The following is a 115,343-nucleotide window of genomic DNA, read 5'->3' as shown; positions in this document are numbered from 1 at the left end:
TTCATGCAGGCTATCCCTTGAATGCTCCTGATCAATCCACTTTTTATTCTACTGGGCCAAAAGGATATACCGACTATCCGGCGTATAACAAAGGCTAGCTTTGGTAAATAATACAGGGCGAGATGAATACCTATTATTCCTTTAGTTATTCTCTCAATTTCCACGATATTTCCTCTCCAGCCCGGAGAGGAATTAATGTGTCCACCCCACAGGGATAGCTTTCGGGAACCGTCCAACCCCGTTTTTCCAGAGTAATGTGCCCCTGATTACGAGGGAGCTGGTAGAAATCCGGTCCATGAAAACTGGCAAAGGCTTCCAGCCGGTCCAGAGCGCCTGCGGCTTCAAAAACTTCTGCATAAAGTTCAATGGCTGCATGGGCGGTGTAAATTCCGGCACAGCCGCAGGCCGACTCCTTATCCTGACGTGGGTGGGGGGCGCTGTCCGTACCGAGAAAATATTTGGGATTACCACTGGTAGCGGCTTGAATCAGTGCCTGGCGGTGGGTTTCCCGTTTGAGGATCGGCAGGCAGTAATGGTGGGGACGAACCCCACCGACAAACAGGGCATTGCGATTGAGGAGCAGGTGGTGAGCGGTGATGGTGGCCGCTATCTGCTTTCCGGCACCGGCAACAAATTGGGTGGCGGTGCGGGTGGTGATATGTTCGAGAACCATGCGCAGATCCGGAAAATTGCGGGTCAGGGGCAGCAGATGGCGTTCTATGAATACGGCTTCCCGATCAAAAATATCAATATCCGGATCGGTCACTTCTCCATGCAGGAGCAGCGGCAGATCCATTTTTTCCATGGCTTCCAGCACGTTGTATACGCGTTTGAGGTCGGTGACACCGTTTTCCGAGTGGGTGGTTGCGCCCGCCGGATAGTATTTCACTGCCTGTACAAAACCGCTGCATTTGGCTTTTTCGATTTCACTCACGGTGGTGTTATCGGTGAGATAAAGGATCATGAGGGGTTGAAATTCCGATGTCGGCTCTAGTGCAGCAACAATCCGGTCACGATAAGCGGTGGCAAGTTCCACCGTGGTGACGGGCGGTTTCAGGTTGGGCATGACGATGGCCCGACCAAAACGTCGGGCACTGTCAGGAAGCACCGAGGCCATATTGGCCCCGTCACGCAGATGCAGATGCCAGTCGTCGGGACGAGTCAGGGTGAGTTCTTGCACAGCATCATCCTCCGCTTGTTGAGATCATACTGGATGATATGTTGCTGGCGCGATGTTTTTCAATCGGGCACTGCGGACTGCTCAGATTTTTGGTGGGCGGCTTCCCTGGCTTTTTTGGCTGCTGCAGCGCTGTGAACCTGCAGGCTATGGTCAATGGTGGTAGCTTCCTGAGGATTCAGGCAGCCTATCAGCGACAAAAGACTATGGGCTTCTGCAAAGCGCTGCATCCGAATTGTCGTTCCATGTGGTTGCTCGCAAACCACTACCGGTCGCCAGTCTACCGGCAGATGGACAAAAACGGTCCGTCCATCAGCCGATGATTGGCTGGCGGGTAGCCCCCGGATAGGCCACCCATAAAAATGATGGGATAGACTGAGTCATCTAACAAGCGATGCTGTATTACGGAAAGCCTATAGCAGCTCTTTCATTTGATATAAAACGGCCAATGCTTCCCTGGGGCTGGTGTTGTCAGGGTCCATTTGCTCCAGGAGTTCCAGTGCGGGGTGGGGTGATGCTGCAAATAGGGGAATTTGCGCCGGTGGATTTTGTGCGGGTGCCGGATTGGGTAAGATGCTTGGTCGTGCAGAGCTCGAATTTTCAAGTAACTGCAGCCGTACCTTGGCAGTGCTGACCACCTTTTCTGGAATGCCGGCCAGGCTGGCCACGGCCAGGCCGTAACTCTGGGCGGCTGGCCCTGCTTCGACACGATGCAGAAAAATGACCTGATCGTTCTGGGCGACAGCATCCAGATGCAGGTTGCTGAGCTGCGGGTTTTCCAGTTCGGTCAGTTCAAAATAGTGGGTGGCAAAAAGTGTAAATGCTCCGCGTTCGAGCAGGGCTTCGGCGGTTGCCCAGGCAATGGCGAGGCCGTCATAGGTGGCGGTGCCGCGCCCGATTTCATCGAGAATGACCAGACTCCGGGCGGTGGCCAGATGCAGTATGCGGGCGGTTTCGCTCATTTCCACCATGAAGGTCGAGCGTCCGCCGGCCAGATCGTCGGCAGCACCAATGCGGGTGAATATCTGGTCGACAGGCCCGATAATGGCTTCGCGAGCGGGCACCCAACTGCCGATATGAGCGAGCAGTACGATCAGTGCGCTCTGGCGCATGTAGGTAGATTTACCGCCCATGTTGGGGCCGGTAATCAGGTGCATCCGCTGTTGCCCATCAAAATGAAGGTCGTTGGGCACAAACTGACTGCCCATTTGCGCTTCGACGACCGGGTGCCTGCCATCAAGAATGTGCAGGCTGTTTTCCGCCACCAGTTGCGGTGCGGACCAATTCAGTGAGATGGCGCGTTCAGCCAGGGTGCTCAGGACATCCAGTTCCGCCACTGCGGTCATGGTGTTCTGCAGGGCTGCAACTTCCGGAATCAGGGCGTCCAGAAGCGTTGTGAAGAGCAGACGTTCCCGGCTGAGAGCCAGACTTTCGGCAGAAAGCGCCTGATCTTCGATAAGCTTGAGGGCGTCATTGATGTAGCGTTCGGCATTTTTGGTGGTCTGGCGGCGGCGGTAGTCGTCGGGAATAGGTCCCTGATAACTGCGGCTGATTTCAATATAAAAGCCGTGAACCCGATTGTACTGAATTTTGAGCTGGCTGATGCCGGTGCGCTGACGTTCTTCCTGCTCCAGATTACGCAGGACATCCTGAAGGTTGTGACTCAGGGCCTGTAAACGATCCAGTTCAGTGTCATAGCCCGTTTGAATATAACCCCCGTCTCTTTGGGTCATGGGGGGCTGATCGACAATGGCGTTTTCCAGCAGCAGGCGGGTTTCTGCGAATAACCCGATGCGTTCCCGATAATCATGAAGTGGACTTTGCGCGAAGCGCTGCAGGCTTTCGTGCAGGGCGGGCAGCGCCTGGAGGGTACTGCGCAATTGCGCCAGATCACGAGGGTTGGCACTGCGCAAGGCAATACGGGTGAGAATGCGCTCGGCATCGGCGATTCCCTGCAGGGCCTTTTGTAGCGGCTCTGGACCCTGGCCGGCTACCAGTGCGCTGACATGCTGCTGGCGCTGCAGCAAATCGGGTCCCTGACGCAAAGGACGTAACAACCAGCGCCTCAGAAGCCGGGTACCCATGGGGGTGCGGGTCTTTTGCAGCAGAGACAGCAGGGTGGGGCCCTGTTCGTGCAAGCTTTCAACAACTTCCAGCGCACGAAAAGCGGTGGCATCCAGATACAGCTCATCTTCGGCGCGTTCAGGCTGCAGGTGCTGGATCTGAGCCAGGCTACCCCGTAGTTGGGATTCGGCATAATGGAGAAGTGCTCCTGCAGCACGCAGGGCCAATGGCCAGTCATTGCAGCCAAAACTGTCCAGGCGCTCGCCAAAATAGCGCTCCAGCACGGCCTGACTGCGCCGGGTCTGGAACAGGGTTTTATCCAGCCCCTGGACATGTTTGTTGTTCAGGCTGGTTTTGAGTGGCGCATCTTCGGGAAGAATGATTTCAGCTACAGGACGCCGGGCAAGCAGGTCGGCCAAGCCGGTCTGGGGAATTTCCCTGAGCATCAGCCGCCCTCCGGCAGCATCCAGCCAGGCAAGGCCGCAGCGTGGGCCTTCTGGACAAATGGCCAGCAGGAGGGGCTCCTGGTGACTATCCAGCAAGCCTCCATCGACAATGGTGCCGGGGGTCAATACCCGGACAATGGCTCTTTCGACAGGTCCTTTGCTGGTGGTTGGGTCACCAATTTGTTCACCGATGGCGATTCTTTCACCGAGTGCGACCAGTTTGCCTAAATAACCATCGATGCTATGCACCGGAACCCCGGCCATGGGGATGGGTTCTCCTGCGCTGTGCCCCCGGCTGGTGAGTGTAATACCCAGCAAAGTCGATGCTTTTTGTGCATCTTCGTAAAACAGTTCGTAAAAATCCCCCATGCGGTAAAACAGCAGCGCATCCGGACATTCTGCTTTCAGTCCAAGATATTGTTGCATCATGGGGGTGTGCTGAGCGCTTGGTTCAGCGGAGCGCATGGTGAGAGCGTTGCCTGTGCAAATCAATGTTCATATTGGGCAGAGGATAGCGCAGGACAAGTAGCTGCGGCTACATCCGTCACCCGTTACGGATGACGGACAGGAAGCGGTACGAATGAATTCAGCTTCGGTTGCCGCCGCCAAAAATTTCCAGCAGGGCCATGAACAGGTTGATGATGTCCAGGTACAGGCCGACTACCAGCAATACCGGTTCCTGAATACCGCCGCGAACCATACGCTGGGTGTCAAACAGAATCAGTCCACTGAACACCAGTACCAGAACCCCGGCAATAGCCAGTTGCAGGGCTGGCAGATGCAGCAGGAACATGTTCAATAAAGAAACCACAATGGCCAGAATCAGTCCGGTGATGAGGAATCCACCGATGTTGCTGAAATCCCGGCGGGTGGTCATGGCGTAGGCAGACAGACCGATAAACATGGCCGCCGTGGTGCCCAGCGCTTCGGCAATGACGGTGGCTCCGTTGGGCATCCGCAGATACATTTCAATCGCGGGTCCCATCATCATGCCCATGCCGGCGGCAAAGAGGAAAACCAGCGGTATGGCAAAAGGACTGCGGTGAGCGCCGGTATACTGCACGGCAAACAGCAGGGCAAAAGAGCCTATCATCAGGATGAAGGGGTGTTCATAGGCAAACGGTGAGCTCATTCCATAAACCGCAGCAATGGCCGAAACGACCAGAGTCGCAGCCAGCAGCGCGTAGGTCTTCCCCAGCAATGCGCCAATGGACGTGCCAGTACGGCTTCCCTGGGGGTTCATGCTGTCGGGAAACTGATAGGGGTTCTGATCCTGATTCATTAACGGACTCCTTCAAACAAGCAACGTGCTTGGGTATATCTCAAGAATGGGGGTTTCTGTTCGATAAATCAATGGTCCTGCTGAACTTTCAACAAAGCAGATCGGGGCTAAGAGTCTGGCAGCGGCGAAAAGTTCCGGCAGTTATCGGCGATTTGTTACTTGCCCATTGCTGAACACATCATTACCCTGCAATTCTTTTCTCGGATTGATGATGGAGCCAGCATGCGCGCACTGATTTTTGACACGGAAACCACGGGGCGGGTGGAGCCCGATCTGATCGAAGCGGCCTGGCTGGCAGTCAGTGATCTCAAGACCCTGGAGGTAGAAGAACAGTTTGTGCAGCGTTATCGCCCGGATAAGCCCATTGAGATGGGGGCCATGGCGGTGCACCATATTCTTGAAGAAGAACTGCTGGATTGTCCTTCGGCGCGGACTTTTACTTTGCCGGAAGATACGGGTTATCTGGTAGGGCATAGTATTGATTATGACTGGGGTGTGATCGGTAAACCCGATGTCAAACGCATTTGCACCTATGCCATGACCCGCAAACTGTGGCCGGAAGTGGACAGTCACTCCCAGTCGGCACTCATGTTTCATTTCAGCAAGGATCGCAAAAAAACGCGGGATAATCTCAAAAATGCCCATTCGGCCCTGGCTGATGTGAAATTTTGCCGGATTTTGCTCAACAAGGTGATTCTGGCGGTGCGTCCTTCTTCCTGGGAAGACTTGTGGGAGTTCAGTGAACGTGCCCGGATTCCCGAAACCATGCCTTTTGGTAAGCATAAAGGCGTCAAAATTATTGATCTGCCGGATGACTACCGTAAATGGGCGCTGAATAATCTGACCGATATGGACTTTTATTTGCGCAAGGCACTGGAAAGCTGAGCACGCAGTACCGCCTCCAGCAGTAGTGCTCCGCACTGGGCGGCACTATTGCCGGCGGCGATAATGCCGTCTTCATGCCCCGCCATTTGCAGTAACACCGGCAGATGAGCATTACGGATGATGCTGCTGATGGCCTCGGCCATGGCGGGGGTCCCATACTCCGCATCCAGAGGGGTGGCCACCATGCCCAGTCGGGCAGCAGCCTGCCAGAGTACCGGGCTGTGCACATGAAATACCCAATGAATGTCAGAGCGGGCGGCGTAACAGGCCGCATGGCTCAGGGCTTCGGAAGAGGGTGGCTGCGGTCCTCTGGCGCGGATTTCATTGCGCAGGATATCCCAGCCTGTCACGGTGCAGAAATTATGCGTGCTCAAGGTCGGGAGCCCTCCGGTTTGGGTGGCGCTGACCAGAAATCCCTGCGTACTGCGGCAGCTCACATTACCAAAACCGATGCCGCCATAGCGCTGTGGATCCGCACCGATCAGCTGGCGGGCAAAAAAAACATCACGCCAGTCCTGTAAGGTAGTAATTTCGGCTTGATCGGAAGCGGCGGCTGGCGTCCAGTGCAACAGGAATTTGGTGACGCCTTCTTCGGATGTGTTGGCTGTGTTCATGAGTTTTAGCGCCGGACAAATATTTTCTGGAGGATTCGGTACCAGCCGGGGAGGGTGACCGGGCCGGATTGGGCTGCATGGACTCTGGCCACTGTTTTGCCGGGACTGGTCGGGCGCTCGGGCAGGGCTACATCCGGCGGGTAAATATCTACCAGGGTGGCTCCCCAACTGCTGCGGTCATTGGCCAGACGAAAGTTTTTGACCATGGGTTCCCGGCGCAGCAAGGCATGTACGGTTTCACGGAGCACGCCTTTACCTTTGCCGTGGATGATGCGGATTTCAGTAATGCCGGCAGCGCGGCAACTGCGTAAATATTCCCGAACCAGATCAGGTGCTTCCTTGGGACGGAAGGCATGGAGATCAAGAACGCCATCTATTGCGCTTTTGAAAACCGGATCAGGCCCTTGCGTCAAAGCAGAACCCTCTCAATGCCTCCCTGTCGGGTGGCGTCAATAAAGCCCTGTTGCCACTGGCTGCCGAGAATTTTACGGGCCAGCTCCACGACAATGTAGTCTGTATCCAGACCGGTATCTTCCCGGTAGCGTTCCAGACCCTGCTGACAAGCCGGGCAACTGGTCAGAAGACGGACATTGTTGTCTACGGCTTTGTCACTGCCGGTGAGCTGGAAAACGCCTTCTTTGAGCACTTCTTCCTTGCGGAAGCGTAACTGGGTGGCAATGTCGGGACGACTGCTGGCCAGCGTTCCGGCTTCGCCACAGCAGCGGGCCGATTCCAGCACTTCCTGACCCAGCAGGCGACTGGCAACTGCCTGGGGTTTGTGGGTTTTCATGGGGCTATGGCAGGGGTCGTGATACAGGTATTGCACGCCCGCGACGCCTTCCAGAGCAATCCCTTTTTCCATCAGATATTCATGAATATCCAGCAGACGGCAACCGGGGAATATTTGCTGGAATTGATATTGCAGCAACTGATCCATGCAAGTGCCACAGGAGAGGATTACCGTTTTTATATCCAGATAGTTGAGGGTGTTGGCGACCCGGTGAAAAAGCACCTGATTACGCACGGAAATTTCCTGTCCTTTGTCTTCCTGCCCCCCGGCTGTCTGGGGATAACCGCAGCAGAGATAACCGGGAGGCAGGACGGTTTGGGCGCCAACATGATGGAGCATGGCGAGTGTTGCCAAGCCGATGTCACTGAACAGCCGCTCGCTGCCGCATCCCGGAAAATAAAAGACGGCGTCACTGTCGTCCGTGACTTTGCTGCTGTCCCGAATAATGGGCACGGTTTTGTCATCAACAATGGCCAGTAACTGGCGCATGGTCTGGGCACCCATTTTGGTGGGCAGGGGTTTGCGTAAAAAATGAATGACTTCCGTACGCATGCTGGCCTTGCCGGTTGTCGCCGGCGGCGGGCCCTTGGGCAGCAAGGGCTTGACGATGTCATGGGCCAGTGCCTGGGCCTTGAACATGGTCTGCAGAACCCCCTGACGCATGAAGTGCACCTTGCCGGGTTCAGTGGCATTCAGGTAGCTCATGGCCAGGCGGGTCCCCATATTGAAGGATTTTTCACCACGCGCCCGGAGAATGTTGCGCATATGAATGGAAACCTTGCCGAAATCAATATCCACCGGGCAGGGCGTCATGCATTTGTGGCAGGTAGTACAGTGATCGGCGACATCATTCATCGCTTCAAAATGCTGCCGCGAAACACCGCGCCGGGTTTGTTCCTCGTACAAAAAGGCCTCAATCAGCAAGCCGGTCGCCAGAATTTTGTTGCGCGGCGAATAGAGCAGATTGGCCCGGGGAATGTGGGTCATGCAGACCGGTTTGCACTTGCCGCAACGCAGGCAATCCTTGATTTCGCGGTTGAGTTCGCCCAGTTCGCTGGCTTCGAGGAGCAGGGCTTCCTGCTCTACCAGTTGCAGGGAGGGGGTGTAGGCGTTGTCCAGACCTGAGCCTGCCAGCAGCTTGCCCGGATTGAAGACATTACCGGGGTCCACTTCGGCCTTGTAGCGGGCAAAGGCGGCTATTTTTTCCGGTTCCAGCCAGCGCATTTTAGTAATGCCAATGCCGTGTTCGCCGGAAATGACACCGCCCAGTTCCAGGGCGATGGCCATGATCCGGTCCACTACGCCGTCGGCCTCATGGAGCATGCGATGATTACTGGATAAAACCGGAATGTTGGTGTGGATATTGCCATCACCCGCATGCATGTGCAGCGCGACGAACAAGCGGGCGCGTTTGTGCTCTGCGTGAATTTCCCGGATCCGTTCGCGCAGGGCATTAAAGGCATCTCCCGCAAATAGCGCCTCCAGTGGCCTTCCTACCCGCTCCCGATAGCTGACCCGCAAAGCCCCGCGCAGGAGCAGGTCAATGAGGGTTTCTTCCGGCTGCAGCGCCGCAGCCGCCGGAGCGTCCAGCAGTTCGGGATGCAAGGCTGCGTCGTCATCGAGCAGCCTGAGCAGGGATTCCCAACGTTGTCGGGTATCCTCAATCAGGGCGAGGGCCGCCGCTCTTTTGGCGGCAACAATGGCCTGATCTTCGCTGGAATCTTCGTAATCTTTGGCTTTGCGGATTTCGGCCATGTCGCCGTTGAAATAGGCTTCCAACGCCGCGAGGCTGCGCAATTTGCTGCTGATGGACTGTTCAATATTGATGCGTTCCACAGCGCGCGTATACGCACCCAGTTGTTCCAGAGGAATCACCACGTCTTCATTGATTTTGAAGGCGTTGGTGTGGGCGGATATGGCGGCAGTGCGGCTGCGGTCGGCCCAGAAGCGCCGTCGCGATTCGGGTGTGGTGGCTACGAAGCCTTCGCCGCCCCGGGCATTGGCAATGCGCACGACTGCGGCCGCCGTGGCTCCGGCCGCATCAGGATCATCGCTGGCAATATCGGCCAGCAGGAGCATTTTCGGGCGCTCGTGGCGGGGAGCCTTGTTACTGTATTTGATGGCTTTCAGATAGCGGTCGTCGAGATGCTCCAATCCGGTCAGCAGAACATCTTTCTGGCTTTCCACGAAGGATTTCACTTCGACGATGGCGGGCACCGCAGCATTCAGGTCGCTCCCGTAAAACTCCAGGCAAACCGTGCGGATATGGGCGGGCATGAGATGCAGCAGGAAACGTCCGGAGGTGATGATGCCATCGCAGCCTTCTTTCTGAATGCCCGGTAGTCCGCCGAGGAATTTGTCGGTAACATCTTTACCCAGGCCAGGCTTGCGGAAGCTGGCGCCCGGCAGGGTGAGTTTTTCTGGCTCACCCAATGGCGATTTGCCATCGGCAGCAAAGCGTTTGAGTAGGAAATCCACCTGCGGCTGATCATGAATTTTGCCGAGGTTATGGTTCAGGCGTTCCACTTCCAGCCAGTTACCGTCGGGGGTGACCATGCGCCAGGAGATTAAATTATCCAGGGCTGTACCCCAAAGTACCGCTTTTTTGCCTCCGGCATTCATGGCGATATTGCCGCCGATGGTGGAAGCATCCATGGATGTGGGATCTACCGCGAACACCAGACCAGCAGCATCGGCAGCATCGGCAACCACTTTGGTGACAACGCCGGCACCCGCGACCATGCTGGGTACTGCGGAGTTCAGTCCCGCCGGCGTAATCATTTCAATAGCCGAGGTCTGCTCCAGTTTTTCGGTGTTGATGACGGCCGTGTGACGCCGGAGCGGGATGGCGCCGCCGGTATAGCCGGTGCCGCCGCCGCGCGGAATGATGGCAAGACCCAGTTCGCGGCAGGCGGCTACCATGCGTTGCACTTCGGATTCATCGGCGGGATAGAGCACCACAAAAGGAATTTCCACCCGCCAGTCGGAAGCATCGGTAATATGGGCGATGCGCGCATAGGCGCTGAAATCGACATTATCCCGTGCCGTAATTTTCAGAAGACGCTTTTCCGATTTTTTGCGTAGTTGCAGATCTTCATCAAACTGCCGGGTGAAGGTTCGTACGGCTTCCCGGGTGTTAGCCAATAGCCGTAATACCAGCGCATTGCCCTCGGCACGCGCGCTGATGTCGTTGAGGCGATGGTCCAGTGCATTCCACAGGGCTTCTCGCCGGCTCTTGTCGCGGGCCAGGTCATCCTGAATATAGGGATTACGCTCTACCACCCAGAGATCGCCCAACACCTCAAAAAGCATGCGCGCTGAACGCCCGGTGACGCGTTGTTCGCGCAGGTCTTCGAGAATGCGCCAGGCTTCCTGGCCAATCAGGCGCGAGACGATTTCGCCATCGGAAAAAGAGGTGTAGTTGTAGGGGATTTCGCGGAGACGTGAGTTCATAAGGGAATCATAACATTGTCAATGAGCCGGGTCTGCCCGAGATGCGCGGCCGCAAACCAGCGCGCACCGGGCTGGGCGACATTCACGGCCTGTAGCGTGTCGCTGTCCCGTAATTCCAGATAATCCATGATAAATCCGGCTTGTTCAAGACGTTCTCGACCGGCTTGGGCCAATTCTGCAGCCGATGTCTGAGGGGTGCTGCGCTGGACCAGATCGAACAGTGTAGCAGCCAACAGAGGAGCCATTTGCCGCTCGCCAGGGCTGAGCCGTGCATTGCGTGAGCTGTAGGCCAATCCGTCCGCTTCTCTTTGAACAGGGCCAGGAAGAATCTGGGTGGTCATGTTCATGTCGGCCACCATTTGCTGAACAATCCGCAGTTGCTGATAGTCTTTTTCGCCAAGGATCAGAATTTCGGGCTGAACCATCTGCAAGAGTTTGTTGACTACGGTGCAGACCCCGGCAAAATGTCCCGGACGACTGGCCCCACAAAGGACTTTGGCCAGACTGTGGGGCGGTATGATGATGGAAAGATCCTTTCTGCCACGCGGATACATCAATGCATCGTCCGGGGTGAAAACTGTGGAGCATCCCGCTGCGTGGAGTTGCTGTAAGTCCTTGTCGAGACTGCGGGGATAATGGGCGAAATCCTCCTGCGGCCCGAACTGCAGCGGGTTGACGTAAATGCTGACCAGCACCTGTTCGGCCCGGGCGGCAGCCAGGCGGACCAAAGCCATATGACCGTCGTGCAGGTTTCCCATGGTGGGGACAAACGCGAGGGTGCCGCGCAGGCTTTGGCGCCACTGACGCAGGCTGGCAATATCCTTGAATACCGGCATGTCAGTGTGGGCGTCGGGGCGGAAAATTGCCGCTGACCACGTCCTGAACATATTGGGCGAAGGCTTTCTGCTGCAGGTTTCCAGCTTCCAGATAGCGGCGTGCGAAGGGTGGACTTTCTGCCTCCAAACCCAATACATCATGGGCTACCAGCACCTGAGCGTCGGTGTCAGGCCCCGCACCAATGCCAATGGTGACGGCATCAATGGCTCTGCTGATTTTGGCAGCGACCTGATCGGGGACGGCTTCCATAACCACAAACCGCGCCCCGGCTGTGCTGAGTGCTGCGGCTTCATGATGCAGACGCTGAGCCTCGGCATCGGTGTTTCCCTGGCGCTGGAAACTGCCCCACTGGCGAACGCGCTGGGGTGTCAGGCCAATATGCGCACAAATATTGATGCCGCGTTCTGCACAGAAAGCTACCGTCGCTGCCATTTCCGCACCGCCTTCCAGTTTGATGACATCGGCCCCGGCACGCAGTAATTCACCCGCCGACTCCCAGGCCTGTTCCGGGCTTTTCTCATAAGTACCAAAGGGGAGATCGGCAAATACCAGGCATCCGCCAGCGCCACGGCGCACCATGCGGGTGTGGTAGCACATCTGCTCCAGCGTGACGTTGAGCGTGTCATGATTCCCACAGACGACCATCCCCAGAGAGTCTCCGACCAGAACACCGTGCATGCCAGCTGCCCCTGCAAAACGCGCCGTGGGGTAATCGTAGGCGGTTACCAGCGCCCGTTTGATGCCCTGTTGTTTGTCTTTAACCCAGCGGGAAATTTTCTTGTGCATTGTGCTCCTCAAATGTCTTGCAGGTGATACTTGACCATTTTAATCAAGTTATCATTGTGCCGCTCTTCATGGACAAAATCCAGTTCTGCGGTATTGATTTCCAGGCACGGCGCGGTGTAGTTGCTGCGCCAGTGCAGATATGCCTGTTGGACTTTGGCCAAATAAGCTGTATCCAGATTTTGTTCATAGGCTCTGGCCCGGGACAGGATACGCTCTTTGAGTGTGGCGAGGGGGGCATCCAGAAAAATCAGCAAAGCGGCGGGCGTGGCTTGATAATGCAGTTGCATTTTGATTTGCTGAAATAACTGGAATTCAGCCGCATTGAGTGTCAGGGGCGTAAATATTTCGTCTTTGCGGGCGCTGTAGTCACTGATGATATAGGCATTGGTCAGCGCTGCAGTCTGCCACTGAGTCTGGCGCTGAAGTAAAAACTGCAGCTCAGTGGCCAGTGCGCCGCCGGGTTGCCGATAAAAGCCGGGCAGGAAGGGGTTTTCTTCAGGCTTTTCAAGAATCAATTCGCCTTGAAAATGATCTGCGAGAAGACGGGCCAAGCTCGTTTTACCGGCCCCTATGGGTCCCTCAATGCTGATGATGCGCGAATGATTCACGCGCTGGCTCGGTGCGGGCGTAAAGTTTCCTTGGGTATGGCTGCTTCGGGCAGGCGCGTGACAGACTGGTCAGCAACGGCGGGCAGATAGTCGGCAATACATCCACATCCTGGCAAGTTCAGCGCAGGATCAAACTCCGCGAGTGGAATCAGGACGAAGGCTCTCTCGCTCATGCGCGGATGCGGTACGCGCAGGCCAGGGTCATGGGAAATCAGATTGCCATGACTCAATAAATCCAGATCGAGAATGCGTGGACCCCAGAACACTTCGGCACTGCGTTGTCGGCCCGCCAGGGCTTCCAGATTTTGCAGGGCCTGCATCAGGGCCTGGGCCGGCAAATGGGTTTGCAAACGGGCAACCGCATTGATGAACGCCGGTTGTTCGACGCCGCCTACTGGCTCCGTGCGATAGAGATGCGAACACCATAGCAGCTTTGAATCCGGCAATTCTGCCAAAGCCTGGATGGCCTTCTGCACCTGTTGCACGGGCTGAGCAAGATTGCTGCCAATACTGATCCAGGCAATTACAGCGGGTTCGGAGGCAGAATGCCCTGTTTGATCAACCATTGTTGCGCATTTTCCTTGTTCGAGATTTCGCCATCCAGTTGGGCTTCCCGCAATGATTTCAATGTTTTTCCCAGAGACGGTCCGGCCTTTAGCCCCAGCGTTTGCAGTTCCTGTCCGTTGAATGGCGACGGGAGACGTCTCTGTACCTGCAAGTAAAGACGGGCGCTGTCCACCAGTGTTGTATTGTCAGCATATACCGCCATAGCCGCCAGTATGCCCGCGACCGAGACACCTTGCCAGATGTTTGCCTTTTGACTGGGACGATTTGCCTTAAGCAGGGTGTCCGGCAAGCCGGGCAAGACCTGGAGATCCGCCAGCAGTCGACCCCGGTCTGGAACCGGCCACCGGTCGAGATAGTGTTGAAGATCGGGTAGGGGTACATCATGCCAGATGAGGGTCAGCATGGGGATAAAAATGGCCAGCGGCTCATCAGGAAACTGTGCGCGCAGCCGCTGAATTTGTTCCTGACCGCGCTGCAGCAAAGTCTGCATGGTGTTGATTGCGGGTGGTGTTGGGCGCAGCAAAAACCAGAGTTTCCACGCAGTCAGCTGGGATAATGCACTGGGTAGTGCTTCCAGTTCCAACAGGTAGCGAAGTTCCCGCCACAATCGTGCGCCACTCAGTTGGGTAAAAATGTCTGCTTGCAGGGCTTGTTTGAGTTGCTGATGACATTCCGGGGCCAAATCCATCTGAAAACGTGTTGCAAAGCGTAATCCCCGCAATATGCGGGTAGGATCATCCAGAAACGAGCGGGAATGCAGGGTTCTGAGTAAACCGGCCTGTAAATCAGCCTGTCCATCATAAGGATCAAGCAGGATTCCGAACTGTTGGGGATCCAGCCGGATAGCCATGGCATTGACGGTGAAGTCCCGGCGCGCCAGGTCGGCATGAATATTTCCGGGGTGAACTTCCGGCAGGGCAGCCGGGGCGGGGTAATGCTCCAGTCGGCACTGGGCAAGATCCAGAGCAACTCCCTGGCTGTCTTCCAGAATAGCCGTGCCGAACTGGGCATGAAACTGATAGTGCGCGCCATGAATCTGCGCTTTGCAGGCTTCCGCCAGCATGCGCGTATCTCCTTCTACGGCCACATCCAGATCGGACGCATAGCGCTTTAAAAACAGGTCACGGACCGCACCACCAACCAGATAGGCAGGGGTGCCCAGTTGTTGGGCAATACGGCCAATTTGCCGCAGATGGTCCAGCCTTGCAGCTCCCCACTGCTTTTCCAGCAAGGGGAGGAGATTTGCGGAGTCTGCTTCCATGGGGCGGATAGACGTACGACCTCGTCAGTCGTTGTCTGTCACTTCTTCAGTGTCTGCTGTATTTTTTGCAGCCACAGAATCAGAACGGGGATGACGGCGACGCCGTCGTTTGGGACGGCGACTGCGGGTCGCGGGCAGCGGACCGAGAGCCGTTTCCTGTCCGTTTTCCTCTAAGCGGGCGGCTTCGATCAGGATGCGGCGACCTTCGTGATCGGCAGTCTGAAATTGTTCCCACCAGTTTCCTAATTCGGCAGCGATCTCTCCGGCTTGAATCCGTAGTAATAAGAAGTCAAAGGCCGCACGGAAGCGGGGATGGGCGAGTAGCGCATGGGGACGTCTTCCGCCTCTGCGCAAAAAACGCGCCTGGAGATCCCAGATTTCGCGCATGGGCAGGGAAAAGCGCCGTGGTACAGCTACCCGGCCCATGCAATCCTGGAGAATATCGCTGGCCGCCTGCTGCAAGGCAATGGCTGCAGGTTTTCCTTGCTGCTCCAGTACCTGACTTTGTTGTTGCAATACCGGCCAGAACAGGGCTGCAAACAAGAAGGCCGGCGTGACGGATTTGCCATCGTGAACCCGCTGATCGGTCCCTTCCAGGGCGCCCTGTAATAAAATCCGGGCAGGTTCGGCGTTGTCCGTATCGAGGAGGGCGTCGACTTGTGGAAATAAAGCAGCGAACAGACCATGTTGGCGGAGTAATTCAAAGCTGGAACGGGCGTTGCCATTCAAAAACAGCTTGAGGGTTTCCTCAAAAAGTCGCGCAGAGGGCACTTCCTGCAAGCAGTCCCGACAGGTGCTGATGGGCGCACGGGCGGCTTCGTCGAGTGTGAACCCCAGTTTTGCGGCAAAGCGCACTGCCCGCAACATGCGTACCGGATCTTCGCGATAGCGTTGTTCGGGATCCCCAATAATACGTAAAAGGCCAGCCTGCAAATCTTCCATGCCTGTGGAGAAATCCAGAATGCCGCGATCAGCAATGTTGTAATACAAGGCATTGGCCGTGAAATCCCGGCGCCGGGCATCTTCTTCCAGCGACCCGTAAACATTGTCGGCCAGAATCCGTCCACTTTCACTGCGCTCACTGGCATCCTTCTTTTTGCCATCAGCGCCGCCCCGGAATGTCGCCACTTCAATGATTTCACTACCAAACTGAACATGCACCAGAATAAAGCGCCGCCCAATCAGGCGGGCATTGCGCCGAAACAGTTTGCGCACCTGCTCCGGATGCGCGTCCGTGGCCACATCAAAATCCTTGGGTTCGCGACCCAGAAGGAGATCACGCACCCCCCCACCGACCATGTAGGCCTGAAAACCCGCCCGATGCAAGCCATTCAGTACCTGCAAGGCGCCGTCGCTAATATCCCTCCGGGAGATATTATGTTCTGCTCGCGGTGTTACCTGCGCGCCAGGAATCTGCACGGGGAGCGGGGTCGGCGCATCGGCAGAGCTATCCGTACTTGCCTCTGCAATGTTTAACTGGCTGGTTATAAAAAATTTTAAAGATACCAAGGCTGATCCCTAGCGAGGGTGGTCTGTCGTTCCCGGCGATAGTGTACCTGAAAAGTTGGGGAAAAGCAGCGTGGGGTGATGTTAAGACATAAACAATATCAATAGATGCAGAAAAACAGTATTAAAAATGAAAAAAATCAACAAGTATATGTTATTATAATTGCGTGAATTGTGTGATCATAATTTATTCCACTTTTTTCGTATCAGATAAATAGGGCGATGCTTGCTTTCCTCGTAAATCCTTCCCAGATATTCACCTATTACACCAAGCGCCATCAATTGCACTCCGCCTAAAAACAGCAGGGTGACCATCATGGAAGGATATCCCTTGACAGGGTTTCCATAAACGAGGGTGCTGATAATCAGCCACAAAGCATAAAGGAAAGCCAGACCGGAGACGATAAAACCCAGATAAGCCGCTAATTGTAGGGGTACCTGACTGAATGAGGTAATGCCTTCGACGGCAAAATTCCAGAGTTTCCAGTAATTCCAGGTGGTTTTGCCGCTATGTCGTGGTGCACGGTGGTAGTAAATGTTGGTACTGCGAAAACCTACCCAGGCGAATAGCCCTTTCATGAAACGACGGCGTTCTGGAAGGCTTTGCAAGGCATCCAGTACCGGACGCGACAAAAGCCGGAAGTCACCCGTGTCAGCGGGAATATCTACGGCGCTCATCCGGTTGATCACCCGGTAAAAAAAGTGGGCTGAAGCGCGTTTGAGCCAGGACTCCCCCTCTCGGGAGAGGCGTACGGCGTTGACCACATCATAACCATCGTGCCATTGGGCAATCAGTTCAGGGATGAGCTCTGGAGGGTCCTGCAGGTCTGCATCCAGGGGAATGGCGGCATCGCCCTGGGCAGCGTCCAGACCAGCAGTTAAAGCGGCTTCTTTCCCAAAGTTGCGGGACAAATCTATGACCTGAATCCGAGGGTCGTGCTGGTGCAGGGCGATCAGCTGGAGGAGGGTGTCATCGGTGCTGCCATCGTTGACACAGACCATTTCCCAAGGTTCCCCGCAGGCATCCATAATGCCACTCACCCGCTCATGAAGGATTTTCAGGTTGCCCGATTCATTATGGCAGGGAACGATGATGGAAACGGTCATTGCATGTTTTCGTTATGATATGGGCAGCCTGCGACGTTAGTTGCGAAAGTTAGCAGGCTCAGACCGCTTCGGTCAATTCCGAATCAATTCTACATACTGGAAAAATGGCTTCTCATTGGCTATAGTTCGGGATGCCTTTTATCACGGGGCTGGGATGCGCACACCCGGCCCCTTTCTTGTTATAGGTGATCCATTATGCAACTGATCGGCGAAGCTCTGACCTTTGATGATGTCCTGCTCGTACCTGCCCACTCTGCAGTACTCCCCCGCAACGTCCAGATTTCAACACAGTTGAGTCGACGCATCCGCCTCAATATTCCCTTGTTGTCGGCTGCCATGGATACGGTGACGGAGGCAGCCATGGCCATCGGGCTGGCGCAGGAAGGTGGTATTGGTATCGTCCATAAAAACATGTCACCGGATCAGCAGGCGGCTTTGGTGCGACGGGTCAAAAAATTTGAGGCCGGAGTCATCAAGGATCCCATCACTACGCGTGCCAACGTCAGCATCCGTGAGGTGCTGCAGATTATGGCTCTGCATGGCATTTCCGGTGTGCCGGTGGTGGATGGAGAGCGTCTGGAAGGTATTGTGACCCACCGTGATCTGCGTTTTGAAACGCGCATGGATGCGCCCGTAAGTAGTGTGATGACACCCAGGGACAGGTTGGTTACTGTACCGGAAGGTACCAGTCTGGATGCAACCAAGGCGCTATTGCATCAGCATCGGATTGAAAAAATTCTGGTCGTTAATGAGGACTTTGAGTTACGCGGTCTGATTACGGTCAAAGATATTCGTAAGGCCACTGAGCATCCCCTGGCTTGTCGTGATGCCCAAGGGCGTCTGCTGGTTGGCGCGGCCGTGGGTGTGGGGGAGGGCACCGATGCCCGGGTGCAGGCACTGGCTGAGGCCGGGGTTGATGTCATCATTGTGGATACGGCTCATGGTCACAGCCAGGGCGTACTGGATCGGGTGCGCTGGATCAAGGAACGTTACCCGGACGTGGATGTCATTGGCGGCAATATTGCCACCGGTGAAGCGGCGCTGGCGCTGGTGGAAGCGGGCGCAGACGGGGTGAAGGTCGGTATCGGGCCGGGCTCTATTTGCACCACCCGGATTGTGGCCGGTGTCGGTGTTCCGCAGGTGACGGCTATCAGTAACGTGGCAGATGCTCTGGCCAATACCGGTGTACCCCTGATTGCCGATGGTGGCATCCGTTTTTCGGGGGATTTTGCCAAGGCGCTGGCCGCCGGAGCCCACTCGGTGATGGTCGGTGGTTTGCTGGCGGGTACGGATGAAGCGCCCGGAGAAATCGAACTTTATCAGGGCCGCTCTTATAAAGCTTATCGCGGGATGGGTTCTTTAGGCGCTATGCAACAGGGGTCGGCTGACCGGTATTTTCAGGATGCCAGCCCGGAAGCGCCCAAGCTGGTTCCAGAGGGTGTGGAGGGTCGGGTTCCCTACAAGGGACCGGCTGGACAGGTGATTCATCAATTGCTGGGTGGATTACGTTCCAGCATGGGCTACCTGGGTGCCGAAGACTTGACCGCCCTACGCAATCGCGCCCGTTTCATCAAGATCACCCAGGCTGGCGTCCGTGAAAGTCATGTTCACGACGTCAATATTACCAAAGAAGCCCCTAACTACCGGGTGGAGTGACCCATGCAAGAACGCATTCTGATTCTCGATTTCGGTTCCCAGTTCACCCAGTTGATCGCCCGGCGGGTGCGTGAAACGCATGTTTATTGCGAAATACATCCGCATCATATGTCGCTGACGGATATACAGAATTGGGAACCCCAGGGCATTATTTTGTCTGGAGGGCCTGCCTCTGTTCACGATCAGGATGCCCCCATGGTGGATCCGGGTATATTTGCGCTGGGTCTGCCGATTCTTGGTATCTGTTATGGTCTGCAATTGATGGCTCATGTGCTGGGTGGCGCAGTCGCCAAAGCCGAACATCGGGAATATGGGCGCGCCCAGCTGCAGATTCAGGAAGCTTTGGGGCCTTTGTTGTCTTTTAAAAGCGCGGAAGCCACGGAAGAAGTCTGGATGAGTCATGGTGATCGCATTGAAAAAATGCCAGACGGATTTCGGATTCTGGCCAGTAGTGCCAATTCGCCTTTAGCGGCTATTGGCGATCCGGTTCGCCATTTTTATGGGGTGCAATTTCATCTTGAAGTAGTCCATACGCCGCGTGGGGCAGAAATGCTCACGGCCTTTGTGCGTGGTGTTTGCGGTTGTCACGGTCAATGGACCATGCATTCCTACGTGGACAGTGCCGTAGCCACCATTCGCGCTCAGGTCGGCAAGGGTAAGGTCATTGCGGCCCTGTCTGGAGGCGTGGATTCGGCGGTGGCGGCGGTTTTGATTCATCGCGCCATAGGCGATCAGTTGACCTGTATTTTTGTGGATAATGGCTTGTTGCGTTTCGGTGAATCCGAAAAGGTCCAGACGGTTTTTCGCAATTATTTTCAGATTCCATTACAGGTCATAGATGCCCGGCAACGTTTTCTGGATGTGTTGGATCAGGTTACGGACCCCGAAAAAAAACGCAAGGCTATTGGCAATTTGTTCATTGAGATTTTTGAGGAAGAGGCCAAAAAGGTCGAAGGTGCCGATTTTCTGGCGCAGGGCACCTTATATCCCGATGTCATTGAGTCGGTTTCATTCAAGGGGCCCAGTGCCACCATCAAATCCCATCATAATGTGGGCGGGTTGCCGGAACGCATGCATCTGCAGCTGGTGGAACCTCTCCGGGAATTATTCAAGGATGAAGTCCGGGAGCTGGGTCGGGAATTGGGTATGCCCGAAGAAGTCATTCGTCGGCAACCCTTTCCGGGTCCGGGTCTGGCGATTCGTTGTCTGGGAGCCATTGATGCGTCACGCCTGGAGATACTGCGGCGTGCGGATCGCATTGTCATGGAAGAAGTTCGCGAGGCTGGATTATATGATCAGCTTTGGCAGGCCTTTGCCGTCTTGCTGCCCGTGAGGAGTGTGGGGGTCATGGGCGATGCCCGCACTTATGATGAAACCATTGCCCTGCGTGCGGTAGAGTCGTCCGACGGGATGACGGCGGACTGGGCGCATTTGCCCTACGCAGTTCTGGGCCGCATTTCCACCCGAATCATCAATGAAGTATCGGGTATCAATCGGGTGGTTTACGATATTTCTTCCAAGCCACCGGCCACCATTGAGTGGGAGTGATCTGAAAATATTTCCCAGCCTGCATTCATGCAGGCTTTCTTGGGGTTATCTGGTATAGACGGATATATCGTGACAATTGCCTTATCGCTGGGCTTTATTATGGCATCGCGCGATACTGCGTCATTTCAAGCTGCTGGAGTGGGCATTTCAATTCCTGGTAAAAAAATAATTCATCCATATTGGACTGGATTATTAGTATAGTCGATTAAATAATGGATTAATTATGTGGATAGCTTGCAATTGCCATATTATGTTTATTTTTTTATAATAATATGTTATAATTAAAAGATATTTGATGAAATTTAGGCGGACATGAGAAATAAATCACCGGATAAGTCGCGGAATTTATTGCAAACGAAAGCACAACGTTGGGTTGTAAAAATAGGCAGCAGCCTTCTCACGGATGAGGGAAGAGGCCTCGATCGAAAGTCCATAGGCGGCTGGGTCCGACAAATTATTGCACTTCGCCGTTCCGGCATTGAAATCATTCTGGTTTCATCAGGGTCAGTCAGTGCCGGAGTGCAGCGTTTAGGTTGGTCGCACCGACCAGCGAATCTTAAGGAACGTCAGGCGGCCGCTAGTGTTGGTCAATCTGCTTTGATTCATACTTATGAAAAGCTTCTTCGAGAGTGCGATGACCCCAATGAAATGCCCATTCATTGTGGTCAGGTTTTATTGACACACGATGATCTGCGCAGTCGTCGCCGCTATCTGAATGCCCGTTCTGCCTTGTTGACCTTACTCGAAATGAATGTGTTGCCAATCATCAACGAAAATGACACGGTTTCTTACAATGCCATCAATCTTGGTGATAATGATACGCTTGCCGCTGTGGTCAGCAATTTGCTGGATGCGGATTTGCTGGTCATTCTGACGGATCAGGATGGAGTGTTTAATGCGGACCCGCGCAGCAATCCGAACGCGCAACTACTTGCAGAAGTTAATGCTGGTGCCGCCATGCTGGAACGGATTGCTGGTAGTGGCGGTTCGGGTGTCGGCACCGGCGGTATGCTCGCCAAGGTGCGTGCAGCAACTCGTGCTGCCCGTTCCGGCACATCCACCATTATTGCTAATGGTCGCTGCGACAATGTGTTACTGCGCATTCGCGATGGCGAAGCTCTGGGTACTTTCATTCATGCCCGACTTCCCAAACTGGATGCGCGTAAACGATGGCTGGCCGGGCATTTGCGGGCAAGAGGGACTCTGCACCTGGATGCTGGCGCGGTCCATGCGTTAAAGCAGGATGGCGGGAGTTTGTTACCGGTTGGGGTAACGGCGCTGGAAGGTAATTTCCATCGCGGTGATCTGGTACTTTGCAAGGATCCCGATGGTAATGTGTTTGCCCGAGGCCTGGTCAATTGGGACGCTAACGTGGTGCAACGCTGTCTGGGTAAAAAAAGTGCGGAAATTGCAGATGATCCCGATGTGGCAGAAGGGGTCATGATTCATCGTGATAATTTATTAATTCACTGATTCCCTGGGACCAGTGGATCATGAATGGTCCCGGTAGTCTTATCTACGGGAAGAATTTGACTGGGAATGAGGTGCACGTCCTGTTGCTGGTGGGCCAGACGAATATCATGACGTAACAAGCTCTCCACGACCGATGCCCGCAAATCAGTTTGGACGTTAAAACTCTTGTTGCAGTCATCAAGATAAACACGCAAGTAAAACTGCAGGGCATTTTCACTGACATCCAGCAACAAAGCTGTCGGAGGAATTCCACGCGGGTCATCCTGCAGAACATCCGGATGATTTTGTCCTTCCTTGACCAACAATTCTTTGACCAGTTCAATATCCGCGCTATGGGCAACATTAAATGGAATCATCAGGCGCAGCACGCTGTTGGTATACATCCAGTTGGTTACCTGGCCAGATATGAGTTCGGAATTTGGCACGAATACCTCGGTACGGTCAAAAGTGAGGATCAGCGTGTAACGAATACTCATTTTTTCTACGTAACCTTGGGTGCTGCCGACCTGAATCCAGTCACCCACCCGAATCGGACGTTCGAGTAACAGGATTAATCCTGAGACAAAGTTGTTGACGATATTTTGTAATCCAAAACCAATGCCCACTGACAGTGCGCCCGCAATAATGGCGAGATTATGGAGGGCTACACCGGCTGTTGAAAGGGCAATAAGTATGGCAATAATAAAACCTGTATAACGTACAATAGACAGAATGGAATGACGTGCACCGCTTTCCATATGACCAATAATACGGGAATTATCAGAAAGATACCGTTGTACAAATGTATTGATATTAATCAGCAGGATCAGCAGTCCAATGGCAATAATCCAGCGGAAAGGTTGAAGATGAAAGGTGCCAACGCTAAACCCGGTAATGAAGTACTTCCAGATTAACGAGAAGCCGGTATGAGTGAGCCCCCAGGCGTAAAGAATGAACGCGCCAATCCCCATCCAGACGGCAATATGACTCAGTGCACTGAACCAGCCAAGCCAAGGTAGTGCTTGATCATCCTTGAGTCCCAGACGTTGCTTCAGCACATGTTGCCAGCGACCATCTTTACGCGCAGTGTAATTCCAGAAATCACTGAGCCCCCAGGAAATAAACAGGCCAATACCCAGTGCTAACAAAGACATCAGCAGGCCAAAAAACAGATAGTTGGTTAGATTGCGATAACCCAGTAACGTAAACAGAGCTGTTGCCAGCAGCGCAATCAGTATAACAATCCGCAAAAAAGGATAAGCTTTAAAGGGCCTTTTACCCCCGGCTTCCATGACCAGCCGGAATACCGCGCTGATGACTAGAAGATGATAAACAGACCATAAAAAAGCCTGTTGTTGTGGGTTCAGAAAATCCTGTGGAGCGGTGATAATCCAGCTCACTGCAAAGGCGGCTAAAAAAGCAACAAAACGCAGGGTACGCAATGTGGAACGTAAGGTTTTCGGGCCCCAGGCGAAATGATGAAAAACGACTCCACTGGGACGTAATGCCCAGGTGACCAGAATCGCCAGCAAGGCATAGCCACCACAGGTTATCAGCACAATATCCACAAATGGAGAAAGGACCCCCATAAAGTGTGCTGCTAGTGCCGCTGCGGAAACACCGACGACAATGGGCAAGTAATGATAGAGACTTTTTTGCGCTGCCGATAGGTGCGTTCCTAGCTTTGTACTCTCAGGAAGTGATTTGCGTACAACCAGCAGTAGTAAAAAAACAAATAGACCAATGGCTATGGATACCTGAAGATTTTTCTGGGCAAAAATGAAGCGGTGATTGTGATGAAACCAGTAATTTTTCTCCTGTGTCCATGTGCTTGAACCTACAGCCGAAAAAGTATTGATCTGTGCCCATATATTTTGATCCTTACGTAATAGTATTTGCGCGTGCAGATTGTCACGCTTTTTCTCAATTTCCTGTTCCAGGTCAGTGCTGGCTACGGCAATAACTTTGCAAGTAGCAATTTCTCCCTGCAGATCTTTTTGTCGATGGAGTAGTTTTGTTCTTAATGCCGTAAGGTTTTCAGGTTCACCGGTGACCGCAGGCCCCAGAATTCCCAAGCCGTTATCAGTCTGTTTAAGCTGATTATTCTTGTTGCTAATGCACTTTTGTGCATTGTCTTTGATGATGCTGGTGCTTTTATGCCAATTAAGAAGCTGCTGCATATCAACAGGTTGTTCTAATTGTGCATGTATTTTCTGCAGAATTTTGCTGTCCTGATCAATTTTTGTACTGGTAGATGCATCAGCAGAAAAAGATAATACCAATGTTAGAAATATAAAAAACTGAATGATAATGATGTACAGATAATTGTTTTTAAAGTGTGAGCCGTGCCATATCGAAAAAGAAGATTTTAATTCAGTCACAATAACTCCTCTTTAGGGCAGCATGATGATAGTCACACAATATCAGGATGTATGAATATAGCATAAAATGGCATTAAAGACCTAATCCTCAGGCTGTAGCCAATTGACCGCAGCCTGGTTAGACCATAAAACCGGCCTGTGAACGAAGAGGCGCGTCTGCTTGTCGGGTTAAGGAGACAGACTGGGCAGGATTGAGGGGTATACCGAGCTAAGCTAATCATTTTGTCAGGATTTCGCTCCTATTCAGAAAGATGACGTAACCACCTGCAGAAAACTGATTTAACAACGTTTTTTGATGAAGGGATGAGGCTTTTTTCAAGAGTTGGCACATAGTTTGCTTGATATGTGTCATTCTACCTGATTCGAAAAAGGACCACTCATGAAAAAGTCACTCAGCAATATGATTTTTGTGCTGCTGCTTGCCACGCCTTTTATGGCCTTGGGGAGCTTTGTGCATGCCGTCACCCCTTTACATAACCAACTGGCGCAAGGATCTTTGCCTCACCCTATTGTTCACGGTGAATATCAGGCAGTACGCGTTATGGGTAAAACCGCAGCGCATCTTGAATCCGCTGGCTGGCTTCAGTTGCATCCGGACAAGTTAAAGGTTCGCACCTGGTCTCTCTAACTGACCAAGGCCTTACGGGCACTGCGTTTCAACAGGGGCAGTGCCATTTTTTGTATTGTGGGTGGTAGTGATACCGGTTTTAGCAGCATTTTAATGGCCATTTCAAAGGGGTAGTGGCGGCTGACCCAGTCTCCCATCCGTTCCCGGAATGCCGCAAAGTCCTTACCTGAAAAAGTTTGCCCCGGATTTTTTACTTCAAAAGCATTTTTGATGGCTAAATAGCTATCTTCCTGATCGACTTCCGATACTCTTTTCCAGAGTTCCCGGCCAATGCGCCAGCGTGAATTTTTTTCCTGCTGCTGATAGGTCTGAAAGAATTTATAAAAGTATTTGTAGTGGTGGACTTCGTCAGCACGAATGCGACCAGCCAGTAAACGGAGAACCGGTTCCGGGCTGGCGGACTGAATCATGGTGTAAAAACTGGCGGTACCTGTCTCTACGACGCAGCGAGACGCCATTTCCAGCGCCTGGCTAGGACCCAGCAAATCTGTCTGGCAGTAGGGCATGTAAGCTTGCGCAAAGCCTTTATAGGCGCGCTCCCAGTCGAAGTCTGGCCAGATCTGCAGGACATAGGCCTTCAGGGCCAATCCATGCTGAACTTCTTCCTGCTCCCATTCTTTGCTGAGCCATGCAGTAGCCGCAGCATTCTCCTGAAAGTATTCTACCAGATTGCGGGCATAGAGGTCAGAAAGCGTTTCCACAAAGGAGGCTCCTGCCAGCAGATAAAACCAGTCTGTCTGATCAACTATTCTGGTTTTTTCTATGGTTGCATAGGGTATATCTGCCAGAGTCCAGGTTGGATGCTTTCTCATAGTGGGGATGGCAACGGGCATGGATTGAGCCGTCTCCTTTGGGGTGGATGAAATCGGGTCAAGGATTATAGCCCAGATCCTGGTCCTTGGCGCCAGCCTGTGCAAAAGCTTCCCGTCTTTTCTTGCACTGGGGACAAAAACCACAGTGTTTTTCGCGCCCCAGAAGGCAACTATAGGTTTTTTTCCAGGGAACGTGCAAACGATTCCCCTCAAGTATGATGCTAGCCTTACTGAGTTGAATCAGAGGCGTTTCCAGTTGCAAATTCAAAGTGCCCAGGGTGTTTGTGATGGCATTCTGAAAAGCGGGACGTGAGCAGGTATCTACCTGCGCATCATCAGCGCTGAGACCTATCACAATGCGTTGAATATTCAAATTGCTGGCAATCGTCGCAATGGCAGCAATAGCGAAAAAATTACGATGGGGCAGCGGGACATGGTACCGCTCAGCGCGCAATGCTCCAACGGCATTTCCAAAAGCGGACAGATCATAGCGTTGTGCTTGGACTTGCTGATTTTCACTCAGCCTTTGCACGGCTTCCCACTCCTGTTGGGCAGCGCGTTGCGCATAGTCCAGAAAAACCGGTTGGGGGCACTCAGTTTGGGCAAGCTGAAATAACAGCGTGCTGCTTTCTACGCCGCCGCTCATCAGCAGCAGGCAATTTGCGGTTTTGGGCCGGGCCACGTCCAGAGACATCGGGTCTGGCGACATTGGGTCGGGCTGGCGTATGATCGCTGCGGTTTCGGTATGAGTGTTCATGGAGATTGAAGATAACATGAGTTCATGCGTCAGTGTGCATCCGGTCAATCCTCAATGGCGCCTGCTGGAGCCTGTACTGGATGTGTTACGGGCTGGCGGGTTAATTGTTTTCCCGACAGACACCTGTTATGCCTTGGGTTGCATGGTTGGCGCCCGCGCCGCCCAGGAACGATTGCGGCGTATCCGTCAACTGGATTTGCAGCATGATCTTTCCCTCCTGTTTCCGGGAATTGCCCAACTCGCAGAATATGCCAAGTTGGATGACCGCGCTTTTGCTTTGCTGCGTAAAGCCTTGCCTGGACCTTATACTTTTATTTTGCCAGCCACCAAAGACGTTCCACGGCGTCTGGCGGATCCCAAAAAGCGGAGTATTGGGGTGCGAATTCCAGCTCATCCCATTTGTGAAATGCTCCTGGCAGAGTTGGGTGAACCCTTGATGTGTTCGACTCTGCAATTGCCTGAAGCCGATATTCCGCTGACTGATCCGGAAGAAATTTGCACGCTGCTCGAAAATCAGGTGGATAAGGTGATCCTCGCCGAACAGGGGCGGGCTCAGTGCTCGACCATCATTGATTTGTTGAAATGGCCTCCGCAACTGCTGCGCAAGGGGGCGGGAGATCCGGCTGCTCTGGGGTTGGAATAATCCTGGCAACGGTTCCGCAAACGGGCTGCATTAGGTGGCCGGTAGTTCCTGCTGATATACTCGCGACCATGTTTGATATCACACATTTTGTTCGTACCCTGGCGATCTGGGCTATTCCGGTGCTGTTTGCCATTACCGTGCACGAGGTCGCCCACGGCTGGGTGGCCTGGAAGCGGGGTGACCCCACGGCGATGCTCATGGGACGCCTGACCCTGAATCCGGTGAAACATATTGATCCTTTTGGAACGATTATCCTGCCGGGTATTTTGTTGCTGTTTCACTCCCCCTTTCTGTTTGGTTATGCCAAACCGGTGCCGGTCAATTTTAGTGGCCTGAAAAAGCCGAAAACCGACATGGTCTGGGTAGCTATCGCCGGACCCGCAGCCAATCTGCTGATGGCCATTTTCTGGACGGCCGTGCTGTGGTTGGGGGGGCATCTTCCCGGCGCTCTGGCGTATGTGGCTACACCCATGCAGTTGATGGGCGAGGCGGGCATTATCATCAATGTCATCCTGATCATTTTCAACCTGATACCGATTCCGCCACTGGACGGCGGCCGGGTTGCCGTAGGCTTGTTGCCGGCTTCTGCCAGCATCGCCCTCAGCCGGGTTGAACCTTATGGGTTTATTATTCTCATTGTGCTGCTTTTTACCGGCATTTTGTGGAACGCACTTGGCCCATTGTTTTTATGGGTTTATCATTTTTTCCTGGCAGTAGGTGCTGGATAATGAAAGAAATTATTGTCTCTGGAATGCGCCCGACCGGGCGTTTGCATATTGGTCATTATCATGGCGTACTGAAAAACTGGGTACGCTTGCAGGATCAGGGCGAGTGCTATTTTTTTGTGGCAGACTGGCATGCCCTGACTACCCATTATGAAAGTGTTGAAGGTATCAGTAGCGCCGTGTGGGATATGCTGGTTGAATGGTTGGCGGTGGGAATTGATCCGGATAAAGCGGTTCTGTTTATTCAGTCGCATGTCCCCCAACATGCCGAATTGGCCCTGCTGCTGGGGATGCTGACGCCTTTGTCGTGGCTGGAGCGCGTGCCGACTTTCAAGGACCAGCAGGAAAAACTGCGGGAACGGGATCTGGCGACCTTCGGTTTCCTCGGGTATCCGCTGCTGATGACGGCGGACATTCTGTTGTACGAGGCCCAACAGGTGCCCGTAGGAGCCGATCAGGTGGCACATCTGGAAATCAGCCGGGAGCTGGCTCGACGTTTCAACAGCTTTTATGGCCGTGATGCGGAAACCCGGCAGCAGATTGAAAGAGGGTTGCAGGCCCTGGGCAAGCGTGCTGCCAAAACTTTTGCCCAGTTGCAACAGCGTTTTCAACAAAATGGGGATTTGTTGGCCATCACTGAAGCGGCTGAATTTCTCCGGCAACAGGCAGGACTGAGTCCACTGATGCAGGCGCAGCTATTAGCGCATCTGGAAGGGAAGGGGCGTGAAATTCTTCGGGAACCCCAGGCATTACTGACTGCTGCTTCTAAATTGCCGGGCCTGGATGGTCAAAAAATGAGTAAATCCTATGGGAACACCATTCCCTTACAGGAAGATCCGGAACTGATTCGCAAGAAAATCCGTACCATGCCTACTGATCCGGCGCGCGTCATGCGGACTGATCCGGGTACTCCGGAAAAATGTCCGGTATGGGGTTTTCATCAGGTGTATTCCAGTGAAGAGACTCAAAACTGGGTGCGTCAGGGCTGCACCAGTGCCGGTATTGGCTGTCTCGATTGCAAACAGCCCGTGATTGAAGCGGTGCTCGCGGAGCTGGCACCTATTCGCGAACGAGCCGAATATTGGGCAGCGCGTCCGGTGCAATTGCGGGAAATTGCCCATGCCGGTGCGCAACGTGCCCGCAACAGGGCCGGGCAGACTATGGAAAAAGTGCGCTCCGCCATGGGCCTGGCTCACGAACAGGGTAATGACTGAGTGATGTTCGTGTGACTGTGGTAAATGCTGGCATGGGGCAGACCCTACGGGTCAATGGCCAGCCCCTGGACATCTTGCCCGAGGGTTTATTCATACCTCCCGATGCCCTGGAGTTGCTCCTGGACAGCTTTTCCGGACCCCTTGAGTTGCTGCTCTGGCTGATCCGCCGTAACCGTATGGATATTCGCGATATTCCGGTGGCGGAAGTTACCCGTCAGTATTTGCAGTACCTGCAGGAAGCCCGGCGGCGGAATCTGGAGCTGGCCGCAGAATATCTGCTGATGGCAGCCTGGTTGGCGGAAATCAAGGCGAGAATGCTGCTTCCGGTGCCGCCCGTCTGTGAAGACGAGGAAATGGACCCGCGACTGGAGCTGGTGCGCCGTCTTGAAGCCTTGGCGCTGGTACAAAGCCAGTCAGAAATCCTCCAATCCCTGCCGCAGTCAGGGCGGGATTTCTGGTCGGTCAATCCGGTCCCCTATGCGGCATTGTCCCCGTCTCCGCCTCTGCTCGAACTGGGTGATATAGCTGCGGCCTGGTTGCGCATACAGCAGCGCCCTGAACGACGCGATCAACCTGTCCATCAGCTTTTCAACCCGGCCATGGGTTTGCGGCAGCGCATGGTGGAAGTGCTGCTCTGCTGCCGTCGGGACCATCGTCCCTGGCAACTGCTTGAGTTGTTGCCGGAGTTGAGCCGGCAGGCCTTGTCTATATCCTTGCTGGCCATTTTGGAGTTGTTGCGCCAGGAGGCCTTGCAACTGCTTGAAGATAGCGCAGGTGGCTGGCAGGTACGTATTGCGGGTATGGAGGCTCCGCAGCATGCGTGAGGCCTTGCTGGCTTTGTTTTTGTCCAGTGCAGAACCACTGTCGCGGGAACGACTGGCTGGCATTTTCGCCGACGATCCGGAATATGCGGGCTGGGAAGCGGCACTGGAAATTCTGCTGGCTACCGGCGAAGGTCCCATGCAGCTGGTTGCCGTAGCGGGCGGATACCGCCTGCAGGTTCATCATCGCCATCATGCCCTGTTAGCCCGTTTGCATGTAGAAGCTCCCCGCCCTTTAAGCAAAGCCGTCCTGGAAACTCTGGCGGTTATTGCTTACCAACAGCCTGTTACCCGTCCGGAAATTGAATACTGGCGGGGAGTATCGGTGAGTGCGGGTATCATGCAGCAGTTACAGGAACTTGGCTGGGTTGCTGTGGTGGGTCATCGCGAAAGCCCTGGTCGACCAGCACTTTGGGCGACTACTTCTGAATTTATGCAGCATTTTGCTTTGGCTTCCCTGGAAGATTTGCCTGTGGCAATCACCGGTAAATAGAAAGATTATTTTAATAGTAGAAAAAACTTATTTGACGACTTGATAATATGGTCGCATATTTTCCTGGAATTTGTTGATGACGGTTAATCAGGATGCCGACATCCGCATTGGGTTAGATGTGGTCAAAAATGTGACGAGGAGCAGACCAATGGCACATGTGGTGATTTTAGGGGCAGGTACAGGTGGCATGCCCGCAGCTTATGAAATGAAGGAGGCCTTGGGTTCCGGGCATGAAGTGACGCTCATCAGCGCCAATGATTATTTCCAGTTTGTACCATCCAATCCCTGGGTAGGCGTGGGCTGGACCAAACGTGATGATATTGCTTTTCCCATCAAACCTTATGTAGAACGCAAGGGCATTCATTTTATTCCCAAGGCAGCGGAAAAAATTGATGCTGAAGGTCAGGAAATTACCTTGGCTGATGGCAGTAAGGTGCATTATGACTATCTGCTGATTGCCACCGGACCGAAACTGGCTTTTGAAAATGTGCCGGGGTCTGATCCGCACGAAGGCCCCATTCAGTCCATTTGTACGGTGGACCATGCGGAAAAAGCCTATCAGGACTATCAGGCGCTTCTTGCCGAACCCGGTCCCATTGTGATCGGTGCCATGGCCGGTGCCAGTTGTTTCGGGCCAGCTTACGAATACGCCATGATTGTAGCTTCTGACCTCAAAAAACGCGGCGTGCGTGACAAAATCCCCTCCTTCACTTTTGTGACCAGCGAACCGTATTTGGGCCATCTGGGTATTCAGGGCGTCGGTGATTCTACCGGAATCCTGACCAAGGGACTCAAGGAAGAAGGTATTGAAGCCCACACCAATTGTAAGATCACCAAAGTGGAAGATGGGAAAATGTTTGTCACCCAGGTCAATGACAAGGGTGAAGTAGCCAAGGAATTTACCCTGCCAGTCAAGTTCGGGATGATGATTCCTGCTTTCAAGGGTGTTCCTGCCGTAGCTGGTGTTGAAGGTTTGTGTAATCCGGGCGGCTTTGTGCTGGTAGACGAACATCAGCGCAGCAAGAAGTACGCCAACATTTTCGCTGCTGGTATTGCCATTGCGATTCCTCCGGTGGAAGCCACACCGGTGCCTACTGGTGCCCCCAAGACCGGCTACATGATCGAATCCATGGTTTCTGCTGCGGTGCACAATATCAAAGCGGACCTGGAAGGTCGCAAAGGTGAGCAGACCATGGGTACCTGGAATGCCGTCTGTTTTGCCGACATGGGTGATCGTGGCGCAGCTTTCGTAGCCCTGCCGCAGTTGCGTCCCCGTAAGGTAGACGTATTTGCCTATGGTCGCTGGGTGCATCTGGCCAAGGTGGCCTTTGAAAAGTATTTCATTCGCAAGATGAAAATGGGTGTTTCCGAACCTTTCTATGAAAAAGTGCTGTTCAAGATGATGGGCATCACCCGCCTCAAGGAAGAAGTACCGCCACATCGTAAAGCTTCCTGAGCATCACCCGCAGCAAAACATCAGACCCCGCCTCGCGCGGGGTTTTTTATCCTGAAAACTACCATGAGGCATGCCCGGAGATTTTTGAAAAATGGATGAAAAATTACAAAAAGTTTTGGCACGCTTTGGTCTGGGATCCAGAAGGCTGATGGAACAATGGATTACTGCCGGTCGTATTCAGGTGAATGGGCAGGTCGCCAAACTGGGGGATCGGGTTACACCGCAGGACAAAATATCGGTAGATGGAGAAGCCTTGCGGATTCCTTCCTGGGTTCGCCCGCGACTGCGGGTGCTGCGTTACCACAAGCCGGCAGGGGAGCTGACTACCCGGAATGATCCCGATGGTCGTCCAACTGTTTTTGATCGCTTGCCCAAGTTGCGTGGCAGTCGTTGGGTGGCCGTTGGCCGTTTGGACTATAACACGGAAGGACTCCTCCTTCTCACCAATGATGGGGATTTGGCCAATGCCTTGATGCATCCCCGTGCGGGCATTGAAAGAGAATATGCCGTCCGCATTCTGGGTGTTTTGAGTAACGAACAGCAAAACCAGCTTTTGAAAGGTGTGGCTCTGGAAGATGGGGAAGCGCGATTTCTCAAAATTGAAGAAGCCGGCGGTGAGGGAGCTAATCACTGGTATCACGTCACTCTTGCTGAAGGTCGCAATCGGGAAGTGCGCCGTCTGTTTGAAGCCTTGGGCCTGACAGTCAGCCGTTTGATTAGAGTGCGCTATGGCGTGGTGGAAATGCCGCGTTTACTCAAGAATGGTTATTTCGATGAGTTGCCCGATGAAGAACGAGATAATCTGCTCGCTAGTGTCAATTGGGTGAATCCGGCAAGGCCGATGGCCGAACATGGAGTGGCAGATTCCAGGTCACACAACTCAAAAAAATCATCATCGGAGCGGCATCCAGGCACATCTCGTTCATCCAGATCCAAATTTTGAATGAGAGTATTGTAATGGATTCGATGGAACTCATGACCCAATCCATAACCCCCGTTGGCGAGGTGCGGACTTGTTTGTCAAGGCCGGAAAACAAGATTCAGGAATTTTCTCGGGCACAGCGCATTAATCCAGAAAATTATGATGCGGATATTTCATGGTTGGCCACAGGTTTTTTTTGCAAAACTATTTCGTTGAAGCTTGATAATACTCACCGATAATTTCCCAAGCAGCAAAAATTATCCGGGTGATGATGTGTGCTGCGAACCATATAACAAAAAAACGTAATACATCCATTATTACAGGTATCCAGAAAGGGAACCCCCCACCGAATCCCAAGGGTTGTGGTAGCAGTCCCCATTCAGCAGCTATAATGGCCAATAACCAAGTGATCGCCCAACCTTTTACGCTGACAGTAGAGCTACTGCGGCGCTTGGGATTAAATTTCTTATCAGCTATTGGTTCTTTCTTGTCCTTTGCCATGATATTTCGTGCTCATTTTTTTCAGTGACCCATGACATGGTCGCGCAGTTTATCCAGTTGTTGTTGCACCATGGTGCTGAGACTTTTCAGCTGATCGGCACCAGTATGAACAGCGGCATTATCTCCTTTTTTTAAGGCATTAATCATGGCGAGGCCCAACTTATGTACTTGCGGGTGCACCTGCTGTACGGCAATAAAGGCTTCAGATTGAGCGATGGGGGTTTCCAGCATGCTGTCCATCCATTGTCCTAAACGGCATTGGTGGTGGTCTTTAATGTTATTGACATCAATCTGGCTGGCTTTATCGCTAATCGCTTCCAGAATCCGGCCTACCCATAAAACATGGTCTGCCTTAACTACGGTTAGTCGAGTAGCCAGCGCCGGATCACCCTGCATGGCTGCTTCACTGGCATGCGTGAGTTCATCACGAACATGATCGAGGCATTGGCGGATAGCCTGGAATTGCCGGGCAAACTGTCCCATCGACTGCTGCAAGGAACTCATGTGTGTACCCATGCTTTCAGCGGCGACAACTTCCCGGGCACCACCACTGACAATGTTTTCAATGTTTTCACGGGTTTTTTGTGCAGACTGGTTGGCCATACCCAGGACCTCGGCAACTGTTTCGAGCGCATCTCCACCACGACGCAAATGTTCCACACTGGCGCTGACGCCAGTTTCAACTTGTATGGCGCCTTTGTTGATGGTGGTTGCAGAACTACGTATGTCAGCAGCAGCACGAGCAGAACTTTGCGCCAGTTTTTTGACTTCATCGGCAACTACCGCAAAACCGCGCCCATGTTCCCCGGCGCGTGCAGCCTCAATAGCGGCATTGAGAGCCAGCAAGTTGGTTTGCTTGGCAATTTCCTGCACTTTGCCGGCTAAGGTGGTAATGGTACGGGTTTGTTGCAGAAATGCCTCTACGGTTCCCCCCATGTCAGTGACAGTTTGCTCGACCAGATCCATTTCTCCAATCAATATGGAAAGACGTTCGTTTCCCATCTGGACATCGCGTAAGGTCGCTTCCGCTAGCGACTGGTTGGAGCCAATACTGTCAGCCGTGCTGCGCACCGCTTTTATGACCGCCTCGGCCTGATCATACAAGGATTGGCTATCCAGCTGTGCAGTATGTAAATCCTGCTCTAAATCCATACCCAGCAGGTGACTTTCTGCTGTTTGTTCCAGGGCCGCAACTTGATGATCCAGAACTTTACAGCTTTGCCTGAGGCGTGCTTTTTGCCAGTCGCATATCGGCGTAATGGTTTTTCCGAGTTCAGGATCATCTCGAATCAACCGTGCCGTTTCTGCATCGCCATCCAGACAGGCGGAAAACAGGGAAAGCAGGGTATGTTTTTCAGTGGACATGGCGTAGCCTCGTCATGGTAAGATTTTAGTGGAGGCGAATAGCATTCGTGATGGCGCGAGCCAATTCGTCGGGAACAAACTTCGCGACATAACCATCAGCGTTGACACTGCGCGCATGGGCTTCATTGGCAGTGCCTGATAGCGATGAATGAATGACGACTGGTACATTACGGAGGGCTTCATTTTCTTTAATCTGGCGGGTCAGTGTAAATCCATCCATTTCGGGCATTTCGAGATCAGTCAAAACCAGTGCTACCTTATCACGAAGTGGGATACCTGCCGTTTTGGCATCTTGCGCCAGTTGTTTTAAACGTTCTAATGCTTCCTTACCAGTTTTGGTCCCTATAAAAGCCAGGCCCAAACTTTTAAGCGTTTTTTCGATCTGGTTGCGAGCAACACCAGAATCATCGGCATAAAGAATGACGGCACCTTTGGGAATTTCTACGGCATGTTGCTGCACGAGCTCGTCTCCAGCCTTGAAACGCGATGGCAATACCAGACGAAGAATGTGCTCCACATCCAGCACCAGAGCCAGACGTGCAGTTTCTTCGTCTTCATCCAGCCGTGCCAGACTGGTGACCAAGCCACCCACTGCAGCACCCTCAGCAGAAAGTACGCGACTCCACTCCAGTCGGACAATTTCTTCGACATCTTCAACGGCAAATCCCTGCACCGAGCGTTCATATTCTGTAACCAGCAAGATGTTTAATCCTTCAGTTTTACAGCCGACCACCTCCGGTAAATTGATGACGGGAATGATTTGTCCGCGTATGTTGGCGACGCCCATCACATGTTCAGGGGCACCGGGCATGGGTGTGATTTTGGGCATGACCAGCGCTTCACGGACCTTGAACACGTTGATCCCAAAAAGTTCGCGGCTATTGATTTTGGGATCCATGCCGAGACGGAATACCAGCAGCTCAAACTTGTTGGTGCCCGCAAGCTGGGCGCGTTCATCAACTTCCCGCAGTAACTGATTCATGATCCAATCCTCAATAGGTTTTTTGAATGATCGCGCTCAGCGCGTCCATATGCTGGAAAATATTATCCCGAATATCCAGGACCTGCCGCAGTAATTTGTTAGTACTTTCCTGATCGCCAGCTTGATGAGCAGCCAGCAGTTCCCGCGCGCGCTGATGAAATTGTCGATGCGGCTCGGCCAGGGCGACAAATTCTGCTTCATTACCCAGCACCTGCTTTCCATAACCCTCGTACCACTTTCCCAAGCCACAGGTCAGGTAATCCTGAATGTCTTCCATCTGCATGAGATGCCTATTGTTTATTACTTCATCCTGCAGCTTTTGGGCAAGTAAATCATGGTGTTGGCGGGCAGCGTTCAGAGACATGAAAAGTGCCAGCGTGCGAAGGCTTTTTATTTCCTTGCGCAAATTTTGGGTAACATCCATGGATTGTTGGGCCTGATGCTGATTTTTCTGTGCAACGGTATCAATATTTTGGGCAGTTGCAGTGATCCTTGAAATGTTATTTTGAACCTCGTCAGTGGCTTCCTGTACGCGTTTGGAGAGATTGCGCACTTCGTCTGCAACTACCGCAAAGCCTCGGCCATGCTCTCCGGCACGAGCGGCTTCAATGGCCGCATTCAGTGCCAGAAGATTGGTTTGATAGGCTATTTCACGAATGGTCTGGGCAATTCGACTGATAGCGACCACCTGACCCGTGAGTGATGCAGTGGCCTGATGGTTTTCTTCGCTGGTTTTTTCCAGCAAAATCAGATTTTTATTGACGGTCTCCATGGCTTCGTCCACTTCGGCCGTAGTGCGGGAGAGGGTTTGCGCGTTGTCGTTGGCATTTCTGGAACTGCTTGTTGATAGTTCGTCAACACGACGCTGATCGCTCAGGTCCTGCCAGCTGGCATGATAGGCAATAGGCGACCCGGAAGTGTCGCGTAACAAAGTAAAATTTAACCCAAAAACAATTTTTCCCAGTTTTAGCTCTGCTTGATGTTGCTTGATGTTTCCCTTAGCTAACTCCCTAAAGATATTGCGAATCCGTTCCGGATCTTTATGAAATTGATGAATGGAGTAATGCAGGGCGTTGCGCACATCTGCGCCGCGTAATAGAGGATTTAATTTTTGATGATGAAAATTCATGATACTTAGCGCTGCGGGATTCATGTAAAAAATGACATTTTCCATGGCCTCATCCGCTTCACAGAGCATTTCCAGGCTAGGTAAGGGATCCAAAAGTGATTTCGCATATTCTTCGAGTGCTATTCTATCCATAATTTTTTCCTCCGCTGATTATTAGATGATGGCCGTGCCAACATTGATTTTGTCGAACCAGTCCAGAAAACGCTTAACGTTGTCACCACTATAAATAGCCCCATGCTGAGGGCAGAGATGTTGTATATCCAATTGACTCACCCGCTCTATCCAGTTTTTCTTGGCGGCATTGGAAGGCATCCAGCGTTCATGAAAATATTTGGCTTTTTTGATATGTTCTTCAAAAGCGCGACCGGTGTTATCGCGTCGATCTACCCAGGCGTCATGGCCGGGGGGTAATAATGCGGCACCCACATCACCGGAAAACAGGATTTTAGCTTCTGGGTCATAAACATGAAAATTGGCTGAAGAATGCAGGTAGTGAGCCGGTATAAATTCCAGCCGCCGCCCTCCAATCATCACCTCCCCGCCTTCATCTGAAATGTTTTGCAGCGGTGCATTGAGCGCACCATAATGACGAATAAAACCTTCCCATAGCTTGGGAACGTACCATTCCATTTTATCGTTACAGGCATGCCAAAGCGGCAAGCTGGAAGCAATATCGGGGTCCTGATGTGAAACAAAGGCTGCTTTCAGGCTGGAAGGCGGAATGACCTCCACCATGGCTGCAAATACCTGGGGGAAAATCTCAAATCCTCCCGGATCAAGGATGATGCTTTGTCCCTTCGACTCCATGACGTAAACATTGGAATCAATAACCCGATGTTCGTCCTGATCATAAATGATCCACCAGCGATGGCTGCCTGCTTCAAAGACGGGTGCTGCTTTCATGTTCCAGACTCTCCAGTTGATGGCGATAGCTACGAATCGCCTGCGCGACGGTGCGGACGGCTTCGCCCATATCCCGGGAAACCCGCATCAGCGGGGCTCCGGTACTTTCTGCAAGGGCCGCTTCGATTCGGCCGTTGGTGACGATGTATTCCTGTTCTTCAACGCCTTCCTGAAGCGTTTGTACGGCTTCCAGTAACTGGACCAGAATTTTTCTGGCGGTGGCTTCCTCTTCATGGATGGTTGTTTGCCATTTGGACTGGGTGCTGATCAGGTTGGGACAAGCCTTGCCATGCAGCGGGCTGTCACTGAGCATTTCCTGGAATGATTGAACAAAGCGCTGATGCTGCAAAATACGCATATAAGCTTCAATGAGTGGCGCGATACTTTCCTGAAGATGGGAGGCTGATGTCTTTAAAATGGCCGCTCTTTCCCGGAAGGCCTGGGCTACTACACCATAACCAGCCAGGGCATTACCATGACGTTTAACCAGAACCATGGCATTGAGTGCGCGCCGATCAATATCACGCAATGCCTTTTCGATACTTTGCCTTGCCGCAAAGGACGCATCGACGACCCCCATGATGTGCTGAATATCCATCAGGCGGCTCCTTTGCAGAAAATATCCATGATGGTCGAATCATCGCCATGATCAATCACATGGTTAGCCAGTGTGCCGGCATCAAGAATCAGCACCACATCTCCCTTTCCGGAAATGGTAGCGCCCTGATACCAGTTCTGTTCAGTCAGGAAATCAATGGGTTTGACCACAGAGTCCTCGTTCCCGAGCACTTCAGAAACCATAATCAAGCCACGCTCTGTCAATATTCCCTCTATAGGTTCTGATCCCAAATGGAGGGGGCGATCATGAAGAAGCCTGCCGAGATCTACCATGGGGATGACTTCAGTACCGTCTACCCGATAGACACTGCGACCACTCATGCGATGAATCCGGCTTTCCTGTATGTCCACCAGACTGTCAATACTGGATACCGGCAGAGCGTAGATTTCCCGCCGCAAACGGAGGTAAAGCACGGGTAATACCGCCATGGTCAAAGGAAACTCCATGGAAATACTCGTACCTAAACCTGGTTTAGTCTGAATGTCCAGGCGCCCGCGCAGCTTGCGAACGGTTTCCTTGACCACATCCATGCCGACACCACGTCCGGAGATATCGGTAACCTGATCATTGGTAGAAAATCCGGGGCGGAAAATCAGTTCAACCGCTTCCTGTTCCGAGAGGCGAGCCGCCTGCTCAGCAGTGATGACCCCCTTATCTACCGCTTTCCGGGTGACAAACTGACTATCAATGCCGCGCCCGTCATCGGAGACTTCAATGCGAACCTTATCGCCCAAATGGACAGCAGCAACACTGATTTTGGCACTGCGCGCCTTCCCTGCGGCCTGGCGATCTGCGGGTAACTCAACGCCATGGTCGAGACTGTTGCGGAGCAAATGGGTCATTGGACCAGACAGCGCATCGACCACTGCTTTGTCGATTTCCACGTCTTCGCCCACAATTTCGAGCGCAACTTCTTTGCCGAGTTGCCGGGAAGCATCCCGGACTACTCTGGGCAACTGCTGAAACAGACGCTTGCAGGGTTGCATGCGCAAACGCATGACGGTGCTTTGAATGTCGTTGACGGTGAGGTCGACCTCTCGGGCGATGCGCAGCATGTCTTCATTTTCTTCGCCCAGGCTGCCGATGGCAGAGCTCAGTCGGTTACGGAGCAAAACCAGTTCACCCACCTGATTCATTACGGCGTCCAGTCGGGCGGCATCAACGCGTAGGGTGGTTTCGGCTGCTTCCTGTGCGGTGGCGCTACTGCGCGCAGGTGGTGTTGCCTTGCCTGAAGCTTCCCGGGGTTGGACAGTTTCTGTACGGACCGATTTTGTTGGCAGAACAAGCTCAGCAGTGACTTGTTCTGATTCTAACGAACTTGCACAAACGGCTGAGCCAAGCGCTGGCTGGACATAACCTGGAGCTTGCTGGCCGTAGAGTTGATCCAGTACCTGCTCAAACTCTTCTGGCGAAATTTGGCCACTGTTCTGGTTGCCGGAATCCGGTCCATCGCACATCCCCGGAGCCTTGTTACCATACAGGGCGTCGAGAGTGGCCTCAAACTCTGCGCCGGTAATTTCGTCGGCTGCCATTTCGCTGTGTGGGCCGGATGGATTGCTCTGTGATTCCGGGTGAGGTGCTGATTCAGAGTGTTCCAGGAACAGTCCCGATTCACCGGTAGCTGTTGGTCGCTGGCTGACCAACAACATGGATTCTGCAGGTGGGCGGCTGCAAGGAGGCGCTGCGCTTTCCATGGGTCCTTTGCCTAACGCCAGATTCTGAATGGTCTGGCCTAGTTGTTCTGGTCCTGGACTGGGATTTTCTCCGCTGGCAAGTTGTTGCAGCATGTCATCAATCACATCAAGACCGCGCAGGATAGCATCGATCATGGGTCCGCTAACGATCAAGCTGTGTGAGCGAAGTTTGTCCAGCAGGTCTTCCAGATGATGGGTCCAACTGACGAGATGCTCGGCTTCGAGAAAACCGGCTCCCCCTTTGAGTGTATGAAAAGCCCGGAATACGGAGGCGAGCACTTCATCATTGTTCGGATCGGATTCCAGACGCAGGGTGTCGTCCTGAGCTTTTTCGAGGAGTTCCCGAGCTTCCGGCAAGTAATCCTGCAGAATTTCCATGTCCATGTTTTTAGATCCCCAGCTCTGCCAGCAAGCTATCCACTTCATCCTGATTAATGCTGGGATTGGCCTTGGCGGTTGCGGTGTTTTCCTCTGCGATATTGTTGGCTGATTCCATACCTACTTCAGCCAAGGTAAGGCGTATACGTTCTTCAACAGCCCGAAGCAGTGTGATGGCTTTTTTCAAGCGTTGACCGGCAAGATCCTGCCCCTGTTGGCTGGCCAGAATCACGAGCAAGGCGCTTTCAATATGCTTCAAGGGCTCATCAATATAGCTATTGTGCGCATTACGAATGGTGATTACCGCATCCTGCGCTCTTTCGACAGCGGCGAGAGTGGCCATGGTCTGCTCTTCGGTTAAGCGCAGGGCTTCTTCCAGAGGATTTTGTGCACCGGACAAATTTTCTTCGGCGCTATTGGCGATCCGCTTCAGGCCTTCACGCAGCAGTAACTCCGCTTCACTGAGCAGACGATTGGGATCCAGTAGATTTTGTGTGGTCATCACTGGCCTCCCTGAGCCGCCTGAAGACGCTTGAACACGCTATCCAGCTTTTCTTTCAGGGTGTCGGCAGTAAAAGGCTTGACGATGTAGCCGTTGACTCCAGCCTGGGCCGCTTCCAGGATGTTTTCGCGTTTGGCCTCAGCGGTGACCATGAGTACCGGAATATGTTTGAGTTGCGGGTCTGAGCGGATGGCGCGCAGCAGATCAATTCCCTGCATATTGGGCATGTTCCAGTCGGAAACGACGAAATCAAAGGGTCTGCCGTGCAATTTTTGTAATGCCTGAACGCCATCCTCGGCTTCATCAAAATTACTGAAACCGAGTTCGCGTAACAAATTGCGTACAATTCGCCGCATCGTAGAGAAGTCATCCACCACTAAAATGTGGATGCCCTTATCGACCTGATCAATACCCATAAATGCTGATCTCCTCCTTGAGTCGCACCCCACCCGTTGTAGTTGGAAAAGCAATTCCTGTTCCACCTGTCTGGATGGAGTAGTGCAGATGTTCTGCTCTTCAATACGGCACATCTCCGGGAAAACTGAAGCCGCTTGATTAAATCTAAAAATGGCAGTTGCCGTGGGTGCTTTTTGCTCCATTGTTCCTTGCCTGTTGTTCTGAGGTTCATCTTGCTGTCAGGAGAGAACTCGCCCTGCGGGCTCAGACAGCTCTCCTGACGGGCGCTGGATTTCGCCAAGAACAACAACGGCGCGGAACAAAAGTCGCTGCAAAGCTCCCACGGCAACTGCCGTTTTCAGTTTAAAGAATGCTTACATAGGCAATCAGCCGCGCTGACTGATGTTGCCAGCCATGATCGGGTCTGTTCCTGCCTCGCTGGGGTTTTGCGGGGCAACTACCACGATGCTTACACGACGATTCATGACCAGACCCTTTGCGGTATTATTGGATGCAACAGGATGGTATTTGCCATATCCGGCAGCGACCAGATGATGCGGGTTGACCCCATGCTCAATAAACAGTTCGACGACGGATACGGCCCGCGCTGCAGATAGTGCCCAGTTGGAGGCAAATTGCGGAGTACGGATGGGCAGGTCGTTGGTGAAGCCGTTCACCTGGATTTGATAAGGTACCAGCGCCAGAACTTTGGCGATATTGCCTAAGGTGTCGCGCGCATTACCGCTGATCTGTGTCTGCGCCGATGGAAAGAGAATCTTGGCATTCAAGTCAATGACAACCCCCAAATTGCTGCGGTGGATGGCAACGCTACCCTGATCAATCAATGGCTTAAGTAAGGCTTTCATTTGTGATTCAATTTTTTGCATTTCCGGGTTTGCCGGGGGTTTGGGTTCATGTGCTCGGGGTGATACCTGACCTTGCTGGATATGGGGAACCGGGTCCAGGGTGGCCACTTTCGGTAATGCCGGCAGGACTACCGGGGTTTGGGTAAGGCTGTTGGTATCCGATCTTATCGGGACGGGTGACCAGGGTTGACCACTGAAGGCGGATACCATGGTTTCTGATAATACCTTGTATTTTCCTTCGTTTACTGAAGAAATGGCATACATGACCACAAAAAATGCGAAAAGCAGGGTAATGAAGTCGGCGTAAGAGACCAGCCATCGTTCGTGATTTTCCCATTCTTCTTCTGCTTTTTTTTTGCGTGCCATCCCCTAATCTCCTGTGTTCTCCATACGCTGAACCATTAACTAGTCGATTTTTCACGTTTGCAGTGCCCACTCGAAAAATAAGCGAGATTTATGCCTGATCGGGCTGGCTGTGAAACGGCATGAATTCTGCTGAAAGGTCGTCAATACAGGGTCAACCTTATTGGTTTTGTCAAATTTTTGACATATAGATGGATGTGAGAAGGAAGCGGTCATGATCAATGGTGAAACCCGGTTGGGTAAATTGTTTGTAGATGCCAATCGTTTGACGTTAAAAACAGCGTGCGAACGCGCACTCCAGTCCCTGGTGAAAAACCAGCAAAATATGCAGGTCCTGGTAGGGCAACCCGGCACTTTCATGGGGCACGCCGCTTTGCTGTACGATGATGTGCTTAATGAGAGCCTGATTCTGGATGCTCTGACGCCGGAAGCGGCTAATGCCTATGCGCTCGCCGGTGAAGATCTGCTGCTGTGGACTGACGATGCATTGCCCCTTGGTTTTCAGACGGTGGTTGTAGAGCAACTTATCTGGCAGCGTTTTGCGGCCATTCGTATCCAGCGACCCGAAATGGTTTTTCAATGGCAAAGACGGAGTACATTGCGTGCAGCGGTCGATTCGTCCAATAAAACTTCTGTACTATTAAAACGTTATGGGGCAATGGCCGTAGAGAGCGAATGTGTGGATATTGGTGCCGGTGGTATGCGTGTCGCCATCACAGCGCCACAGGACTATCCGGTGACTCAGGGTGAACTCCTGGCTCGGGTTCAGTTTAAGTTTCAGGGGCAAGCCTGTTCAGTAGAGGCTAAGGTCTGTCATCTGGGGCCAGGAATTCACACCCAAGGCGCGGTTCAGCACTTAGGTCTGGCGTTTATCCATTTGCCTGCTGCGCTGGAGGATAAAATCATTCAGTATACGCTACGTTACGATCGTGAATGCCTACGCCGCGCCAGTCGCTAGGGATTGATCTCCTTCAGTTTTTTGGATATTCATTTTCTGAATGGGAACAATAATCTGAGCTTGAAGTTCAGCCGGTGGTAGATGTGAAGCACTTAATGATTCAGGGGGCATTTCGTGACGTTCCACAATCCATTGTCCGAACTGTCTGGTTTCGGGGAGAAAATAGAGCGGGGCCAGTGAGTTGCTTTGGAGCATGCCGTTTTCCGTTTGGGGAAGTATTACCATTAGCATGGGTACTCCTGACGTTTTGGCAAAATACGGAGCTTGGGAATAATGTAAATTAAAGTGCTTGGGAGCAACCAGTAAAAAAGTGATCAGCGCTTCATCCAGTGACTGTAACCAGACAAATGGTCCTTGACTGGGAAGATGCAGTAAAGCAAAGCGTTGCAAGTTGGTAAAGCCTGGCATGGGCGCAATACAGTGCCATATTTCCTCGTCGGCAATAGAAAATGGGCCGAACCGGGTATCATAGGTTTTCATCCGGCTTTATCCTTTGTGTTGCCAGCTTCATCAACTGCTTTGAGCTGTTGATTCAGCCAGTGATCCAATGCTTCCGGGGCTGAGCTCAGAGCGGACTGGTTGGCCTGTTTGACGGTTTCCAGTAATTCTTCACGTAAAATAGTGACATTGTCACTGCTTTCTATGCCCAAGCGTACCTGCCCGTCCTCAATACGGGTGACGACAATACGAATATTGTCACCAATACATATGGCCTGACCGCGTCGTCTGGTAAGAACCAGCACGATTCAGGCACTCCCGATCAAATGGCGCTCAGCAGTTGATTTTGCAGTACCCAGGTCTGAGTAGGTTGAGGGCTGTGCACCAAAAAAAATTTCCCAGGCTCCCTGGTTAAAGCGTTCCAATGCGCTGATAATTTGACCATTTAGCTGGTTTTTACGCATGATTTCGTTTAATAAATTGCGTAAATGCGCATCAGCGGATGAATTTTTTGAACACTGTCTTGCTGGTGTCATGCGGCTCTGAATGTCAGCAAAACAGCGCATTTTTTCAGTGGCAATCTGTTGGAGTTCTTCCATCTGACCTGATTTCAGGCACTCAGTCTCGTCATCCAGTAAGGCCTGTAATTGTGCGAGCAGCACGCTTTCCTGAGAATCAGCCGAATCGTTGATATCCATGATCGGCTCAGGCTGACTTGTTAGTGCTTGCAGGCATGAACTGCTGATTATCCTGAGTCAGGCCCTGGCCAATTTTGAGTGGAGAAATCTGATAGGTTCCATTGGATATGGCGGCTTTGATCTGCGCGAGCTGATCAGTATGACCAGTATTCGTATCCTGAGCAGCCATCAATTGCCGCGCCTGCGGTGAAAGCGTGAGATGATCCTGTGCAACAGAGCTCGCGGCAAGAGTTTGTCCGGAAGATTTGCCGGAGTCTGCTGTGGACCCACTAACCGCTTTATCGGTGTTACTCCGGATGTCTGCTGTCGGTTTTCCTGCAAGCGATCCAGAATATGGATTGATGGGATTCATGCGCTTATCTCCTAACGTATCTGCTGCCATAGTCACTATTACGTCACACCAGCGTAAAAACTAAAGCGAAACAGTCAATGAACTGCACCTCTTAGCCTAAAAGGCTACCACAACATGCCCCTGTGCGGTTACTGTTCCCCGGATTACGCGACCGGACTGCAGGTTTCTGACCATGATGCTTTGTCCGGGGCGACCGTTTTCAATGGCGTCGGCAATGGTGGCAATGCGAATTCCATTGCCTTCAGCATAAAGGGTTACCTGCTCACCTGCGTGGACTACATCAGGGGCATTCAGCATGGTCGTAGTTATGGGTTGTCCGGCGAGTGTTCCAAATCGCAGGACTTTTCCAATGGCTCCATGGGGCGAACTTAAGGTGTTGCCCCCTAAGCCGCTGGTATCCCTGCGAACTACAGCCAGATCTCCTTTCTGCAGAATGGTTCCGGCAGATAGCGGGCGAGAAGCAATGACGACACTCTGATCCACTTGGATTTGTACGGATAAATATAACTGCCAGGGGGAGGGCGACTGACAGTGGACTTGTACGGTTTGGTTGCCGTAGGGGTTGCTATAACCAAAATAAGCCACTGTCAATTTGCTGCAGGCAGGAAAATGAATGCCCGGGGCCGGTCCGTCCAATTGAATATGTACATCCGCTGATTGATCAGGCAAATGCGCCCGCACAAAATTTCGAACCACCTCACGAATGGTTGCGGGGTTTTCCACGGCAGCCTGAGCGCAGGGGCTGTCAATGGCGGATATCGTCGCGAGCAGCAAGCTGGCAACAATAGATTTTATGGTGTTTGAGAAACCGAACTTCATAACCCCGGGGCACCTCATGGAATTAGGGTGTTAGTAAACCAACCAAGCAAATAATGCGCCAGATTTTTAAGGCGCTTATTTCGCCCAGTGATTTCCGAATGCGCGCAGCAGGGTTGGCTGAGCGGCATTTTTTTGCCGGTCGTGTCCTGAGAGTTGAAGCAGGGCGGCTTTTTTCTGCCGTGTGGCACGCGTAATGAAGGGGGTAATCACGTGATAATTTTTGGCATGCATGTTGCTATAAGGTGATCGTGAATAATTTTAAGGAGCTCACGAGAATGTCGGGATTGTTAGATCAGGCTCTGGATCCTTTGGCTGCAGCGCTTAAGGTTACGGGTTACCGGCAGCAACTGCTGTCAGCCAATATCGCCAATGCCGACACGCCCAATTATCGGGCCGTAGATATTCCGTTTGCTCAGGTGATGCAAGCCGTTCAGGCGGGTGATAAAGGCAGTTTACCATTGACGACTGACAGTAACCGGCAATTTTCTGAAACCGGCAATAACGCGAACATGGCTGCTTTTGTGCAATATCAACGTGGCAGCCAGGTAGGGCTGGATAATAATTCGGTAGACATGAATCGAGAGCAGGCAGATTTTTTGCAAAACAGCGTGCGTTACCAGGCCGATCTGACCTTTTTGACCGGTAAAATTAAAATCTTGACCTCGGCCATTACGGGAACAACCGCTTAAATATGCAGGAGTAAGACTTATGTCATTGTTTTCAGTTTTGGATGTAGCGAGCTCGGCGCTGACCGCCCAAAGTTATCGACTCAACGTGGTCGCGAGTAATATGGCCAATGCCAATTCGGCAACCAGTTCAGATGGTCAACCCTACCGGGCCCGGGAGGTGGTTTTTGCCGCGCAACCTTTTGCCAATGCTGGCGCTCCCGCCGGAGTCAATGGTGTACGGGTGGCCGGGGTCATCAGTAAACCCGGGCCATTCAAAATGGTGTATCAACCGGGGAATCCGCTGGCGGATAAAGAAGGCTACGTCAAAATGCCCAATGTGAATCCCGTCGATGAAATGGTCAACATGATTTCGGCTTCGCGGGCTTATCAGGCCAATGTGAATGTGATGAACACCACGAAATCCCTGCTGCAGAAAACCCTTAGCCTTGGAGCCTGAACATGAGCGTCAATTCTCTGACATCCAGCGTCAATCCTTTTTATCAGTCGTTGCAGACCAGTTCGGCAAGTAGTTCAGGTACCGCCAGCAGCGGAGCCAGTGGTCTTGCCAGCGAAAGTACATTTTACAATCTTCTGGTTACGCAGCTCACCAATCAGGACCCCTTGAACCCACTCAGTAATCAGGATTTATCTTCACAGTTGGCACAATTCAGCATGGCGAATGGCGTCCAGGCCATTCAGGGTTCGCTGAGTTCTCTCATGGATCAAATCAATCAGAATCAAGGCTTGCAGGCAGCTTCCCTGATTGGCAAGTCGGTCACCACTTCAGGGAATCAGTTGACCTTGAGCAGCGGCAGTGCCAATGGGGCTTATGACCTGGGCAGCGCCGCCAGTGCGGTAGACGTGCTGGTACAGAATGGCGCCGGTCAGACGCTGGCGGTTTTACCCCAGGGTGCACAGTCTTCGGGAATGCAGACTTTTAACTGGAATGGAGAAGGCGCCAACGGGAGCGCTTTGCCGTCGGGTAATTACCAGTTTTCGGTAAAGGCCGCCGATGCCAATGGTAATGCGGTGACGACTACCCCCTACATGTTTGGCGTGGTGAATGGCGTTACTTTGGGAAGTTCCGGTCCTACCCTGCAGTTACAGGGGCAACAAGGCTCGGTGCCGTTCAGCTCTGTGCAGAATATTATTTAAGGAGTTTGCAAAATGGGTGCATTCAATACAGCGTTAAGTGGATTACAGGCAGCTAATACGGATTTGCAGACTCTGGGTAATAATATATCCAATGCCAATACGGTAGGGTTCAAAAGTTCCAATGCCGAGTTTGCTGATGCCTATGCTTCCGCCATGGCGAATACGGCGCCAACCGATGGGCAGGTAGGTATTGGTACTACCGTGCAAACCATCGCTCAACAGTTTACTCAGGGAAATATTGAAACAACCAGTAATCCTCTGGATGTTGCCATTAACGGCAATGGTTTTTTTCAGTTCAATTATAATGGTTCGACAGTTTATGGCCGTAATGGACAGTTTCAGCTTAATAAAAACGGCGTTATTGTAGACGCTAATGGTGGCGAATTGATTGGGATCCAAGCGCAAAGTGGTCAACTGACTGGTGCCAGCGGCCCCTTAACCATCAATCAGAATGCCATTGCTCCGCAAGCTACTTCAGGATTGAGTTTGGGTTTGAACCTGGATTCAACCAATACGCCCATCAGCGGCACTATTAATATGAATGATCCGAGTACCTATAATTATTCGACCACGACGACGGTATACGATAGTCTCGGTACCCCGCAATTGTTGACCACTTATTATCAATTACAAAGCGGTTCAGGTGCGACAAGCTCCGGACAAACCTGGGATGTGGATTACTCGGTAACGGGTACCAATGGCGCCAGTGGCGTCACCTCTGGTAGCCTCGGAACCTTGCAATTTAATAACCTTGGTCAGGAAACCGGCTCAACTTCTACGTCTATATCCGGTATTTCCTGGGCTGATGGGGCGGCTTCCAATACCATTAATGTGAGTTTTAGTGGCAGCACCAATTATAATTCCCCCAATTCCGTGATTACCAACAACAGTAACGGTTATAGTGCCGGGCAATTATCCGGTCTTTCCATTGACTCCGGCGGCAATATTTTCGGGCGTTACAGCAATGGTGAATCCCAGCTCATGGGACAAATCAGCCTGACCCGATTCCCCAATAATAATGGTTTGCAAAATCTCGGAAATAATTATTGGGCAGAAACCTATGTTTCGGGACAACCCCTTTCTGGTGGTCCTGGCAGTTCCAATCTGGGCGTTTTACAGGCCGGGGCGGTGGAACAGTCCAATGTGGATATTTCCAAGGATCTGGTGAATCTGATTGTGGCGCAGCAGGCTTATCAGGCCAATGCCCAGACCATTAAAACCCAGAATACGGTAGTACAGACGCTCTTGAGTTTGTAAGAGGATAAGTCATGGATACCCTTTACATTGCCATGAGTGGCGCCAATGCCATTCTGCAAAAGCAGACGGTTACGGCGAACAATCTGGCTAGTGCCAATACCACCGGATATCGTGCGGATGAGGCCCAGTTCAGCGCCTTGCCGGTATATGGGCAAGGTTTACCGACCCGCGCCTACACCGCTACGGAAACCCCCAGTGTGGATTTTCAATCTGGCCCCGTAGTGCATACCGGACGGCCTCTGGACGTGGCAGTGAATGGCCAGGGCTGGCTGACTGTTCAGGGGCCTGATGGTAAGGAGGCTTACACCCGGGATGGGAATCTGCAACTCAACGGCCAGGGTATCCTTATGACCGCGACCGGGCATCCGGTGCTGGGTGTGAATGGCTCACCTATTTCTCTGCCGCCGATGCAGTCTCTGGTCATTGGTAGTGATGGGGTGATTTCCGGGGTGCCGGTAGGCAGTCAACCTAATGCCATTGTCACAATCAACCAGATCAAGCTGGTGAATCCTTCTGAAAAAGGCTTGCAGAAAAATCCCGATGGACTATTTCAGAATAGCGACGGCAAACCGGCAGCTGAAGATGGCAATGTGGTGCTTGAGCCTGGAGCGCTGGAAGGCAGTAATGTGAATCCGGTCAATGCGATGATCCAGATGCTCGAAGATACCCGCCAGTTCGACATGCAGACCAAGTTGATGCAGACCATTTCCCAGGATCGGCAAAGTGCCAATCAATTGCTGGTTCTGTCATGAACAATGAGGAGCAATAAATCATGATGCGTTCTCTTTATGTAGCAGCAACTGGCCTGGAGGGTGAGCAGACCAAAATGGACGTTATCGCCAACAACCTGGCGAACGTCAACACCACCGGATTCAAGCAGTCTCGTGCGGTTTTTCAGGATTTGCTCTACCAGAATCTGCGGCAACCGGGTGCGCAGTCTTCGCAGACTACCCAATATCCCTCAGGACTTCAGCTTGGCACCGGGGTGCGCGTGGTTTCTACGGAGCGCCTGATGACCCAGGGCAATTTGACTCAGACCGGTAACGCGCTGGATGTGGGGATCAATGGCCAGGGCTTTTTCCAGATCATGCAGCCCAACGGGACCATTGCTTACAGCCGGGATGGTACATTTCAGATGAATAATCAGGGACAACTGGTCACCTCCAACGGTTATCTGTTGCAGCCACCAGTAACCATTCCACCCAATGCCCAAAGCATTACGATTGGTAGCGATGGGACCGTGTCGGTAGTGCTGCCGGGGCAAGCTCAACCTCAGCAAGTGGGTACCATCCAGCTCGCCAATTTTATTAATCCAACCGGCTTGCAAAGTATTGGCGACAACCTTTATTTGCAGACGGGTTCTTCCGGCGCGCCGCAAACGGGACAGCCCACCCTCAATGGTTTGGGTTCTGTGCAGCAGGGCTACCTGGAATCCTCCAATGTCAATGTGGTATCGGAATTGGTGGATATGATCGCCACGCAGCGCGCCTACGAAATCAACAGCAAGGCGGTATCCACTTCGGATTCCATGCTCGGGTATCTCACCCAGAATTTGTGAGGCTGATAACATGACTGCGCAAGCCATCCGCAAAGTTCTCATGCATTTTCCATTCTCCTACGGAAAAATCTGGATGGTTTTGCTGCGTCTGGGTTTCTTGATGATGCTGGTGTTGGGCTTGACGGCTTGCGCCACCTTGCAGGGACATCATGATCTCAAGCCGCTCAAACCCTTACCCATTCCCGCAGAACCGGAATCACTGGCGGCCCATGCCCCCAACGGGTCCATCTGGCAGGCGGGTACCAATGTTTCTTTGTTCAGTGATAACCGGGCCAATCGGGTGGGCGACCTGATTACCGTGTTGATTCAGGAAAACTCCAGTGCCAGCAACAACACCAATACCGCCATTAACTCTTCAGATTCCTTGAGTGCAGCGCTGACCAACTTTTTTGGGATCACCCCTGCTTTTGGTAGCGTGGCTGGTAAAGCCTTCAGCCCCAGTATGGGGGCAAACAGTGTCCAGAAATTTGGGGGCTCCGGTGCAACTACCCAAAGCAATACTTTTACCGCCACTCTGGAAGTAACGGTAGTGAGGGTGCAGGGCAATGGGAATCTGGTCATTGAGGGTTCCAAAGAAGTGCTGCTCAATGGTGGGCATGAGTATATCCGGGTCGCGGGAGTGGTGCGGCCGGCTGATGTGACGCCACAAAATACCATTTTATCCACGCAAATTGCCGATGCGCGTGTGGAATATAGCGGCAATGGCAGCATTTACTCGGCCGCACGAATGCCCTGGCTGGCGCGCTTTTTCCTGTCGCTATGGCCTTTCTGAGGAAAAAACAGATGCCCAAGCTCTTGCGATCATCTTCTGCAATCATCTTGATGCTGGTCATGATGACATTTACCGGATTGTTTTCCGCCCAGGCCGAAACAATCCGCAATCTGGTGTCGGTAGGCGGGGTGCGCAGCAACCAGCTGGTCGGTTATGGTTTGGTAGTCGGGCTGAATGGTACGGGCGATCAAGCTACGCAGGTACCTTATACCACCCAGTCTCTGCTCAATATGTTTCAGCGTTTGGGGATCAATTTACCCGCCTCTGTTGCCACCAACCTGCAACCCAAAGATGTGGCTGCAGTGATTGTGACCGCACACCTGCCGCCTTTTGCGCAACCGGGACAAACCATCAACGTGACCGTTTCTGCTGTGGGTAATGCCAGTAGTCTGGCGGGAGGGACCTTGCTCATGACGCCCTTGAAGGGCGCCGATGGACAGACTTATGCAGTAGCTCAGGGAAACCTGATTGTCAGCGGTTTCGGTGCCAGCAGTAACGGCTCCTCGGCACAGGTAAATATCACTACGGCTGGAACCATTCCCAACGGGGCCAATGTGGAGCGGTCTGTTTCGTCGGGTTTTGATCAGGCGGGGCCGATGATGCTCGAATTGCATAATCCGAGTTTTACGACGGCGGCACGTATTGCCAATGTCATCAATCAGCAGCTGGGATATGGGGTAGCAGAAGCACTGAACGCCGGAGAAATACGGGTCAATGCACCCGGTTCGCCCGGGGCGCGGGTCAATTTTCTGTCGCAAATAGAAAACCTGGATGTCAGTCCCGAAACACCACTGGCCAAGGTGGTTATTGATGCCCGCAGCGGTACGGTCGTGTTAGGACAAAATGTCACGCTGGGTGCCTGTGCAGTGGCTCATGGCAATTTATCCGTGACCATTTCCCAGAAGTATCTGGTCAGTCAGCCCAATCCCCTGGGCGCGGGGCAGACAGTGGTGGCGCCGCAGGCCAATGTGAAAGTTCAGCAACCCCAGGCGAAGTTGTTGATGTTTGAACCGGGAGTCAGTCTGGAAGCGGTGGTTCGTGCTCTCAATGCGGTGGGAGCAACGCCTACAGACTTGATTGCCATTTTGCAGGCCATGAAAGCGGCCGGTGCCTTGCACGCGCAACTGGAAGTCATATGAGTGCTGCCATCAATCTCACAGCTACAACGCGCTCTGCGGAGGTTGGTCCACAGGCTGCGGCAGCTACTGCCAGTGACGCCCTCAACTTTTCCGGACTGAACCAGTTGCGTAGTGAGGCCCAAGCCCACAATCCAAAAACCATTCTGGCCGTCGCCAAACAGTTTGAAGCCGTTTTGCTGCAAGAGATGCTCTCGTCCATGTCGGCCACTTCTTTCGGTTCTGATTTAACTGGAAAAAATTCCGGGCCTATGCTGAAGTCTCTGTTTAACCAGCAGATTGCGCAAACCGTCAGTCAGGGGCAGGGCATAGGTATTGCCCAGACCCTGGCCAAGGAAATTGCTACGCGTTACAACCTTCATTGGGGTAAGCAGAACGCATCACCGGCCGGGGACAAGGCGATGACCATGCCCGCCCGTAATGCGGCCTTATCAGCTCCGGTCATGACTTCGGCAAGCTGGGCCAAGCCTTCGCAGAGTCTTCTGGAACAAGCCAAGTCCTTTGTGCAATCCATACTGCCTGCCGTGCAGGCAGCGGCACAGAAGTTGGGTGTGGCACCCACGGCCATTATTGCCCAGGCCGCCCTGGAAACCGGTTGGGGGAGTCATGTGGCCGGTAACAATCTTTTCGGCATCAAGGGGGGCGGTTCCTGGCTGGGCAGTTCGGTGGATAGTCTGACGCACGAATTCGAAAACGGCGTGAATGAAGTGGAAAATGCTGCTTTTCGCGCTTACCAGTCGGTCGGGGACAGTGTGCGTAATTACGCCAGTTTGTTGATGAATAACCCCCGTTATCGCGGGGCATTAGGGCAGGGTAACAATATTGCCGGATTTGCTGAAGCCTTGCAGCAAGGAGGTTATGCGACTGATCCGCAATATGCGAACAAGCTGGTGGCAGTGGCTGATAGCCCGCTCATGCAAGAAGTGATGGGAGGCGTGTCGGTTGCTAAGGCAGACGGCTAAACCTTATGCCTTTTTGTGCCGTTATCTGAAAGTGGAATAGTGCGGAGACATAATCGAAATATGGATGGTCAATCGTTGGCGCAGGAACTGGAAACCGTTATGCAATTAACGACTACCTTTGAAGAGCAAAGGCAGTGGCTTGCTCGTGGTGACTGGACCCAACCCATGCCCAAGGCTGATGCCCCCGAACGTTTGGGAAAGCGTCTATTGGCGCTTCGCGCAAGTAATCAAAAGGTTGCGAATTCAGTAGAACTTAGTGAGGCGGTATTGGCACTTCAGGAAAGTTACAGCGCCCTGGATCATGCCTTGCGGGTTGCCGGTTCAGGTTTAGGGGAGGCTCTGGTTATGCTGCGTCAACAAGCCGGAATTGTTTATGGTAGTGGGGAATATACGGGCCGTTCATTGGGGAGTGCGTAATCATGTCTGGAATCAGTGGGCTGGTGAATAATGCATTGACCGGTTTGCAAGCTGCCCAATCTGCCTTGCAGGTGGTTGGGGACAATATTGCCAATGTAAATACGCCCGGATACAGTCAACAAAGTGCTTTGCAGTCAACGGCTATCCCTACCGCTATTGGCGGCCTTTATTACGGAAACGGTACTCAGGTCGATTCCGTGCAACGCAGTTACAGCAGCTTTTTACAGGGTCAGGTCTGGACGGCCAGTGCCAGCGCAAGCGGACAGGCCAGTTTATCCAGCTCCCTCCAGAATATCCTGGGTATGCTCAATAATGGCGGCGTCAGCTCCCAGGTCAGCCAGTTTTTTTCCGGGGTCGCGCAAGTGGCGGCCAGCCCGGATGATATTCCCGCCCGCCAGAGTATGCTCAGCAATGCACAGACCCTCAGCCAGACATTTCAGTCATTGGGACAGCAGTTGGCCAGCGTAGGCAGCGGGGTGAATCAGCAGATTACCCAGTCCGTTGACCAGATCAACAGCATCAGCAAGCAGATTGCACAATTGAATGTCCAGATTTCTGCCGCGCAGGGTAATCCCAACGGGTCACCCAATGATTTACTGGATCAGCGCGATCATCTGATTACCGAATTAAATGGTCAGGTGGGTGTGCAGGTTCTTAAACAGCAGAATTCCCAGCTCAGTGTTTTTCTGAGTAATGGACAGGTGTTGGTGGCGGGTGGTCAATCGTTTGCCCTGCAGACCCAGAGTAGCCCATATAACCAGCAAACTCTGGATGTAGGTTATGCCAACAACGGCGCGGATATCTCCAAAAGCCTCACTGGTGGAACCCTGGGCGGATTATTGCAATTCCGCAGTCAATCGTTGAACCCTGCTGAAAATGGCTTGGGACTTTTGGCAGATGGTATTGCCTCGGCCTTGAATGCCCAGCAGGCGCAGGGTTTGAATCTCAACGGTAGCAGCGGTTCAGCCTTGTTCAGCACAGGTGCGGTGCAGGTATTCGCAAATACACATAACAGTAGTGGCGCTGCTTCGGTGCTGGGCACCATTACCAACGTCGGAAATCTGAGCGGCAATGATTATATTTTGACCAAAAGCTCAGGTTTCTTATGGACTTTGCAAGACCGCAGTACGGGAGCAACGGTGGCAAGCACTTCTGGTTCTGTATCTTCGGGTGCGAGTACGACGAGCCTGAATTTTTCCGGGGTAGGATTCCAGTTGCAGGTGTCCGGAACTGCGGCAGCAGGGGACAGCTTTCTGGTAGAGCCGACGCGTCAGGGTGCCGTAGGTATGCAGACGGTGCTGACTGATCCTGCGGGCATCGCAGCCGCCAGTCCGTTTGTAAGTAGCCCCGGCATGTTAGTCAGCGGCAGTCTGCAGAATAATAATCTGGGTAATATGACCCTTTCTGCCGGACAATATGTCAGCGATGCCGCCGGCGTGCGAGTCCCCCCTAGCGACATATCGTCATTTCCGACTAATTTGCAGATCACCATGACCAGTGGTGCCAGTCAGGGAGGTTCGGCGACCTTCCAGATTTCTTCCGGGTTGGGCACTGGTTTGGTGATAGGTTCTGGAACTGTCAGCCTGGGTGGTTCCGGTACGCTCATCGACATCCCGTACCCCAACCCTACAGGCGGTTATTGGCAAGTGAATCTCAGTGGCACCCTGGCGGCTTCCGGCGATGCGTTTACCTTGAATCCCGGTGGGGCGGGGAGTAACGGCAATGCCCAGGCGATGGCAGCGCTGGCCACCAGCAAAGTTTTGAACAATGGAACGGCCACCTTCAATGATAATGCCGCGCAATTACTCACTCAGGTGACCAATCAGGCAGCACAGGCTCAGAATAATGCCCAGGCCCAGCTCACGGTTTTGCAGTCGGCCCAAGCCTCGCAGCAAGCGGTTTCCGGCGTGAATCTGGATCAAGAGGCAGCCAGTCTGATTCAGTATCAGCAGGCCTATCAGGCGGCGGCGAAAGCCATTTCTGTGGGCAGTACCTTGTTTCAGTCATTGATACAGGCTCTATAAGGAGAACAGCATGCGCGTCAGCACCCAGGAATTTTACCAAAGCAGCCTGTATTCCTTGTTGAACCAACAAAGTACGCTGAATAATCTTTCGCAGCAACTGTCCACCGGCAATGCGCTGATCAACCCTACCAACGATCCTGTGGGTAATGCTCAGGTTTTGAATCTCAATACCAAAATTGCCAATCTGGGTAGCTATCAACAAAGTAATACTTACGCTCAGCAGGGACTCAGTATGAGTTCCAGTACCTTGCAAAGTGTCGGCACCCTGATGAATCAGGTGCAGCAACTGGCGGTGCAGATGAATAATGCCACGGTCAATTCCAATGACCTGCAAAATGCTGTAACGACCATGCAGGGAAATTTGCAGCAACTGGTGCAATTGGCCAATACGCAGGATGCCAATGGTACTTATATCTATGGCGGGTCCAATGCCCAGACGCCGCCATTTCAGCTACAGAGTGATGGCACTGTTCAATACATGGGCGATTCCAGCCAGAAAACCATGCAAATCGGCCCGGGACTGACAACGCCTGTTTCTCAGGCGGGTAATGCGATTTTCATGAATATCCCGGCAGGAAATGGCACTTTTTCGGTAACGGCGTCCGGCAGTAATTATCTGATTCCGGCAACTTCCGGAGCAACAGCCACGGATGTAGGCAATACCACTTTAGGGCCGGGCAGTGTGCTGAATCAGGCGACGGCAGACAGCCAGTTTGTGGCCAATAATGCTCAATACGAAGTCAGTATCAGTAATACTTCCAGCGGCCTGACATATACGGTTAGCAGTGGCACAGGTGCGGTTGACAGTTCAGGATGGACTGCCAGCGCCGGCACCGTTGTCAGCGGCACTTATACTCCCGGACAAAGCATTAACATACCCGGCACCTTGGGCGGCAGCCCCTTTATGACGGTCTCGACCAATGGGCAGCCGGTATCGGGACAGACCGCCCAATTTACTTTGGCTGCGGCAAAGCCCCAAAGCATTTTTCAGACGTTCAGTGATCTGATTGCCGCCTTTACTGGTAGTGCCGGTTCTCCAGGTGCTAACACGAGTCGCTCACAAAACATTAGTAATGCCCTGGCAAATTTGAACCAGTTCCAGACCACGCTGCTGAGTACCCAGGCGCAAATTGGTTCGAACATCCAGCAGGCCCAGAGTGTGCAATCGCTGAATGCTAATCTGACCCAGCAATTCCAGACCGACCGGGGTAATATTGCCGATGTGAGTTACCCCCAGGTGATTACCCAGTTTCAGGAAAGCTCGACAGCGTTGCAGGCTGCACAGAAGGCCTTTGTGCAGGTGCAGGGGTTGAGTCTGTTTCAATATCTGTGACCCAGTCGGTGATATAAGAGGGCGACACTTGAAATCCCAGCGTATCTTCAGCTTTGACTCGCAGCTTGATCAGCGGCAACTGTTTTCCCGCGCCACGCTGCGGGACCTCAATCAAGAGCGAATTGACCTCTGCACCGTCCGCTTCGACGTGCTGCTGGCCGACGGCGTGGCCCAACCGCACGTTGATCTGTACTTCCACCTACCGAAATCCGGCCGTCTGGTTCCGGCGTTGGCATTGCCGATCAATGATGCGGCCAGTTGGTTGACCTGGCCCGATTGCTTCGCCGACTGGCCAGACATCCTTCTTGCGCGTATCACGACCGAGGTGCTGAAACACTGGAAGGGCAATCCGCAGCAGGGACAGGTCATCGTAACCGGCGAGTTCCAGGAGGCATTCGGCGGTACGGTTCAGCAAATGCTTGATGGTCGCTCGATCCCTGGGATGGAAAACTACTGGACGACTGCACAGGTACTCAACCGCTACCGATGGGTCGATAGCCTCGTCACTGAAGGTCGGGTCCTCGAAGTTGCCACGGGCCCCGGCTACGGCGCGGCATGGTTACTCGAACGCCGTCCCGGTGTAACTGACTACCTTGGCGCCGACCTTGATTCGCTGGCCGTCGGTCTGGCCCGTCGTATCAACCCGCCGGGTCGGGCTCGCTTCCATCTTGGCCCCCTTGAGGAGTTGGAGGAGTCGAGCTTCGACTGGGTGTTCTCGCTTGAGACCGTCGAGCATACCGGCGATCCTGAAGCTTTTTTGATCGCACTCATGAGTAAGCTTGCACCGGGCGGGCGCATGCTGTTGTCGCTGCCTTGCGAACGCTGGCACGGCTTTCATCTCAACCCCCATCATTGGAGCGCGTGGAACTACCGCCGCATTCGCGACTTCCTGCAGCCACATTTCGGTCGGATCAGCTACTGGCGCCAAGGGCGGCCGTTGTTTCAGGAAAATGCCTTGGACGATACGGGACGGATCACCCCGCTGGAGCAGATCAACCCGGATCAAGATGAGGATTATCTGATGCTCTTGGAGGAACCGCGCGAAGCTCCGTGCCGTCCTCGTGTTGTTGTGCAGAGGCGCTATGCTCGTGGTGATGTACTTCAAGTCACCCCTATTGTGCGCGGGGTACGCGAGAAGCTGCCGGATCACACTTTGGTAGTTTCTACCGATATCAACGAGGTATTCGCGGGTAATCCACACGTTGACTTGCTTATGGCGACATCATCCGGCTTCCGACCAAGAGAGAGCGATTTGGTCATTAATCTTGATGAAGTTTACGAGCGCCAGCCAAAGCAGCACATATTGATCGCCTATGCTAATGAGGCCGGTGTTGTCTTGCCAAATCCATCACTTGAATTACATCTTGATCGCCGCGATTATCAAATTATCGGGAGGAGGGTGGCTGCCGCAGGTGATTCCTGGGGAATGGTAAACCGCATTGTAGCCGTGCATATGGGCGCGACCCCCGACCGGTCGTGGCCAATGGCGCATTGGCAGTCACTGCTCGCTGTGTTACTGGCCGATCCGTGCTTAGGCCTGATTGCGGTCGGTGCTGGCGCCGATTTCCAACCGCCCGCTGCAGCGCGCGTCCTCAATCTGGTTAACCAGCTAGATCTGCGTGGAACCGCCGCTGCGATAGCAGTCTCCGACTTGTTGGTTGGCCCAGACTCAGCGCTGCTTCACGTTGCTTCCGCAGTCGGTACTCCGGCGGTAGGCCTCTATGGAATGGCTGATCCAAAGTATCGTGTCCCATTCGGCTCGGAACAGACTGCGCTACGCTCGCCAGTCGAGTGCGCCGGCTGTCTGCACGATCTACCCGCGCCAAACACCGACCCTCGGTGTAAGTTCGGTCAGGCGTTCTGCATGGAGGCGATCTCTCCGACTCAGGTTATCACAGCGGTGCTTAATCAACTTGATCGCCGGCCTGCAGATGCGTGGCGCACCCGCCTGCGACTGGGTGGATGTGGGCAATTTTCGGAGCATTCGCAGTCTCCGCAATGGTCAGAACCGGTAAGGAGTGCGCTCTTGTCGGGAGAAATCGCTGGTGCCGCTGCGTCTTATAACGGCCCTGCGGCCGGGTCGTCGCCCACGCCCGTCCCTTGGCTCCCCGAAGCCCGTTGGCTGCCATCAGAAAAGGCCTGGATCGATGAAACCATCGCTAAGTGGGGTCATGCCGAAGACGCGGTCCCTGATTTTGCTCTAGGCTTGCTGCCGCACGTGCAGTCAGGGGTGCAGCACACTGCTGACTCCTTGAAGGCGCAACGGCTCGGCTGCAAGATACTGTTGGTTCCGGTGCGATCCGACACCGCCGGGTTGATCGCGCGCGCTAACCACGAGCTGCTCGTCGGGGACACCGACTGGCTCGGCCTGATCGACGCTGGCGACCAACTGGCCCCGGATGCTTTGTTCAGGGTAGCCAATGTCATACGGGATCATCCCGAATGGCAACTCATCTACACCGACGAAGATTCCCTCACGGCCGATGGTCAGCACGTCAATCCCCACTGCAAGCCCGATTTCAACCTCGACTATCTGCGAAGCCTCCCCTACATAGGTGGTTTGCTGGTCATCAAAAAAGAACTTTTTGAAGCGCTTGGCGGTTTTGATCCGCAAGCCGATGGCGCGGAAGATTACGATTTCGTCCTGCGTGCCTGGGAAAAAATCGGCGACGCCGGTATCGGTCATATTCCAGAAGTGCTTTACCATCGCTTGCAGGGTGGCGGGCACTGCAACAAGTCCGTTGAGGAAATCCTCCAGGTCAGTCAGGCTGCTTTGCAGCGGCATTTACAGCGCCTCAATATTGCGGCGGAAGTATTGCCCGGACCTTTCCCGCCCGCCACTCGGGTGCGTTATCCCCTGACTGGCACGCCTCTGGTTTCCATCATTATTCCCACCCGCAATCAACTCGGCTATTTGCAGCGCTGCGTGGAATCGCTGATCGAGAAAACCAGGTATGCGCAATATGAAATTCTCATTGTCGATAATGACAGCGATGATGCCGAGGCGCGCACTTATCTGGAAATGCTTGCGGCGCAGGAAGAGCAATTGGGTGGCCGTTTGCGCGTACTAAGGCATCCCGGTCCATTCAATTTTTCAGCCATGAATAACCGGGCAGTGGAACAGGCGCGGGGCGGTTATATCCTTTTGCTCAATAACGACACGGCTGCGCTGCATGACGACTGGCTGGATGAAATGGTCAGTCAGATTTTGCGTCCGGAGGTGGGTGTTGTGGGCGCAAAACTGCTTTTTCCCGATGGCAAAATTCAGCATGCCGGCGTGATTCTGGGAATGCGCGGGCCGGCAGAACATCCCTTCATTGGTCAGCCACCCGAATATCGGGGCTATTTTGGCCGGGCCATGCTGACCCAGAATTTATCGGCGGTGACGGGAGCCTGTCTGCTGATTGAAAAATCCTTATATCAAGAGCTGGGTGGGCTGGATGAAAAACAGTTTCAGGTTTCCTACAACGACATTGATCTCTGCCTGAAAGCACGCGAGGCCGGTCATAAAATTGTGTTCACCCCTTGGGCGATGCTCCTCCATGAAGGTTCCGCCAGTCAGCGTGGTGAAGTCGAGAAAAAACCCAGTCCCGAAAAAGAAAAACGCTTTGCCGGCGAAAAAATGGCTTTTTATCAAAAATGGCTGCCACAATTAGCTTTTGATCCCGCCTATAATCGCCATTTGAGTCTGGCGAGTACGGATTTCTTGCTTGAAGATCAGGCCGCCCTGACCTGGGATCCGGAATGGTGTCCGCGTCCGCGCATTCTGGTGCATCCGGCGGACCGGGAGGGTTGTGGAGAGTACCGGATCATCTCCCCTATGCGCGCCCTGCAAAAGGCGGGGAGAGCACAGGGCTGGGAAACCATGCGAATTTTTGAACCGGCAGAAATGGAACGTTTTTCTCCGGAAAGTATTGTGTTGCAGCGGCAGATGGAATGGCCGCAAATCGAAGCCCTGGAAAGGCACAAAAAGCTGCTGAAAACCTTCCGGGTGTTCGAAATTGATGATCTTATCACTAATCTACCGGTAAAAAGCCTGCACAAGGTCCAAATACACAAAGACATCGCCAAGCGTTTCCGCAAGGCAGCGGGTTTGTGTAACCGTCTGGTGGTCGCGACTGAGCCCCTCGCCAAAGCCTATAAAGGATTCGCCGATGAGGTGCGCGTTCAACCCAATTGTATTGAAGACGCCATTTGGGGATCCTTGCAGCCCCGCCGACGCGCTGAGGCCAAGCCCAGGGTCGGTTGGGCCGGCGGTGTAGGGCACACGGGTGATCTGGAGATGATCGCTGATGTGGTGCGCGATCTGGCCGACGAGGTGGACTGGGTGTTTTTCGGCCTCTGCCCCGATGCCCTGCGACCGTACGTCCGCGAGTTCCATACCGGCGTGCCCTTACCCCAGTATCCCAGCAAATTGGCCAGTCTGGACCTGGATCTGGCTCTGGCGCCCCTGGAAAACAATCCGTTCAATGAAGCCAAAAGCCACCTGCGGATTCTGGAATACGGAATCCTCGGCTATCCGGTGATTTGTTCAGACATTTTCCCCTATCAGGGAGATTTTCCCGTCACCCGGGTCGCCAATCGCTATCGCGACTGGGTACGGGCCATCCGTGAGCAGATTGCCGATCGGCAGGCGCTGGTAGCGGCGGGCGACCGCTTGCGGGAACATGTGCGCGCCCACTGGCTACTGGAGGAGCATCTGGACGACTGGCTGGCGGCCTGGCTGCCCTGAGGCTCAAAGCCCGCTGTCTTCATAAAGATCATCCAGAGATAGGCTGATGGATAACCCTCCACAGTCCAACTGGAGGATATCGCCGGGGTCGAGAATCTGCTCGCCCCAAGTGCTCCCTTCGCGACTGAACAGGCGGGCGTAAACCCGCTCCGAATCTACCAGAAGATAGTACCGTAAAGCGTGGATATCCCGGTAGGCGAGCCATTTTTCCCGCTGGTCGATGGCGGCGGTAGCCGGAGATAAGACCTCGGCCAGAAAGCAGGGCGCGCTTTTGTACAAGGGATGATTGTCTTCTGGATCACAGACCAGCATGGCATCAGGATAATAATAGGCCTGATGGGTGGAGATGCGCAGCTTAATGTCCGCCATGAAGGCACGGCATGGGCGACCACGGCTGACTGCGCGCAGATGAAAAAAAATATTACCCGCAATACGGTTGTGTCGCTCGCTGGCACCGGCCATGGCAAACACTTCGCCAGCCAGATACTCGCTTTTAACATCAGCCAGTGCTTCGGCATCAAGGTACTCTGTTTCGCTCAGGCTTCGATGCTCGGTACAGGCGCTCATGGGTTACCTCGGTGATGAAGGGGGCCATTGGCGATGAATGTAGCTTGTAGGGGCTGGATCCTCAAGCTCTGGAAATGGCCGGTTTGCCCGGAAAGAAGAGCGGCAACATATTGCCACTTTTGAGTCGGCTTTATGTCATATCTTGGCGCAACTACCATCAAATATGCCTTGATCAGCTTTATCCTGCTGATATTCCGGTATTAAATAAATATGGTACTGATTTTGCTTCCGGTCTTGAGTGTTGGTGCTGCAAACAGACGGACAGGCAATGGCTATATCAGGTGTGATCAATACAAATACTTCGACTTTGAACACGCTGGACGCACTCAATGGCACCCAGGGTGGCCTTGATACTTATTTGCAACAGCTATCTACGGGTAAGCGTATCAATAGCCCGGCTGACAATCCGGCAGACTACGCCATCGCCCAGAGTTTTCAGTCCAAAATCAATGGGTTGAACCAGGCGGTTGCCAACGGCAACCAAGGCGTTTCCCTGATACAGACCGCCACTGGAGCCGTCCAGAATCAGATCAATTTATTGCAGCAGATTCGGACCACGGCAGTGCAGGCTGCCAATGCTTCCAATACCACTTCAGATCGCCAGGCTCTGCAGGGCGTGGTCAGTCAGTTGCTGGCCCAGGTGCAGACCATTGCGACCCAGACCCAGTTCAACGGTCAGAACTTGCTGGATGGCACTTTTGCGGGTGCTGCCTTTCAGGTGGGTGCCAACTCCAACCAGATAATCAATGCGGCGGTGGGAAATGCGCAGACTTCAGCCATGGGCGATCATATACCCGCAGTTTCCCCATACAGCGATAGCTACGGATGTGATGGCTCCTTTGTGAGCGGCGGTTTTGCACCTGGAGGCGCCTTTACCATCACTCCTGCCCAGACCAGTGCTTACTTTACTTTTAGCGGTGGTTCTTATGATTTCTATATATCCCGTGGGGTGGGTCGTATTAACGGAGGTGGCGAACAGCTTAACTCCAGTCCTCAGCAAATTCAGGTCAATTTGAGGAATCCGCCGGATATGGCTGAACTGCAAACCTTGGCCACGCAAATCAGTAGTGCGGGCATTCAGATTTCTGGAACAACGCAAATGGTCAATGGTATTCCTGTGCTGAGATTGACCTATCCTGCTAATGATCAGGGGATTTATTTTAGTGCAACCAGTGGAACCAGCGGTATCATCCCGGGCAGTGGTCAGGCTGTTGCGTCGGGTTCTACAGGAATTTTTCGGGAAGTTTATATCAGAAACGGTACTATCAGTTCTCAAGGAATTCCATTGAGTAGTGGGACGACAACTGATGAAGCGATTATCCCCCCGAATACCTATTACGGCTCCTTCAGTTCCGGAACGGGGAGTAGCGGGCTCAGCATCCAAGGCCCATTCGGTAACGCGCAAGTGGATGTCAACACCGAAACTGAATCGGCAGCAAGCATTGCTGCGGCCGTCAATGCCGTATCCCAGCAGACAGGAGTCACGGCCAATGCCTATACCAGCGCCTCCTTCCTGGTGACCACGGGAAGCTACAACTTTACCCTCAGTAATGGGAGTAGTGGTTTACCAAGGAATGCCGTGAACATCTCCGCCAGCGTGAACAATGCCACCAACGGCCAGCCTAATTTGAATGCCTTGTTGACGGCCATCAACCAGCAGACGGCGGTAACCGGAATCGCTGCCAGTAGCCGGGTAATCAATGGTAAACCCGAGCTGATTCTCACCAATGCCAATGGCGACAATATCAATATTTCAGCTGGGTTAGCCAATGGTCAGTTGGCATCCACGGCCCTTGCCGCAGGTTCCACCGGCAGTTTGCAAGCCGTCAGTGGCAGCACTCAGGCCCTTATCGGTTACCCCATCAACAGTGGATCTCATGCCGCGTTGATCCAGGGGGCGGTGCAATTTGCTTCGGCCAGCGCCTATCGGATCAATAATGGCGATATGATCGGATTCAGCAGCCAGGTCAGCAGACTGCAGAGTGGTTCGGCTCTGGCCGATATTGATGTGAGCACCCAAGAGGGGGCGCAACGGACCATTACCATTGTGGATCAGGCCTTGAACTATTTGAACCAGCAAGCCAGTGAGCTGGGTGCCACCCAAACCCGGATTCAGGTTTCAGTAGTCAATGACCAGAGCTCGGCCACCAATATGCAGTCGGCCCAATCGACTGTCCAGGATGCCAGTATTGCCCAGGCAACCTCACAGTTGACCAAATACCAGATTTTACAACAGGCAGGCATCTCGACCCTGGCTCAGGAAAACGCGCTTCAGCAGGCCTATCTCAAGCTTCTGCCATCAGGCTGAGATGTTCAAAGCGATAAACATCATCGCTTCCCCACTAACTGAGTCGATTCAAGTTTTTTCGCTGGAGTGTCGTTATAGGGAATGTACGAAGTAAGTACAGCTTGGCAAGGATGCCATTTCAACCCTAAGAAAGGAGCACGATCATGGCAATTTCAGGAATTATCAATACCAATACCTCAGCATTGAGTACGCTGAATGCATTAAATGGTACGCAAGGAAGTCTCAATACATACCTTCAGCAGTTGTCCACGGGCAAGAGTATCAATGGCCCGGCGGATAACCCTGCGGGTTACGCGATTGCCCAGCGTTTTCAGACCCAGATAAACGGGTTGAATCAGGCGGTTTCCAACGGTAACCAGGGCGTTTCTCTGGTTCAGACCGCTACAGGTGCCATTCAGAACCAGACCAGCCTGTTGCAGCAGATTCGCACCACGGCTGTCCAGGCAGCTAACGCTTCCAACACCACTTCAGACCGGCAGGCTCTGCAGGGCGTGGTCAGCCAATTGTTGGCGCAGGTGCAGACCATTGCCACCCAGACCCAGTTCAATGGCCAAAACCTGCTGGATGGTACTTTTGCGGGTGCTGCCTTCCAGGTAGGTGCCAACTCCAACCAGATTATTAATGTGGCGGTTGGAGATACAACTACCTCTTCAATGGGTAACTATTCTACGACTGTATCAGGGGGTGCATACACAAGCAGCGGATCTTTTCAGATGGGTGGTTATGCTGCTGGTGGATCATTCACAATCAGTACCAGTAGCGGTGCGGGAAACTTCCTTTCCGGTTCGGCATTGAACATTCAGGGTAGTGTCGGTAACGCCTCAGTGAGTGTAAATTCCTCGACTGAGTCTGCCGCCAATCTTGCCGCTGCGGTGAACGGTGTTTCTGCACAGACTGGTGTTTCTGCTCAGGCTTATACCAGTGTTGCATTTACGGCTACAGCAGGTACATACACCTTTACTCTCAGTAATGGTAGTAGTGGTGCCCCAACCAATGCAGTTAATATTTCTGCAGATGTCACTCAGGGTTCCAATGGTCAGGCTAATATTAGTTCGCTGGTCACGGCCATCAATAATCAGGCGGCTGTTACTGGTGTATCGGCAGGTACGCAGACTGTCAATGGCACAACGGAATTAGTGCTGACCAATGCGAACGGTAACAACATCAACATTTCGGCAGGAGTAACCAGTGGAGGGGCGCTGAGTGGTGCTGGACTGGCTTCAGGATCAACGGGTTCGTTACAGGCGGTCAGTGGAACGGGTGCTTCATTAGTTGGGACAGCCATCACCAGCGGTTCTGCAAATGCCTTGATTCAGGGTGCGGTGCAATTTAATTCCGCCAGCTCTTACGCTATTGGCAACGGTGGTAGCATAGGCTTTAGTACACAGGCAACCAGCTTGAGTGGATCTGCGGTATCAAACATCAACGTCACCACCGCCGCCGGTGCCCAGCAGGCTATTGGTATTGTCGATCAGGCCATCAACTATCTGAACCAGCAAAACGGTAGTCTGGGTGCCATCCAGAACCGGATTCAGGCTTCGGTCTCCAATGATCAGACTACGGCTACCAACCTGCAGTCTGCGCAGTCGGTGGTTCAGGATGCGAATATCGCGCAGGCGACTTCGCAGTTGACCAAGTATCAGATTCTGCAGCAGGCAGGTATTTCTACCCTGGCGCAGGAAAACTCTTTGCAGCAGAGCTACCTAAAGCTTCTGCCCTAAGGTCATGATGCTTTAATCAGTTTCTCTCCCACTTCTGCAGGGTGGGAGAGTTTTATCAGTGGAGAATGGACATGGATAAGCTCTCTATTGCAAACAGTTCGCTAACTGGTCAGGGAGCCGCAGTGGCAGATACCCGGCAGGGGTTAGAGGCGAATGTTCCGCCGGCACGACCGCCAACAGCACAGCAAAATACTTTGGACATAACTTCAACAACACCCAAAAACATAACCTTGCAACCTGAAAAGGTGCAACAGGCTATTCAGAAATTACAAAATAATTTACCGGCAAGTGCTTCTGTTACCTTACAGGCTGGTCTGGACCCGGACGGAACCCATCCCGGACAGGTTCTGGTGAAACTGAGTGATAAAGTTACCAAACAAACATTTTTTGAATATTACGTCCCGGCTGAACAGGTTGTGAAAAGTGCTGAAACCGTTGACGCATTGCAACCCGGTAGCCTGATGAATACTAAGGCCTGAATTTTTTGAAATTTATTGTGCAGGAGTAAAGATTATGACCGCTTCACTATCTGGTTTGGTCAGTGGCATTGATGTCCAGTCACTTATTACGAATTTAAGTGCGGCTTATCAGGCACCTATTACTATCCTGCAAAATCAGCAACAATCTTACCAAACTACTTTAAGTGCCTGGGGTACCCTGCAAAGCAGTCTTTCTGGTTTGCAGTCGGCCATGAGCAGTTTGCAGAATCTGGGAAATACCAATAATCGCAGCGTGACTCTTTCCAATGACAATGCAGCTTCGGCTTCGGCTTCAGCCAATGCGCCGCAGGGAAGTTACAGTCTGAGTAATATGGTCCTTGCACAGTCCCAGAGTATTTATTCCAGCAATTTTACCAGCGCCACCAATAATTCAGTGGGTACCGGTACCCTGCAACTTCAGGTGGGTAGTGGGGCTGTCCAGAATGTGGCTATCAACGCCTCCAATGACAGTCTGGATGGTATTGCCAGTGCCATTAATCAGGCCGACACCGGGGTGAATGCCGCCGTCGTCTATGATGGTACGGGCTATCGCCTGACATTGACCGGAAAGGGTACGGGGGTAAATAGTGCTTTCTCAGTGGGTACCAGTGGTGCAACCGGCAGCTTATCTTCGCTCAGCTACAGCAGTGGTGCATCAGGTTCCATGACCTTGAGCCAACAGGCTCAAAATGCTGGCGTCAGCATTAACGGTTTGCCGGTTACCAGTGCGACCAATACGATTTCCGGTGCCATTCCCGGGGTGACGCTCAATTTGCTGCAGGCCAGCGGTAGTGCAACCCTGCAGGTTTCCAGCAGTAATAGTGGTTTTGTGTCGGGCGTGCAGAGCTTTGTGAGCGCTTTCAATAAGACCATGGGTACCATCAACCAGTTGACCGCCTATAATGCTCAGGCTGGTTCTGGCGGCCCCTTGTTGGGTGATGCTTCGGTGCAGGGTTTGCGTACCCAGTTGCTGGATATGATTTCCGGACAGGGTATCGGGATCTCTTCGGGTAGTTCGTATAACTCCCTTGGCAGTGTGGGTTTGGGACTCACCAGCAGTGGCACGATCAGCCTGAATACCGGCACTTTGAGTACGGCTCTCTCTGCTGATTTCAATACGGTAGCGGGCCTGTTTGGTCAGGCGGGTAGTACCAGCAATGCCAATGTCCAGTATCTGACGGCGACCAGCGCAACGCAGGCAGGGACTTATGCCATTAATGTGAGCCAGGCTGCGACCCAGGCCAGCACATCGGGGAGTGCCGCCATTCCTTCCGGTGGCATTCTTCAGAGCGAAAGTCTGACTTTTGGATCGGGGGCCAGTTCGGTGGTGGTTTCATTGAGTTCGGGCAGCACCCTCAATGATATCGTCAATACCATCAATGATACCTTGCAGCAGTCGGGAATGACGGGCATTACCGCCAGCGCCAATAATGGTTATCTGGAATTGCAGTCCAATGCTTACGGAAGCGCCCAGTCTTTTACCGTGCAATCTAATGTGGCGGCAGGTTCCGGCGGCACAGGCATCGGTACCAGCCTGCTGACGGCTACCGGAACCGATGTGGCGGGGACGATTAATGGTCAAAGTACCAGCGGTTCCGGTCAGACCCTGACGGTGACCGGACCGGGGAATGCTTCGGGTTTACAGGTCAGCATTACCGGAAACAGCACCGGCAATCTTGGTTCGGTAACCCTCAGTCAGGGGTTGTATCAACAGATGACTGCGCTTTTGAGTTCGGCGCTGAATGCCCAAAGTGGTTTTGTGAGCGCCGCACAGAATGGCATTACCTCTTCCATTAATGGCTTGGGTGCGCAAATTACGACGCTGCAGCAGTCAGCCTCCAATCAGACCGCTTTGCTCACCCAGCAGTTTGCTGCCATGCAGTCACAACTGTCTTCTCTGCAGTCTACCGGTCAGTATCTGAATGCATTTTATTCTTCCAACAGTTCCAGCTCGTCCAGTTCCAGTTCGAGCTCCAGTAGTTAAGGGAGGTTTTAGGCCATGAGTGTAGCAACAGCAGCGGCCATGCAGGCTTATAAGCAGGTTGGCAATCAGGGGGTTTCCAGTGATCGGCTGGTTTTGTTAGGTCTGGAAGGTGTACTGGAATATATACGGCGCGCTCGTTTGGCGATTCAAGCTATGGACATTAGTGCCAAGGCCGTTTCCATGGACAAGGCCTACCAGTTGACCGCGCATCTTTTAGCCAGCGTGAATTTTCAGGAGGGCGGTGAAATTGCCAAAAATCTCGACAGTCTTTATCGTTTCCTGTTAAATCAGTTGGCACAAGCCAATATTTTTGATGATTTGCAGGCGCTGGATGCCTGCCAGCCGGTGCTGATAGATTTGCGCGATGCATGGAGGGGGCTGCTGAGTCATTCCTGAGGCATAACTTTCCGCATGTTAGGGAGTGACTGATGCTGGAGCAGCATGCCGTCGTACTGGAAGATGTGCTTCCCCTGCGTCTGGAGAAGGGTGAAGTAGACACTGCGCGACGCGGTCGTCTGATGCTGGATAACATGGCGCTTCTTAAAGCGTTGCTGGTGATGGATGATCACTTGCTCGTGGAAGATGATAGCCGGGAAGCCATCAGCAGCCTGGAAACCAAAATCGATTTGCTGCTGCTCCTGGTGGGTAAGGGCATACAAGGGCTGGAACCTTTGCCACCATGTTATTCCTGCGCGCTGGGCGCAGAGGATTTGTATTGGGAGACAGCATCTCCGGCAGGGTTTCCCCATGAGAATGGCCCGGTTTGTGTGGCCCTTTTTTTGCGCCCCAGGATTGCCATGCCGCTGTTTCTTCCGGGCACCCTCCAGATGTCAGTGACTCAGCCAGAGGCAAGCGCAGAAACGCTATTCCGTTATCATTTGCACTTTCAGCTAGACGCACGCGTGCAAGAATCATTAGATCGACTAATATTCCGTCATCATCGGCGTTCCATAGCGCGGCAAAAGGATCATCATCATTTTTCCGCAGAATGACAGGCGTTTGTTATGTACACTGAAGTAAGCACGGAAAGCGGATCGACTCTGGAGAGGCGCAGCCTGTCGCGCGAAAGCTGCGGACTGGTTGGGAACAGTGTGTCTATTCAGCGCATGACAGCGATGCTGGCCAAGGTGGCAAAAACAGACAGTACCGTCTTGATTCTGGGTGAATCGGGTACTGGCAAGGAAGTCATCGCCCGCTGTCTGCATCAACAATCCCTGCGTAGTCAGGGGCCTTTTGTGGCAGTAAACTGCGGGGCCATTCCCGAAGAACTCATGGAAAGTGAGCTCTTTGGTCATGAAAAAGGAGCTTTTACGGGTGCTTTGGCCGCGCGTAAAGGCCGTTTTGAGCTGGCCGAGGGTGGAACTCTTTTTCTGGATGAAATTGCCGAAATGAGTCCGCAAATGCAGGTGAAACTGCTGCGTGTGCTTCAGGAAAAACAATTTGAACGGGTGGGCGGTGCGCGGGTGTTGGTGAGCAATGTGCGGATACTGGCCGCTACGCATCGTAATCTGGAGGCGCGGATTCAGGAAGGCAGCTTCAGAGAAGACCTGTATTATCGTCTGAATGTTTTTCCGGTACACGTGCCGCCCCTGCGCGATCGCCCGGGTGATATTCATTTGCTCTTCGCCTATTTCATGGACAAATTGACCGCTGAAGGTCATCTGTCTGTCATCCTTGATGATGATTCCCTGCGGGCCTTGAATGCCTACCACTGGCCCGGGAATGTCCGGGAGCTGCGCAATCTGGCAGAGCGACTGGCGATTTTGCATGGCGGCGAAAAGCTTTCCTGTGCAGACCTGCCCGCCCGCATGCGCAGTGTGGAAAATTTGGAGTTGCAGGATGAACGGCAAAGTCTTGCTGCCGTGTGGGCAGAGCCTTCGGTGAGCTTGCCGGAACCGCCCTTTGATCTCAAATTGCATCTGGAAGAAATCGAAAAGGAATTCCTGCTGCAAGCGTTGGCCATGTGCGATCAGGTGGTTGCCCGTGCTGCGGAACGTTTGGGTTTGCGGAGGACGACTATGGTCGAAAAACTGAAAAAATACGGACTGAGCACGATCAGGGATATGGATCATTAATGTCTGATGCTGGCTCTCCGCCCTTGTCTGATGCTTCGAGCCTTATCGAAGCTTTCAAACTCTTCAACAAAACCTCACAAGAACTGACGGAAGCCTACGGTACCCTGCAGCAGGAAGTGCAACGTCTTTCTGCCGAGCTGGCCGAGGCGAACGTGCGTCTTCGTGCCGAACTGCAAGCCAAGGAACAAATGCGTGAACGCCTTGCTTTGCTTCTGGAAATGCTCCCGGGTGCGGTATTGGTGGTGGATCATGCGGCGCTGATTGTGGAAATGAATCCGGAAGCGATTCGTTTGCTGGGAGCGGATTTGCGTGGTTCGGACTGGCAGGCCTTGCAACCCAGACCCATGTCAGGTTCCGGGAATGAGTGGTTGCTGCTGCGTGGTCCTGGCAGGGATCAGCCTGTACAGGTGACACTTGCTGTCAATGCGTTGCCGGGCGGGGGGGGGCAGGTGGTTTTATTGCAGGATGTGACAGCGGCGCGCGCCCGTGAGGAGGCTGCCCAACGACGGGAACGTCTGGCTGCGATGGGAGAAACGATGGCAGGACTGGCGCATCAATTGCGCACACCTTTGGCCACGGCGCTGCTCTCTGTTTCACACCTGCAATTTGAACGTGGTTCCGAACATTTTGCGCGGCAACAGCAGCGCGCGCTGGAGAGATTGCAACATCTGGATGCGACCATTGATGCCATGCTGCGTTTTTTGCGCGGTGCGGAGCAGGAAAGTGGCTCTGTGGCATTGATCGAAATTCTCCATACCTTGCAGCGGGAATGGGATCCACATTTTCGTCAAAAAAATGTCACTCTGGAGATTGGGGTTGCACGGGATGACTGGTTTTTGACGGGAACCCTGGCTGCCTGGGTCAGCGTATTGGCCAATGTCCTGCATAATGCGCTGCTTTTCAGCAACGCTGGACAGTCAGTCAGCATCAGGCTTGAAGAAGTCAATCGGGGTACCTTACGCCTGAGCATTCGGGATTTTGGCCCGGGTATTGCTGAAACGGATCAGGAAAGGATTTTCATCCCATTTTATACCACACGCCGGGATGGTACCGGATTGGGTTTGGCCATTACCCGTAATTTTGTGGTGGCCATGGGGGGAAGTATAGAGCTGGAAAAGGTATCCCCCGGTACCTGCTTGGTGCTGCTTCTGCCGTTATGGCAGGTTGCTCAGCCATTGCCCAGCGGTTCAATGAGTCAGGAGTAGGAAGCATGGAGCAGTACCATGCCCGTATTTTACTGGTTGAAGATGATGAATATCTGGCTGAAGCCTTGCAGGAGGCGCTGGATGATCAAGGCTATCGGGTGCAATGGGCCGAAGATGGCACGGCTGCATTGCGCCTGCTGGCGGCGACGTCTTTTGATCTGGTGGTCAGTGATGTGCAGATGCGTCCTATGGATGGTTATACCCTTTTGAAAACCTTGAGCGTACAACATGATGCACCGCCAGTATTGATGATGACCGCCTGGGGTACGATTTCCGAGGCGGTGCAGGCTTTGCAAAATGGTGCGGTAGATTATGTGGTGAAACCCTTTACGGTAGATGTTCTGCTGGAAAAGCTGCGTAAATTTGCGCTTCCACATTTGCCAGCCGATAGCCAAGGACCTGTGGCGCAGTCTCCGGCCATGTTGGCAACGCTGGAAATGGCGAAAAAGGTGGCTTCCACGGACGCCACTGTGCTGCTGATGGGCGAAAGCGGTGTTGGAAAAGAAGTGTTGGCACGTTATATCCACCAGCAAAGCCGTCGTCAGGCGGGGCCATTTGTTGCTGTCAATTGTGCAGCCATTCCGGAAAGCCTTCTCGAAGCCACTTTGTTTGGGCATGAAAAGGGGGCATTTACGGGTGCGGCGCAGAGTAGCGCAGGGAAGTTCGAGCAGGCCCAAGGCGGTACGTTACTGCTTGATGAAGTGACAGAAATGCCTGTTCAATTGCAGGCCAAGTTACTGCGGGTGCTGCAGGAGCGTGAGCTGGAGCGGGTCGGCGGCAAGCAGACCATTCCCCTCAATATTCGTCTGATTGCCACCAGTAATCGGGATTTGCGCCAGGCCGTAGCGGAAGGCGTTCTGCGGGAAGACCTGTATTATCGTCTACAGGTTTTTCCTATACAGATTCCACCATTGCGCGAACGCCAGGCGGATATTCTCCCGCTTTCCGAGCATTTGTTAAAACGGCACTGTCAGCAGATGGGGCTTCCCGTAAAAGGGCTCAGTATGGCAGCAAAACAGCAGCTCTACTTTTATGAATGGCCCGGCAACGTGCGCGAACTGGAAAATGCCCTGCAACGTGCGCTCATTCTCTCGGTAGAAAGTGACATTCAGGTAAATGATCTGGGTTTACAGGGATCGTCTGCAAGCATACCTTTGCCTGAGGCGGGTAATGCATTTGTGGAGGAAACAGCAGGCCCCGTTGTGGCCCTGGATGATCTGCGTGCGCATCATGAACGTGAAGCCATTGCCTTGGCCTTGGGCCAAAGTCGCGGTTCAAGGGCTCTGGCTGCAGAGCGTTTAGGCATTAGTCCCAGGACCTTGCGTCACAAAATCCAGCGCTTTCGGGAAGCTGGTTATGAGTTGGGATAAAACTGGCTCGGATATTGCTTGTAGTTTTCAGGAAGAGTGAACGAAAGGTGCGACCATGAGTAGTGTAGATTCCCTGGATTCCTTGATGACGCAGTTGCGCGCTCTGGCCGATCAGGCACAGGGTGTCAAAGTGCCGGATAAATCCACTGCCGGTCCGGATGACTTTGCCAACACCCTGAAAAGCATGGTTGGGTCGGTCAATCATCAACAAAGTCAGGCGAATGCACTGCAGTCGGATTTTTCCAGTGGCGACAAATCGGTCGGTCTCAGTCAGGTGATGGTTGCTTCGCAAAAAGCGGATCTTTCCTTTCAGACCATGCTTCAGGTGCGCAACAAGCTGGTTTCTGCGTATCAGGACATCATGAATATACAGGCATGATTCCATGCGTTTCTAGCACTTGCGTAGATTCTGCTGATGGCGACTGAAACCGCTAGGAATCTCAACCTGGCGGGCGGAGCAGCACAAGTGCAGCGACGCTGGCAGGATCTGCCGCCGAATCGCCGTCTGGGCGTGTTGGTAGCTTTGGCTGCTGTGCTTGCCGTTCTGATTGCCGTAATTTTCATGAATGGAAGCACTTCGTACAAGGTGCTGTACACCAATCTTTCGGATCGTGATGGTGGGCAGGTGATTGCCGAGTTACAGAAGCTGAATGTGCCCTACCAAATTGGCGATGGTGGTGCAGTGATTTCTGTGCCTGCCAATCAGGTTTATGCGACCCGCATGAAATTGGCCGCAGACGGGTTACCCAAAGGTGCCGGTGTGGGTTTCGCCATTCTGGACCATGAACCCATGGGTACCAGTGATTTTGTGGAGCACGTGAATTACCAGCGTGCTTTGGAAGGTTCTCTGGAAAGAACCATTGCATCCCTCAGTTCTGTGGAAGGTGCCAAAGTACATCTGGCCATGCCCAAGCCCTCGGTATTCCTGAGCGAGCAGGAAAAACCCACGGCTTCGGTGATGCTGAACCTGTATCCCGGTCGCGAACTCAGCGGGGCTCAGGTGGCCGGCATTGTTCATCTGGTTGCTGCCAGCGTGCCGGGGCTGTTGGATAAAAATGTTACGGTAGTGGATCAGCACGGCAATATGCTGAGCACCCGTGGCAATGCGGATAACGGATTACAGCCTTCCCAGCTGGCTTACCAGCGTAGCGTGGACCAGCAATACGAAAAACGTATTCAGGCTATTCTGACCCCTATTGTCGGTGCCAAAGGCGTGCGCGTAGCCGTATCGGCGGATATTGATTTCGCCAAAAGTGAAAGCAGTTCGGTGAGTTATGGTAAAGGTCAGATTCTCAGCCAGCAGACCCACAATACTTCTGGAACCGGTGGTTCCGGGCCTTACGGAGTTCCTGGAGCGCTCTCCAACACGCCTCCCGGAGTGGCGGTAGCTCCCTTGGTTGCGCCGGTGGCTTCCAATTTGTCACCCGGGGCGCTTATTGCTCTGGCCCCTACGCTGAAAATGCTGGCGCCTACCGAAAGCAGTACGGATTCGACCACCAACTACGATGTGGACAAGACTGTTGTGCACACGGTTCTGCCGGTGGGAACCGTTAAACGCCTGTCTGTGGCAGTGCTCGTCGATGATCAGGCTTCCGAAAGTTCTCTGGGTGTCGTCAAGGCAAAACCTTTATCGGCGGCGCAATTGGCGCAAATCCAGCAGCTGGTGGAAGATGCCATTGGTTATAATGCCAGGCGGGGCGATACGGTCAAGGTCGTCAATATGCCTTTCACTACCCAGTCAGCGGCAAGCGCATTGCCCTGGTGGCAGCAGTCCTGGTTCCTGAATCTCCTGAACAGCGGGCTGCGTTATCTGGTCATTCTTTTTGTGGCATTACTCCTCTATTTTGGTGTTGTCCGCCCGCTTTTAAAACGCCGTGCGCGCCAGGAACCAAGCATGGAGAGTGCGGATATGGAAACTGGAGACAAATCCGTGAATGAGGCGCGGGCTGCCTCTCCAGAATCAGCAGCAGCAATGGCTAATGCTGAAGTCATTCGCGAGCAGGTCAACATTCCCGGTAATCCCCTGGAAACCGATTTGTATGTCTCCCGGCAGCTGGTCATGCAAGACCCTGCCAGAGCAGCGCAGGTTGTCAAAGAATGGTTGTCTAATGAGCACGAGTGAAGATCTCAGTGGCATGGATCGTAGTGCCATTCTTTTGTTGAGTCTCGGTGAGGATGAAGCTGCTGAAGTCATGCGCCATCTGGGACCGCGAGAAGTGCAGAAGCTCGGTGCGGCAATGGCCCGGATGTCGCACATTTCCACGGACCAGGTACAGCTAGTTCTTTCGGATTTTCGCTCCCGACTGGAGCGCCAGACTTCATTGGGCGTGGGTAGTGACCAGTATATACGGGCCATGTTGACCAAGGCTCTGGGTGCGGATAAAGCGGGTAGTCTGATTGATCGGATTCTTCATGGTGGTGATGCCAGTGGTCTGGAAAATCTGAAATGGATGGATGCCCGTTCCATAGCCGACTTGATCAAACTGGAGCATCCCCAGGTGGTTGCCATGATTTTTGCCTATATGGAGCCGGAGCAGACGGGAGAGGTCATTCATCATCTTCCTGATCGCCTGGTCAGTGAAGCCATGATGCGTCTGGCCAGCCTGGAAACCGTGCAGCCTGCTGCCATTCGCGAGTTGAATGAAATTCTGGAGGAACAAATTTCCGGTGAAGCGCAAAGTCTGCAGGTAGCCAGCCTGGGTGGACCAAAAGCGGCAGCTGACGTTCTGAACCGGCTGGAAACCAGTCTTTCATCCAGTATTCTCGACAACATGCGTGAGACCGACGATGAGTTGGCTGACAAGGTCCAGGAGAAAATGTTTGTCTTTGACGACCTGATCAAGCTGGATGACCGCAGCATGCAGGTGTTACTGCGTGAAATACCCTCGGACGGTTTTGTGACAGCACTGAAGGGTGCCAATGCCGCCTTGCGCGAAAAATTCTTTGCCAACATGTCCAAACGTGCGGCAGAAATGATGCGCGATGATCTGGAGGCAAAAGGTCCGGTGCGGGTCAGTGAGGTGGAAAGCAGTCAGAAGGCGATTTTGCAGATAGCTACACGACTGGATGCCGCTGGTCAGCTCAGTCTGGGTGGTGGCAGTAGCGAGGCCATGTTGTGATTGGGCAGTCCTTGTGAACAAGCGTGCGGAGATCATCTCCGGAGACAGCAGTGCTCAGGTACAGCGCTGGCAATTGCCGGAGGTCAAAAATTTTTCACCAGGTTCCCAAGGTGATACAGGGTCGTCCCTAGAAGAGGGCGAAACCCTTTCTGCTGCCGCCATCGCTTTACCAACTGCCGAACAACTGCAGGCCATTTATGCGGAAAGTGAGCAGAAAGGGCATGAACAGGGTTACCAGCAGGGTTATAAAGAAGGGCGGGCCGAAGGCTATCAAGAGGGGCTGGCCCGCGCAGAAGCTGAAAGACGTTCTTTGCAGGATATTCTTTCCGGTCTTTTTTCGCCCTTACAAGCCCTGGATACGAGTGTTGAGCAATCTTTGCTGGCGCTGTCTCTGGAAATCGCCCGCCAGGTTATTCGTCAAGAATTGCGGCTGCGCCCGCAAGTTTTGTTACCCTTGTTGAAGGAAGCGTTGCGTGCGGTACCACTGCGGAGTGTCAACCCCGTTATCCGTTTGCATCCTGATGATATGGATATGCTGCAGCGTCTCATGCCCGAACTTGCCGACCAGGGAGTGGATCTGCTTGCTGATGCCCAAATCGAACGGGGTGGCGTCCTGGTTTCTGCGGGTCTGGATGATAATGCGGCCAGACCCGACCGCCGTTGGCAGGATCGGGATCTGGATCATGCCGCCACTCAGCTTGATTTGCGTCTGGAAAATCGCTGGCGTGCCGTCCTTGAACGCTTATTTGGTGAGCTTTCGGTATGATGTTGCGCTTTGCTGATCGTCAAAAATTGTGGGGAGATACCCTGAATCATTATACGCAAAGATTACCTGAAACATTCCCCGCCTTGCTGCCCAGCGGCCGCTTGGTGCGTATGGTGGGGCTGGTTCTGGAAGCAGAAGGGTTTGATGTGAGTGTCGGTACCCGCTGCCGGGTGGAAGCCAGTAATCAACGCGGTATTGATGCCGAAGTGGTCGGTTTTCACAATGAAAAGCTGCAGTTGATGGCTGCTGGTGATTTGCACGGAGTCAGGCCGGGTGCCCGGGTACAACCCTTGTCCGGGGAAGCACAGGCGAGTGTCAGCGAACGTCTCCTGGGTCGTGTAGTGGATGGGCAGGGTCAGTTTCTGGATGGCCTTGGTCCGGTGTCAGGACTCATCCGTGTGCCTCTGTTGGGTGTCAATATCAACCCTATGCAGCGTGCCCCGGTTAAACGCCCCCTGGATGTTGGGGTGCGCGCCATTAATGCCTTGTTTACCATTGGTCGCGGCGCGCGTATGGGGCTTTTTGCCGGGAGTGGTGTCGGCAAAAGTGTTTTGTTGGGTATGATGGCGCGAAACACCGATGCTGACGTGATTGTGGTGGGGCTGATTGGTGAACGTGGTCGTGAAGTCAAGGAATTTATAGAAGATATTCTTGGCGCGCAGGGATTGCGTCGCGCTGTAGTGGTCGCAGCGCCTGCTGATGTTCCGGCGTTGACCCGGATTCGTGGGGCGCATCTGGCCACAGCCATAGCCGAATATTTTCGTAGTCAGGGAAAGCATGTGTTATTGCTGATGGACTCATTGACCCGCTATGCCATGGCCCAAAGAGAAATTGCGCTGGCAGTAGGCGAACCACCCGCTGTTCGCGGTTATCCACCTTCCGTTTTTGCACGGCTGCCAGCACTGGTGGAACGGGCGGGTAACGGTCCAGTGGGCGGCGGGAGTATTACGGCTTTCTATACCGTTTTGATGGAAGGGGATGATCAACAAGACCCTATTGCCGACAACGCCCGGGCAGTTCTTGACGGGCATCTGGTTTTGTCGCGCAGTCTGGCGGAACAGGGCCATTATCCGGCCATTGATCTGGAAGCATCCATCAGCCGGGTCATGCCCAACATTGTGTCTTCTAATCAGATCAATCAGTTGCATCGTCTAAAACGTCTCTATGGTCGTTATCGGGAACATCAGGATCTGATTGCGGTAGGCGCGTATACACCGGGCATGGATCCATTGCTGGACCAGGCAGTACGTGCTTATCCGGCGATTCTGGGATTTCTCCGCCAGAATCAGCAGCAGTCCGTGCCTTTGCAGAGCAGTCAGGAGCAATTGGCGCAGATCATGGCAACGTATATGGAAGAGGGGTAGTTATTGATGATGAGCCGCCAGAACGTCTTGTTATTTTTGCGGGAGGACGCTGATAAAAGACAGAAAGAAATTGCTGTTCGTCTGGGGAAGCAGCGAAGTTTACTGAGTGAAGTGCAGCAGAAGTTGCAACTCCTGGAAAATTATCTGCAGCAGTATCGAAATCAGGCGATTGCAGCCGAGACCTCGGGCATCCTCGGTGTGCAGGCTCTGGATACCCGCAATTTTATTCATCAACTGGATCAGGTCCTGCAGATTCAGAAGGAAAATGCCCTACGTCAACAGCAAAGCGTGGCACAAATCCAATCTGAATGGGCTTCTGCCCGTGTGCAGGAAAAAGGCTTTGCCGCTTTGGCACGGCGTATCGAGATAGAACAACATGAGCTGGAATTGCGCAAAATTCAGAAAGAACTGGATGAATGGGCGAATCGTCGCCCCGGTTGTCAATAAGCTGGTGTGGAATTTGCTTAGGTACTGTCTGATATTTTTAAGCTGAGGATTTATCCGGATGGCAGCGGCAAGCATCGTCAACCCTGTGTCTTCATCAAGCCTTGCCCCAAACCCAGTGGGCAAGGTCGGTGCGCCAGCAGGTAATGAAAAGCCCGACAGTATAAAATTTGCTGCAGTCATGGCAAAGCAACAAACACGGGAAACGCCGCCGCAAAAGTCACCAGAGCACCAGCAGCACGATACCGGTGCGAACCCGAGTAGACATTCACAATCCTCTGCTGAAACCACGCAGGCGGACGCGGCAAATTCACTGCAACCTTTAAGCGGCAAAAGTTTGCCGCAGCCACAGTCAAATATTAGAGATCAAAATGGAACGGTTAGCAAAGACAGTGACCCTAAAAAATCGAAAGATCAACCAGCCAATTCATCTATTGTAATGACAGAAAATTTGCCAAGCGGGTTGCTGTCATTACCTGTCGTCATGTCGCCGGATTCCAGTCAGACGCTTTCGTCTGTTGACTTTTCTGAAGAGGATAACGCTGCCACCCATATGGGTGGCAGCAGGAATCAGTCAGCACAAGTATCAGTAAAGTCTGTTTTGCCCCGGTCTTCGCAACCGGGCCTTTTACAGTTAGCAGATGCTGATCACCCGGGTACGGACGGAAAATTAACTGCTGCAGTAGCGTCATCGGCCATTCAAGATGGGTCGTCTTCGCAAATTGTCGGACATTTTCTGCAGAATCTCGCCCAGGCATTCGCTGCGAGTTCCACTACCGGCCCGCAATCTGTCGCATCAAGTGCTTTCAGTAATTCCTGGGCTGATCCCTCCACGCAATTATTAAAGACCGTTTCTGATCCGGGAGTCAGCCTTGCAGGTAACAGTGCAGCGCCGTTACTTGCCAGCACGATTATGTTACCACCCGCTGCATCTACGCCTACTGCGCAGGTTGTGGCCACTCCGGTCGGTGCCAATCCCCAGTGGGGTGAAGCTCTGGGGCAGCAGGTTCAGTTCCTGTTAGGGCAGGGGATTCAGCAGGCAACATTACAACTCAATCCGCCGCATTTAGGTCCTCTGGAAGTGCATTTGGATATTCAGGCTAATGGACAGGCAAATGCGACTTTTATATCGCCGCATCCGGAGGTTCTGCAGGCCATCAGTGCGGCCATCCCACAGTTGCAACAAAGCTTTGCCGCTGCAGGTATGAGTCTTGGTCAAGCCAATGTGGGTGCAGATGGCGGTGGACGGTTTTTTTCCAAAAACAGATCAGCCTCGACAGGCACTGTCAAATCCATGACAGAGCCGCTGGAGAGTACTGCGCCTTCCACTATTCTCAGAGTGCATTTGGGACTGATCAATGCTTTTGCATGAATCTTGCACTGTCCTGACACTCCATATACGGTGACGCCATGGTACAGGATATTCTTTCTCAGGATGAAGTGGATGCCCTATTTAAGGGTATGTCAGATGGTGAGGTGGAAACCCAAGTAGAACCTGAGCCTGATCCGGGCGGCGTACGTCCCTATGATCTGGCGAATCAGGATCGGATTGTGCGTGGCCGAATGCCCACCTTGGAGGTGGTCAACGAACGTTTTGCACGACTCTGGCGGGTCAGTCTGTTTAATTTTCTCCGCCGTACGGCTGAAATTTCTGTGGGTCCGGTGCGCCTGATTAAATATAGTGAATTTATACGCAGACTGGTCGTTCCCAGTAATATCAATATTGTGCAAATCAAACCCTTGCGAGGATCCGCGTTGTTCGTTTTTGATCCACGACTGATTTTTGCAGTGGTAGATAATTATTTCGGAGGAGATGGGCGTTTTCATGCGCGTATTGAGGGCCGTGAGTTCACGCCTCTGGAACAAAGAATTATTAAACGACTGCTGGACCTGGCATTTAAAGACTTTAAAAATGCCTGGACACCCGTGACCGAATTAAATCCGGAACTAACCCGTTCCGAGGTGAACCCGCAATTTGTCAGCATTGCTACACCTACGGAAGTGGTTATTGTCAGTACATTTAATGTTGAACTGGAATCGGGTAGTGGCACGTTTGAGATCTGTCTGCCTTATGGCATGGTGGAACCGGTTCGCGATCAACTGACCGCAGGAACAACGGCAGACCGTTCGGAAATAGATCGACGCTGGGTACAATCCATGCAAGATGAAATGCAGGAGGCCTCCCTGGAAATGGAAATAAACTTTCTGCAAACGCAACTGACGCTTCGGCAATTATTGGCGCTCCGTGATGGAGACATTATTCCCGTAGAAATGCCCGAGGAGGTTTTTGCTCAGGTGGATGGAATCCCGATTTTTTCCGGACGCTATGGGGTTTCTAACGGAAAAATTGCTGTGCAGTTGGAAAAACATTTATGTCCGGAAATGATTGCCGGGCATGCAGCTATAGCCGCTATGGAGAACTAGAAGATGGCTGAAGAAAAGAAAACCCCGGCGGCGTCTGCAACAGAGTCTGCGGACAATGCTCAGGCAGACGATATTATGGCCGATTGGGCAGCAGCAATGAGCGAACAGGAGGCTGCAGAAACAACGGCCAAGAATCCTTCTGAAGCTGTTTCCAGAGAGGCAGGTGGCACTGCAGAGCAGGACGATGCTGCATCAGCCGCATCCGCTAAAACAGCAACACCCGTGTCCATGCCGGAATTGCAAGCTTCCCGAACGACGGGAACCCAGGCACAAAATCTCGACATGATACTGGATATTCCAGTAACCCTTTCGGTGGAATTGGGGAAAACCAAAATTCAGATTCGTAATTTGTTGCAGCTTGCCCAAGGTTCGGTGGTCGAGTTGGAAAGGCTCGCTGGTGAACCCATGGATGTTCTGGTCAACGGTTATCTGATTGCCCAGGGCGAAGTCGTGCTGGTGAATGACAAATTCGGGATCCGTTTGACCGACATTGTCAGCCCTGCAGAGCGCGCAAAAAAATTGCGATGAAACACCTTTTTGAAACGCCAAAATTTTGGCTGATCTTCTGGGTATTGTCCGGGTTCAGTCCCTTGGCCCAAGCAGGTACTCCCGCCGTGATGGACACGGGCAGCCCCTTTTCATGGATGTCCATATTGCAGTTGTTTGCAGCTTTGTTGTTTGTATTGGCTATATTTTTTGTGGTGATCTGGATGCTCAAACATTTCCAGCCGGGGGCAATGAATAACCCGGTTGCCGGGCTCAAAGTAGTGACATCACTGCCTTTGGGGACGCGGGAACGTCTTTTGCTAGTACAGGTCGGAGAGCAGCAATTGCTACTCGGGGTAACACCAACAGGCATTCATCTGTTGCATACCCTGGAGACAGCGCTGCCGGATACGACCAGTAATTCAGCAACGGCTTTTGCCAGCTGGTTACGTACTGCGATGGAGAGGCGCAAGCAAGGAACATGGAGCCCAAACACCCCAGCCCCCAAGGGAAATGTAAAAACCGGCGATCAACATCCACCTTCAGGAGATTCTTCACCGGACTGATGGTTTTTTTCCTGCCGGGGATTGCGCTGGCAGGAGGGCTCCCGGCCCTGACCGCAACGCCACAGGCTGGGGGCGCTACCGAGTACAGCCTCAGCATCCAAACCCTGATTTTCATGACCGTGCTGGTTTTCCTGCCAGCCATGTTACTGATGATGACCGCATTTACCCGCATCATCATTGTGTTATCCCTGCTCAAACAAGCTCTTGGTTCTACCCAGATGCCTCCGAGTCAAATTATTGTCGGGCTTTCCCTTTTTTTGACGTTTTTTGTGATGGCGCCGGTTTTTCAGCAGCTTAATACCCAGGCCCTGCAGCCATTAAGCAAAAACCAGATTAATCTCACTGAGGCCATGTCTCGTGCCGAAGGACCCCTGCGGACTTTTATGCTTTCCCAGACCCGACCCGACGACCTGGCACTTTTTGTCAAATTATCCGGACACAAGCAGTTGCAGGCCCCTGCCGATACGCCCATCACTTTGCTTGTTCCAGCTTTTGTGACTTCCGAACTGAAAACCGGGTTTCAGATCGGTTTTCTGATTTTTATTCCTTTTGTCATCATTGATCTGGTCGTGGCAGCAGTGCTGATGTCCATGGGCATGATGATGTTGTCACCCGTCACCATCTCTTTTCCTTTTAAACTGATGCTTTTTGTGCTGGTCAATGGCTGGGATCTGGTGATCGGCTCGCTGGTACAAAGTTTTGTACATTGAGGAGAATCTATTATGACTCCTGAAAGTATTATTGATGTGGGGCAACGTGCCATCTGGACGACGCTCCTGCTTTCTGCTCCGCTCTTGGGTATTGCTCTGGTGGTCGGGGTGCTGGTCAGCATTTTCCAGGCGGCTACGCAAATCAACGAAATGACCCTGAGTTTTGTGCCCAAGGTGATTGCCATGGGCTTGGTCATGGTTATTCTCGGACCCTGGATGTTGCATTTGATGATGGATTATACCATCCAGCTTTTTCATAATATTCCTCATCTCATTGATCAATGATTCACTTTACCAGTCTGCAGTTAGAGCACTGGATCGGTCTGGTCTTCTGGCCTTTCGTACGGGTGCTGGCCCTGCTGTCCACAGCGCCGGTATTCAGTGCGACCCAAGTACCGGTTCAGGTTCGGGTAGGCTTGGCGCTGCTGATCAGCGTGGCTATTGCCCCGGCCTTGCCCGCCATGCCTGCGGTGCATTTCCTGAGCGGCGAAGGGGTGGTTCTCCTGATTCAGCAATTGTTGATCGGTTTTGGACTGGGTTTTGCCATTACCCTGATTTTCAGTGTGATCCAGTTCTCGGGTTCGGTGATCAGTTTGCAGATGGGCCTGGGGTTCAGCAGCTTTTTCGACCCTGTTACCGGTGTGCAGGTCCCGACCTTGTCAAATTTTCTGAATTTGCTGGTACTGCTGCTTTTCATGGGGATGAATGGACAATTGCTGGTACTCGCGACCTTGATGCGCAGCTTTACCTTGTTGCCGGTCAGCGCCAGCCTCAGCCTGAACCCCTCAACCTGGCATTTGCTGGTCAGCGAAGGGGCCGTGATATTTTCTTTGGGCCTGGCCATTTCCACGCCGGTATTGGGTACATTAATACTGGTCAATATTGCCTTGGGGATATTGGGAAAGCTGGCCCCCCAACTGAACATCTTCGTGATTGGCTTTCCGCTATTGCTGGGACTTGGACTGCTGGCCATTTATATATTCATGCCCGCCATGCAAATGCTGGTCGAACATTTGTTGAGCATGTCCATGACTTTTGCCGGAAAAGCCATGTTGACGGCGGCACAGCCATGACGTTTCGGTCACAGAGCAGGGGGGAGGACGTCTGATGGCGGAAGAAAACGCGCAGGAACGCACTGAAGCGGCGACGCCGAAACGTCAGGAGGACGCCCGCAAAAAAGGGCAGGTAGCGCGCTCCCGGGAGCTTTCTACCAGCGCGCTGTTACTGGTTTCAGCGAGTTTGTTTTATGTGTTTGGGGACCATATTTATCAAAATCTTTCTGCTTTTTTGTATGCCGGTCTGCATTTGTCTACTCCCGAAATGACGGATAACGGTGAGTTACTCAGACATTTTGCACGTATGTTAATGATGGCTACCTGGATGACCTTGCCTTATTTCCTGATTTTGCTGGTAGCGGTTATGGCGGCGGGACTGATGGTCGGAGGTTGGGTTTTCAGTACCCAATCCTTAATACCGGATTTTACCAGGCTGGACCCAATCAGTGGTGCCCAGAAAATCATCTCCAAACATGGTGCTCTGGAACTGGTTAAAGCGGTTTTGAAAACCCTGGTGATTGGCGGCTTCGGGGTGACCCTGCTTTGGGCGCAGCGTCATGCCCTGTTCGGGCTGGTAGCGGAAACCCCCGATCATGCGCTTTTACATCTGATGCGAATGAGCGGACTGGTTTTTTTGACCCTCTCCGCCACCACACTGTTGATCGTGCTTTTTGACGTCCCTTTCCAGATCTGGACCCTGAATCAGAAGTTGAAAATGTCCCGTCAGGAAATCAAGGATGAAATGAAAGAGTCGGATGGTAATCCTGAAATCAAATCCAAAGTGCGCGCCATGCAGCGGGAAATGGCGCGCCGGCGAATGATGGCAGCCATTCCTAAAGCCGATGTCATTGTGACCAACCCAACTCACTATGCCGTTGCCCTGCGTTATAAAGAAGGGGAACAACGTGCACCCATGTTACTCGCCAAAGGTGCCGATCTGGTTGCCATAAAAATTCGTGAAATTGCAGCTGAACACCACATTCCTATTGTCGAAGCGCCACCTTTGGCTCGCGCCCTGTTTCATCATGTCGAACTGGAGCAGGAAATTCCTGTGAGCTTGTATCGGGCAGTGGCAGAACTTCTCGCCTATTTATATCAATTACGGGTTGCTGCTCCGCAGCAGTATCCGCCATTGCCGGATACCTGGTCAGTTCCTGCAGAACTGGATAAACGGGATTAATCGATGAACTTTATCAGCCGTCTCATACAAAAACTCAACTGGCATACTCTGGCCGCGCCCATACTGGTGATTATGGTACTGGCCATGCTGATTATCCCGCTACCCACTTTTCTGCTGGATATTCTGTTTACGTTCAATATTACCCTGGGGTTGATTATTTTGCTGGTCAGCCTGTACATGAAGCGGCCCCTCGAATTTGCAGCCTTTCCTACAGCCTTGCTGCTGACGACCCTGCTGCGCTTGTCCCTGAACGTGGCTGCTGCTCGTATTATTCTCCTGCATGGACAGAATGGTCCGGGCGCAGCGGGGCAGGTGATTGAATCTTTCGGTCAGTTTGTGGTGGGTGGAGATTACGTCGTTGGCATTATTGTTTTCGCCATTCTGGTGATCATCAATTTTGTGGTGATCACCAAAGGGGCTGGTCGTATTGCCGAAGTCAGTGCCCGTTTTACCCTGGATGCCATGCCCGGCAAACAAATGGCCATTGATGCCGATTTAAATGCGGGAATTATCGATCAGGAAGAAGCCCATCGACGGCGCAGTGAAATTGCTCAGGAAGCCGACTTTTTCGGATCGATGGATGGTGCCAGCAAATTTGTGCGGGGTGATGCAGTAGCGGCAATTTTGATTTTGTTTATCAATTTGATTGGTGGTCTGATTATTGGCATCTGGCAGCATGGCCTGAGTTTAAGTACAGCCGCGCACGATTATACCTTGTTGAGTATTGGTGATGCACTGGTCGCACAGATTCCGGCTTTGGTCATCTCCATAGCGGCCGGTATTGTGGTCAGCACCGTCAATACCGGTCAGGATTTGGGCAAACAACTGATCGGCCAGGTATTTCAAAATAGAGAGGTGATGACTATCGTGGCTGTTATTTTGGCCATACTGGGTCTGATTCCAGGAATGCCCCATTTGCCTTTCCTCGGTGCGGCGGCATTGTTGGGCGCAGTCGTCTGGTATGGCAAACAGGGTAAGGCACCGGAAAAAGTTGTCGAACCCCCTGTTGGTGGTGTAGAGCCGGAGGAGGTGACCTGGGCGAGTGTGGAGCCATTGGATCCTTTGGGACTTGAAGTAGGGTATCGTTTGATTCCACTGGTGGACAAAGGCCAGGGGGGAGAATTACTGGCTCGAATTCGTGGCGTTCGCAAAAAATTTGCCCAGGATTTTGGATTTCTGGTACCGGCAGTCCATGTTCGGGATAATCTGGAATTAAGACCAACGGCTTATCGTATTAACGTGAAAGGCGTGGAGGTGGGGGGCGGGGAGGTATTTCCGGATTTGCTGCTGGCGATTGATCCCGGAAATGTTCTCGGAAAAATCGCGGGCACCCCGACCACCGATCCCTCTTTTGGATTACCCGCCGTTTGGATTGATAAGGAAGAGCGCGATAAAAGCGTGGCTTTGGGTTATACCGTGGTGGACCCGGCTACCGTGATTGCCACCCAGTTGCACCAGATTCTCCAAAGCCATGGTGCGGACTTGTTGGGTCGGGAAGAAGTGGAAGGCTTGCTTTCTCATTTGGCCAGTCGTTCTCCCAAACTGGTGGAAGATGTCATTCCAAAAATGCTTTCCCCGGACAAGCTGAAAAAAGTCTTGCAGAACCTCCTGAATGAGGGCGTCCCGATTCGCGATATGCGCACCATTGTCGAAATTTTGGCGGAGCATGCACCCCAAAGCCAGGATGTTGACGAATTGACGGCAGCCGTGCGCACAGCTCTGGGTCCCTACATTGTTCAGGGGCTGTTTCCCGGGCAGTCCGAACTACCTGTTGCCGTGCTGGACGGGCAGTTGGAACACTTATTGCAAGAGAGTCTGCGCAATAGTAACGGCGAAGCTTTGGAGCCGGGTTTGGCTCAACGCGTACTGGAAAAGGCAGGGGACTTGATGCAGCAAATGGAGGCAGGGGGTATGCAGCCGGTATTGTTGGCCATGGCCCCCATGCGCACGTTTTTGGCACGTTTTCTGGCGCGGAGTGCCCCCCGGATGCGGGTTCTTTCTTATGCGGAAATACCCGAAAGTAAAAAAATCAGGGTGGTGGCTACCCTGGGTGCCTGATTTTTCAGAATGGTGCCTGAACGTCTAACAGGAGACAGTTTTTATGAAAATCAAACGATTTAGTGGTGCCAACACCCGGGAAGTTCTCCAGCAGATTCGGGGCACTCTGGGTCCTGATGCAGTGATTCTCTCCAATCGGGAGTCTGACGGTGAAGTGGAAATAGTAGCTGCCATTGATTTTGATGAAAAACAATGGAATGAAACCCAATCTATCCCGGCCTGGCCAGAGCCTTTGCGTACCCATCCGGAAAAAACAGAAGCATTCCAGTCAGCACAGCTACCGGCGCAAGGGGCCGCAATAGCAGCGCTACAATCTTCGACAACTGCCTCGCCACGTAACATGTCTCATCCACTGGTCTCCGCACCATTGCGTGATGAACTGCAAGCCCTCAAACAGCTGGTGGAAAGACGTTGGGGGCCGCAACTCGTGCAGCAATCCGCTCAGGAGGCATTGACGGAGATGGGCTTTTGCGAAGCGTGGATTACTGAGTTTCTGGAGCAGGAACAATCCCGGGAGTGGGAGCAGTTATTGCTCAATACTCTCCAGGAAAAGGTCGGGATTAGCCAGGTATCTTTGGAAAAACCAGGATTGTTTGTTTTGATGGGGCCAACGGGTTCGGGTAAAACTACCAGCGTCGCCAAGTTGGCTGCTGCTCAGGTTCTCCGGCATGGTCCTCACTCGGTAGCACTTCTGACTACTGATACTTATCGGATCGCCGGTGTTGAACAGCTCGATATTTATGCGCGTATTCTCGGTGTTCCTCTGGATGTGATCAAAGGCCCTGAGGATTTGTTGAAATCCCTGGAAAAACATCGTGACCGTTCATGGATATTTATAGATACCATCGGCATGGGACCCAGGGATCCCCGCTTGAATGAACAACTCCAGTGGTTTGCGGCACTGGGCGCTGATGCGCAAAGATTTCTGCTGATTCCTGCCAGTCTTAGTGGTCGAAATCTGGCTACTGTCCTGCAACCTTATACGGATATTCCTCTCAGTGGAGCCATTATTTCCAAGGTGGATGAAACTCCAGCCTTTGCGGCAGTGCTGGAATGGCTTGCCGCACAGCATCTGCCCGTTGCCTGGTATAGTGATGGCCAGAAAGTCCCGGAAGATATGCATGAGGCGCCGTGGGAGCAAATAATGAACTTGCTCAAGATGAATAGCGTGCTCCATAAGGATAAACTGGCAGATGATCCGGGGAGCCGTTACCATGGCGGCCAGTTATGAATAAATCCGGGTTGAATATATTGGTTCAGGACGAAAACAGGTTGGATCAAGCAGAAGGGCTACGCCGAATGCGGGCAAGAAAACCAATTAAAGTAATCGCCATTGCCAGTGGCAAGGGTGGGGTGGGCAAAACCAATGTAGCCGTTAATCTGGCGGTAGCTTTGGCGCAGCAGGGGGCCAAGCCCCTGCTTTTTGATGCGGACCTTGGTCTTGGCAATGTCGATGTGCTGCTGGGGCTGAGTCCGCGCTATAACCTGTCGCATGTGATTTCCGGCGAAAAAAGCATGCAAGAGGTGCTCATTACCGGCCCGTGGAATATCCGCATCCTGCCCGCTGCCAGTGGAGTGGCACAGATGGCCAATCTGGATACACAGTCTCAGGCCAATTTGATTCAGGGTATTGGTGATCTGAGTCTGGATATGGATTATCTGTTGATAGATCTGCCTGCAGGTATTGCCGGCGACGTGCTGACATTCAGTCAGGCAGCACAGGAAGTTCTGGTAGTACTTTCCAACGAACCCGCTTCCATTACGGATGCCTACGCGTTAATCAAGGTGCTCAGTCGTAATCATGGAGTGCGTCGTTTCAAGGTGTTACCCAACATGGTCAGGGATCAAAGAGAAGGGGATGCCTTGTTCCAGCGTATTGCTAAAGTGGCCGACGGATATCTGGATGTGACGTTGGAACAGATTGGCAGTATTCCGCTGGATCCTGCCCTGCGTGCGGCGGTTCGTTCCCAGAAAGCGGTTGTGGAAATGTATCCGGATGCCCCGGTTTCGCGCGCGCTGCAAGATTTGGCTGTGACGGTTGAACGTTGGCCGCACGCCTTTAATACTTCAGGGCATATGGCTTTTTTCATGGAGCGTCTGCTGATGAAAAATCCCGAGATATCTATCTGATGAGTGCTCGACGGGCCGCTGATCCATCAGTTGCAATGAGTGCAGATGTCGCCCGTTTCGCACCATTGGTACAGCGTATTGCCCAGCGGGTGTGGGCGCGGTTGCCGGCCAATATTGAATTGGCAGATTTGGTTCAGGCGGGATTGATTGGTTTGATGGATGCTCTTTCCGGGCAGGAAAACAGTGCGGGTGAGGCTTTTGTAGCTTATGCCAGTTTGCGTATCCGTGGCAGTATTATGGATGAGCTACGTAACCAGGACTGGCTTCCCCGGCGTGCGCGGGCCAAGGAGCAATCTATACGCAAAGCCATTACTCGCCTTGAACAGCAATTGGGTCGCGCTCCTGAAGAAGAGGAAGTTGCCGCTGCGCTGGGATGGAATCTCAAAACCTATCAATCTGCTTTGCAGGATACGGGTGGGCAAATTGTTTATCTGGAAGATTTAAGTGCGGATCAGGATGTTTTTGCGGGTCGTTATTTGCGCGATAAAACCCCTGACATGACAGCCATATTGGGTTCGGCGGAATTCGCTCGAGATCTTCAAGGTGGTATAAAAAGTCTTCCCGAGCGGGAGCAGCAGGTATTAGCCCTGTATTATCAGGAAGAGTTGACCCTGAAAGAAATCGGCATCGTGCTTGAAGTCACAGAATCCCGGGTTAGCCAGATTATGCGTCAGGCCATTTTGCGTTTGCGCAGTAATCTGGGTGATTGGAATGATGCTCCGTAAAATGGGTGCTACATGGATTTTTTGACAATAATAGGTCTGGTAGTGGCCTTTGGCGGGATATTTTTAGGGCAATTTATGGAGGGCGGTAAGCTGGGCTCCATTTTGCAGCTTACGGCTTTTATTATAGTCATCGGAGGCACCATGGGGGCGGTGATGGTGCAGTATCGGCTTCCGGTTTTTGTACGTTCTTTGAAAATGGTGCCGTGGATTATTTTGCCCCCCAAAACAGATCCGCAGCCGATCATTCAAGAGCTTCTGGAATGGAGTAATACAGCGCGCAAAAATGGTTTGCTGGCTTTGGAAGGATTATTGGAAAGCGTCACTGATCCATTTATGCGCAAAGGTCTGCAGATGTTAGTGGATGGTTCAGAGCCTGCCAAAATCCGTGCTACCCTTGAAGTCGACATGGATTCCCGCTCGGAGATTGAACGTCAGGCGGCGCGGGTGTTTGAGTCAGCGGGTGGCTACTCACCGACCATAGGTATCCTTGGTGCAGTTTTGGGTTTGATACACGTGATGGAAAACCTTGCCGATCCTGCAAAGTTGGGAGCAGGTATTGCCACTGCCTTTGTTGCCACGATATATGGGGTAGGCTCTGCCAATTTGCTGTTTTTGCCTGTTTCCAGCAAGCTTAAGGGTATTGTTCACCAGCAGAATTATTTGCGGGAAATGATTATTGAAGGCCTGGTCAGCATTGCGGAAGGAGAAAATCCGAAACTCATTGAAGGACGACTCCAAAGTTTTTATGCGGAATAAGGAGCACCCAGATGGCTGATATTCCTTTTCGTCCAGTAGAAACCGGCACTCAACCAGTCCAACCTTTGCGTCCTGTCAGTCAGGATCAAAAGCAAAATTCAAAGTCGCCCAAAACCCTGAAGCGCAAGAAGGGGGAGCCGGGTCATCAAGTGGACGAGTTTGCCTGATCGGCCAGATAAATGCGCTGGCGCCCATCTGTTTTAGCACGATACATGGTCTTGTCGGCGGCAGCTATGCTTTGTTCCTGACTACAGGAATTTTGCCAGAGGCTGATTCCTCCGCTAAAACTGATTTTCAGTGGCTGGTCTTGAGTCTGAAATAACTGCCGTCCCAGTCGGGTTTGCACACGCTCCAGAATATCCAATGCGTTTTCTGGGGTTGTATCGGGCATCAAAATGACAAATTCTTCACCTCCGTAACGGGTGATGACGTCATTGGCTCGCAATGTGTCCTGTAAAATTTTAGCCATTCCCTGTAACACCTGGTCACCCAGATCGTGTCCATGCCGGTCATTGACCTGTTTGAAATGGTCAAGGTCGACAATGGCGACGGTCAGCGGCTGTTTGAGTCGCTGGGCTCTGGCGGATTCGCGAGCAAAGGCGGCGCTCAGCCCCCGCCGATTTAATGTTCCTGTGAGAGGATCTACATGAACCAGCTGACTGATAGATTCCATTTCTTCTTCCAGCTTACGAATTTTTTCTTGAGCAGCGCTCAGACGGTTTTTTGCCTGGATCAAGGTATTTCTTGCTTCAATGGATTGTTTAGTAATGTTTTTGCTGGTATTCAAGACTTCACTGACAATTTTTCGTATTTGCTCCCAATCTGTTGCGCTATCCAGTTCATTGGCCAGGCTCTCCAATTGCTGGTGATTACGTCCGTTTTCACCGGCCATACTTTCGACAGATATCAGCACCAGATTCACGAGATCACGAATGGCTTCGCGGGCTTCTCTGACCTCAGATTTCAGCTTTCCTTGCTGAAAAATCACTTCTTTCACCCTGCTGATCGCCAAATCCAGCTCTTCGTGATTATCGGCAATTTGCACGGCCTGCCGCACAATATCCATTTGTCCAGACAAAAACGCATCATTTTCAGTCAGGTCGGCAACATTTCGCAGCAGTAGTTGCAAAAGTTCCTGTAACCCCTTGCGTATTTTTATTTCTTTTTCGTCCAGCTCCTGCTGGTGATGTAAAAGGTCTCTGGCTAAAGGAAACAGTGCATCCGGTTGAATTTCGTTTTTCTTAAGAAGTCCATCCAGTTGCTCCAGAAGAAAGGTGCTAGACTGGTCATGGTCTCGTATGGAATGCCGGATAACCGTCCTGAATAACTTCTGCCAGATCTCACAATTTACATCTTCAGAAGCATTTTCATTAATTTCTTTGGGGCTGATCTTTACCTGTCGTGTGGAGAGTTTTTCCCATTTTTGGAGAAGTTGATCCAGTTTTATGGCCAGAGTGCTGTTATTTTTTTCTTCCAGAAGCTGGTTTTTAGCCAGTATTTTTTGAAGATGCGATAAACCCGATTGAGATCTTTCCCATTCCGTAGAGAAGCGTCGCATAAGATCTTGCCAATTCATTTCGGGGGTGCTATGGGCTCCTGAAATTTCATGATAGCACTGCGTATAATTTTCGGGGGTCGGTGATAAACCAAGCTCCATAAGGCGGGTAAAGGCTTCCCGCGCAATTTCTGAGGGAGTTTTGTGGGTCATGCTGATAATGCCTTTGGATTCTTGCTACGCTCAAAAGCTATCGTAATGACTTGGTGGAAAAAAGGAAAGGTCAAGGCAGCAGGCGAGCCTGGTTTCGACCTTCATGTTTGGCCTGATACAGTGCTGCATCGGCAATAACAACCCGTTCATGGGATGGCACATTAGGCAGCAAGGGTGTTATTCCAATGGAAATGGTCACCTGAACAGGGGCGTGTTTTTCCAGCGGAAAGGAGGCAGAGGCGATTTTTTGACAAAGTCGTTGGGCAGTAAGCAGAGCGCAACTTTTATGCATTTGCGGAAATATAGCCAAAAACTCTTCGCCACCGTAGCGATATAATCCATCGTACGGGCGCAATGCAGAGTGCAAACGTCGGGAAAGCTCCTTCAGGACAAGGTCGCCGTTCACATGTCCAAAGCGATCATTTAATACCTTGAAATGATCAACATCGAGCATGGCAATAAATGCATGAGCACCACGGTCAACCAAGGCCTGTTCGCGACAGATGTCATCCTCCATACGGCGACGATTAAGCAGGCCAGTGAGTGGATCCACCTCCCCCAAATTTCTACTGAATGCCACAATTTCGTCAAAACATTGGCGCTCAAGGTCCTCGGCGGCATTCATCACCGCAAATAAATCACTGGCAGGTTCCTGATTGAAATTGTGATCTTGCAGTTTTTGCAGGATGTTGTGATAGCTTTTCTGCAGACCCTGCCAAAACACACGACGTCCTTCCGGGACCCGCGATTCCGGTGTATGTAGGGATTGCAGTACGCCCTGCTCAGCTTTTCGAGGTAATGGGCGTCCTTGCATGTGCTCGCGTAGCCAAAGTTGCCAGAATGATTTCCATGCCTCATAAAAATTGACGAGATCAGCCAGATAGGGGCTGCTGTCAACTTGAGAAGCACTATTTTGATGCGCGTATGTTTCAGTTTGTGATCGTGAAGTCATGGCTCACCTCCGTTTGAGATTTTAAGAGCAAAAGCCATGCCATTTTTCGATTTTTCCGGCTCAAGTCTTTGTTGGAAATGCATCCTTAAGTTTTTCCTGAGATGTGCCGTTATCCTGTTTATTACGGGGTGGGAGATTCATTATGCACCATACATCAAAGCGATCTGCGCGTGACCAGACTCTGGATTCAATTCAGGAAACAGATTTTTCACTGATGCAGCTTGGTCTGGAGGGCGTTGTAGCCTATTTGCTGCGCATCAAGAACGCCCTCGATCACCGTGATTATGTGGCCAAACGTGTGGCAGTAGAACGCGCCGAACAACTCGTACAACATCTGCTTCTGCATTTAGGAGAAGAAATACAAAAAGCAGTGATTGTGCGCCTGGACCGATTGTATCGTTACCTGCTTCTCAAATTGGCCCACTGTAATATGTTCAATGATCTGGAGTCGCTTTACGCTTGCGAGCCGATCATTGAGGATTTGCGACTGGAGTGGTCTATTGTACACGGAGAACAGAGAGATGAAGATGTCCGTTTTTCCAGGTTAATAGACTTTGATGATATGCTTGCTGGGTAAATTCTACATTATTGAGAAATAGATATAGGCAAGGATGCCATGGCAGAAAAAGCAGGAAAAAGTAAACTGATTATAATGTTGATTGCAGTCATTGTGTTGCTGGTGATTGTTGGTGGTGCTGCTGTCTGGTGGTTCATGATGCGATCCACTTCCGCTCCCACCCCTGCACAAATCGCCCAACAACAGGCTCAACAAAAACTCCAGAACACCAAGTTCATTGACCTTGGCTCCCTGGTAACCAATTTACAAAGTGCAGATGGCAATACGCACTACATACAGGTTCAGATTCAGCTGAAAACTTATGAGCCTTCGGTAGAAGCCTCGGTCAAATCGTATATGCCTGAAATCCGTAATGGCATTTTACTGTTATTAAGTGCCCAGAATGCCGATACGGTCAGCCAGCCAGCGATGCGTGATCAACTCCTGCAAAAAATTAGAGAGCAGGTTAATAAAGTGCTGGAAACAGATGGCGGCGCTCTGGCTAAACCGGTACCAGAAAAGAATCCTCCCATAGCGGCCGTTTATTTTGCCAGTTTTGTTGTTCAATAGTGGGATTTAACGCATGTTTCTGATTATTGGCTATGTGATTGCACTGGGTGCCATTTTTGGTGGTTTCATGCTGGAAGGCGGTGCCATCACTGCGCTGATCCAGCCTTATGAACTTCTCATGATTGGCGGCGGTGCTTTTGGAGCCTTTTTTGCGGCGACTTTTCCCCGTACTTTCAAGGCTGTCATCAAATCTCTTCCGCTAGCCTTCAAGGGATCAAAGTACAACAAAGCCATTTATATGGAACTACTCAGTTTGCTCAATGAACTTTTTAGTAAGATTCGCCAGGGTGGGCTCATGTCTATTGAGGGCGATGTTGATGATCCAGCGGCCAGTGAATTATTCAAAAAATATCCGCGTATTGTTGCGGATCATCATGTAATGGAGTTCTTGACCGACTACTTACGCCTGATGATTGGCGGAAATCTTGGCGCATTCGAAATGGAAAATCTTATGGATGTGGATATTGATACCCATCATCGTGAGATGGAAATTCCTATTCATGCCCTGGTTCGTACTGCAGACGGAATGCCAGCTTTTGGTATTGTTGCTGCGGTAATGGGCGTGGTAAATACCATGGGTTCCGTAGACAAGCCGCCTTCCGTTCTGGGTGAGTTGATTGCAGCAGCCTTGGTAGGTACTTTTCTGGGTATTCTTCTGGGTTATGCAGTTTTGTCGCCTTTGGCTTCGCGACTTGAAGATCGGGCAGCTGAGGGGGGTAAAATTTTTGAATGTATCAAGGTGGCGTTACTGGCAACTATGAATGCTTATCCTCCCCAGGTAGCCGTGGAGTTTGGTCGTAAGGTTTTATATTCGACAGAACGTCCAAGTTTTCAAGAGTTGGACAATCATTTGCGGGAGCTCAAGGGGAAATGACACGTCATGGCTGAAGAGGGAAAAAATAAGCCTATTGTCATAAAACGCATCAAGAAAGGAGGTGGTGGAGGACACGGCGGTGCCTGGAAAATTGCTTATGCTGATTTTATTACCGCCATGATGGCTTTCTTTTTGCTGATGTGGTTGCTGGGTTCCACGACCAAAGCGCAGTTACAGGGTATTTCCCAGTGGTTTAAAAATCCTGAGAGGGTTTCTTTGATGGGTGGCCCCGGTAGTGGTTCTTCCAATTCCATTTTGCCTGGTGGCGGCAAAAATTTGACGAAAACTGTTGGAGAAATTCAGCGCGGCGAAAAGCGGCAAAATCTTGCCAGTAATCCGGAAATCATTACAGCTGAAGAAGCGGTGGACCACCAAAACCTGGAGCATTTGAAAAAAGCTTTGGAAGCTCAAATTGCTGGCAACCCTGCGCTGGCCGCTTTTCGTCATCAGTTGCTGATCAATATTACTCCGGAAGGCTTGCGAATTCAGGTGGTCGATAGTGCCAAACGTTCCATGTTTCCAAATGGAAGTACTGTCCTGGAGCCGTATGCCCAGACGATTTTCAAGGCCATTGCACCAACATTGAATCAATTACCCAATCAAATCAGCATTACTGGGCATACGGATGCCGTACGTTATGCGAATGGTGGCAAAGGTTACAGTAATTTCAATCTGTCGGCGGGACGTGCTAATGCTGTTCGTCAGGTGCTGGTCCAGAATGGTCTGGATGAGAGTAAAATACTGAGAGTAGTCGGCATGGGATCGGCGGTGTTGTACGTACCAAAAGAGCCGGACTCTCCCTTGAATAGACGAGTAAGCATTGTGGTATTAAGTCAAAAAGCAGCATTACGGATTGTTAATAACCAGAAGATGGAAAAAAGTGTGAATAATACCAGTGCGGCTCAACAAGTCATCGGTGGATCTGCCGCATCAGGATGGCATCACCTTCCTCTACCTTGAGCCGTAGCATCTGGAGGCCTTCGCGGTTCACGTGACTGCCGGATATCTTGTCGGTAAATATCTGGTTCGCACGAATCAGGACGCCTGTAAGATGTTTAACTTCCAGCAACACTTCCGGGCCGCCTATTTTCTTCGATCATTTCGTTTCGCTACAAGTAAGGCCTGGTCAGCAAGAATAATCCGTAGAGCATTTTTATATATAATGGTGAATGCTTCGTCTGCAGAAAATGCCTGCAGAGTTTGATAACCGGCAGGCTCCAGGGTGCGTTGTAACAACGCCCGATCTCCGGTTTGGTCATCCACCAGAAGCAGTGGCTTGTTGCGAATATCTTCTTGATCATCTTGTGATCGCATTAATGTATTACGAATTGATTCCAGATTATCAAGTCCTGGGGGATATTGCGGTAATTCAAAAATTTCGGCGATATCTGCCCACTCAGAGAGTACATGGTGAATCATAGCTACAAAGTGCGGCGTATTCATCCACCAGCTTTTGATGTTTTCCTGCAGGATTTCCAGGCTACGATCAGACGCTGGGGACATGGCCCATTCAGTGATACTACGTCCGGCACCGAGAATACGAATAAGCGTATGTAGCCGATCTGGCGCACTATTGGATGCGTGCTCAAGGTCGAAATCAGTACCAGAATTGCAGCTTTCAATGGCCATAACCATGGTTTCCGGGAGTCGCCACTGCCGCATCAGGGCGGCGGTTAAATCGTGACGACTAAATCCGAATTCATTTTTTTCCAGAATTTTCTGTTCGGCAAAACTTAAGTCTTCATTACTGAATATAGTGCTTTTTTCTGGAGCTGTACAAACCATCATCAGGCTGCCGATTTCACTTAATAAACCAAAAATAAAAATCTCTCCGGCGGGCCAGCTTCCCATTTCTTTCGCCAGGGCCTGCATAGCAATTGCCCGTAATAAGCTGGCTGACCAGAAACGATACAAATCAAAATCAGGAGCGAAAGAAAGCTTTCCATTGATTAAGGCAAGGCCCAGTGCCATGCGAACTACTACTTGCAGACCTATTCGCATCAAGGCTTCATCCAAAGATACAATCGGACGCGTAGGGCGATATATGGGAGAATTGGCGAGCTTGATAGTTTTCGCTACCAAAATCGGATCAAGACGAATGAGGCGCGCAGCTTCGTCCAGGCTTGCATCTTCCTTTTGCAACAACTGCATGAGCGCTAATGTACTTTGCGATGGAGAAGGACAATTGCCTTTATCTAGCTGAGGTAAAAAAGCTTCAATGAGCATGATTGTAAGCATCCTTCTATTGATCAATTCTATATAATGTAATTATTTTAAACTGGAAGACCAGTTCATCGATTCCAGTGATGCAGCCGTGATTTCGGCAAGCGTTAACGCCAGGGTTTGACCAATTTTTTTAACTATGGCCAGATCTCCATGTTCTGCCGCTTCAATAAGCGTCAGTATTGCGCCGTCCTCGCCTTCATGGTTAATGAGAGCCTTGCGCATTTCATCTGAAATTTTCAGTTCACTCAAAAGATCGGCTAATGGCTGCTTTAAATAAACATCCAGAAGAGACAACATGCCAGCGAGAAAGCTACGATGAAGGGCAGCTGGCTGATCATCCAGGACTGGAGATTTTTCTCTGAGAATTTCTGCAAATTTGGCGCGGGTTGTAGCCATAACGAGAACAGATGATTTTTGAGTACCCTTGCTGGCAAACAACAGCAAAGTCAGCCAGCGTTGCAAGGGTTGTCGACCAAGTAAAATAAGAGCTTGGCGGATACTCTCTATTTCCTGACCACGAGTCATTCCAGCAGAATTCAAATAGCGTAAAAGCTGATAGGAAAGACCCGGATCACGGTGGAAGGCTTCTTCAATATCACAGACAGGGTTTTCTTCGAGTAGCAAATTGAGCAGGTCGAAAATGGTATGTTGATTGGAGGTCAGGGCTTTCCCTTTGACGACTTCGGGCTCCATATAGTAGAAGCCTTGAGTGTAATCGACGCCCGCCTCGAAGCAGCGACGCGCCAAAAGGGCGGTTTCAACGCGCGTGGCAACTATTGCCGGTTGTCGGGGAAGCTTGCAGTTTTTAATTTGCCTGACCCGGACTTCCCATTGTTCTGGTGCGTTGCTAAAACAGTCGATCTTGATGAAGTCAACAATTTTGAGTAATGCCAGGTGCCAGGGTGAGGCTTCGAAGCGGTCCAGGGCCAGACGAAAACCCAATTTCTGCAGATGAAGGAGATGCCCGAGGAATTCCCGACTGGGTGCTTCGGTAATGGTGAACTCAGGAATCACCTGACGAGCAGGAAACAACTCCAGGCTTTTCTCATCAAAGTTACTATTGGTAAAATTGATGAAGGCAGGTTTCCCGCCCAGCAGGCTTTCAAGATTGTAGACACTGAATGTTTTTATCAAAACCCGTGCCGAGCAAAGAAAGGGGTCTTCCAGCGGTCCGCTGCTTTCGTTACGCGCAAAAAGCTCATAGCCGATGATCTCATCCTGGCGACCGAGTATGGCCTGCCGCGCCACCAGTTCTTGATCGTCTTCAGGGGGAAGCGAGTTTTGGGAGTTTTGGCTCATTTGGTTACCGCAATCCTTCGCACATGGATGGTACAACAATTAGTCATTTCCCTGGAATCTTCCAACCTTTTTTTGAATGAGCATGGGGCAATCCAGAAAGCAGCACAAGCCGTATTAGCTCCCCCTAAAGTTTTATCGGCACCGTGCCGTATTGATCGGTGATCGTTTTAAATTTGATACAACCATCCAGGATGGATAGATAAATGGCATCGGAAACACTCGTTAATGCCCTCGGGCAAGCTGTTAAAGTCTTGAGTTCTCAGGTGCGATATTAAGCACATGCGCCTGGTCCGCAGTGGAGGACGTTTTGCCGTTATGGTTTTTGACGGACCTTTAGTCAAACATCATCCGCCTTCAGTGGACGTGCTGTTTCGTTCGGTGGCTCAGGTAGCTGGACGAAATGCCTGGGGCATGATCATGACCGGAATGGGGGCTGACGGTGCCCAGGGATTGCTGGAGATGCATCAGGCGGGAGCCCGCACGATTGCCCAAGATGAATCCAGTTGCTTGATATTTGGGATGCCCAAGTAAGCAATAAAATTCGGTGGGGTCGATGAAGTATTAGTCCTGACTCATATTGCCAGCCGCTTGCCGCGATCCATAGAAGGGGTGTGCTGATGATTACTCCTTCTCAGGACTTGGCTGATGAAGATTTCGTCATGCCGGAACCATTGAAAAAGCTCATTCTGATGTCGCGGCGCATTCAAAAACGACAGCGTATTTTTGTCATGTCAATTTTGCTGGTTTTTTCGAGTCTGGTTGGCCTGACGATTTTTAGCATTGGCGGGAGTCAGTCACCTGCTCAGCCAACTGACGGACTGTGATTTGGTTGCAGAGGGTATTGCTACTCCTGATGAGCTTCATTTGTGGCTACAACTTGGTGGTCGCTATATTCAGGGATACCTTCTTTCGCCTCCACCGCCAGAAAATGCCTTTTTTACCTGGCAATCTTGCTTGATCCCGCCAGTTCTTCGTTCGGTACGAACGATAGACCTCCAGGATATGGCTGGTCTCTGGCAATAAATTCATTCATAGTCCAGCATTGACGACAGCTATCATGGGTGTTGATAAGATGATGCATATTCTGGGTCAGAGCAGGTGTTTATGACGGAACAAATACATGAAATGCGTCGCCATCTGTTTTCCGAACGTTTTCGTGTTACAGCCTCGGTGAAAGCATCAGGTATCCTGGAAAATTTATTGCGGGAGCATATTTTCTGTACCTTATGGCTGGATGACCAGATCCAGAGTTATAACACGCTGTTGCTGGACATAAAGTCGGAAAGTGAATTAAACATTGATTTGCCCTTGAATTTTCCTAAGCAGATTGATGCTGGCTTGCAAGTCACGGTACTTTCCCGGGTAGATGGGGTAATCAGTGGTTTTCAGAGCCAAATATTGCGTCAAGAAGAATCTGGCATTGTTCTGAATTATCCCGATGCGATTTATCAGTTACAGCGTCGTCAGCTTTTTCGGGTGCCTCCCACTATACAGGATCCCGATGAGGTGGAAATTTATCGTCAGGGTGCCTTGATGGTTTCTGGACGTATGCAGGATATCAGTGCTGGTGGAATCCGGGTTATGAGTCGCTGCCCCAAGGATCTGCCTTTTCAGCCCAGCGAAATCTTATCTCAGTTGGTATTTAAAATTCGCGATAGTGATCCTTTGCACATGCCTGCAGTCATTCGTTTTGTGGACAATCATGTTGCGGGAGCTACCGGCGTCATTCTGGGTGTGGAGTTTCAAAATCCACCGGCCGCTGACCAGGAAAAAGTGGCCCAATATGTGCAAACCCGTGATCGGGAAATATTGAGGATGCTGGGTATTGGACTGCGCAGTTCAGGAAAACAGCAACCTTCTTCTTGGGGCGGTAAAATAAAAAGCTGGTGGAAAGGCTGAAGGTTGAGGAGTCTTGTGCATGTGCTGGATACTTCTGCTGATGGTGTTAATGCTACTGCGACTGCAACTGTTGGCAGAAGCGGGTCGAGATGCCAGATTCATTGCCAGTGCCTGTCAGATGCGTGAAGACGATGTTGAATGGTTAATTCGGCGTCTGAATGAAGAAAAGCGCTCATGAATTCCACGACTATGGAAACGGCATACACTATCAGAGTTGTGGAAACAGCTCTAATTAATGCCACGGCAACATCGTTGTCTCAAAGCTTGCTGCCAGGAAATACGCTGAGTGCAAAACTGTTACAATCGGGCAATCAGCAAACCATGCTTGCGGTAGCAGGAAAAACACTGGCCTTTGAATTGCCAGGCCACTGGTCAGCAGGACAGGAAGTGCAGTTGACCTACCTGGGTGGCAGCAATAATCCCAAGTTTTTGCTGATGAGTCATTTGGCATCTGTGCGTAGTGATCAGGTGGCTTTATCGGATACTGCGCAATCCTTAAGCGATCTGGTCCAGACTGGGAAACCGGCTGCGCAAATTGTTCATACTGCGGCTATGTTAGCGCCGAATGATGCGTCTCCGGCCAATATTGCGAATTTTTTACAGAGCAGCTTGCAGCAGAGTGGTGTTTTTTACGAAAGCCATCTGGCCGCCTGGAACCAGGGTCAATGGACCACACAAAACTTGTTGGCTGAACCACAAAATGCGGGCAGACCCATGACTGACACAGGATCCAGCGCCACCAGTAAGGCTGCCTTGTCTTTCAATCAGACAGTTGCACCGGAGTCGCCATCGCTCCTGGCCAGTGATGCCAGCAAAATCGCCCAGCAGAACGTGGCAACATACACCCAAATTGCCGATTTGAATAAATCGGGAGCCTTAGCCTTGTCTACTAACGCTCATACCGCCTCCCTGCAGATTTTGGCTCAACAAATCCAGGTGTTGAATCAGCAGCAGTTTGTCTGGACGGGGCCTCTTTGGCCGGGCCAGAACGTGAGCTGGTTGGTGAGGCGTCGTGATGGAGATGGTGAAGAGCCTTCTCAAGCGGGTGAAGAGGTTCCCTCCCGGCGCTGGGATAGTACCCTGATTCTGGATCTGCCCAAGCTGGGGCACGTGGAAGCCCGTCTGCAATTAGTGAAATCTACCTTGCATCTGGTTCTCACTGCAGATCAGGCGGCTTTGCTGCGAGCTCACGGAGGCGAGCTGACCCAATCCCTTCAGGATTTGGGCTTGCAGGTTTCTACGCAGCAGATTCGTCCGGTAGATGATTCCGTACATGGATAAACCTAAAAGTGCAGTGGCTCTGCGTTATCAGGCAGAAGATGCAGCACCCACTCTGATTGCCAAGGGGCAGGGCCTGGTAGCTGAGCAAATTATTGCCAGAGCGCGAGAGGCTGGTATATTTGTTCATGAATCCAAGGAGCTGGTTAATCTGCTCATGCAGCTGGACCTGGATCAACAAATACCACCTCAGCTGTATCAGGCTGTAGCCGAAGTTTTGGCCTGGGTTTATGAAATTGAGCGTGGCATGTAATTCGTTTTATTGTTAGAGTCGTCCAGCAAAAAAATAAAGACATCAAGGATAGTCATGTCGCATCAGGTGTTTCGAAACCTTTCCAGTTGTTTTACGGGAGTAAAGCCTATCCGTCTGGTACGCTTCAGTTTGATGATCGGGGTCTGTCTGGGCCTCGCGGCCTGCATGGATGAAAACACTTCCTATGCGGTGAAGTCCATCCACGAGACTCTGCCTGCCCCCGTTGTGGCGCGTAAGGCACCCGCCCCGCAGAAATCTGAACGTTATCTGGATCAGATGGCAATTATTGATGCGCATAAGGACTTTTCCGAATCCCCCGATCCGGGCTATGTATTGGATGCTCGTTCGGTACTGCGTTTTCCTAAAACTTATCCGGTTGGTCTGATCATCATTGGTGACAGTATTTTGACCGGCTGGTCAGGATATTTTGCGCATGTGTTTCCCAATGCGCTCATCAGTGGGCGGGTGGGCAGACAGTTTTCCAGCGCCCTGCCCATCTGGAAGACCATGCAACAAACCGGGATGACCCAAGGGGTAGGTGATGTCGTCATCGAATTGGGTACGAATGGTGAAGTGTATCCTGAGGACATGCAGCAACTACTCAAAATGCTTGGCCACCGCCAGGTATTTCTGGTGATGCCGGAAATGCCCCGGTCCTGGGAACATGAAGTACAACAGCTTTATCTGCAAACCGCCGCCACACACCCGAATGTGCATCTGGTGCGCTGGGATCTGCTCAGCAAAAATCATCCGCAATACTTCTGGACGGATCTGGTTCATCCCAATTGGCAGGGAATTCAGGTCATGGTACATGCCATTGCTCGTGATATTAAAAAAACTGAAGACAAAAACTAATTCATAAAATTTTGCGGGATGACGGTATGCTCTATCTGGATTATCTGAAGTTTCTCGCCATGGTCGGCGTCATTGGGTTTCATGTGCATGAAACCATTACTTTTGGCAGCGCATGGTTTTCTGGTGGTTATCTGGGTGTTGATGTATTTCTCTTTGTTTCTGGATATTTAATAGAGAGATCCATGCATCATGCGACGGATTCTGGCTTTCTGAACAGTATGCGCACTTTCTTCAGAAGGCGCCTTTCTCGTATTGTCATTCCCATGCTGGTGGTAACCTGGATGGTCGCTCTGTTTGGTTATTACTTTCATCTGACCAGTTGGGAACCGGCTGTTTATTCATCGCTTTTTGTCTATAACTTTTATCTGATATTTCATCATATATCTTATTTTCAGACCTTTGCGATGCCGCACCCCTTTATTGGAATGTGGTTTATTTCATTGTTGGTGCAGTTGTATGTTTTGCATTTTTTGCTGCGTAAAATAATTCGTAACCAGTATTTTTATTTTGTGCTGATGTTGCTATTGCTGATGGTTACGGTCGGAGGAGCATACTGGTTGGGTGTACATCATCAGCTTAATGCTGCTTATGTTTTACCTTGGCATGGTTTTTCCTATATTGCCGGGATTCTGGGTTTCATGGTTCTGAGTGGTCGTGAGCCCAAAAAAGTTCCCCTTGTTTTTGATCTGCTGGTGGTCATGGCTGTGCTGGGTATTGTTGGTCTGTTACTGCTGGCTCCTTATCGAAATTATGTCATATATTCTTTACCAGTATTATTGCTTGCTGCAATTTATATTTATGCTGCGGAACGATCCACAGTCTTTGCACAGATGAAATGGCAATTGGGCGGGGCTTTGGGAGAGATGTCATACTCCTTGTATTTATGGAATGTTCCAGTTATTTCTTTTCTCTATTATTTTTATCATGGCGCGACTGATTACGTTTTAGTGATACTTTCTGTGTTGATTATCCTGTTGTTGTCGGTGCTTACCTATGCCTTGGTTGAAGTCAGTATACAGAATGCTTTTGGCAAGAAAGCGCGGCATCATTTTTCCCTGCAAACAGCTTTTACTGTGGCTCTGATTCTGGGCTTGGGCATTGCCGGTTGGTATGATACGGTGGTTGTTAATCAGCAATTTATTCATGAACGCGAAAAAAATCTCCACCTGCTGTTATACAAGCATTACCAGGCGCTCAAAATTGCCCAGCTGCAGAAGCAGTTACTGGCAATCCGTCAATCAGGTAATGCGGCCCTGGCGGAACCGGCGGGAAATGCCCTCAGTGCCAGAGGCGCAACGTCTGCCCCGGCGGCTGGCTCCATGACCTGGCAACCCAATCCACAACCGGGGTATCTCTATAACGGACAGGAAATCCGCCAGAATCCTGCCTATCCAGAAAAACAGGTATTGGTTGTTACGGATTCCATTCTTCTGGGATGGTCAGGTTTTGTGATTCATCAGGTTCCCAATGCCATACTGGACGGTAAAGTGGGTCGACAGTTTTCGCGTGCTCCAGCCGTCCTGCAGGCAGAGTTGGCTCAACCTCAAAATGCAGATATTCGCTATATCGTTCTGGAGCTGGGCAGTAATGGCGATGTCTTTACCCAGGATCTGGATCGGGTAATGCGCGAAGCCGGAAATCGCAAAGTCATGCTGATTATTCCCAATGTTCCCAGAGTCTGGGAAAACGAAGTCAAAGCACAGTATCTCCATGCCAAGGCACAATATCCCAATGTTTATTTGTTGCACTGGGATCGTATCAGCCATGATCAATATAATTACTTTGATCCTGATCAGGTCCATTTGACCTGGGACGGTGCCCAGGCCCTGGTGAATGCGATGCTTGGAAAGTTATACACCATGGGTTATCAACAACCTCAGCCGGTTGCTCATGCGCAGTCTGTTCAATCAGGTCAGGCGCATCTCGTTGCCACCAAGCCACTTAAATCCAGTACAGCAAGTACAGCAAGTACGCAGTCGGCGACGGCTCCCGCGCGCTCAGTCTCAGTTCAACCCCAGACCCAATCTCCGCTACCTACCACCCGCATCAAATCCTTTACCATCGCGCCACTGAGCACCGCGTCTACGGCATCTGTCGTCAGCAATGCGGTGCCGGCACAGAGACAGAGTACTGATGCTTCGGGTCTCGATAGTTTCCAAAATTAATTCGGATGCTCAGAACCTGACCGCTGCTGCGAGTTGCAGGGTTTCAGCATGAATTGTTCGTAGAAAGCAATTCTTCGGCTTCCTGACAAATACCCCGACGTTCGAGCAGGCTTCCAGGAATGTGACCACCCGCCTGCCGCCAGAGTACGGCAGCGCGAATACCGCTGAGCAGGAGCGTGCGGATACGGGCGGCATCGTCAGCGTCACTTAAATAGCGGCTGTCACCGCTGACGATAATGCGCGGGCGCAAGGTGCCAATAGCTTCCGTGTAGGTTTGGGCCAGACCGGCAATGACGCTGCTCTGCAGCGGATCACCAAAATGCTGAATTTGCCGCTTGGCCTGCTGAATACCTTCATGCACGCGCTGTGAAGCGGCCGCATTTTTTAACAGGCGTTTACTCAGGCTGCTCATCGCCATGGCATAGCGCAGCAGTTCGGCTTCCTGGGCATTGGCGGGGCCGCGTTGCAGGAGCGGGCAGAGCAGGGCCAGTGCCTGTCGTAAACTCTGGATGTCTCCCAGTGCCTGACGAGTGCTGGCACTATCCAGGGACAGAATGCTGTGAATACAGGTAGCCAATAGTGGCCCCGGTTGTTCACCATTGCGGGCAATGTTCTGTACCAACAGGGCGCTACGGATAATAGCTGCCAGCGCCAAAGTACGATCGCGACGGCGGTCTGCTTTGGGAATCAGAAAATCCCACATGTAACTCTGCCTTTATTATGAGAAAAAGTCATTCAGTGCGTTTGTCCATTCAGCATTTCGTCCAGCGTGCCAGTAAGTTTTTTGCTTTGGGTTTCAGTTAATTGTCGACCCCTTTCATTGAGAATAAAAAAGGTATCTTCAACCCGCTCACCAAATGTAGACACCTTGGCTCCATGAATATTCAGCTGTAAGGCGCGTAATACCTCACCTACCCGATAAAGCAGCCCAAGATGATCGGCCGCACGCACTTCCAGCAGGGTATAGCGGGAGAGGGCGTGGTTATCCACACGGATTTCAGCAGGACGCTGGGCAAAAAAACGATGGCGTGGGTCGCGGTGGCGCAGACCAAAATGTGGCTTGCTTTCGGTTTCTCCTTCGATAATGGCGCGCAGCCGCACCGCAAGATCCTGGTCGGCCTGCTCGGTTCGTGCAAAGGCGTGACTGTTGTCAATGACCAGAAAGGTGTCAATGGCTCGACCATCTTCACTGGTATCAATGCGCGCGTCGATGATGTTGAGGGACTGGCGATCCAGGGCGCCAGTAATTTGCTGAAACAGACCGGGACGGTCAGGACCATAAATCAGGATTTCGCTGCCCTCAGGCTGGTGGGCGCGCACCGCTACCAGGGTTTTACGACTTTTATGGGCGAGAATCTGCTGAATGTGCCATAACAGTTCATTTTCGCTGTAACGCGAAAAATAGGCCCCCGATAAATGCTGCCAGAATACTCTGGCGCGGATTTGCTCTTCCTGCGTCAGGCATTGCAACGCGTTTTCCTGACGATCCCGGACAATGTGAGGCAGGTCCTGACGGCTGCGATCTTCCTGCTGCAGTTCGGTAGCCGTAGCGCGATACAGGGTGCTGAGCAACAAGCCTTTCCAGTCGTTCCAGAGGTCCGGATTGGTGGCACGCATGTCTGCTACGGTCAGTAACAGCAAGTAGGCCAGATGCCGTTCATCACCGACCATTCTGGCAAAATCCCGGATGACCTGAGGATCTTCCAGGTCACGGCGTTGGGAGACCGTACTCATCTGCAGGTGCTGCTCCACCAGCCAGATGATCAGTTCCGTGTCCCTGGCTGACAGCTGCAGGCGTCGGGCAAAACGTCGTGCCTCCTGAGCACCAATTTGGGAATGATCGCCGCCCCGGCCCTTGCCAATATCATGAAATAACCCGGCCAGAACCAGCAGTTCCGGTTTATCCACTTGTGCCCAGGCCTGTTTGAGTACAGACATCCGGGTTTCTTCCTGCTTATGAAGCAGTCCGATGTTACGCAGCAGAAACAGGGTGTGCTGATCGACGGTGTATACGTGAAACAGGTCATGCTGAATGCGGCCGGTAATGCGTTCAAAAGCTGGAATCAGCCGCCCGAGGATGCCACATTGATGCATGATTTTCAGGCTGTCATAAGCGCCATCTGCTTGCGCCAGCAGCGCCAGGAATTCATTTCTGGCGATGGGATCCTGTTCAAGATTGCGGGCCTGTATGTTACTGCGCAACTTATAAAGCGCGCGTTGGGTCAAGGCATCCAGAGAAATGATCTGTGGGTTCTCGGCCAGCTCGCGAAACAGGCGTAATATTTTCTGCAATAATTGCGGATCATCTGCCTGGGGAAGGGGCACTAGGTTCCGGACAGGTTGAGCCGAATCTTTGCTCAGGCTGCCCTGATCAGCCAGGTACAGGGCAATATTTTCCTGAGCAATGGCAGCAATACGCATAATGTCGGCAAAGGCGCGATAAAGCTTTTGCATGAGCTGTTCAACCGGACTGCGGCCGGGATGCTCCTGGTAACCCAGTACCTCGGCGAGTTGGCGTTGCTGCTCCAGGCGCAAGCGGTCTTCATGGCGGCCGGTGGCATAGTGCAGGGTGATGCGCAGGCGCGTCAGAAAAGACTGAGCCCGGAGAAGTTGCCGATATTCTTTCGGGGTGACCAGGTTTTTCTGGCACAGGCACAGCAGGCTGCTGTCTCCGAAAACGCTGCCAGTCAGCCATTGCAGTTGATGAATATCGCGAAGCCCGCCAGGGCCCTCTTTCAGGTTGGGTTCCAGATGAAAAGCCGTATCGCTACAGCGCGCATGGCGGTTTTCCTGTTCGGCGAGTTTGGCAGCAAAAAAAACTTCCGGTTTCCAGGGCGGATTGGCGTGGAGGGTTTCTTTGAGCTGATCAAATAATTCCCGCGAACCGTAAAGATAACGGGCCTCCAGAAACGTGCTAGCAATGCTGAGATCTTCTCGCGCCTTTTCCAGACATTCCTGAACCGACCGAACACTGGAGCCCACTTCCATTTGCAAATTCCACAGCGCCGTCAGAAAAAAATGAATGAACTGCTCTTCAGCTTCCGAAAGTGCGGGTGGTGTGAGAATCAGCAGGTCCAGGTCCGAGCCGGGAAACAGGGCACCGCGCCCATAACCTCCCACTGCAATCAGGCTGAGTCTGGTTACGCTCTGTTCATGCTCTGCTGCAGTCTGACGCCAGATTTTGCGCAAGGATTTATCCAGCAAAGCACAGTGTTGGCGCAAGAGCGAACGACTGCTCTGCCGTAGGGAGAAACGGCTCTGTAAAACAGACCGTTCCTGACGCAGGGTTTCCGGTACGCCCGGCAGATTCTCGCCTGCCATGAATTCGGGCATGTTCAGATGGGATCGCCGGGGAGTTGGGTCAATACCTCGTAGCTGTCGTCGGTGACCAGAATGGTATGCTCCCATTGCGCCGAGGCACTGTGATCCTTGGTGACAATGGTCCAGCCGTCGGGTAACGCCTTGATGTGACGTTTGCCGGCATTGATCATGGGTTCAATGGTAAACGTCATCCCTGCCACCAACTCCACGCCTTCGCCGGGGTTGCCGTAATGCAGCACCTGTGGTTCATCGTGAAATACCCGGCCGATGCCATGCCCGCAGAATTCCCGCACCACCGAGCAGTGCTGGGCTTCAGCATAGATCTGAATTGCATGGCCGACATCGCCCAGGGTGGCGCCCGGTCGGACTTGCTCAATGCCGCGCACCATGGCCTCGTGGGCAACTTCCATCACCCTTCTGGAACGCAAGGGGACTTCGCCAACCGTAAACATTTTACTGCTATCGCCGTGGTAGCCATCCTTGATGACCGTCACATCAATGTTCAGCATATCTCCATCTTTTAAAACCCGGTCGCCGGGAATACCGTGGCAGATGACGTGGTTGAGGGAAATACAGACCGATTTGGGGAAGGGTGGATATTCCGGACTGGGCTGATAATTCAGCGGGGCAGGAATTCCCTGTAAATCGTTGACAATATAATCGTGACAAATCCGGTCCAATTCTCCGGTAGTGATCCCGGCTTTGACATGAGGCCGAATCATGTTGAGCACCATGGCGGTCAAATGCCCGGCAGTACGCATTTTTACGACTTCTTCAGGGGTTTTGATGTTGCCCTGAGGGGGGTTTTTTCGACGTTGTAACATGAAATTCTCCTGGGGCGACTCAAAGCGGCTAAAAAAGTAGCTGCTCTGCCGCATCAATGACTATTTTATCAGGACTGACCCGGGTTCGGTAGGCCAGTATTTCCACACCCGCCCTGCGCGCTTCCCGGAGCGCCTGTCCATAAGCCGGGTCTACCCGGTCGGCCGGAGCAAAACCCTGACCATCTTCGCGGCCAATCAAAAAAAACATGACGGCGCGCCCACCGTTGGCTACGACCTCGCGGAGTGCATGCAGGTGGCGCAGGGCGCGGGTGCTGACCGCATCGGGAAAACGGATGACGCCATCAGGGTCGAGCAGGGTGCAGGATTTGACTTCGACATAGCAAGGTGGACGCTGGGGATTCTGCAAGAGGATATCTACCCGTTCATGGCTGCCATAGGGCACTTCGCGCCGCAGTTCGTCATAATTCTGCAGGGCGGGAATCTGCCCGTTGACAATGGCTTCGGCCACAATGTGATTGGGGCGTTGGGTATTGATGCATACCCAGCTGCTGCCACTCCAGTAAAGCTCCCAGGTCCAGGCCAGTTTGCGTTTGAGGTTGTTGCTGTGGGAAATGAGAATGGTTTGTCCGGGTTCTGCACAACTGCGCATGCTTCCAGAGTTGGGGCAATGTATGGTGATTTGCTCGCCGGTTTCGAGTTCGCAGTCCGCCAGGAAACGTTTGTAGCGACGAATCAGGGTGGCGGGGACCAGTTCCGGTAAATTCATCGTTGCGCCGACAGCCGTCCTGACGGCGCAGGCCAAAGTCGCAGAAAAGCCTCCAGAACCACTATCGGGTCAATATTCATAGGGGCAGCGTAACGCTTGTAGCCGGTGGATGCCAGAATGGTGTCTTGCCCCGTGCCTCCGCCAGCGCCCAGTTACGCCACTGTTCAGCGGGTGCGCCGTGGAGTTCGGCGGGGGTGTCCCAGCCCAGCAGGCCCAGGGTTGTTTCCCAGCCTTGTCCGGGGTTTCCTGTCCAGGCCGGGCTCTGACTGCTTTTGGAAAGCTTGCTGCCATCGGCGTTGCAGAGAAGTGGCAGGTGCCCATATGCTGTACGGGGCAGGTGCAGGAGGCTTTGCAAATAGCGCTGGACTCCAGTAAACGTGCGTAAGTCGCCACCACGGATGACCTCGCTCACGCCCTGTGCGCCGTCATCGACCACGCAAGCCAGTAGATAAGCAAAATAATTATCGGCGCGGAGCAGAACGGGATCTCCCTGTTCGGGAGGCGTGTTCTGAAGGCCGTGAAAACGATCTTTCCAGACGGGAAACTGTTCGGGAACGCGCAGTCGCCAGGAGCGTGCTGTTCGACCTGCTGCCAGTCCATGGCGGCAGGTGCCGGGATAATTGCCGCCGTGCTGGCGGATTTCCTGACGGGTACAGGCGCAGGGGTAGGCATCACCTTCCTTTATCAAATGGTCCAAGGCTTGTTGATAATAATCATGATGTTGAGACTGCCAGCAGATTGGGCCATCCCAATCAAGGCCGAGTGCTTCCAGCTGACGCAAAATCGTGTCCGCAGCTCCGGGCCGCACCCGGTCCCCGTCCACATCTTCCATACGCAGCAGCCAAAGCCCACGCTGACTGCGCGCGCTGAGATAGCTGCCAATGGCTGCAATCAGCGAACCGGCATGCAGGGGACCGCTAGGGGAGGGGGCAAAACGCCCCACGACTGGCTTTTGTCGGGCCTCTGGTTGGGGCATTGTTGGTGGCCTGATAATGGTCATGATTGGTGCAGTGGGCATGGAGCAAAAGGCATTGTATCAGACTATGGTTCATCTCGGATTACTGTACAATCAGGCCGGTGCTTGGTGATCAGTCCCGGCATCACGAAAGCGCTGCTTAAGCGCGAACCAGTTTAAAATCGGAGCATTCATGGCGGTTGGAGAGTTTGCACTCATCGAACAGTTGCAAAGCAGACTGGGCGGCGGCGGTAAGGATGTGCTGCTGGGAATGGGGGATGACGCAGCCTGGCTGGATCCGGCGGGACAGTCTCTGGTGACCAGCATGGATACGCTGGTTGCCGGACGCCATTTTTTCGCCGATGTGGATCCTGCTGATTTGGGTTGGAAAGCCTTGGCGGTGAATCTCAGCGATCTGGCCGCCATGGGTGCGCAGCCGCGTTGGTGCCTGCTCAGTCTGGCTTTACCAGTGCGTGCTGAAGGCTATTCATACTGGTTGCAAGCATTTGCCGAGGGCTGGCGTATGCTGGCTGAAAGCGCCGGCGTGGCGCTGGTAGGCGGCGATACGGTAGCAACAGATGGCCCGCTGACTTTGACTGTTACCGTATTGGGCGTAGCGGAGCAGGGTATCATGCGGCGCGATGCCGCCCGTCCCGGTGATCTGATCTGGGTTACCGGCACGCTGGGGGATGCAGCCGCCGCCCTCGATCTGGCTTTTGTGGCACGTGGTCTGCCAGGCTATGATTTTGTCTGTTCGGCGGCTCAGGCTCTGGTACTGGAAGCCCGGCGCTTGCGTCCGCTCCCGCGTCTGGACTTTGGCCGGGCGGCGCAGGCTGCTGGAGTGGCCTGCGCTATGGACTGTTCTGATGGTTTTCTGGCTGATCTCAGTCATATTCTCAAGGCCTCCGGGCTGCGGGCACGGGTTGATCTGGAGCATTTACCCCTCAGTCAGAGCCTGGGTGCATGCATTGATCATGACTTGGCGCGCCTTCAACGCTGGCCTCTGACCGGAGGAGATGATTATGAACTTATTTTTTGTGCTCCGCCGTCACTGACCCCATCATTGATGAATATCGCGCATAGATGTGCTTTGCCAATAACGGCAGTGGGACAGATTTTGCCAGCAGACCTGCAAGCCACTGAGCCTGTAGATGTTTACTGGCAGGAGCAGCCTTTGGCGCTGCCGGACATAAGGGGCCATCAGCATGTTTTCTAGGCCCTGGTATCACTGGCTGGCCTTTGGTGGCGGCAGTGGTCTTGCGCCCATCCTTCCGGGAACCATGGGTACCATTGCTGCTGTTCCGCTTTACCTGCTGCTGGTTTTGGCACTGCACAATCTCTGGATATATGCTGCTGTCATATTCATCATGATCGCCGTTGGGCCCTGGCTTTGTGGTCAGACTGCCGAAGACCTGCGTCATGGTGCAGCCGGCAAGCGTGCCCTTGACCCACCCGCCATTGTCTGGGATGAATGGGTGGGGCTGTTGATGACCCTGTACTGGATACCGTTCAGTTGGGCAGCCTTGGGCATCGGTTTTTTGCTGTTCCGTTTTTTCGATATGCTCAAACCCTGGCCTATTTCCTGGTTGGATCGACATATTCATGGTGGAACGGGCATTATGCTGGATGACATGGCGGCAGCGATTCCGGCTTGGCTGATTTTACAGGGGCTGCGAGCGATGGGCTGGTTATGAACAGCGGCGAATTACTGCATATTTTTCTGCCCATGCGGCCAGCGGTGTTGCCCGACGCTCAGCGCCTGGAAGCCTGGGCCGCAATGAGTGGAGTGCGTGCGCGCATCGAGCTGACAGCAGTCCTGCCGGATATAGAGGGCACGGCACTGGGCCTCGGCGCTTTTGTCAACGCCGATGCCTGGAAAGTCATTCCGCAGCATGCCTTGGTCCCGGCTGGCGACTGGCTGGGTCTGCGCAATTGGGCGGAGCATTATTTGCCGCCTTGTCCACAAAGTTTCAGTCGCTTTACCGATCAGAGTCAGGGCACAGAAATTTTACCCGGTGAATTCTGGCTTCAGGAAAAAACGCCGGACGCTTTCGATTTATCCATGGCGCCACCAGAATGGGCGCTGTTGCAACATTGCCCCAAAGCGGGTGGGCCGCGTTTAGCCCTGGCTGAGTCCTGCACCGGTGGCGGCCTCGCAGCCCGGATTACCGCTTTATCCGGATCATCGGCGCTTTTGCAGCACGGTATAGTGACCTATAGCAACACCGCCAAGCGCCACTTTCTTGGGGTGCAGGCAAAAACCCTGATGCGCTATGGGGCGGTATCCGAAGAAACAGCTCTGGAAATGCTCAATGGTCTCTTGCGGGAAGCCGATTTGGGCGCGGCGATTACGGGTATCGCCGGACCTGGCGGGGCAGTGTCGGGCAAGCCGGTTGGTACCGTGTGTATTGCCTGGGGTCAGCGCAATGGTCAACAGCAGGTCCGAACCTGCCATTTTCGTGGCGATCGCTGGAACGTACAGTATGCATCCGGATCGGTGGCGTTGGGTGGTTTGCTGAGTTTGCTGTGTGGATGAAAGATTTATCCCGGGCGTCTTTGCCCATTCCAGTTGCTCAGGTAGAATGCCCGGAAACGTAGATTGAATAATCGGGTCGGTCAATACCCGGATGCCTGGAGCAGGCCGCTGCAAAAACGGGTTATGCCCGAGTGGAATACTCTTCTCAATTCAGAAAAGGACAACATGATGGATGATCAACGCAGCAAGGCCCTCTCGGCCGCTTTGTCCCAGATTGACAAGCAGTTTGGTAAAGGTGCGGTGATGCGCCTGGGTGACCACAACGCCATCAAGGATATTGCCGTTTATTCCACCGGCTCTTTGGGTCTGGATTTGGCTTTGGGTGTTGGCGGTCTGCCCCGGGGACGCGTGGTCGAAATTTACGGACCCGAATCTTCCGGTAAAACCACGCTGACTCTGCACGCCATTGCCAGTTGTCAGCAAGCTGGAGGCACTGCCGCTTTTATTGATGCCGAACATGCCCTGGATCCCGGCTATGCCCACAAGCTTGGGGTTGATCTGGAAAATCTGCTGGTTTCCCAGCCAGATACCGGCGAACAGGCCCTGGAAATTGCCGACATGCTGGTGCGTTCCGGCGCCGTGGACCTGATTGTGGTGGACTCGGTAGCTGCCCTTACCCCCAAGGCAGAAATTGAAGGCGATATGGGCGACTCGCACGTCGGCCTGCAGGCTCGTTTGATGAGTCAGGCCCTGCGCAAGCTCACTGCCAATATCTCCCGAACCAATACCCTGGTGATTTTCATCAATCAGATTCGCATGAAAATCGGGGTCATGTATGGCAGTCCGGAAACCACAACCGGGGGTAATGCCCTGAAATTCTATGCTTCTGTGCGCCTCGACATTCGCCGGATTGGTGCCATTAAAAAAGGTGACGAGGTCATGGGGAATGATACCCGGGTCAAAGTCGTCAAAAACAAGGTGGCACCACCTTTCCGCGAAGCCGAGTTTGCCATTTATTACGGCGAGGGGATTTCCCGCCTTTCGG

At 52.5% G+C, this 115,343-nt stretch carries 113 protein-coding genes and 2 pseudogenes (2 of these 115 cut by a window edge); 72 read left to right on the top strand and 43 right to left on the bottom strand.

The genetic code is table 11. The features are described from left to right. A protein-coding gene (locus tag H7F11_RS01390; RefSeq protein ID WP_193650591.1) for an alkene reductase crosses the window boundary here: on the top strand, positions 1-98 show its 3' end. 976 nt of this gene lie to the left of the window's left edge; only the last 98 of its 1,074 coding nucleotides appear in the window; its start codon lies off the left edge, out of view; its stop codon occupies positions 96-98. 47 nt (positions 99-145) lie between these two features. Here the strand turns inward: H7F11_RS01390 and pyrC are convergent, their stop codons facing one another. From pyrC to H7F11_RS01370, 4 genes are all read right to left on the bottom strand, one after another. Next, positions 146-1,180, bottom strand: a complete 1,035-nt coding sequence (gene pyrC, locus H7F11_RS01385; protein WP_193650592.1) for a dihydroorotase — start codon at positions 1,178-1,180, stop codon at positions 146-148. A gap of 59 nt (positions 1,181-1,239) precedes the next feature. Next, complete coding sequence (locus H7F11_RS01380; protein WP_193650593.1) at positions 1,240-1,407, bottom strand: hypothetical protein; 168 nt, start codon at positions 1,405-1,407, stop codon at positions 1,240-1,242. Between the two features lie 183 nt (positions 1,408-1,590). Continuing rightward, positions 1,591-4,116, bottom strand: a complete 2,526-nt coding sequence (mutS, locus tag H7F11_RS01375; protein ID WP_227485151.1) for a DNA mismatch repair protein MutS — start codon at positions 4,114-4,116, stop codon at positions 1,591-1,593. 157 nt (positions 4,117-4,273) lie between these two features. Further along, positions 4,274-4,969 (bottom strand): Bax inhibitor-1 family protein, encoded by a 696-nt coding sequence (locus tag H7F11_RS01370; protein ID WP_010640069.1) that lies wholly within the window; start codon positions 4,967-4,969, stop codon positions 4,274-4,276. Between the two features lie 222 nt (positions 4,970-5,191). Here H7F11_RS01370 and H7F11_RS01365 point away from each other — a divergent pair, with 222 nt between their 5' ends. After that, the gene (locus tag H7F11_RS01365) at positions 5,192-5,854 is read left to right on the top strand and encodes a putative quorum-sensing-regulated virulence factor (RefSeq protein ID WP_024892642.1); all 663 of its coding nucleotides are present in this window, start codon (positions 5,192-5,194) and stop codon (positions 5,852-5,854) included. Here H7F11_RS01365 and H7F11_RS01360 read toward each other — a convergent pair. The 10 genes from H7F11_RS01360 to H7F11_RS01315 form a co-directional block, all read right to left on the bottom strand. Next, the gene (locus H7F11_RS01360) at positions 5,827-6,468 is read right to left on the bottom strand and encodes a class II aldolase/adducin family protein (protein ID WP_193650595.1); all 642 of its coding nucleotides are present in this window, start codon (positions 6,466-6,468) and stop codon (positions 5,827-5,829) included. The genes H7F11_RS01365 and H7F11_RS01360 overlap by 28 nt on opposite strands. Positions 6,469-6,473: 5 nt before the next feature. Then, positions 6,474-6,881, bottom strand: coding sequence for a Smr/MutS family protein (locus tag H7F11_RS01355; RefSeq protein WP_193650596.1), 408 nt, complete (start codon positions 6,879-6,881; stop codon positions 6,474-6,476). Further along, positions 6,878-10,711, bottom strand: a complete 3,834-nt coding sequence (locus H7F11_RS01350) for a DUF3683 domain-containing protein (protein ID WP_193650597.1) — start codon at positions 10,709-10,711, stop codon at positions 6,878-6,880. Before H7F11_RS01350 ends, H7F11_RS01355 begins: the two co-directional genes overlap by 4 nt. Beyond that, on the bottom strand, positions 10,708-11,547 hold the full coding sequence (panC, locus tag H7F11_RS01345) for a pantoate--beta-alanine ligase (RefSeq protein WP_193650705.1): 840 nt from the start codon (positions 11,545-11,547) through the stop codon (positions 10,708-10,710). The genes H7F11_RS01350 and panC overlap by 4 nt, the downstream gene beginning before the upstream one ends. A gap of 1 nt (position 11,548) precedes the next feature. After that, entirely contained in the window at positions 11,549-12,334 is a 786-nt protein-coding gene (panB, locus tag H7F11_RS01340; RefSeq protein ID WP_193650598.1) for a 3-methyl-2-oxobutanoate hydroxymethyltransferase, read from the bottom strand. An 8-nt stretch (positions 12,335-12,342) separates the two neighbouring features. Continuing rightward, positions 12,343-12,942: a deoxynucleoside kinase gene (locus H7F11_RS01335; RefSeq protein WP_193650599.1), complete on the bottom strand. Its 600-nt coding sequence runs from the start codon at positions 12,940-12,942 to the stop codon at positions 12,343-12,345. Then, positions 12,939-13,508 (bottom strand): 2-amino-4-hydroxy-6-hydroxymethyldihydropteridine diphosphokinase, encoded by a 570-nt coding sequence (gene folK, locus H7F11_RS01330; RefSeq protein WP_193650600.1) that lies wholly within the window; start codon positions 13,506-13,508, stop codon positions 12,939-12,941. Before folK ends, H7F11_RS01335 begins: the two co-directional genes overlap by 4 nt. Then, on the bottom strand, positions 13,466-14,770 hold the full coding sequence (locus H7F11_RS01325; RefSeq protein ID WP_193650601.1) for a CCA tRNA nucleotidyltransferase: 1,305 nt from the start codon (positions 14,768-14,770) through the stop codon (positions 13,466-13,468). The genes folK and H7F11_RS01325 overlap by 43 nt, the downstream gene beginning before the upstream one ends. 24 nt (positions 14,771-14,794) lie before the next feature. Further along, entirely contained in the window at positions 14,795-16,279 is a 1,485-nt protein-coding gene (pcnB, locus tag H7F11_RS01320) for a polynucleotide adenylyltransferase PcnB (protein WP_193650602.1), read from the bottom strand. A gap of 177 nt (positions 16,280-16,456) precedes the next feature. Continuing rightward, positions 16,457-17,383 (bottom strand): glycosyltransferase family 2 protein, encoded by a 927-nt coding sequence (locus H7F11_RS01315; RefSeq protein ID WP_193650603.1) that lies wholly within the window; start codon positions 17,381-17,383, stop codon positions 16,457-16,459. 195 nt (positions 17,384-17,578) lie between these two features. Between H7F11_RS01315 and guaB the strand changes: the two genes are divergently transcribed. The 3 genes from guaB to proB all read left to right on the top strand — a co-directional run bounded on the left by guaB (position 17,579) and on the right by proB (position 22,060). Further along, entirely contained in the window at positions 17,579-19,039 is a 1,461-nt protein-coding gene (gene guaB / locus H7F11_RS01310) for an IMP dehydrogenase (RefSeq protein WP_010640046.1), read from the top strand. A 3-nt stretch (positions 19,040-19,042) separates the two neighbouring features. Next, entirely contained in the window at positions 19,043-20,587 is a 1,545-nt protein-coding gene (gene guaA, locus H7F11_RS01305; protein ID WP_193650604.1) for a glutamine-hydrolyzing GMP synthase, read from the top strand. A 312-nt stretch (positions 20,588-20,899) separates the two neighbouring features. After that, positions 20,900-22,060: a glutamate 5-kinase gene (gene proB, locus H7F11_RS01300; protein WP_193650605.1), complete on the top strand. Its 1,161-nt coding sequence runs from the start codon at positions 20,900-20,902 to the stop codon at positions 22,058-22,060. Here proB and H7F11_RS01295 read toward each other — a convergent pair. Continuing rightward, positions 22,054-24,420 (bottom strand): mechanosensitive ion channel family protein, encoded by a 2,367-nt coding sequence (locus H7F11_RS01295; RefSeq protein ID WP_319803355.1) that lies wholly within the window; start codon positions 24,418-24,420, stop codon positions 22,054-22,056. The genes proB and H7F11_RS01295 overlap by 7 nt on opposite strands. A gap of 379 nt (positions 24,421-24,799) precedes the next feature. Between H7F11_RS01295 and H7F11_RS01290 the strand changes: the two genes are divergently transcribed. Continuing rightward, positions 24,800-25,048 carry a hypothetical protein gene (locus H7F11_RS01290; protein ID WP_075322602.1) on the top strand — a complete coding sequence of 83 codons (249 nt, stop codon included), beginning with the start codon at positions 24,800-24,802 and terminating at the stop codon, positions 25,046-25,048. Here H7F11_RS01290 and H7F11_RS01285 read toward each other — a convergent pair. Next, complete coding sequence (locus tag H7F11_RS01285) at positions 25,045-25,881, bottom strand: ferritin-like domain-containing protein (protein WP_193650606.1); 837 nt, start codon at positions 25,879-25,881, stop codon at positions 25,045-25,047. The two genes, H7F11_RS01290 and H7F11_RS01285, sit on opposite strands and share 4 nt — an antisense overlap. 37 nt (positions 25,882-25,918) lie before the next feature. Next, positions 25,919-26,617 carry a 7-cyano-7-deazaguanine synthase gene (locus tag H7F11_RS01280; RefSeq protein WP_193650607.1) on the bottom strand — a complete coding sequence of 233 codons (699 nt, stop codon included), beginning with the start codon at positions 26,615-26,617 and terminating at the stop codon, positions 25,919-25,921. Positions 26,618-26,633: 16 nt separating this feature from the next. Between H7F11_RS01280 and H7F11_RS01275 the strand changes: the two genes are divergently transcribed. The 7 genes from H7F11_RS01275 (at position 26,634) to rluB (ending at position 32,912) form a co-directional block, all read left to right on the top strand. Further along, complete coding sequence (locus tag H7F11_RS01275) at positions 26,634-27,260, top strand: L-threonylcarbamoyladenylate synthase (RefSeq protein ID WP_193650608.1); 627 nt, start codon at positions 26,634-26,636, stop codon at positions 27,258-27,260. Between the two features lie 68 nt (positions 27,261-27,328). Continuing rightward, positions 27,329-27,988, top strand: coding sequence for a site-2 protease family protein (locus tag H7F11_RS01270; RefSeq protein ID WP_193650609.1), 660 nt, complete (start codon positions 27,329-27,331; stop codon positions 27,986-27,988). Next, positions 27,988-29,199 (top strand): tryptophan--tRNA ligase, encoded by a 1,212-nt coding sequence (locus tag H7F11_RS01265; protein WP_193650610.1) that lies wholly within the window; start codon positions 27,988-27,990, stop codon positions 29,197-29,199. Before H7F11_RS01270 ends, H7F11_RS01265 begins: the two co-directional genes overlap by 1 nt. Positions 29,200-29,210: 11 nt before the next feature. Next, positions 29,211-30,023, top strand: a complete 813-nt coding sequence (locus H7F11_RS01260; protein ID WP_319803356.1) for a ScpA family protein — start codon at positions 29,211-29,213, stop codon at positions 30,021-30,023. Further along, complete coding sequence (gene scpB / locus H7F11_RS01255) at positions 30,016-30,513, top strand: SMC-Scp complex subunit ScpB (protein WP_193650611.1); 498 nt, start codon at positions 30,016-30,018, stop codon at positions 30,511-30,513. Before H7F11_RS01260 ends, scpB begins: the two co-directional genes overlap by 8 nt. Before the next feature lie 148 nt (positions 30,514-30,661). Beyond that, entirely contained in the window at positions 30,662-31,969 is a 1,308-nt protein-coding gene (locus H7F11_RS01250) for a sulfide:quinone oxidoreductase (RefSeq protein WP_193650708.1), read from the top strand. A 91-nt stretch (positions 31,970-32,060) separates the two neighbouring features. Continuing rightward, positions 32,061-32,912 carry a 23S rRNA pseudouridine(2605) synthase RluB gene (gene rluB, locus H7F11_RS01245; protein ID WP_193650612.1) on the top strand — a complete coding sequence of 284 codons (852 nt, stop codon included), beginning with the start codon at positions 32,061-32,063 and terminating at the stop codon, positions 32,910-32,912. 183 nt (positions 32,913-33,095) lie between these two features. Here the strand turns inward: rluB and H7F11_RS01240 are convergent, their stop codons facing one another. The 11 genes and pseudogenes from H7F11_RS01240 to motD form a co-directional block, all read right to left on the bottom strand. Then, positions 33,096-33,392 (bottom strand): hypothetical protein, encoded by a 297-nt coding sequence (locus H7F11_RS01240; protein ID WP_193650613.1) that lies wholly within the window; start codon positions 33,390-33,392, stop codon positions 33,096-33,098. A gap of 21 nt (positions 33,393-33,413) precedes the next feature. Next, positions 33,414-34,286 (bottom strand): annotated as a pseudogene (locus H7F11_RS17165) (methyl-accepting chemotaxis protein); the annotation flags it as partial. 496 nt (positions 34,287-34,782) lie between these two features. Further along, a complete protein-coding gene (locus H7F11_RS01230) occupies positions 34,783-35,739 on the bottom strand; it encodes a chemotaxis protein (RefSeq protein WP_193650615.1) in 957 nt (318 codons plus the stop codon). Between the two features lie 10 nt (positions 35,740-35,749). Next, the gene (locus tag H7F11_RS17160) at positions 35,750-36,103 is read right to left on the bottom strand and encodes a CZB domain-containing protein (RefSeq protein WP_227485162.1); all 354 of its coding nucleotides are present in this window, start codon (positions 36,101-36,103) and stop codon (positions 35,750-35,752) included. A gap of 78 nt (positions 36,104-36,181) precedes the next feature. After that, a pseudogene (locus H7F11_RS17155) lies at positions 36,182-36,868 on the bottom strand (methyl-accepting chemotaxis protein); the annotation flags it as partial. A 153-nt stretch (positions 36,869-37,021) separates the two neighbouring features. After that, entirely contained in the window at positions 37,022-37,771 is a 750-nt protein-coding gene (locus H7F11_RS01220) for an MBL fold metallo-hydrolase (RefSeq protein WP_193650617.1), read from the bottom strand. Further along, on the bottom strand, positions 37,749-38,369 hold the full coding sequence (locus tag H7F11_RS01215; protein WP_193650618.1) for a hypothetical protein: 621 nt from the start codon (positions 38,367-38,369) through the stop codon (positions 37,749-37,751). Before H7F11_RS01215 ends, H7F11_RS01220 begins: the two co-directional genes overlap by 23 nt. Beyond that, a complete protein-coding gene (locus tag H7F11_RS01210; protein WP_193650619.1) occupies positions 38,369-40,468 on the bottom strand; it encodes a chemotaxis protein CheA in 2,100 nt (699 codons plus the stop codon). Before H7F11_RS01210 ends, H7F11_RS01215 begins: the two co-directional genes overlap by 1 nt. Before the next feature lie 4 nt (positions 40,469-40,472). Beyond that, the gene (locus H7F11_RS01205; protein WP_193650620.1) at positions 40,473-40,964 is read right to left on the bottom strand and encodes a protein phosphatase CheZ; all 492 of its coding nucleotides are present in this window, start codon (positions 40,962-40,964) and stop codon (positions 40,473-40,475) included. After that, on the bottom strand, positions 40,964-41,380 hold the full coding sequence (gene cheY, locus H7F11_RS01200) for a chemotaxis response regulator CheY (RefSeq protein ID WP_193650621.1): 417 nt from the start codon (positions 41,378-41,380) through the stop codon (positions 40,964-40,966). Before cheY ends, H7F11_RS01205 begins: the two co-directional genes overlap by 1 nt. A gap of 366 nt (positions 41,381-41,746) precedes the next feature. After that, positions 41,747-42,592: a flagellar motor protein MotD gene (gene motD, locus H7F11_RS01195; RefSeq protein ID WP_193650622.1), complete on the bottom strand. Its 846-nt coding sequence runs from the start codon at positions 42,590-42,592 to the stop codon at positions 41,747-41,749. A gap of 211 nt (positions 42,593-42,803) precedes the next feature. On the opposite strand from motD, the gene H7F11_RS01190 reads away from it, so the two are divergent. Beyond that, positions 42,804-43,547 (top strand): flagellar brake protein, encoded by a 744-nt coding sequence (locus tag H7F11_RS01190; RefSeq protein WP_193650623.1) that lies wholly within the window; start codon positions 42,804-42,806, stop codon positions 43,545-43,547. On the opposite strand, the gene fliW is transcribed toward H7F11_RS01190, so the two are convergent. The 5 genes from fliW to flgA form a co-directional block, all read right to left on the bottom strand. After that, entirely contained in the window at positions 43,527-44,027 is a 501-nt protein-coding gene (fliW, locus tag H7F11_RS01185) for a flagellar assembly protein FliW (RefSeq protein ID WP_193650624.1), read from the bottom strand. The genes H7F11_RS01190 and fliW overlap by 21 nt on opposite strands. Continuing rightward, on the bottom strand, positions 44,024-44,290 hold the full coding sequence (locus H7F11_RS01180; RefSeq protein WP_193650625.1) for a carbon storage regulator: 267 nt from the start codon (positions 44,288-44,290) through the stop codon (positions 44,024-44,026). Before H7F11_RS01180 ends, fliW begins: the two co-directional genes overlap by 4 nt. Before the next feature lie 3 nt (positions 44,291-44,293). Further along, positions 44,294-44,683, bottom strand: coding sequence for a flagellar export chaperone FlgN (flgN, locus tag H7F11_RS01175; protein WP_193650626.1), 390 nt, complete (start codon positions 44,681-44,683; stop codon positions 44,294-44,296). A 7-nt stretch (positions 44,684-44,690) separates the two neighbouring features. Further along, on the bottom strand, positions 44,691-45,035 hold the full coding sequence (gene flgM / locus H7F11_RS01170) for a flagellar biosynthesis anti-sigma factor FlgM (protein ID WP_193650627.1): 345 nt from the start codon (positions 45,033-45,035) through the stop codon (positions 44,691-44,693). A gap of 96 nt (positions 45,036-45,131) precedes the next feature. After that, positions 45,132-45,854, bottom strand: a complete 723-nt coding sequence (gene flgA / locus H7F11_RS01165) for a flagellar basal body P-ring formation chaperone FlgA (protein WP_193650628.1) — start codon at positions 45,852-45,854, stop codon at positions 45,132-45,134. A 275-nt stretch (positions 45,855-46,129) separates the two neighbouring features. On the opposite strand from flgA, the gene flgB reads away from it, so the two are divergent. Genes flgB through H7F11_RS01095 form a run of 13 tightly spaced genes read left to right on the top strand, consistent with a single transcriptional unit; the run spans position 46,130 to position 61,868 of the window. Further along, positions 46,130-46,543 (top strand): flagellar basal body rod protein FlgB, encoded by a 414-nt coding sequence (gene flgB, locus H7F11_RS01155; protein ID WP_193650629.1) that lies wholly within the window; start codon positions 46,130-46,132, stop codon positions 46,541-46,543. A gap of 19 nt (positions 46,544-46,562) precedes the next feature. Further along, entirely contained in the window at positions 46,563-46,979 is a 417-nt protein-coding gene (gene flgC / locus H7F11_RS01150) for a flagellar basal body rod protein FlgC (protein ID WP_010640019.1), read from the top strand. A 2-nt stretch (positions 46,980-46,981) separates the two neighbouring features. After that, positions 46,982-47,677 carry a flagellar hook assembly protein FlgD gene (locus tag H7F11_RS01145; protein ID WP_193650630.1) on the top strand — a complete coding sequence of 232 codons (696 nt, stop codon included), beginning with the start codon at positions 46,982-46,984 and terminating at the stop codon, positions 47,675-47,677. A 12-nt stretch (positions 47,678-47,689) separates the two neighbouring features. Next, the gene (flgE, locus tag H7F11_RS01140; protein ID WP_193650631.1) at positions 47,690-48,934 is read left to right on the top strand and encodes a flagellar hook protein FlgE; all 1,245 of its coding nucleotides are present in this window, start codon (positions 47,690-47,692) and stop codon (positions 48,932-48,934) included. Between the two features lie 11 nt (positions 48,935-48,945). Then, positions 48,946-49,686 carry a flagellar basal-body rod protein FlgF gene (gene flgF / locus H7F11_RS01135; RefSeq protein WP_193650632.1) on the top strand — a complete coding sequence of 247 codons (741 nt, stop codon included), beginning with the start codon at positions 48,946-48,948 and terminating at the stop codon, positions 49,684-49,686. 20 nt (positions 49,687-49,706) lie between these two features. After that, positions 49,707-50,492, top strand: coding sequence for a flagellar basal-body rod protein FlgG (gene flgG / locus H7F11_RS01130; protein WP_075322618.1), 786 nt, complete (start codon positions 49,707-49,709; stop codon positions 50,490-50,492). 10 nt (positions 50,493-50,502) lie between these two features. Next, on the top strand, positions 50,503-51,264 hold the full coding sequence (locus H7F11_RS01125) for a flagellar basal body L-ring protein FlgH (RefSeq protein WP_193650633.1): 762 nt from the start codon (positions 50,503-50,505) through the stop codon (positions 51,262-51,264). Positions 51,265-51,275: 11 nt separating this feature from the next. After that, positions 51,276-52,403: a flagellar basal body P-ring protein FlgI gene (locus tag H7F11_RS01120; RefSeq protein WP_193650634.1), complete on the top strand. Its 1,128-nt coding sequence runs from the start codon at positions 51,276-51,278 to the stop codon at positions 52,401-52,403. Then, positions 52,400-53,362: a flagellar assembly peptidoglycan hydrolase FlgJ gene (gene flgJ / locus H7F11_RS01115; protein WP_193650635.1), complete on the top strand. Its 963-nt coding sequence runs from the start codon at positions 52,400-52,402 to the stop codon at positions 53,360-53,362. The genes H7F11_RS01120 and flgJ overlap by 4 nt, the downstream gene beginning before the upstream one ends. Positions 53,363-53,422: 60 nt before the next feature. Then, the gene (locus tag H7F11_RS01110; protein ID WP_193650636.1) at positions 53,423-53,779 is read left to right on the top strand and encodes a hypothetical protein; all 357 of its coding nucleotides are present in this window, start codon (positions 53,423-53,425) and stop codon (positions 53,777-53,779) included. A 2-nt stretch (positions 53,780-53,781) separates the two neighbouring features. Continuing rightward, positions 53,782-55,803, top strand: coding sequence for a flagellar hook-associated protein FlgK (gene flgK, locus H7F11_RS01105; RefSeq protein ID WP_193650637.1), 2,022 nt, complete (start codon positions 53,782-53,784; stop codon positions 55,801-55,803). Positions 55,804-55,813: 10 nt separating this feature from the next. Then, positions 55,814-57,136, top strand: coding sequence for a flagellar hook-associated protein FlgL (gene flgL, locus H7F11_RS01100; protein ID WP_193650638.1), 1,323 nt, complete (start codon positions 55,814-55,816; stop codon positions 57,134-57,136). A gap of 28 nt (positions 57,137-57,164) precedes the next feature. Continuing rightward, complete coding sequence (locus H7F11_RS01095) at positions 57,165-61,868, top strand: glycosyltransferase (RefSeq protein ID WP_193650639.1); 4,704 nt, start codon at positions 57,165-57,167, stop codon at positions 61,866-61,868. Between the two features lie 3 nt (positions 61,869-61,871). Here the strand turns inward: H7F11_RS01095 and H7F11_RS01090 are convergent, their stop codons facing one another. Then, positions 61,872-62,435 carry a Uma2 family endonuclease gene (locus tag H7F11_RS01090; RefSeq protein WP_193650640.1) on the bottom strand — a complete coding sequence of 188 codons (564 nt, stop codon included), beginning with the start codon at positions 62,433-62,435 and terminating at the stop codon, positions 61,872-61,874. 268 nt (positions 62,436-62,703) lie between these two features. Between H7F11_RS01090 and H7F11_RS01085 the strand changes: the two genes are divergently transcribed. From H7F11_RS01085 to H7F11_RS00945, 29 genes are all read left to right on the top strand, one after another. Further along, positions 62,704-64,743, top strand: coding sequence for a flagellin (locus tag H7F11_RS01085; protein ID WP_193650641.1), 2,040 nt, complete (start codon positions 62,704-62,706; stop codon positions 64,741-64,743). A gap of 143 nt (positions 64,744-64,886) precedes the next feature. Beyond that, on the top strand, positions 64,887-66,464 hold the full coding sequence (locus H7F11_RS01080) for a flagellin (RefSeq protein ID WP_193650642.1): 1,578 nt from the start codon (positions 64,887-64,889) through the stop codon (positions 66,462-66,464). Positions 66,465-66,529: 65 nt separating this feature from the next. Then, a complete protein-coding gene (locus tag H7F11_RS16600; protein ID WP_227485149.1) occupies positions 66,530-66,943 on the top strand; it encodes a hypothetical protein in 414 nt (137 codons plus the stop codon). A 34-nt stretch (positions 66,944-66,977) separates the two neighbouring features. Next, positions 66,978-68,927 carry a flagellar filament capping protein FliD gene (fliD, locus tag H7F11_RS01070; RefSeq protein ID WP_193650643.1) on the top strand — a complete coding sequence of 650 codons (1,950 nt, stop codon included), beginning with the start codon at positions 66,978-66,980 and terminating at the stop codon, positions 68,925-68,927. A 15-nt stretch (positions 68,928-68,942) separates the two neighbouring features. Continuing rightward, on the top strand, positions 68,943-69,323 hold the full coding sequence (fliS, locus tag H7F11_RS01065) for a flagellar export chaperone FliS (RefSeq protein ID WP_193650644.1): 381 nt from the start codon (positions 68,943-68,945) through the stop codon (positions 69,321-69,323). Between the two features lie 32 nt (positions 69,324-69,355). Beyond that, positions 69,356-69,919 (top strand): PilZ domain-containing protein, encoded by a 564-nt coding sequence (locus H7F11_RS01060; protein WP_193650645.1) that lies wholly within the window; start codon positions 69,356-69,358, stop codon positions 69,917-69,919. Between the two features lie 12 nt (positions 69,920-69,931). Next, positions 69,932-71,002 (top strand): sigma-54 interaction domain-containing protein, encoded by a 1,071-nt coding sequence (locus H7F11_RS01055; protein ID WP_193650646.1) that lies wholly within the window; start codon positions 69,932-69,934, stop codon positions 71,000-71,002. Next, positions 71,002-72,207, top strand: coding sequence for a sensor histidine kinase (locus H7F11_RS01050; protein WP_193650647.1), 1,206 nt, complete (start codon positions 71,002-71,004; stop codon positions 72,205-72,207). The genes H7F11_RS01055 and H7F11_RS01050 overlap by 1 nt, the downstream gene beginning before the upstream one ends. Positions 72,208-72,212: 5 nt before the next feature. Further along, positions 72,213-73,577 carry a sigma-54-dependent transcriptional regulator gene (locus tag H7F11_RS01045; RefSeq protein ID WP_193650648.1) on the top strand — a complete coding sequence of 455 codons (1,365 nt, stop codon included), beginning with the start codon at positions 72,213-72,215 and terminating at the stop codon, positions 73,575-73,577. Between the two features lie 55 nt (positions 73,578-73,632). Further along, positions 73,633-73,956: a flagellar hook-basal body complex protein FliE gene (gene fliE, locus H7F11_RS01040; RefSeq protein WP_193650649.1), complete on the top strand. Its 324-nt coding sequence runs from the start codon at positions 73,633-73,635 to the stop codon at positions 73,954-73,956. A 36-nt stretch (positions 73,957-73,992) separates the two neighbouring features. After that, a complete protein-coding gene (gene fliF / locus H7F11_RS01035) occupies positions 73,993-75,699 on the top strand; it encodes a flagellar basal-body MS-ring/collar protein FliF (protein ID WP_193650650.1) in 1,707 nt (568 codons plus the stop codon). Next, complete coding sequence (gene fliG / locus H7F11_RS01030) at positions 75,686-76,696, top strand: flagellar motor switch protein FliG (RefSeq protein WP_193650651.1); 1,011 nt, start codon at positions 75,686-75,688, stop codon at positions 76,694-76,696. Before fliF ends, fliG begins: the two co-directional genes overlap by 14 nt. 13 nt (positions 76,697-76,709) lie before the next feature. Continuing rightward, complete coding sequence (locus H7F11_RS01025) at positions 76,710-77,462, top strand: flagellar assembly protein FliH (RefSeq protein WP_193650652.1); 753 nt, start codon at positions 76,710-76,712, stop codon at positions 77,460-77,462. Continuing rightward, the gene (gene fliI, locus H7F11_RS01020; protein WP_193650653.1) at positions 77,459-78,826 is read left to right on the top strand and encodes a flagellar protein export ATPase FliI; all 1,368 of its coding nucleotides are present in this window, start codon (positions 77,459-77,461) and stop codon (positions 78,824-78,826) included. The genes H7F11_RS01025 and fliI overlap by 4 nt, the downstream gene beginning before the upstream one ends. Positions 78,827-78,832: 6 nt before the next feature. Beyond that, on the top strand, positions 78,833-79,273 hold the full coding sequence (gene fliJ, locus H7F11_RS01015; protein ID WP_193650654.1) for a flagellar export protein FliJ: 441 nt from the start codon (positions 78,833-78,835) through the stop codon (positions 79,271-79,273). Positions 79,274-79,721: 448 nt separating this feature from the next. Further along, positions 79,722-80,642: a flagellar hook-length control protein FliK gene (locus tag H7F11_RS01010; RefSeq protein WP_193650655.1), complete on the top strand. Its 921-nt coding sequence runs from the start codon at positions 79,722-79,724 to the stop codon at positions 80,640-80,642. 38 nt (positions 80,643-80,680) lie between these two features. Then, complete coding sequence (gene fliM, locus H7F11_RS01005) at positions 80,681-81,694, top strand: flagellar motor switch protein FliM (protein WP_193650656.1); 1,014 nt, start codon at positions 80,681-80,683, stop codon at positions 81,692-81,694. A 3-nt stretch (positions 81,695-81,697) separates the two neighbouring features. After that, the gene (fliN, locus tag H7F11_RS17060) at positions 81,698-82,222 is read left to right on the top strand and encodes a flagellar motor switch protein FliN (RefSeq protein WP_193650657.1); all 525 of its coding nucleotides are present in this window, start codon (positions 81,698-81,700) and stop codon (positions 82,220-82,222) included. Next, a complete protein-coding gene (fliO, locus tag H7F11_RS00995) occupies positions 82,219-82,746 on the top strand; it encodes a flagellar biosynthetic protein FliO (RefSeq protein ID WP_193650658.1) in 528 nt (175 codons plus the stop codon). Before fliN ends, fliO begins: the two co-directional genes overlap by 4 nt. Beyond that, positions 82,746-83,456, top strand: coding sequence for a flagellar type III secretion system pore protein FliP (gene fliP / locus H7F11_RS00990; protein WP_193650659.1), 711 nt, complete (start codon positions 82,746-82,748; stop codon positions 83,454-83,456). Before fliO ends, fliP begins: the two co-directional genes overlap by 1 nt. A 12-nt stretch (positions 83,457-83,468) precedes the next feature. Beyond that, complete coding sequence (gene fliQ / locus H7F11_RS00985; RefSeq protein WP_193650660.1) at positions 83,469-83,741, top strand: flagellar biosynthesis protein FliQ; 273 nt, start codon at positions 83,469-83,471, stop codon at positions 83,739-83,741. Next, the gene (gene fliR, locus H7F11_RS00980; protein WP_193650661.1) at positions 83,738-84,529 is read left to right on the top strand and encodes a flagellar biosynthetic protein FliR; all 792 of its coding nucleotides are present in this window, start codon (positions 83,738-83,740) and stop codon (positions 84,527-84,529) included. The genes fliQ and fliR overlap by 4 nt, the downstream gene beginning before the upstream one ends. 34 nt (positions 84,530-84,563) lie before the next feature. After that, positions 84,564-85,691 carry a flagellar biosynthesis protein FlhB gene (gene flhB, locus H7F11_RS00975; RefSeq protein ID WP_193650662.1) on the top strand — a complete coding sequence of 376 codons (1,128 nt, stop codon included), beginning with the start codon at positions 84,564-84,566 and terminating at the stop codon, positions 85,689-85,691. Between the two features lie 3 nt (positions 85,692-85,694). Further along, complete coding sequence (gene flhA / locus H7F11_RS00970) at positions 85,695-87,749, top strand: flagellar biosynthesis protein FlhA (RefSeq protein ID WP_193650663.1); 2,055 nt, start codon at positions 85,695-85,697, stop codon at positions 87,747-87,749. Between the two features lie 43 nt (positions 87,750-87,792). Further along, positions 87,793-88,980 (top strand): flagellar biosynthesis protein FlhF, encoded by a 1,188-nt coding sequence (flhF, locus tag H7F11_RS00965; protein WP_193650664.1) that lies wholly within the window; start codon positions 87,793-87,795, stop codon positions 88,978-88,980. After that, positions 88,977-89,879: a MinD/ParA family protein gene (locus H7F11_RS00960; protein ID WP_227485147.1), complete on the top strand. Its 903-nt coding sequence runs from the start codon at positions 88,977-88,979 to the stop codon at positions 89,877-89,879. The genes flhF and H7F11_RS00960 overlap by 4 nt, the downstream gene beginning before the upstream one ends. A 35-nt stretch (positions 89,880-89,914) precedes the next feature. After that, the gene (fliA, locus tag H7F11_RS00955) at positions 89,915-90,604 is read left to right on the top strand and encodes an RNA polymerase sigma factor FliA (protein ID WP_227485146.1); all 690 of its coding nucleotides are present in this window, start codon (positions 89,915-89,917) and stop codon (positions 90,602-90,604) included. A gap of 12 nt (positions 90,605-90,616) precedes the next feature. Continuing rightward, positions 90,617-91,360 (top strand): flagellar motor protein, encoded by a 744-nt coding sequence (locus tag H7F11_RS00950; protein ID WP_193650666.1) that lies wholly within the window; start codon positions 90,617-90,619, stop codon positions 91,358-91,360. Between the two features lie 11 nt (positions 91,361-91,371). Beyond that, positions 91,372-91,527 (top strand): hypothetical protein, encoded by a 156-nt coding sequence (locus H7F11_RS00945; protein WP_193650667.1) that lies wholly within the window; start codon positions 91,372-91,374, stop codon positions 91,525-91,527. Here H7F11_RS00945 and H7F11_RS00940 read toward each other — a convergent pair. Together H7F11_RS00940 and H7F11_RS00935 are read right to left on the bottom strand one after the other, a co-directional pair. Then, positions 91,506-93,068, bottom strand: coding sequence for a GGDEF domain-containing protein (locus tag H7F11_RS00940; protein ID WP_193650668.1), 1,563 nt, complete (start codon positions 93,066-93,068; stop codon positions 91,506-91,508). The two genes, H7F11_RS00945 and H7F11_RS00940, sit on opposite strands and share 22 nt — an antisense overlap. A gap of 70 nt (positions 93,069-93,138) precedes the next feature. Further along, a complete protein-coding gene (locus tag H7F11_RS00935) occupies positions 93,139-94,020 on the bottom strand; it encodes a GGDEF domain-containing protein (RefSeq protein WP_193650669.1) in 882 nt (293 codons plus the stop codon). Positions 94,021-94,162: 142 nt separating this feature from the next. Between H7F11_RS00935 and H7F11_RS00930 the strand changes: the two genes are divergently transcribed. Genes H7F11_RS00930 through motB form a run of 4 tightly spaced genes read left to right on the top strand, consistent with a single transcriptional unit; the run spans position 94,163 to position 96,980 of the window. After that, positions 94,163-94,597 carry a flagellar protein FliS gene (locus tag H7F11_RS00930; protein ID WP_193650670.1) on the top strand — a complete coding sequence of 145 codons (435 nt, stop codon included), beginning with the start codon at positions 94,163-94,165 and terminating at the stop codon, positions 94,595-94,597. A gap of 39 nt (positions 94,598-94,636) precedes the next feature. After that, entirely contained in the window at positions 94,637-95,146 is a 510-nt protein-coding gene (fliL, locus tag H7F11_RS00925) for a flagellar basal body-associated protein FliL (RefSeq protein WP_193650671.1), read from the top strand. A gap of 13 nt (positions 95,147-95,159) precedes the next feature. Then, complete coding sequence (motA, locus tag H7F11_RS00920; RefSeq protein ID WP_193650672.1) at positions 95,160-96,020, top strand: flagellar motor stator protein MotA; 861 nt, start codon at positions 95,160-95,162, stop codon at positions 96,018-96,020. Between the two features lie 6 nt (positions 96,021-96,026). Continuing rightward, on the top strand, positions 96,027-96,980 hold the full coding sequence (gene motB / locus H7F11_RS00915) for a flagellar motor protein MotB (RefSeq protein ID WP_193650673.1): 954 nt from the start codon (positions 96,027-96,029) through the stop codon (positions 96,978-96,980). Positions 96,981-97,103: 123 nt separating this feature from the next. Here motB and H7F11_RS00910 read toward each other — a convergent pair whose 3' ends face one another. Both H7F11_RS00910 and H7F11_RS00905 read right to left on the bottom strand, forming a co-directional pair. Beyond that, the gene (locus H7F11_RS00910) at positions 97,104-98,246 is read right to left on the bottom strand and encodes an HDOD domain-containing protein (RefSeq protein WP_193650674.1); all 1,143 of its coding nucleotides are present in this window, start codon (positions 98,244-98,246) and stop codon (positions 97,104-97,106) included. 42 nt (positions 98,247-98,288) lie between these two features. Then, entirely contained in the window at positions 98,289-99,545 is a 1,257-nt protein-coding gene (locus H7F11_RS00905; RefSeq protein ID WP_193650675.1) for an EAL and HDOD domain-containing protein, read from the bottom strand. Positions 99,546-99,824: 279 nt separating this feature from the next. Between H7F11_RS00905 and H7F11_RS00900 the strand changes: the two genes are divergently transcribed. The 8 genes from H7F11_RS00900 (at position 99,825) to H7F11_RS00860 (ending at position 105,995) form a co-directional block, all read left to right on the top strand. Continuing rightward, positions 99,825-100,076: a chemotaxis protein CheB gene (locus H7F11_RS00900; RefSeq protein ID WP_193650676.1), complete on the top strand. Its 252-nt coding sequence runs from the start codon at positions 99,825-99,827 to the stop codon at positions 100,074-100,076. A gap of 80 nt (positions 100,077-100,156) precedes the next feature. Beyond that, positions 100,157-100,369, top strand: coding sequence for a hypothetical protein (locus H7F11_RS00895; protein ID WP_193650677.1), 213 nt, complete (start codon positions 100,157-100,159; stop codon positions 100,367-100,369). Between the two features lie 280 nt (positions 100,370-100,649). Then, the gene (locus H7F11_RS00885) at positions 100,650-101,444 is read left to right on the top strand and encodes a flagellar brake protein (RefSeq protein ID WP_193650679.1); all 795 of its coding nucleotides are present in this window, start codon (positions 100,650-100,652) and stop codon (positions 101,442-101,444) included. A 19-nt stretch (positions 101,445-101,463) separates the two neighbouring features. Continuing rightward, a complete protein-coding gene (locus tag H7F11_RS00880) occupies positions 101,464-101,622 on the top strand; it encodes a hypothetical protein (protein WP_193650680.1) in 159 nt (52 codons plus the stop codon). Then, positions 101,619-102,725 (top strand): flagellar hook-length control protein FliK, encoded by a 1,107-nt coding sequence (locus H7F11_RS00875; protein WP_193650681.1) that lies wholly within the window; start codon positions 101,619-101,621, stop codon positions 102,723-102,725. Before H7F11_RS00880 ends, H7F11_RS00875 begins: the two co-directional genes overlap by 4 nt. Then, positions 102,718-102,975 carry an EscU/YscU/HrcU family type III secretion system export apparatus switch protein gene (locus tag H7F11_RS00870; protein WP_193650682.1) on the top strand — a complete coding sequence of 86 codons (258 nt, stop codon included), beginning with the start codon at positions 102,718-102,720 and terminating at the stop codon, positions 102,973-102,975. Before H7F11_RS00875 ends, H7F11_RS00870 begins: the two co-directional genes overlap by 8 nt. 54 nt (positions 102,976-103,029) lie before the next feature. Beyond that, positions 103,030-103,830: an acyltransferase gene (locus H7F11_RS00865; RefSeq protein WP_193650683.1), complete on the top strand. Its 801-nt coding sequence runs from the start codon at positions 103,030-103,032 to the stop codon at positions 103,828-103,830. 26 nt (positions 103,831-103,856) lie between these two features. Then, the gene (locus tag H7F11_RS00860) at positions 103,857-105,995 is read left to right on the top strand and encodes an acyltransferase family protein (protein ID WP_193650684.1); all 2,139 of its coding nucleotides are present in this window, start codon (positions 103,857-103,859) and stop codon (positions 105,993-105,995) included. Positions 105,996-106,038: 43 nt separating this feature from the next. Here H7F11_RS00860 and hflD read toward each other — a convergent pair whose 3' ends face one another. From hflD to gluQRS, 5 genes are all read right to left on the bottom strand, one after another. Next, on the bottom strand, positions 106,039-106,698 hold the full coding sequence (gene hflD / locus H7F11_RS00855) for a high frequency lysogenization protein HflD (RefSeq protein ID WP_193650685.1): 660 nt from the start codon (positions 106,696-106,698) through the stop codon (positions 106,039-106,041). Positions 106,699-106,730: 32 nt separating this feature from the next. Continuing rightward, positions 106,731-109,328 (bottom strand): [protein-PII] uridylyltransferase, encoded by a 2,598-nt coding sequence (gene glnD, locus H7F11_RS00850; protein WP_193650686.1) that lies wholly within the window; start codon positions 109,326-109,328, stop codon positions 106,731-106,733. Positions 109,329-109,330: 2 nt separating this feature from the next. Beyond that, the gene (gene map / locus H7F11_RS00845; protein WP_010639892.1) at positions 109,331-110,140 is read right to left on the bottom strand and encodes a type I methionyl aminopeptidase; all 810 of its coding nucleotides are present in this window, start codon (positions 110,138-110,140) and stop codon (positions 109,331-109,333) included. Between the two features lie 28 nt (positions 110,141-110,168). Next, entirely contained in the window at positions 110,169-110,867 is a 699-nt protein-coding gene (sfsA, locus tag H7F11_RS00840; protein WP_193650687.1) for a DNA/RNA nuclease SfsA, read from the bottom strand. Between the two features lie 76 nt (positions 110,868-110,943). Beyond that, entirely contained in the window at positions 110,944-111,843 is a 900-nt protein-coding gene (gene gluQRS / locus H7F11_RS00835; RefSeq protein WP_193650688.1) for a tRNA glutamyl-Q(34) synthetase GluQRS, read from the bottom strand. 172 nt (positions 111,844-112,015) lie between these two features. Here gluQRS and thiL point away from each other — a divergent pair, with 172 nt between their 5' ends. From thiL to recA, 4 genes are all read left to right on the top strand, one after another. Further along, a complete protein-coding gene (gene thiL / locus H7F11_RS00830; RefSeq protein WP_193650689.1) occupies positions 112,016-113,038 on the top strand; it encodes a thiamine-phosphate kinase in 1,023 nt (340 codons plus the stop codon). Next, positions 113,028-113,516 (top strand): phosphatidylglycerophosphatase A, encoded by a 489-nt coding sequence (locus H7F11_RS00825; protein WP_193650690.1) that lies wholly within the window; start codon positions 113,028-113,030, stop codon positions 113,514-113,516. The genes thiL and H7F11_RS00825 overlap by 11 nt, the downstream gene beginning before the upstream one ends. Then, the gene (locus H7F11_RS00820; protein WP_193650691.1) at positions 113,513-114,358 is read left to right on the top strand and encodes a CinA family protein; all 846 of its coding nucleotides are present in this window, start codon (positions 113,513-113,515) and stop codon (positions 114,356-114,358) included. The genes H7F11_RS00825 and H7F11_RS00820 overlap by 4 nt, the downstream gene beginning before the upstream one ends. A 168-nt stretch (positions 114,359-114,526) precedes the next feature. Then, positions 114,527-115,343 carry the 5' portion of a recombinase RecA gene (gene recA / locus H7F11_RS00815; protein WP_193650711.1) on the top strand. The gene runs 221 nt beyond the window's last position, so only the first 817 of its 1,038 coding nucleotides appear in the window; its start codon is at positions 114,527-114,529; its stop codon lies off the right edge, out of view.

This window comes from Acidithiobacillus sp. HP-2, from assembly GCF_015100155.1.
Lineage (GTDB): Bacteria > Pseudomonadota > Gammaproteobacteria > Acidithiobacillales > Acidithiobacillaceae > Acidithiobacillus.
Note: the sequence above shows the minus strand (reverse complement) of the source record. Positions and strands in the feature narration are given on the sequence as shown.

Bases quoted from the DNA above. Each gene is read 5' to 3' on its own strand.
- H7F11_RS01380 (WP_193650593.1), bottom strand. From the start codon at position 1,407: ATGCAGCGCTTTGCAGAAGCCCATAGTCTTTTGTCGCTGATAGGCTGC.
- mutS (WP_227485151.1), bottom strand. From the start codon at position 4,116: ATGATGCAACAATATCTTGGACTGAAAGCAGAATGTCCGGATGCGCTG.
- H7F11_RS01370 (WP_010640069.1), bottom strand. From the start codon at position 4,969: ATGAATCAGGATCAGAACCCCTATCAGTTTCCCGACAGCATGAACCCC.
- H7F11_RS01365 (WP_024892642.1), top strand. From the start codon at position 5,192: ATGCGCGCACTGATTTTTGACACGGAAACCACGGGGCGGGTGGAGCCC.
- H7F11_RS01360 (WP_193650595.1), bottom strand. From the start codon at position 6,468: ATGAACACAGCCAACACATCCGAAGAAGGCGTCACCAAATTCCTGTTG.
- H7F11_RS01350 (WP_193650597.1), bottom strand. From the start codon at position 10,711: ATGAACTCACGTCTCCGCGAAATCCCCTACAACTACACCTCTTTTTCC.
- panC (WP_193650705.1), bottom strand. From the start codon at position 11,547: ATGCCGGTATTCAAGGATATTGCCAGCCTGCGTCAGTGGCGCCAAAGC.
- panB (WP_193650598.1), bottom strand. From the start codon at position 12,334: ATGCACAAGAAAATTTCCCGCTGGGTTAAAGACAAACAACAGGGCATC.
- folK (WP_193650600.1), bottom strand. From the start codon at position 13,508: ATGGTTGATCAAACAGGGCATTCTGCCTCCGAACCCGCTGTAATTGCC.
- H7F11_RS01325 (WP_193650601.1), bottom strand. From the start codon at position 14,770: ATGGAAGCAGACTCCGCAAATCTCCTCCCCTTGCTGGAAAAGCAGTGG.
- H7F11_RS01315 (WP_193650603.1), bottom strand. From the start codon at position 17,383: ATGACCGTTTCCATCATCGTTCCCTGCCATAATGAATCGGGCAACCTG.
- guaB (WP_010640046.1), top strand. From the start codon at position 17,579: ATGCAACTGATCGGCGAAGCTCTGACCTTTGATGATGTCCTGCTCGTA.
- guaA (WP_193650604.1), top strand. From the start codon at position 19,043: ATGCAAGAACGCATTCTGATTCTCGATTTCGGTTCCCAGTTCACCCAG.
- proB (WP_193650605.1), top strand. From the start codon at position 20,900: ATGAGAAATAAATCACCGGATAAGTCGCGGAATTTATTGCAAACGAAA.
- H7F11_RS01290 (WP_075322602.1), top strand. From the start codon at position 24,800: ATGAAAAAGTCACTCAGCAATATGATTTTTGTGCTGCTGCTTGCCACG.
- H7F11_RS01285 (WP_193650606.1), bottom strand. From the start codon at position 25,881: ATGCCCGTTGCCATCCCCACTATGAGAAAGCATCCAACCTGGACTCTG.
- H7F11_RS01280 (WP_193650607.1), bottom strand. From the start codon at position 26,617: ATGAACACTCATACCGAAACCGCAGCGATCATACGCCAGCCCGACCCA.
- H7F11_RS01275 (WP_193650608.1), top strand. From the start codon at position 26,634: ATGAGTTCATGCGTCAGTGTGCATCCGGTCAATCCTCAATGGCGCCTG.
- H7F11_RS01270 (WP_193650609.1), top strand. From the start codon at position 27,329: ATGTTTGATATCACACATTTTGTTCGTACCCTGGCGATCTGGGCTATT.
- H7F11_RS01265 (WP_193650610.1), top strand. From the start codon at position 27,988: ATGAAAGAAATTATTGTCTCTGGAATGCGCCCGACCGGGCGTTTGCAT.
- scpB (WP_193650611.1), top strand. From the start codon at position 30,016: ATGCGTGAGGCCTTGCTGGCTTTGTTTTTGTCCAGTGCAGAACCACTG.
- H7F11_RS01250 (WP_193650708.1), top strand. From the start codon at position 30,662: ATGGCACATGTGGTGATTTTAGGGGCAGGTACAGGTGGCATGCCCGCA.
- rluB (WP_193650612.1), top strand. From the start codon at position 32,061: ATGGATGAAAAATTACAAAAAGTTTTGGCACGCTTTGGTCTGGGATCC.
- H7F11_RS01240 (WP_193650613.1), bottom strand. From the start codon at position 33,392: ATGGCAAAGGACAAGAAAGAACCAATAGCTGATAAGAAATTTAATCCC.
- H7F11_RS01230 (WP_193650615.1), bottom strand. From the start codon at position 35,739: ATGAATCAGTTACTGCGGGAAGTTGATGAACGCGCCCAGCTTGCGGGC.
- H7F11_RS17160 (WP_227485162.1), bottom strand. From the start codon at position 36,103: ATGTCTCTGAACGCTGCCCGCCAACACCATGATTTACTTGCCCAAAAG.
- H7F11_RS01220 (WP_193650617.1), bottom strand. From the start codon at position 37,771: ATGAAAGCAGCACCCGTCTTTGAAGCAGGCAGCCATCGCTGGTGGATC.
- H7F11_RS01215 (WP_193650618.1), bottom strand. From the start codon at position 38,369: ATGGATATTCAGCACATCATGGGGGTCGTCGATGCGTCCTTTGCGGCA.
- H7F11_RS01210 (WP_193650619.1), bottom strand. From the start codon at position 40,468: ATGGACATGGAAATTCTGCAGGATTACTTGCCGGAAGCTCGGGAACTC.
- H7F11_RS01205 (WP_193650620.1), bottom strand. From the start codon at position 40,964: ATGACCACACAAAATCTACTGGATCCCAATCGTCTGCTCAGTGAAGCG.
- cheY (WP_193650621.1), bottom strand. From the start codon at position 41,380: ATGGGTATTGATCAGGTCGATAAGGGCATCCACATTTTAGTGGTGGAT.
- motD (WP_193650622.1), bottom strand. From the start codon at position 42,592: ATGGCACGCAAAAAAAAAGCAGAAGAAGAATGGGAAAATCACGAACGA.
- H7F11_RS01190 (WP_193650623.1), top strand. From the start codon at position 42,804: ATGATCAATGGTGAAACCCGGTTGGGTAAATTGTTTGTAGATGCCAAT.
- fliW (WP_193650624.1), bottom strand. From the start codon at position 44,027: ATGAAAACCTATGATACCCGGTTCGGCCCATTTTCTATTGCCGACGAG.
- flgN (WP_193650626.1), bottom strand. From the start codon at position 44,683: ATGGATATCAACGATTCGGCTGATTCTCAGGAAAGCGTGCTGCTCGCA.
- flgM (WP_193650627.1), bottom strand. From the start codon at position 45,035: ATGAATCCCATCAATCCATATTCTGGATCGCTTGCAGGAAAACCGACA.
- flgA (WP_193650628.1), bottom strand. From the start codon at position 45,854: ATGAAGTTCGGTTTCTCAAACACCATAAAATCTATTGTTGCCAGCTTG.
- flgB (WP_193650629.1), top strand. From the start codon at position 46,130: ATGTCGGGATTGTTAGATCAGGCTCTGGATCCTTTGGCTGCAGCGCTT.
- flgC (WP_010640019.1), top strand. From the start codon at position 46,563: ATGTCATTGTTTTCAGTTTTGGATGTAGCGAGCTCGGCGCTGACCGCC.
- H7F11_RS01145 (WP_193650630.1), top strand. From the start codon at position 46,982: ATGAGCGTCAATTCTCTGACATCCAGCGTCAATCCTTTTTATCAGTCG.
- flgE (WP_193650631.1), top strand. From the start codon at position 47,690: ATGGGTGCATTCAATACAGCGTTAAGTGGATTACAGGCAGCTAATACG.
- flgF (WP_193650632.1), top strand. From the start codon at position 48,946: ATGGATACCCTTTACATTGCCATGAGTGGCGCCAATGCCATTCTGCAA.
- flgG (WP_075322618.1), top strand. From the start codon at position 49,707: ATGATGCGTTCTCTTTATGTAGCAGCAACTGGCCTGGAGGGTGAGCAG.
- H7F11_RS01125 (WP_193650633.1), top strand. From the start codon at position 50,503: ATGACTGCGCAAGCCATCCGCAAAGTTCTCATGCATTTTCCATTCTCC.
- H7F11_RS01120 (WP_193650634.1), top strand. From the start codon at position 51,276: ATGCCCAAGCTCTTGCGATCATCTTCTGCAATCATCTTGATGCTGGTC.
- flgJ (WP_193650635.1), top strand. From the start codon at position 52,400: ATGAGTGCTGCCATCAATCTCACAGCTACAACGCGCTCTGCGGAGGTT.
- H7F11_RS01110 (WP_193650636.1), top strand. From the start codon at position 53,423: ATGGATGGTCAATCGTTGGCGCAGGAACTGGAAACCGTTATGCAATTA.
- flgK (WP_193650637.1), top strand. From the start codon at position 53,782: ATGTCTGGAATCAGTGGGCTGGTGAATAATGCATTGACCGGTTTGCAA.
- flgL (WP_193650638.1), top strand. From the start codon at position 55,814: ATGCGCGTCAGCACCCAGGAATTTTACCAAAGCAGCCTGTATTCCTTG.
- H7F11_RS01090 (WP_193650640.1), bottom strand. From the start codon at position 62,435: ATGAGCGCCTGTACCGAGCATCGAAGCCTGAGCGAAACAGAGTACCTT.
- H7F11_RS01085 (WP_193650641.1), top strand. From the start codon at position 62,704: ATGGCTATATCAGGTGTGATCAATACAAATACTTCGACTTTGAACACG.
- H7F11_RS01080 (WP_193650642.1), top strand. From the start codon at position 64,887: ATGGCAATTTCAGGAATTATCAATACCAATACCTCAGCATTGAGTACG.
- H7F11_RS16600 (WP_227485149.1), top strand. From the start codon at position 66,530: ATGGACATGGATAAGCTCTCTATTGCAAACAGTTCGCTAACTGGTCAG.
- fliD (WP_193650643.1), top strand. From the start codon at position 66,978: ATGACCGCTTCACTATCTGGTTTGGTCAGTGGCATTGATGTCCAGTCA.
- fliS (WP_193650644.1), top strand. From the start codon at position 68,943: ATGAGTGTAGCAACAGCAGCGGCCATGCAGGCTTATAAGCAGGTTGGC.
- H7F11_RS01060 (WP_193650645.1), top strand. From the start codon at position 69,356: ATGCTGGAGCAGCATGCCGTCGTACTGGAAGATGTGCTTCCCCTGCGT.
- H7F11_RS01055 (WP_193650646.1), top strand. From the start codon at position 69,932: ATGTACACTGAAGTAAGCACGGAAAGCGGATCGACTCTGGAGAGGCGC.
- H7F11_RS01050 (WP_193650647.1), top strand. From the start codon at position 71,002: ATGTCTGATGCTGGCTCTCCGCCCTTGTCTGATGCTTCGAGCCTTATC.
- H7F11_RS01045 (WP_193650648.1), top strand. From the start codon at position 72,213: ATGGAGCAGTACCATGCCCGTATTTTACTGGTTGAAGATGATGAATAT.
- fliE (WP_193650649.1), top strand. From the start codon at position 73,633: ATGAGTAGTGTAGATTCCCTGGATTCCTTGATGACGCAGTTGCGCGCT.
- fliF (WP_193650650.1), top strand. From the start codon at position 73,993: ATGGCGACTGAAACCGCTAGGAATCTCAACCTGGCGGGCGGAGCAGCA.
- fliG (WP_193650651.1), top strand. From the start codon at position 75,686: ATGAGCACGAGTGAAGATCTCAGTGGCATGGATCGTAGTGCCATTCTT.
- fliI (WP_193650653.1), top strand. From the start codon at position 77,459: ATGATGTTGCGCTTTGCTGATCGTCAAAAATTGTGGGGAGATACCCTG.
- fliJ (WP_193650654.1), top strand. From the start codon at position 78,833: ATGATGAGCCGCCAGAACGTCTTGTTATTTTTGCGGGAGGACGCTGAT.
- fliM (WP_193650656.1), top strand. From the start codon at position 80,681: ATGGTACAGGATATTCTTTCTCAGGATGAAGTGGATGCCCTATTTAAG.
- fliN (WP_193650657.1), top strand. From the start codon at position 81,698: ATGGCTGAAGAAAAGAAAACCCCGGCGGCGTCTGCAACAGAGTCTGCG.
- fliO (WP_193650658.1), top strand. From the start codon at position 82,219: ATGAAACACCTTTTTGAAACGCCAAAATTTTGGCTGATCTTCTGGGTA.
- fliP (WP_193650659.1), top strand. From the start codon at position 82,746: ATGGTTTTTTTCCTGCCGGGGATTGCGCTGGCAGGAGGGCTCCCGGCC.
- fliQ (WP_193650660.1), top strand. From the start codon at position 83,469: ATGACTCCTGAAAGTATTATTGATGTGGGGCAACGTGCCATCTGGACG.
- fliR (WP_193650661.1), top strand. From the start codon at position 83,738: ATGATTCACTTTACCAGTCTGCAGTTAGAGCACTGGATCGGTCTGGTC.
- flhB (WP_193650662.1), top strand. From the start codon at position 84,564: ATGGCGGAAGAAAACGCGCAGGAACGCACTGAAGCGGCGACGCCGAAA.
- flhA (WP_193650663.1), top strand. From the start codon at position 85,695: ATGAACTTTATCAGCCGTCTCATACAAAAACTCAACTGGCATACTCTG.
- flhF (WP_193650664.1), top strand. From the start codon at position 87,793: ATGAAAATCAAACGATTTAGTGGTGCCAACACCCGGGAAGTTCTCCAG.
- H7F11_RS00960 (WP_227485147.1), top strand. From the start codon at position 88,977: ATGAATAAATCCGGGTTGAATATATTGGTTCAGGACGAAAACAGGTTG.
- fliA (WP_227485146.1), top strand. From the start codon at position 89,915: ATGAGTGCAGATGTCGCCCGTTTCGCACCATTGGTACAGCGTATTGCC.
- H7F11_RS00950 (WP_193650666.1), top strand. From the start codon at position 90,617: ATGGATTTTTTGACAATAATAGGTCTGGTAGTGGCCTTTGGCGGGATA.
- H7F11_RS00945 (WP_193650667.1), top strand. From the start codon at position 91,372: ATGGCTGATATTCCTTTTCGTCCAGTAGAAACCGGCACTCAACCAGTC.
- H7F11_RS00940 (WP_193650668.1), bottom strand. From the start codon at position 93,068: ATGACCCACAAAACTCCCTCAGAAATTGCGCGGGAAGCCTTTACCCGC.
- H7F11_RS00935 (WP_193650669.1), bottom strand. From the start codon at position 94,020: ATGACTTCACGATCACAAACTGAAACATACGCGCATCAAAATAGTGCT.
- H7F11_RS00930 (WP_193650670.1), top strand. From the start codon at position 94,163: ATGCACCATACATCAAAGCGATCTGCGCGTGACCAGACTCTGGATTCA.
- fliL (WP_193650671.1), top strand. From the start codon at position 94,637: ATGGCAGAAAAAGCAGGAAAAAGTAAACTGATTATAATGTTGATTGCA.
- motA (WP_193650672.1), top strand. From the start codon at position 95,160: ATGTTTCTGATTATTGGCTATGTGATTGCACTGGGTGCCATTTTTGGT.
- motB (WP_193650673.1), top strand. From the start codon at position 96,027: ATGGCTGAAGAGGGAAAAAATAAGCCTATTGTCATAAAACGCATCAAG.
- H7F11_RS00910 (WP_193650674.1), bottom strand. From the start codon at position 98,246: ATGCTCATTGAAGCTTTTTTACCTCAGCTAGATAAAGGCAATTGTCCT.
- H7F11_RS00905 (WP_193650675.1), bottom strand. From the start codon at position 99,545: ATGAGCCAAAACTCCCAAAACTCGCTTCCCCCTGAAGACGATCAAGAA.
- H7F11_RS00900 (WP_193650676.1), top strand. From the start codon at position 99,825: ATGCGCCTGGTCCGCAGTGGAGGACGTTTTGCCGTTATGGTTTTTGAC.
- H7F11_RS00885 (WP_193650679.1), top strand. From the start codon at position 100,650: ATGACGGAACAAATACATGAAATGCGTCGCCATCTGTTTTCCGAACGT.
- H7F11_RS00880 (WP_193650680.1), top strand. From the start codon at position 101,464: ATGTGCTGGATACTTCTGCTGATGGTGTTAATGCTACTGCGACTGCAA.
- H7F11_RS00875 (WP_193650681.1), top strand. From the start codon at position 101,619: ATGAATTCCACGACTATGGAAACGGCATACACTATCAGAGTTGTGGAA.
- H7F11_RS00870 (WP_193650682.1), top strand. From the start codon at position 102,718: ATGGATAAACCTAAAAGTGCAGTGGCTCTGCGTTATCAGGCAGAAGAT.
- H7F11_RS00865 (WP_193650683.1), top strand. From the start codon at position 103,030: ATGTCGCATCAGGTGTTTCGAAACCTTTCCAGTTGTTTTACGGGAGTA.
- H7F11_RS00860 (WP_193650684.1), top strand. From the start codon at position 103,857: ATGCTCTATCTGGATTATCTGAAGTTTCTCGCCATGGTCGGCGTCATT.
- hflD (WP_193650685.1), bottom strand. From the start codon at position 106,698: ATGTGGGATTTTCTGATTCCCAAAGCAGACCGCCGTCGCGATCGTACT.
- glnD (WP_193650686.1), bottom strand. From the start codon at position 109,328: ATGCCCGAATTCATGGCAGGCGAGAATCTGCCGGGCGTACCGGAAACC.
- map (WP_010639892.1), bottom strand. From the start codon at position 110,140: ATGTTACAACGTCGAAAAAACCCCCCTCAGGGCAACATCAAAACCCCT.
- sfsA (WP_193650687.1), bottom strand. From the start codon at position 110,867: ATGAATTTACCGGAACTGGTCCCCGCCACCCTGATTCGTCGCTACAAA.
- gluQRS (WP_193650688.1), bottom strand. From the start codon at position 111,843: ATGCCCCAACCAGAGGCCCGACAAAAGCCAGTCGTGGGGCGTTTTGCC.
- thiL (WP_193650689.1), top strand. From the start codon at position 112,016: ATGGCGGTTGGAGAGTTTGCACTCATCGAACAGTTGCAAAGCAGACTG.
- H7F11_RS00825 (WP_193650690.1), top strand. From the start codon at position 113,028: ATGTTTTCTAGGCCCTGGTATCACTGGCTGGCCTTTGGTGGCGGCAGT.
- H7F11_RS00820 (WP_193650691.1), top strand. From the start codon at position 113,513: ATGAACAGCGGCGAATTACTGCATATTTTTCTGCCCATGCGGCCAGCG.